This is a genomic window from Veillonella intestinalis, from assembly GCF_943193155.1.
Lineage (GTDB): Bacteria > Bacillota > Negativicutes > Veillonellales > Veillonellaceae > Veillonella_A > Veillonella_A intestinalis.
In genome coordinates this window covers 173014-288356 of sequence record NZ_CALPDB010000003.1, presented here as the reverse complement: position 1 = coordinate 288356, position 115343 = coordinate 173014, and the positions used below count along the sequence as shown (strand labels likewise).

At 38.9% G+C, this 115343-nt stretch carries 109 protein-coding genes, 3 tRNA genes and 1 other annotated feature (2 of these 113 only partly in view); of the genes, 17 read left to right on the top strand and 95 right to left on the bottom strand.

Annotated features, from left to right (window positions below):
* The 3 genes in view from NFR44_RS05255 to bioF are tightly spaced (at most 34 nt apart) and all read left to right on the top strand, a layout consistent with a single transcriptional unit that may run on beyond the window.
* A protein-coding gene (locus tag NFR44_RS05255; RefSeq protein ID WP_251441659.1) for a hypothetical protein crosses the window boundary here: on the top strand, window positions 1-490 show its 3' portion. The gene continues 14 nt to the left of window position 1, outside the view; only the last 490 of its 504 coding nucleotides appear in the window; its start codon lies off the left edge, out of view; it ends in the stop codon at window positions 488-490.
* The gene (locus NFR44_RS05250) at window positions 480-1271 is read left to right on the top strand and encodes a 6-carboxyhexanoate--CoA ligase (RefSeq protein ID WP_251441658.1); all 792 of its coding nucleotides are present in this window, start codon (window positions 480-482) and stop codon (window positions 1269-1271) included. Before NFR44_RS05255 ends, NFR44_RS05250 begins: the two co-directional genes overlap by 11 nt.
* Window positions 1272-1305: 34 nt before the next feature.
* Window positions 1306-2502 (top strand): 8-amino-7-oxononanoate synthase, encoded by a 1197-nt coding sequence (gene bioF, locus NFR44_RS05245; protein WP_251441657.1) that lies wholly within the window; start codon window positions 1306-1308, stop codon window positions 2500-2502.
* Here the strand turns inward: bioF and NFR44_RS05240 are convergent.
* The 3 genes from NFR44_RS05240 to NFR44_RS05230 all read right to left on the bottom strand — a co-directional run bounded on the left by NFR44_RS05240 (window position 2495) and on the right by NFR44_RS05230 (window position 6333).
* Window positions 2495-3835 (bottom strand): purple acid phosphatase family protein, encoded by a 1341-nt coding sequence (locus NFR44_RS05240; RefSeq protein ID WP_251441656.1) that lies wholly within the window; start codon window positions 3833-3835, stop codon window positions 2495-2497. The genes bioF and NFR44_RS05240 overlap by 8 nt on opposite strands.
* A gap of 468 nt (window positions 3836-4303) precedes the next feature.
* Complete coding sequence (locus NFR44_RS05235; protein ID WP_251441654.1) at window positions 4304-5536, bottom strand: alpha/beta hydrolase; 1233 nt, start codon at window positions 5534-5536, stop codon at window positions 4304-4306.
* Window positions 5537-5598: 62 nt separating this feature from the next.
* Complete coding sequence (locus tag NFR44_RS05230; RefSeq protein ID WP_251441653.1) at window positions 5599-6333, bottom strand: MFS transporter; 735 nt, start codon at window positions 6331-6333, stop codon at window positions 5599-5601.
* Window positions 6334-6546: 213 nt separating this feature from the next.
* Here NFR44_RS05230 and NFR44_RS05225 point away from each other — a divergent pair, with 213 nt between their 5' ends.
* Window positions 6547-7422, top strand: coding sequence for a LysR family transcriptional regulator (locus NFR44_RS05225; RefSeq protein WP_251441648.1), 876 nt, complete (start codon window positions 6547-6549; stop codon window positions 7420-7422).
* Between the two features lie 60 nt (window positions 7423-7482).
* On the opposite strand, the gene NFR44_RS05220 is transcribed toward NFR44_RS05225, so the two are convergent.
* The 8 genes from NFR44_RS05220 to NFR44_RS05185 all read right to left on the bottom strand — a co-directional run bounded on the left by NFR44_RS05220 (window position 7483) and on the right by NFR44_RS05185 (window position 17711).
* Entirely contained in the window at window positions 7483-8793 is a 1311-nt protein-coding gene (locus tag NFR44_RS05220; protein WP_251441646.1) for a purple acid phosphatase family protein, read from the bottom strand.
* Window positions 8794-9166: 373 nt separating this feature from the next.
* On the bottom strand, window positions 9167-10174 hold the full coding sequence (mglC, locus tag NFR44_RS05215) for a galactose/methyl galactoside ABC transporter permease MglC (protein WP_251441643.1): 1008 nt from the start codon (window positions 10172-10174) through the stop codon (window positions 9167-9169).
* 12 nt (window positions 10175-10186) lie between these two features.
* Complete coding sequence (locus tag NFR44_RS05210; protein WP_251441641.1) at window positions 10187-11698, bottom strand: sugar ABC transporter ATP-binding protein; 1512 nt, start codon at window positions 11696-11698, stop codon at window positions 10187-10189.
* 66 nt (window positions 11699-11764) lie between these two features.
* Window positions 11765-12805: a galactose ABC transporter substrate-binding protein gene (locus NFR44_RS05205; protein ID WP_251441640.1), complete on the bottom strand. Its 1041-nt coding sequence runs from the start codon at window positions 12803-12805 to the stop codon at window positions 11765-11767.
* A 67-nt stretch (window positions 12806-12872) separates the two neighbouring features.
* Entirely contained in the window at window positions 12873-14057 is a 1185-nt protein-coding gene (locus NFR44_RS05200; protein ID WP_251441638.1) for an ROK family transcriptional regulator, read from the bottom strand.
* Between the two features lie 20 nt (window positions 14058-14077).
* Complete coding sequence (locus NFR44_RS05195; RefSeq protein WP_251441636.1) at window positions 14078-15232, bottom strand: galactokinase; 1155 nt, start codon at window positions 15230-15232, stop codon at window positions 14078-14080.
* Window positions 15225-16220, bottom strand: a complete 996-nt coding sequence (gene galT, locus NFR44_RS05190) for a galactose-1-phosphate uridylyltransferase (RefSeq protein ID WP_251441634.1) — start codon at window positions 16218-16220, stop codon at window positions 15225-15227. Before galT ends, NFR44_RS05195 begins: the two co-directional genes overlap by 8 nt.
* A gap of 294 nt (window positions 16221-16514) precedes the next feature.
* Window positions 16515-17711 (bottom strand): helix-turn-helix domain-containing protein, encoded by a 1197-nt coding sequence (locus NFR44_RS05185; RefSeq protein WP_251441632.1) that lies wholly within the window; start codon window positions 17709-17711, stop codon window positions 16515-16517.
* Between the two features lie 410 nt (window positions 17712-18121).
* Between NFR44_RS05185 and NFR44_RS05180 the strand changes: the two genes are divergently transcribed.
* Window positions 18122-18706, top strand: a complete 585-nt coding sequence (locus NFR44_RS05180; protein WP_251441630.1) for a hypothetical protein — start codon at window positions 18122-18124, stop codon at window positions 18704-18706.
* A 144-nt stretch (window positions 18707-18850) separates the two neighbouring features.
* Here the strand turns inward: NFR44_RS05180 and NFR44_RS05175 are convergent, their stop codons facing one another.
* The 8 genes from NFR44_RS05175 to NFR44_RS05140 all read right to left on the bottom strand — a co-directional run bounded on the left by NFR44_RS05175 (window position 18851) and on the right by NFR44_RS05140 (window position 25758).
* A complete protein-coding gene (locus NFR44_RS05175; protein WP_251441627.1) occupies window positions 18851-19633 on the bottom strand; it encodes a cyclase family protein in 783 nt (260 codons plus the stop codon).
* A gap of 157 nt (window positions 19634-19790) precedes the next feature.
* Window positions 19791-20897, bottom strand: a complete 1107-nt coding sequence (locus tag NFR44_RS05170; RefSeq protein ID WP_251441625.1) for an AAA family ATPase — start codon at window positions 20895-20897, stop codon at window positions 19791-19793.
* Window positions 20890-21678 (bottom strand): DUF6414 family protein, encoded by a 789-nt coding sequence (locus NFR44_RS05165; RefSeq protein WP_251441624.1) that lies wholly within the window; start codon window positions 21676-21678, stop codon window positions 20890-20892. Before NFR44_RS05165 ends, NFR44_RS05170 begins: the two co-directional genes overlap by 8 nt.
* A gap of 89 nt (window positions 21679-21767) precedes the next feature.
* Entirely contained in the window at window positions 21768-22316 is a 549-nt protein-coding gene (locus tag NFR44_RS05160) for a hypothetical protein (RefSeq protein ID WP_251441623.1), read from the bottom strand.
* Between the two features lie 44 nt (window positions 22317-22360).
* Window positions 22361-23311 (bottom strand): alpha/beta hydrolase, encoded by a 951-nt coding sequence (locus NFR44_RS05155; RefSeq protein WP_251441622.1) that lies wholly within the window; start codon window positions 23309-23311, stop codon window positions 22361-22363.
* A gap of 115 nt (window positions 23312-23426) precedes the next feature.
* On the bottom strand, window positions 23427-24605 hold the full coding sequence (iadA, locus tag NFR44_RS05150; RefSeq protein ID WP_251441621.1) for a beta-aspartyl-peptidase: 1179 nt from the start codon (window positions 24603-24605) through the stop codon (window positions 23427-23429).
* A gap of 20 nt (window positions 24606-24625) precedes the next feature.
* Window positions 24626-25105, bottom strand: coding sequence for a YjiG family protein (locus NFR44_RS05145; RefSeq protein ID WP_251441620.1), 480 nt, complete (start codon window positions 25103-25105; stop codon window positions 24626-24628).
* Window positions 25105-25758: a nucleoside recognition domain-containing protein gene (locus NFR44_RS05140; RefSeq protein WP_251441618.1), complete on the bottom strand. Its 654-nt coding sequence runs from the start codon at window positions 25756-25758 to the stop codon at window positions 25105-25107. The genes NFR44_RS05145 and NFR44_RS05140 overlap by 1 nt, the downstream gene beginning before the upstream one ends.
* Before the next feature lie 290 nt (window positions 25759-26048).
* Between NFR44_RS05140 and NFR44_RS05135 the strand changes: the two genes are divergently transcribed.
* Window positions 26049-27515, top strand: a complete 1467-nt coding sequence (locus NFR44_RS05135) for a catalase (RefSeq protein ID WP_251441616.1) — start codon at window positions 26049-26051, stop codon at window positions 27513-27515.
* A 166-nt stretch (window positions 27516-27681) separates the two neighbouring features.
* Here NFR44_RS05135 and NFR44_RS05130 read toward each other — a convergent pair whose 3' ends face one another.
* From NFR44_RS05130 to NFR44_RS04940, 39 genes are all read right to left on the bottom strand, one after another.
* The gene (locus NFR44_RS05130) at window positions 27682-28986 is read right to left on the bottom strand and encodes a YjiH family protein (protein WP_251441614.1); all 1305 of its coding nucleotides are present in this window, start codon (window positions 28984-28986) and stop codon (window positions 27682-27684) included.
* 277 nt (window positions 28987-29263) lie between these two features.
* Window positions 29264-30334 (bottom strand): hypothetical protein, encoded by a 1071-nt coding sequence (locus NFR44_RS05125; protein WP_251441612.1) that lies wholly within the window; start codon window positions 30332-30334, stop codon window positions 29264-29266.
* 303 nt (window positions 30335-30637) lie between these two features.
* A complete protein-coding gene (locus NFR44_RS05120) occupies window positions 30638-31357 on the bottom strand; it encodes a hypothetical protein (RefSeq protein ID WP_251441611.1) in 720 nt (239 codons plus the stop codon).
* A gap of 152 nt (window positions 31358-31509) precedes the next feature.
* A tRNA-Arg gene (locus NFR44_RS05115) sits at window positions 31510-31586 on the bottom strand.
* Between the two features lie 129 nt (window positions 31587-31715).
* Window positions 31716-31789 (bottom strand) — tRNA-Gly (locus NFR44_RS05110).
* A 10-nt stretch (window positions 31790-31799) separates the two neighbouring features.
* Window positions 31800-31876: transfer RNA gene (locus NFR44_RS05105), tRNA-Pro, on the bottom strand.
* Between the two features lie 226 nt (window positions 31877-32102).
* Window positions 32103-32366 (bottom strand): VOC family protein, encoded by a 264-nt coding sequence (locus tag NFR44_RS05100; protein ID WP_251441677.1) that lies wholly within the window; start codon window positions 32364-32366, stop codon window positions 32103-32105.
* Window positions 32254-32490 carry a VOC family protein gene (locus tag NFR44_RS05095; protein WP_251441610.1) on the bottom strand — a complete coding sequence of 79 codons (237 nt, stop codon included), beginning with the start codon at window positions 32488-32490 and terminating at the stop codon, window positions 32254-32256. The genes NFR44_RS05100 and NFR44_RS05095 overlap by 113 nt, the downstream gene beginning before the upstream one ends.
* Before the next feature lie 12 nt (window positions 32491-32502).
* Window positions 32503-33726, bottom strand: coding sequence for a chloride channel protein (locus NFR44_RS05090; protein ID WP_251441609.1), 1224 nt, complete (start codon window positions 33724-33726; stop codon window positions 32503-32505).
* Window positions 33727-33824: 98 nt separating this feature from the next.
* Entirely contained in the window at window positions 33825-34199 is a 375-nt protein-coding gene (locus tag NFR44_RS05085; RefSeq protein WP_251441608.1) for a PaaI family thioesterase, read from the bottom strand.
* 95 nt (window positions 34200-34294) lie between these two features.
* Entirely contained in the window at window positions 34295-35509 is a 1215-nt protein-coding gene (menC, locus tag NFR44_RS05080; protein WP_251441607.1) for an o-succinylbenzoate synthase, read from the bottom strand.
* Between the two features lie 153 nt (window positions 35510-35662).
* Complete coding sequence (gene menE / locus NFR44_RS05075) at window positions 35663-37114, bottom strand: o-succinylbenzoate--CoA ligase (RefSeq protein WP_251441606.1); 1452 nt, start codon at window positions 37112-37114, stop codon at window positions 35663-35665.
* Between the two features lie 17 nt (window positions 37115-37131).
* Window positions 37132-37974 carry a 1,4-dihydroxy-2-naphthoyl-CoA synthase gene (gene menB, locus NFR44_RS05070; protein ID WP_251441605.1) on the bottom strand — a complete coding sequence of 281 codons (843 nt, stop codon included), beginning with the start codon at window positions 37972-37974 and terminating at the stop codon, window positions 37132-37134.
* A gap of 125 nt (window positions 37975-38099) precedes the next feature.
* A complete protein-coding gene (menH, locus tag NFR44_RS05065; RefSeq protein ID WP_251441604.1) occupies window positions 38100-39014 on the bottom strand; it encodes a 2-succinyl-6-hydroxy-2,4-cyclohexadiene-1-carboxylate synthase in 915 nt (304 codons plus the stop codon).
* Complete coding sequence (gene menD / locus NFR44_RS05060) at window positions 39004-40755, bottom strand: 2-succinyl-5-enolpyruvyl-6-hydroxy-3-cyclohexene-1-carboxylic-acid synthase (protein WP_251441603.1); 1752 nt, start codon at window positions 40753-40755, stop codon at window positions 39004-39006. Before menD ends, menH begins: the two co-directional genes overlap by 11 nt.
* A 15-nt stretch (window positions 40756-40770) precedes the next feature.
* Window positions 40771-41934 (bottom strand): isochorismate synthase, encoded by a 1164-nt coding sequence (locus tag NFR44_RS05055; protein WP_251441602.1) that lies wholly within the window; start codon window positions 41932-41934, stop codon window positions 40771-40773.
* A 104-nt stretch (window positions 41935-42038) separates the two neighbouring features.
* Window positions 42039-42335, bottom strand: a complete 297-nt coding sequence (locus NFR44_RS05050) for an ArsR/SmtB family transcription factor (protein WP_251441601.1) — start codon at window positions 42333-42335, stop codon at window positions 42039-42041.
* 73 nt (window positions 42336-42408) lie between these two features.
* Complete coding sequence (locus NFR44_RS05045; protein WP_251441600.1) at window positions 42409-43035, bottom strand: hypothetical protein; 627 nt, start codon at window positions 43033-43035, stop codon at window positions 42409-42411.
* Window positions 43025-44518: a DUF2157 domain-containing protein gene (locus NFR44_RS05040; RefSeq protein WP_251441599.1), complete on the bottom strand. Its 1494-nt coding sequence runs from the start codon at window positions 44516-44518 to the stop codon at window positions 43025-43027. The genes NFR44_RS05045 and NFR44_RS05040 overlap by 11 nt, the downstream gene beginning before the upstream one ends.
* Window positions 44519-44579: 61 nt before the next feature.
* Window positions 44580-45029 carry a universal stress protein gene (locus NFR44_RS05035; RefSeq protein WP_251441598.1) on the bottom strand — a complete coding sequence of 150 codons (450 nt, stop codon included), beginning with the start codon at window positions 45027-45029 and terminating at the stop codon, window positions 44580-44582.
* Between the two features lie 116 nt (window positions 45030-45145).
* Window positions 45146-46384, bottom strand: coding sequence for a hypothetical protein (locus tag NFR44_RS05030; protein ID WP_251441597.1), 1239 nt, complete (start codon window positions 46382-46384; stop codon window positions 45146-45148).
* Window positions 46385-46400: 16 nt separating this feature from the next.
* Complete coding sequence (locus tag NFR44_RS05025) at window positions 46401-47159, bottom strand: amino acid ABC transporter ATP-binding protein (protein ID WP_251441595.1); 759 nt, start codon at window positions 47157-47159, stop codon at window positions 46401-46403.
* Between the two features lie 11 nt (window positions 47160-47170).
* Window positions 47171-47824: an amino acid ABC transporter permease gene (locus NFR44_RS05020; protein ID WP_251441594.1), complete on the bottom strand. Its 654-nt coding sequence runs from the start codon at window positions 47822-47824 to the stop codon at window positions 47171-47173.
* Window positions 47825-47942: 118 nt separating this feature from the next.
* A complete protein-coding gene (locus NFR44_RS05015) occupies window positions 47943-48752 on the bottom strand; it encodes an amino acid ABC transporter substrate-binding protein (protein ID WP_251441593.1) in 810 nt (269 codons plus the stop codon).
* A gap of 422 nt (window positions 48753-49174) precedes the next feature.
* Window positions 49175-49663 carry a hypothetical protein gene (locus NFR44_RS05010; protein ID WP_251441592.1) on the bottom strand — a complete coding sequence of 163 codons (489 nt, stop codon included), beginning with the start codon at window positions 49661-49663 and terminating at the stop codon, window positions 49175-49177.
* Between the two features lie 114 nt (window positions 49664-49777).
* A complete protein-coding gene (trpS, locus tag NFR44_RS05005; protein ID WP_251441591.1) occupies window positions 49778-50764 on the bottom strand; it encodes a tryptophan--tRNA ligase in 987 nt (328 codons plus the stop codon).
* Between the two features lie 223 nt (window positions 50765-50987).
* Entirely contained in the window at window positions 50988-52820 is a 1833-nt protein-coding gene (glmS, locus tag NFR44_RS05000; protein WP_251441590.1) for a glutamine--fructose-6-phosphate transaminase (isomerizing), read from the bottom strand.
* A 333-nt stretch (window positions 52821-53153) separates the two neighbouring features.
* Window positions 53154-54509 (bottom strand): phosphoglucosamine mutase, encoded by a 1356-nt coding sequence (glmM, locus tag NFR44_RS04995; protein ID WP_251441589.1) that lies wholly within the window; start codon window positions 54507-54509, stop codon window positions 53154-53156.
* The gene (locus NFR44_RS04990) at window positions 54509-56134 is read right to left on the bottom strand and encodes an NAD(P)/FAD-dependent oxidoreductase (protein WP_251441587.1); all 1626 of its coding nucleotides are present in this window, start codon (window positions 56132-56134) and stop codon (window positions 54509-54511) included. The genes glmM and NFR44_RS04990 overlap by 1 nt, the downstream gene beginning before the upstream one ends.
* Complete coding sequence (locus tag NFR44_RS04985; RefSeq protein WP_251441585.1) at window positions 56118-57074, bottom strand: CdaR family protein; 957 nt, start codon at window positions 57072-57074, stop codon at window positions 56118-56120. The genes NFR44_RS04990 and NFR44_RS04985 overlap by 17 nt, the downstream gene beginning before the upstream one ends.
* A complete protein-coding gene (gene cdaA, locus NFR44_RS04980) occupies window positions 57071-57889 on the bottom strand; it encodes a diadenylate cyclase CdaA (RefSeq protein ID WP_251441584.1) in 819 nt (272 codons plus the stop codon). The genes NFR44_RS04985 and cdaA overlap by 4 nt, the downstream gene beginning before the upstream one ends.
* 127 nt (window positions 57890-58016) lie before the next feature.
* Window positions 58017-58331 carry an XdhC family protein gene (locus tag NFR44_RS04975; protein WP_251441583.1) on the bottom strand — a complete coding sequence of 105 codons (315 nt, stop codon included), beginning with the start codon at window positions 58329-58331 and terminating at the stop codon, window positions 58017-58019.
* Window positions 58328-59050, bottom strand: coding sequence for an XdhC family protein (locus tag NFR44_RS04970; RefSeq protein ID WP_251441582.1), 723 nt, complete (start codon window positions 59048-59050; stop codon window positions 58328-58330). The genes NFR44_RS04975 and NFR44_RS04970 overlap by 4 nt, the downstream gene beginning before the upstream one ends.
* An 8-nt stretch (window positions 59051-59058) precedes the next feature.
* The gene (yqeB, locus tag NFR44_RS04965; RefSeq protein ID WP_251441581.1) at window positions 59059-59877 is read right to left on the bottom strand and encodes a selenium-dependent molybdenum cofactor biosynthesis protein YqeB; all 819 of its coding nucleotides are present in this window, start codon (window positions 59875-59877) and stop codon (window positions 59059-59061) included.
* The gene (locus NFR44_RS04960) at window positions 59874-60482 is read right to left on the bottom strand and encodes a nucleotidyltransferase family protein (protein ID WP_251441580.1); all 609 of its coding nucleotides are present in this window, start codon (window positions 60480-60482) and stop codon (window positions 59874-59876) included. The genes yqeB and NFR44_RS04960 overlap by 4 nt, the downstream gene beginning before the upstream one ends.
* A 15-nt stretch (window positions 60483-60497) precedes the next feature.
* Window positions 60498-61256 (bottom strand): selenium cofactor biosynthesis protein YqeC, encoded by a 759-nt coding sequence (yqeC, locus tag NFR44_RS04955; RefSeq protein WP_251441579.1) that lies wholly within the window; start codon window positions 61254-61256, stop codon window positions 60498-60500.
* Between the two features lie 56 nt (window positions 61257-61312).
* Window positions 61313-63622, bottom strand: coding sequence for a xanthine dehydrogenase family protein molybdopterin-binding subunit (locus tag NFR44_RS04950; protein ID WP_251441577.1), 2310 nt, complete (start codon window positions 63620-63622; stop codon window positions 61313-61315).
* Entirely contained in the window at window positions 63619-64074 is a 456-nt protein-coding gene (locus NFR44_RS04945; RefSeq protein ID WP_251441576.1) for a (2Fe-2S)-binding protein, read from the bottom strand. The genes NFR44_RS04950 and NFR44_RS04945 overlap by 4 nt, the downstream gene beginning before the upstream one ends.
* Window positions 64065-64853, bottom strand: coding sequence for an FAD binding domain-containing protein (locus NFR44_RS04940; RefSeq protein WP_251441575.1), 789 nt, complete (start codon window positions 64851-64853; stop codon window positions 64065-64067). The genes NFR44_RS04945 and NFR44_RS04940 overlap by 10 nt, the downstream gene beginning before the upstream one ends.
* A gap of 74 nt (window positions 64854-64927) precedes the next feature.
* On the opposite strand from NFR44_RS04940, the gene NFR44_RS04935 reads away from it, so the two are divergent.
* Complete coding sequence (locus NFR44_RS04935) at window positions 64928-65896, top strand: epoxyqueuosine reductase (RefSeq protein WP_251441574.1); 969 nt, start codon at window positions 64928-64930, stop codon at window positions 65894-65896.
* On the opposite strand, the gene yfbR is transcribed toward NFR44_RS04935, so the two are convergent.
* The 3 genes from yfbR to NFR44_RS04920 are packed head-to-tail and all read right to left on the bottom strand — an operon-like array spanning window position 65875 to window position 68334.
* On the bottom strand, window positions 65875-66483 hold the full coding sequence (gene yfbR, locus NFR44_RS04930; protein WP_277612516.1) for a 5'-deoxynucleotidase: 609 nt from the start codon (window positions 66481-66483) through the stop codon (window positions 65875-65877). The genes NFR44_RS04935 and yfbR overlap by 22 nt on opposite strands.
* A 39-nt stretch (window positions 66484-66522) precedes the next feature.
* Window positions 66523-67401 carry a D-alanyl-D-alanine carboxypeptidase family protein gene (locus NFR44_RS04925; RefSeq protein ID WP_251441573.1) on the bottom strand — a complete coding sequence of 293 codons (879 nt, stop codon included), beginning with the start codon at window positions 67399-67401 and terminating at the stop codon, window positions 66523-66525.
* A 12-nt stretch (window positions 67402-67413) separates the two neighbouring features.
* Window positions 67414-68334 carry a mechanosensitive ion channel family protein gene (locus NFR44_RS04920; protein ID WP_251441572.1) on the bottom strand — a complete coding sequence of 307 codons (921 nt, stop codon included), beginning with the start codon at window positions 68332-68334 and terminating at the stop codon, window positions 67414-67416.
* Window positions 68335-68548: 214 nt separating this feature from the next.
* On the opposite strand from NFR44_RS04920, the gene NFR44_RS04915 reads away from it, so the two are divergent.
* Window positions 68549-69316: an adenosylcobinamide amidohydrolase gene (locus tag NFR44_RS04915; RefSeq protein WP_251441571.1), complete on the top strand. Its 768-nt coding sequence runs from the start codon at window positions 68549-68551 to the stop codon at window positions 69314-69316.
* Between the two features lie 10 nt (window positions 69317-69326).
* Here the strand turns inward: NFR44_RS04915 and NFR44_RS04910 are convergent, their stop codons facing one another.
* Window positions 69327-70310 carry an asparaginase gene (locus tag NFR44_RS04910; protein WP_251441570.1) on the bottom strand — a complete coding sequence of 328 codons (984 nt, stop codon included), beginning with the start codon at window positions 70308-70310 and terminating at the stop codon, window positions 69327-69329.
* Between the two features lie 211 nt (window positions 70311-70521).
* Here NFR44_RS04910 and NFR44_RS04905 point away from each other — a divergent pair, with 211 nt between their 5' ends.
* Window positions 70522-71958 carry an aminoacyl-histidine dipeptidase gene (locus NFR44_RS04905; protein WP_251441568.1) on the top strand — a complete coding sequence of 479 codons (1437 nt, stop codon included), beginning with the start codon at window positions 70522-70524 and terminating at the stop codon, window positions 71956-71958.
* A gap of 197 nt (window positions 71959-72155) precedes the next feature.
* On the opposite strand, the gene NFR44_RS09440 is transcribed toward NFR44_RS04905, so the two are convergent.
* The gene (locus tag NFR44_RS09440; RefSeq protein WP_277612515.1) at window positions 72156-72299 is read right to left on the bottom strand and encodes a hypothetical protein; all 144 of its coding nucleotides are present in this window, start codon (window positions 72297-72299) and stop codon (window positions 72156-72158) included.
* A 69-nt stretch (window positions 72300-72368) separates the two neighbouring features.
* Between NFR44_RS09440 and NFR44_RS04900 the strand changes: the two genes are divergently transcribed.
* On the top strand, window positions 72369-72884 hold the full coding sequence (locus NFR44_RS04900) for a flavin reductase family protein (RefSeq protein ID WP_251441567.1): 516 nt from the start codon (window positions 72369-72371) through the stop codon (window positions 72882-72884).
* Window positions 72885-73012: 128 nt separating this feature from the next.
* Here the strand turns inward: NFR44_RS04900 and NFR44_RS04895 are convergent, their stop codons facing one another.
* On the bottom strand, window positions 73013-73417 hold the full coding sequence (locus NFR44_RS04895; protein WP_251441566.1) for a MerR family transcriptional regulator: 405 nt from the start codon (window positions 73415-73417) through the stop codon (window positions 73013-73015).
* Between the two features lie 216 nt (window positions 73418-73633).
* Here NFR44_RS04895 and NFR44_RS04890 point away from each other — a divergent pair, with 216 nt between their 5' ends.
* The gene (locus tag NFR44_RS04890) at window positions 73634-73822 is read left to right on the top strand and encodes a MerR family DNA-binding transcriptional regulator (RefSeq protein WP_251441565.1); all 189 of its coding nucleotides are present in this window, start codon (window positions 73634-73636) and stop codon (window positions 73820-73822) included.
* Window positions 73812-74465 carry a MerR family transcriptional regulator gene (locus NFR44_RS04885; RefSeq protein WP_251441564.1) on the top strand — a complete coding sequence of 218 codons (654 nt, stop codon included), beginning with the start codon at window positions 73812-73814 and terminating at the stop codon, window positions 74463-74465. Before NFR44_RS04890 ends, NFR44_RS04885 begins: the two co-directional genes overlap by 11 nt.
* A 136-nt stretch (window positions 74466-74601) precedes the next feature.
* Here NFR44_RS04885 and NFR44_RS04880 read toward each other — a convergent pair whose 3' ends face one another.
* From NFR44_RS04880 to NFR44_RS04795, 19 genes are all read right to left on the bottom strand, one after another.
* The gene (locus NFR44_RS04880; protein WP_251441563.1) at window positions 74602-75879 is read right to left on the bottom strand and encodes an O-acetylhomoserine aminocarboxypropyltransferase/cysteine synthase family protein; all 1278 of its coding nucleotides are present in this window, start codon (window positions 75877-75879) and stop codon (window positions 74602-74604) included.
* A 186-nt stretch (window positions 75880-76065) separates the two neighbouring features.
* Window positions 76066-77013, bottom strand: coding sequence for a homoserine O-acetyltransferase MetA (metA, locus tag NFR44_RS04875; protein ID WP_251441562.1), 948 nt, complete (start codon window positions 77011-77013; stop codon window positions 76066-76068).
* A gap of 201 nt (window positions 77014-77214) precedes the next feature.
* Window positions 77215-77468, bottom strand: a binding site (T-box leader).
* A gap of 399 nt (window positions 77469-77867) precedes the next feature.
* Entirely contained in the window at window positions 77868-78284 is a 417-nt protein-coding gene (locus NFR44_RS04870; protein WP_251441561.1) for a F0F1 ATP synthase subunit epsilon, read from the bottom strand.
* A gap of 3 nt (window positions 78285-78287) precedes the next feature.
* The gene (atpD, locus tag NFR44_RS04865; RefSeq protein ID WP_251441560.1) at window positions 78288-79712 is read right to left on the bottom strand and encodes a F0F1 ATP synthase subunit beta; all 1425 of its coding nucleotides are present in this window, start codon (window positions 79710-79712) and stop codon (window positions 78288-78290) included.
* Between the two features lie 30 nt (window positions 79713-79742).
* Window positions 79743-80609, bottom strand: a complete 867-nt coding sequence (gene atpG, locus NFR44_RS04860) for an ATP synthase F1 subunit gamma (protein ID WP_251441559.1) — start codon at window positions 80607-80609, stop codon at window positions 79743-79745.
* 4 nt (window positions 80610-80613) lie between these two features.
* Complete coding sequence (gene atpA, locus NFR44_RS04855; protein ID WP_251441558.1) at window positions 80614-82149, bottom strand: F0F1 ATP synthase subunit alpha; 1536 nt, start codon at window positions 82147-82149, stop codon at window positions 80614-80616.
* A gap of 2 nt (window positions 82150-82151) precedes the next feature.
* Window positions 82152-82718, bottom strand: coding sequence for an ATP synthase F1 subunit delta (gene atpH / locus NFR44_RS04850; protein ID WP_251441557.1), 567 nt, complete (start codon window positions 82716-82718; stop codon window positions 82152-82154).
* Between the two features lie 5 nt (window positions 82719-82723).
* Window positions 82724-83215, bottom strand: a complete 492-nt coding sequence (atpF, locus tag NFR44_RS04845; RefSeq protein WP_251441556.1) for a F0F1 ATP synthase subunit B — start codon at window positions 83213-83215, stop codon at window positions 82724-82726.
* Between the two features lie 72 nt (window positions 83216-83287).
* Complete coding sequence (atpE, locus tag NFR44_RS04840; protein ID WP_115310381.1) at window positions 83288-83545, bottom strand: F0F1 ATP synthase subunit C; 258 nt, start codon at window positions 83543-83545, stop codon at window positions 83288-83290.
* Between the two features lie 73 nt (window positions 83546-83618).
* A complete protein-coding gene (gene atpB / locus NFR44_RS04835) occupies window positions 83619-84290 on the bottom strand; it encodes a F0F1 ATP synthase subunit A (RefSeq protein ID WP_251441555.1) in 672 nt (223 codons plus the stop codon).
* Between the two features lie 58 nt (window positions 84291-84348).
* Window positions 84349-84738 (bottom strand): hypothetical protein, encoded by a 390-nt coding sequence (locus NFR44_RS04830; RefSeq protein WP_251441554.1) that lies wholly within the window; start codon window positions 84736-84738, stop codon window positions 84349-84351.
* Window positions 84739-84751: 13 nt separating this feature from the next.
* Window positions 84752-84958, bottom strand: coding sequence for an AtpZ/AtpI family protein (locus tag NFR44_RS09490; RefSeq protein ID WP_371875183.1), 207 nt, complete (start codon window positions 84956-84958; stop codon window positions 84752-84754).
* 546 nt (window positions 84959-85504) lie between these two features.
* The gene (gene wecB / locus NFR44_RS04825) at window positions 85505-86650 is read right to left on the bottom strand and encodes a non-hydrolyzing UDP-N-acetylglucosamine 2-epimerase (RefSeq protein WP_251441553.1); all 1146 of its coding nucleotides are present in this window, start codon (window positions 86648-86650) and stop codon (window positions 85505-85507) included.
* 85 nt (window positions 86651-86735) lie between these two features.
* The gene (locus NFR44_RS04820; RefSeq protein WP_251441552.1) at window positions 86736-87785 is read right to left on the bottom strand and encodes a glycosyltransferase family 4 protein; all 1050 of its coding nucleotides are present in this window, start codon (window positions 87783-87785) and stop codon (window positions 86736-86738) included.
* 24 nt (window positions 87786-87809) lie between these two features.
* A complete protein-coding gene (locus NFR44_RS04815; protein ID WP_251441551.1) occupies window positions 87810-89168 on the bottom strand; it encodes a PFL family protein in 1359 nt (452 codons plus the stop codon).
* A gap of 8 nt (window positions 89169-89176) precedes the next feature.
* The gene (locus tag NFR44_RS04810) at window positions 89177-89446 is read right to left on the bottom strand and encodes an ACT domain-containing protein (RefSeq protein ID WP_251441550.1); all 270 of its coding nucleotides are present in this window, start codon (window positions 89444-89446) and stop codon (window positions 89177-89179) included.
* An 87-nt stretch (window positions 89447-89533) separates the two neighbouring features.
* Complete coding sequence (locus NFR44_RS04805) at window positions 89534-91213, bottom strand: phosphoglucomutase (protein ID WP_251441549.1); 1680 nt, start codon at window positions 91211-91213, stop codon at window positions 89534-89536.
* A 132-nt stretch (window positions 91214-91345) separates the two neighbouring features.
* Window positions 91346-92254, bottom strand: a complete 909-nt coding sequence (locus NFR44_RS04800; protein ID WP_251441548.1) for a YitT family protein — start codon at window positions 92252-92254, stop codon at window positions 91346-91348.
* A 24-nt stretch (window positions 92255-92278) separates the two neighbouring features.
* Complete coding sequence (locus NFR44_RS04795) at window positions 92279-93241, bottom strand: YitT family protein (RefSeq protein WP_251441546.1); 963 nt, start codon at window positions 93239-93241, stop codon at window positions 92279-92281.
* A 170-nt stretch (window positions 93242-93411) separates the two neighbouring features.
* On the opposite strand from NFR44_RS04795, the gene ispE reads away from it, so the two are divergent.
* The 3 genes from ispE to NFR44_RS04780 all read left to right on the top strand — a co-directional run bounded on the left by ispE (window position 93412) and on the right by NFR44_RS04780 (window position 96871).
* On the top strand, window positions 93412-94296 hold the full coding sequence (gene ispE, locus NFR44_RS04790; RefSeq protein ID WP_251441544.1) for a 4-(cytidine 5'-diphospho)-2-C-methyl-D-erythritol kinase: 885 nt from the start codon (window positions 93412-93414) through the stop codon (window positions 94294-94296).
* Window positions 94296-94985 carry a GntR family transcriptional regulator gene (locus tag NFR44_RS04785; RefSeq protein WP_251441543.1) on the top strand — a complete coding sequence of 230 codons (690 nt, stop codon included), beginning with the start codon at window positions 94296-94298 and terminating at the stop codon, window positions 94983-94985. The genes ispE and NFR44_RS04785 overlap by 1 nt, the downstream gene beginning before the upstream one ends.
* Before the next feature lie 386 nt (window positions 94986-95371).
* Complete coding sequence (locus NFR44_RS04780) at window positions 95372-96871, top strand: SLC13 family permease (protein ID WP_251441542.1); 1500 nt, start codon at window positions 95372-95374, stop codon at window positions 96869-96871.
* Between the two features lie 239 nt (window positions 96872-97110).
* On the opposite strand, the gene NFR44_RS04775 is transcribed toward NFR44_RS04780, so the two are convergent.
* The 6 genes from NFR44_RS04775 to dapF form a co-directional block, all read right to left on the bottom strand.
* Entirely contained in the window at window positions 97111-100875 is a 3765-nt protein-coding gene (locus tag NFR44_RS04775; protein WP_251441541.1) for an ESPR-type extended signal peptide-containing protein, read from the bottom strand.
* Window positions 100876-101712: 837 nt separating this feature from the next.
* On the bottom strand, window positions 101713-102849 hold the full coding sequence (locus NFR44_RS04770; RefSeq protein WP_251441540.1) for a DUF2827 family protein: 1137 nt from the start codon (window positions 102847-102849) through the stop codon (window positions 101713-101715).
* Between the two features lie 274 nt (window positions 102850-103123).
* Complete coding sequence (locus NFR44_RS04765; RefSeq protein WP_251441539.1) at window positions 103124-103594, bottom strand: pyridoxamine 5'-phosphate oxidase family protein; 471 nt, start codon at window positions 103592-103594, stop codon at window positions 103124-103126.
* A gap of 9 nt (window positions 103595-103603) precedes the next feature.
* Window positions 103604-103864: an HPr family phosphocarrier protein gene (locus tag NFR44_RS04760; protein WP_251441538.1), complete on the bottom strand. Its 261-nt coding sequence runs from the start codon at window positions 103862-103864 to the stop codon at window positions 103604-103606.
* A 273-nt stretch (window positions 103865-104137) separates the two neighbouring features.
* Window positions 104138-105877, bottom strand: coding sequence for a phosphoenolpyruvate--protein phosphotransferase (gene ptsP / locus NFR44_RS04755; protein ID WP_251441537.1), 1740 nt, complete (start codon window positions 105875-105877; stop codon window positions 104138-104140).
* A 44-nt stretch (window positions 105878-105921) separates the two neighbouring features.
* Window positions 105922-106752 (bottom strand): diaminopimelate epimerase, encoded by an 831-nt coding sequence (dapF, locus tag NFR44_RS04750; protein ID WP_251441536.1) that lies wholly within the window; start codon window positions 106750-106752, stop codon window positions 105922-105924.
* An 882-nt stretch (window positions 106753-107634) separates the two neighbouring features.
* Between dapF and NFR44_RS04745 the strand changes: the two genes are divergently transcribed.
* Complete coding sequence (locus NFR44_RS04745; RefSeq protein ID WP_251441535.1) at window positions 107635-109257, top strand: L-lactate permease; 1623 nt, start codon at window positions 107635-107637, stop codon at window positions 109255-109257.
* A 180-nt stretch (window positions 109258-109437) separates the two neighbouring features.
* Here NFR44_RS04745 and NFR44_RS04740 read toward each other — a convergent pair whose 3' ends face one another.
* Entirely contained in the window at window positions 109438-110028 is a 591-nt protein-coding gene (locus tag NFR44_RS04740; RefSeq protein ID WP_251441534.1) for a 2-thiouracil desulfurase family protein, read from the bottom strand.
* Window positions 110029-110091: 63 nt separating this feature from the next.
* Window positions 110092-111000, bottom strand: a complete 909-nt coding sequence (locus tag NFR44_RS04735; protein ID WP_251441532.1) for an EamA family transporter — start codon at window positions 110998-111000, stop codon at window positions 110092-110094.
* A 147-nt stretch (window positions 111001-111147) separates the two neighbouring features.
* Between NFR44_RS04735 and NFR44_RS04730 the strand changes: the two genes are divergently transcribed.
* Entirely contained in the window at window positions 111148-111657 is a 510-nt protein-coding gene (locus NFR44_RS04730; protein ID WP_251441531.1) for a GNAT family N-acetyltransferase, read from the top strand.
* 137 nt (window positions 111658-111794) lie between these two features.
* Here the strand turns inward: NFR44_RS04730 and fic are convergent, their stop codons facing one another.
* The 4 genes from fic to thiC form a co-directional block, all read right to left on the bottom strand.
* On the bottom strand, window positions 111795-112397 hold the full coding sequence (gene fic, locus NFR44_RS04725; RefSeq protein WP_251441530.1) for a protein adenylyltransferase Fic: 603 nt from the start codon (window positions 112395-112397) through the stop codon (window positions 111795-111797).
* Window positions 112398-112611: 214 nt separating this feature from the next.
* Entirely contained in the window at window positions 112612-114147 is a 1536-nt protein-coding gene (gene guaA, locus NFR44_RS04720) for a glutamine-hydrolyzing GMP synthase (RefSeq protein ID WP_251441529.1), read from the bottom strand.
* Window positions 114148-114313: 166 nt separating this feature from the next.
* Complete coding sequence (locus NFR44_RS04715; RefSeq protein WP_251441528.1) at window positions 114314-114892, bottom strand: NYN domain-containing protein; 579 nt, start codon at window positions 114890-114892, stop codon at window positions 114314-114316.
* Window positions 114893-115278: 386 nt separating this feature from the next.
* Window positions 115279-115343, bottom strand: partial view of a phosphomethylpyrimidine synthase ThiC gene (gene thiC / locus NFR44_RS04710; RefSeq protein ID WP_251441527.1) — the final stretch only. 1285 nt of this gene lie beyond the right edge of the window; 65 of the gene's 1350 nt are visible here — the last part of the coding sequence; its start codon lies off the right edge, out of view; the stop codon is at window positions 115279-115281.

Here is a 115343-nt window from a genome sequence, read left to right as displayed (position 1 = left end):
GATTCGTTCCATCTGTGAAATTGGCATTTTAGCTGCTATGATTGGCATTACAGGAGCTATCAAGCTTCCAAATGTCATCCCTGGTGTTGATTTTCAGCTATCTGCCCCATTAGCGGTTGCAATCTGTGCCGTCTTTGGCTTCAAACGATATATTATAGCAGGCTGTTTAGCCAGTCTTTTATCTTTATTATTAGGCACCCAAAACTTACTCAACGTGGCTATTGCCATGCAATTCCGTCTTATTGCCGGTGCCGTCCTGTATTTAGGCCGTAATACGATTTGGTCACAAATCATCGCAGGCCCTATCGCCTCTATTATGGCACGTCTAACCTTAGGTCTTATTTTTGGTAAATTAGCATATGCTATGATTCTCATGGCTATACCAGGCTATATTTTTACCGCTATTTGTTCACCCCTTTTAGTAAAAGTCCTTAGTAAAGTACGGCGAGCCGTTCCAGCTGCAGTAGGAGGTTCCACTCATGTACTATAGCATTCGCATGCGAGCAGCCCAAGGTGGGGCACACGAAAAAGGAGGGCATCATATTTCGGGGGCCGAACGAATTGTAAGGGAAAATGAATTAGAACAATTAGCATCTGAACTAGTACACCGAGCGCTCCATCACAGCAAAGGCCGTGCTGATTTTATTCGTCTCACCATCGACACTATCGATACTAAAAGTATTCAATATATTCCCGCCCTTACAGTGAAAACAACGCAAGCTAAATCGGTCATAGACGCCTATGCTATAGCTAACCAATTATTAACGAAACATGGAATTACAGCTGAAGCGCTACAACAAGGGCTTCATTTACTCAAAACACAGACAGAAGCTATGCGTGGCGCCATGCTCTGCAACGCCCTTACAGGCGAACGTATGGATATCTTAGGTAATCGTGGCCTACGAGTAAGTCGCATGGCCTTTGCCGATGAAACTAATGCTTGTAACTATTTTAAATCCCAAGGGCATGAAGGACTCCATTTTCAGGAAGCCCTAGTCCTAGCTAGCAAAGTTCTCAGTGCCCCCCAAGTAGTCGGGGAATTTTGCATTTCTGATGATCCCGACTACACCACTGGTTATGTAAGCTATGGCAACTCCTATCACCGTTTAGGTCCACTTAAAGAATTAGGCGATATTCGTGGCGGCCGAATATTTTTTGTCAAACCAACGACACAAGTAAGTGAATTGCAAAGCTATCTAGAAAATACAACAGTATTAGTAACGGTCCCTTCTGATAGTGTTAACGATTTAATACCGCCTGCTGCCCTTTAATTTTTTTATAATTTTAATAATTACGAGGTGTATTATGCTTTCATCTACGCTGCAGGAATTTTATGAATCACAACTAAATCAACTAACTAGCACTAACCAATTACGCCATTGCACAGCCTATGAGCCCATTGATAGTACCCATGTCCGTCTCCAAGGCAAGACTTATCTAATGATGGCCTCTAATAATTATTTAGGTCTCACTCATCATCCAGAAGTGCTTGCCCATGCAAAAAAAGCCCTTACCAATTATGGTACGGGCTCTGGTGGTGCGCGCCTTACATCAGGAACATATCCTGCACTCTCTCAATTAGAGGCACAACTTGCTAATTTTAAAGGTACAGAGCAAGCACTTATATTCAACACAGGCTATATGGCCAATGTAGGTACTATTTCAGGTTTAATGTCTAAAGGGGATCATATTCTAAGCGATGCCTTAAACCACGCCAGTATTATCGACGGTTGTCGCCTCAGTGGGGCTCATATACATATATATAATCATAATGACTGTAATCACCTTGAATCACTACTAAAATCACTACCGCCTACTGGCAAACGACTAATTGTGACAGATGGCGTTTTCAGCATGGACGGTGACATAGCGCCTTTACCAGACTTAGTGACCCTTGCCAAACGCTATGAAACCTTGCTCATGGTAGATGACGCTCACGCTACCGGGGTTATTGGCTCTGGTCGAGGCACCGCACATCATTTTAATTGCAGTCAAGAGGTCGACATTCAGCTCGGCACACTTAGCAAAGCCTTAGGCAGCGAAGGCGGTTTTGTCTGTGCCAATGAGCTCATCATTAATACGCTTATTAATCGGAGCCGTAGTTTTATTTTCTCCACCGCCTTAGTACCAGCGGCTATTGGCGCCGCACAGCAGAGTCTCACCCTATTATCGCAAGATGCTTCCATATACCAGCGACTACAACATAACATAGAGTATATGACTCAAGCTCTATTACAGAAAAGAATCACTGTGGCTCATAAAACAACAGCCACCAGCCTAGCAGCACAGTATCAACCAACACCTATTTTCCCTATCATCGTTGGCTCTGCCGAAACAGCCCTAAAATTATCTCAGGAACTATTTGAACGAGGTATTATTTTAACAGCTATTCGTCCGCCAACAGTACCACAAGGCGAAAGTCGTTTGCGCCTAACGGTAACGGCCGCTCACAAAGAATCGGATTTACAATATGTAGCCGATACCCTAAGCGAACTTATTTAGTGAGGGTAATGGTATCAAACTGTGTACCATCTGATAAATAAGCATCTACCGTAAGCGAATCCGCTTGCTTACGCAATACCAAATAATTATCGGCCTCTAAATATGGCGATTTATATTCATCTAAAGGATGATCAAGCCAAATATTTGCATATTTCACATCACCGGCTACCCCAGTAATAATATAATAAGGGCCTGTTTCACTGCGCTGAAAATTCTCTACATGACCACGACGTCGATACATGTGATAGTGAGCCGATAATACTAAGTCCACATTGTACTTTTCAAAGGTTGGCATAAACATGTAACCCATTTCATTAATACCGGCCGTTCTATTAGGAGCCTTCGTATGAGGGTAAGTAAATGCATCACGATGCATAAGCACGACTTTCCATGGCTGTTTTGTATCTGCCAAATCTTGCTCTAACCAAGCTAATTGTTCTGCTTGTACCGCATCACGATACATTTCATTCATCTCTTGAAACTGTGTATTCAACACAACAAAATGAACATCCCCATAATCATAGGAATAAAAAGCACGCCGTGATGAATCACCAGCAGCTGTACTTTCTAAGCCTACCGTAGGTGCTTTAAACTTGAAAAAAGCATCATAGGCGGTAGGCTCTTTCATTTGCCAATCTAAGGAATAATATTCATGATTTCCTATAACACCGGAAAAAGGAATATTGCTTATCATAGGTTCTACCGCATCAAACCAAGCATCCCACTGCGAAGCAGATTCACCATTGTCTACTAAATCGCCCATATTAATGAATAAGCCCGCCTCTGGATTATTAGCATATGCCGTTTTTACCAATTCATGCCACCCACGATAATCAGCTGACTGCGAATCAGGAAAAACTAAGGCCGTAAATGTATCATTAGCAGCTGTTTTTAATATGCGCCAATCTTTAGTCACTATATTTTGCCCAACTTGGTATTCATACGTTTTATTCGCTGCTAAGCCTGTTAATTCTGCTCTATATAAATAACGAATTGTATCATCTTCCTCAAATCGTACCCTTGTGGCTGCTACCGTCTGAATTTCACTGTCTGAAGCACCGGCTAGCTTATATAATACAACGGGGTCCTCTATAGGCTGTCTTGTTTCCCACATAATAATTCGTGAATGAGCCATATCAGGCGTAACTAATTGCCGCACATAACGAGCTTCAACACCAGCGTGTGGCATATACTGATAATACAAACTGCGACTTTGTCGCATAATATGAGCGCCCCAAGCAGTTGATGATACAATGGTGCCTAGCACCACAACTAACGCAATTACAGCAGACAGCCAAATGAACCACGGTTGTCTTTTTTTATGTCCTTCCATGTTATAGCCCCTCCAACATTCTCTTTATCTCTACTATTAACCTAATGGAATATATACGGCTAAATATTTCCTAGATCCACAATTAGATTAACTCAATACAATTAACTTTCAGTATATCGAATATACTCCATTTAATTGTATTATATAATTTAGAGTTAACTTCAAGTCAAGGCATTTTTTTACTACTTTGAGAATGTAATCGTAACATTCCCATCACCAAGCAATTCTTCCCAATCCATAGGATTAACCGCTTCACCTAAATCCGTATAAACATAGGAGCAGACCAAGATTGTCCGCCAAGACCACTTACAATCATACTCACTAGGACCATAATTTTAATAATTATTCTATTCATAGCTACTTATCTGTCCTCCTACTATTAAAGTTATTAATTTAGTAGCAACACACTAATTTCTAAAAAAATACTACTCATAAGTACTTAAATACCTACAAGTAGTATTTTATAAATTACTTCAAGTTTTTATGGAAGAATTCTGTAATTTCTTTAAATGGAATTACATCTGTCTTATCATATAAATCTACATGAGTAGCACCTGGTACAATAAGCAATTCTTTATTATCACCAGTTAATGCCTTCATTACATCTTCGGACATATAACGAGAATGAGCATTTTCACCAGTCACCAATAATACAGGACGTGGTGCGATTTCATCTAAATGCGCAGACATACTGAAATTCATGAAACCATACGGCATAATGTCTACCCAAGCCGTTGTAGAGTTAATGGAACGTGGATGATACCCTCGACCAGTGCGATAGAAATCAAAGAATTGTTTACCTACTGGATCCATATCTGGAGAAGCTACTTCTGGTAACAAATGACCATCTTCTAAGGTTATTAACTGTCCATCAATAATAGGTACCTCATGATAGCCAGGCGCCGTAGTACCTCTATCAACCATTTCCCAACGTTTATCCGCTAAGTATTGTAATACTTTATCACGATCATCCGCTGTATAATAATCATTTAAGCCTTGCCCAATCGAGCGGGACATATCATAAAGAACAGACGTAGCCACTGCTTTCACGCGTTTATCCATAGCCGCATCAGATAATGCCATACCGCCAAAACCACAAATACCCATAAGACCAATATTATCACGGTCTACATTGTCTAAAGTACCTAAAAAGTCAATGGCAGCACTGAAGTCTTCTGTATTAATATCTAGAGATGCCATATTACGTGGTGTGCCTCCACTTTCCCCCGTATAGGATGGGTCAAAAGCGATTGTTACAAACCCCTGCTCAGCTAATGCTTGTGCATATAAACCAGAAGTTTGTTCTTTAACAGCCCCAAAAGGCCCTGCAACGGCAATGGCTGCCATTTTACCAGTTCCAGCTTTAGGCGTATATAAGTCGGCTGCTAAGGTAATGCCATAACGATTGACAAAGGTCACTTTGCGATGATTTACTTTGTCACTTTTTGGGAAAATTTTATCCCATTTTGTTTCTAATTTTAATGCTTCTGGTTGATTCACCGGTGAATTAATTTTATCTTGTGCATCAGTTGTAGGCCTTACTTGTTGCTGTGCTTTAGCCACATGCGCTGCATTGCTCGCAATTGGCACATACTCTACCTCAGCTGCCAAAGCAGAATTATGACCACCACTCATACCATATACCGAGGCAACTACAGCTGCAATTACTGCTTTTTTCAAAAAAGATTTACTAAGTTTCATATATATCCTCCTTAAACACAATGACTATATAAATATTTAATAATTACGAACTTAAACGAGCTTCATATAGGCGCTGTCCTATAAAAATAATAGTAGCCACTACGACTAAACATATACCGCCATACATAATAGTTATATACACCATAAATAGAACCATTCAGTGCAATTACAAAGAAAATCGCTAGCCATAAAGAAACTTTACGCAACACCTGTAATTGTTCGCCATAAGAAATCTGCTCATGTGGTAATGAATCAGGAATCTGCCACAAGGTTAAAGCAAAAACTAAGGCGGTTACTAATGCCGAAAATAAAAAGGCAAAGCTCAAACCTAACTGAATTGTTAAAAAATTACTAATAGGGATACCTATAACCATACCAGCAGCCACACCCATATTAATCTTAGCCACTGCTTTTGGTGCATCTTTCTTTGCAACTGAACTAGCGGCCAAGGAAAATGCCATAGCACAATACACAGGATGTAGTAAGGCTGGCACTAAACGAGCTATAAATAAAGTCTCAAAATTAGGCGCCCACGCCGCCAAAATACTTGTGATCGTAAATACGGCTAATACGAATAACATTAGTGGTTTGCGTGGCCACTTTGATAGTAGTAAAGGCATCGTCGGCCCTGCTAAAGCGACACCTAAGGCAAAAACACTCAATAAGCTACCCGCCTGAATTAAGGAAATATTATATTGCGTGGCAATATACGGTAATACACCAATAATACCCATTTCTGTATTTAAAATACCGAACACGCCAATAGCTAGAATATAAACTAATTTAGACGATGTCATATCACCTCTCCTTTACAATTATTTACCTTGTAAATTTGCACTGCCTAGACCTTCTAATTTCTAATCTATACAGAAGCCGCTTAACAAAGTTTCGATACTTCTATTATATTCAGAGCAGTAAATATAGCAATTATTTATAATTTATATCTAGTTATGCTTTTAATCTATTTCTATTTAGTCTATACTATAAGTAACAAAAGAAAAGGAGGACCTATGGAAATACGTGTACTGCGCTACTTCTTAGAAATGGCTCGCGAAGGCAATATGTCACGAGCTGCACAAAAGCTTCATATTACACAGCCTACTATGTCAAAACAGCTTCGTGATTTAGAAAACGAATTAGGTGTTAAGCTCTACACGCGCACTAATTACAATATAGAGCTAACTGAAGCCGGCCATTTACTACAAAAACGTGCTCACGATATTGTAGATTTAACAGATAAAACTACCCTGGAATTCCAGAATTTAGCCACCCTAGCTGAAGGTACCATATATGTTGGCAGTGCTGAATCAGAATCGTTTACCACCGTAGCAAAAGCTATTAAAGAGCTACAATTAGTACATCCTAAAATTCAACTCCATGTTTTCAGCGGCAATATTCAAGATGTATTAGAACAACTCGATAAAGGCCTCTTAGATTTTGCTTTTATTATGGACTATCAAGACTCTACAAAGTATGAAAGCTATCCAATGCCTATGCCCGATCGATGGGGATTAATAGTTCCTCAAAATAATTCGCTGTCACAGAAAGACTATTTAACATTGCCAGAACTCATAGGTTTACCATTAATTTGCTCTCGTCAGAATATGATTATCGACTTTCCACGCTGGTTTGGTAATGCTAAATTACATATTGTAGCTACCTATAATCTACTGTATAATGCCATGATCCTAGTCCGTGAAGGCGTTGGCTACGCTCTTACCTATGATAAAATAGTCAATACGGCCTTAAATAGTGATTTAACCTTCATTCCCCTTAGCGATGTAAACATATCAACTATGTATTGCTTATGGCGAAAACAACACACCTTTAGTACAGCAGCTCAATTATTTTTAGATACCTTATCAAAACAAATCAAAAGCGTATAATAAAAGGACTGATACCCTCTCATTAAGGTATCAGTCCTTTTTAATTGCATTAGCATCACTTTATTTAGTTAACCGTAATTCATCAAATTGTACGCCATCATCCCAAAAGGCTTTTACTATCAAGTCATTGTTCTCTTTACTTAACACTAAATAGTTTGTTCTATCGTCTGATGGCGGCGCAAATTCATCGAGTGGATGAGGTTTCCAATGTTCATTATAAAAAACATCGCCCGCCACACCACTAACAATGTAATAAGGCCCTGTAGTGCTTCGACTATAATTAACAATATGACCATGACGCCGATACATATGATAATGGCCCGATAATACTAAATCTACATTATAGGCTTCAAATACAGGCATAAACATCCGGCCAATAACGGAAATGCCAGATTCACTACTCGGATTTTGAACCCGTCCATATTGCAATACATCACGATGCATTAGAACAACCTTCCAAGTTGCTTTAGATGCCTCTAAATCCGCTTTTAACCACGCCACTTGTACATCTTTCATATGTTCCCGCACCGCTTCAGGCACGGCTTCTAACTCTGTATCTAATACAACAAAATGAACATCCCCATAGTCAAAGGAGTAATATGGCTCACGTCGTAACGATGAATTTGCCTGTATAAAAGGAAAAAAATGCGCATAAGCTATAGGCGCACGTAATTTTAAATCCATCGTATAAAATTCATGTGACCCAATAACACCTGCGAAAGGCACTTCTGAAATCAGTGGCTCCACTGCTGTAAACCACTGATTCCATTGTGTCGCTGATTCACCATTTTCTACTAAATCACCTAGATTAGCAAAAAATTGAATATTAGGATTCTTTGTATAGGCCGTGTTTACTAAATTCGACCACTTCGTATAATCATTAGACTGTGAGTCTGGAAAAATAAGGGCCGAAAAATTAGCATTCTGCTTCGTACTCAACGAATGCCACTCATCATCAATATGACCTTCACGCCCCACTTGATACTCATATTCTTTATTGGGCTGTAAATCCCGCAAATCTACCCGATAAATATATCGCCGTTCCTTATCGTCTTCAAATAATTCTGATACAGCATACACCGTTTGAATGGTATCATCACTTTGCCCTTTTAATTTATACTTAACCACTGAATTGGCTTGTTGGGCTTTCGTTTCCCATAAAATAATACGCCGTGTACTCATATCAGGAGTCACTAGCTGACGTATATGTAATGGCTTGCTATCAGGAATTGGCATATATTTGTGGTATCCCGCCACAATTCGTTGCCAAATGCCTGCGTCCTTTTCATCTGCTCCACTATAGCTCCACCACACAAAAGCCATTATGAGGCACACAAAAATGGCGCTCACGGTTAATCCCGCACGCTTCATAGTCTTTTATTTCACTCCTATTTAATACTTTTCAAACTTGCCACCACAACACATACATAAATATACATACTATTTCCCGTTACAATACGCATATCTATATATACATTCAAATATCTCTATCATACTATACACTAATATCATTATATATCATTAGTTATATATAACGCAACATTTATAATAAACTTTCATTAATTACATATATATTCTTTCGCATACAACAAATACTGTAATAGATAGACAATTCACCTACTAAAATACCATATTTTTAATATAAAACATAAAAAAGAGAAACTAATGAATCGTAAAAATATTCATCAATTTCTCTTTTTTAAACATTTTGCAAAATAAACTTATTCAATCAGCTTATCAAATCTTATTTACGAGCTAAGTATTTACGTACGTCAACAGCTACTGCCACAACTATAATTAAGCCTTTAATGATGAGCTGCCAATATGGTCCCATACCTACGAATGTTAAGCCATAATTTATAACAGTAAAGATAAGTACCCCTGCAATAATTCCCGGCACAGTACCAATACCACCGGTAACAGATACGCCACCTACTACGGCAGCTGCGATAGCATCTAATTCATACATATTACCATAGTTATTGGTAGCCCCACCAGTACGAGCGGCTTCAAGAATACCACCAACACCATACAAAGCGCCCGCAATAACATAAATAGCAATTAAAGTGGCTGCCACATTAATGCCAGATACAACAGCGGCTTGCGGATTTCCACCAATGGCAAACATGTTTTTACCAAGTACTGTTTTGTTATATACAATCCACATAACAAAAGCAATAACCGCTGCAATCATAACAATATAAGGAATCGTAATAAAGCCTAAATCCAGTGATCCAGAGCCAAATATAGTAAACTCTGACCGCAAACCACCGATAGGTTGCGAATTATTTGGTTCCATATCAAAGTACAAAGAACATACCCCATAGGTCATAACCATCGTACCCAACGTAGCAATAAATGGTACTATTTTTAAATAGGCTACGATTAACCCTGAAATGAGACCTACCGTAGCGCCCACTGCGATAGCAATAATAATAGGTAAAAAGGTTGGCAACTCTGGCACCTGTGCAAAAAACGGATGCGGATAATTAGGCATCTGCGACAAGGATGCTGAAACAACCGCGGTTAAACCAACCACACGACCAGCGGACAAATCACAGCCAGCCGTGATCAAAATCATAGCCGAACCTAAGGCAATAATAACACGTGGTGATGATTGAATTAAAATATCACGAAAACTTGTCATCGACAAAAAGTTAGGACTATAAATTGAAATAGCCGCTACTAAAACAATCAATACAATATAAATAGCATTTTGCGTCATAAACTTGCTAATGCGTGATCCACTCATAGTTTTATCCTCCTATACTAAACCTGCCGTAGCAAGTTCCATGATTTTTTCTTCAGTTGCATCCTTCGCATCAATAATGCCTTCCATAATACCATTACTCATGACCATAATGCGGTCACTCATACCTAGTAATTCAGACATTTCCGAAGATATCATGATTACACTTTTACCTTGTGAAGCTAAACGATTAATAATCGTATAAATTTCATATTTAGCCCCTACATCAATCCCTCGAGTTGGTTCATCAAGCAGCAAAATTTCTGGATTTGTATTTAACCATCTTGAAATTAATACTTTCTGTTGATTCCCACCAGATAAGGATTGAATCCGAGTCTGTGTATCTGGAGTTTTAATACGCAGTGAATTAACCCCCTCTTGGGTGTCAATTTCACGCAATTTGTCATTTAATAGGCCCACCTTATTGCGATATTTTGGCATGCAAGCCATCGTATTATTATCTACAATATTAAGCATTGGGAAAATGCCAGTAGCCCGTCGTTCTTCTGTTAATAGGGCAATGTGATGTTTCTTAGCATCACGAGGGCTCTTAATCTTAACTTCTTTGCCATGAATAAAGATCTTGCCTGATGCTAAATGGCGTAATCCAAAGAGCGCTTCTATAACTTCCGTTCGTTGTGCCCCTACAAGACCACCAATGCCCAGCACTTCACCTCTACGCAACGAGAAATTCACATCTTTAAAGGAGTGATCTCGCACTGAGGTCATCCCTTCAACACGCAATACTTCTTCTCCTGGTTCATTCGTTTTCTCTGGGAAAAGCTGCGTCATTTCACGGCCTACCATCCGCTTAATAATTAAATCAGTCGTTAATTCTTCAGATGGCCAAGTTCCTATATAGTTACCATCACGCATAATCGTTACTTCATCAGATATGCGTAGGATTTCTTCCATTTTATGAGAAATATAGATGATAGCCACGCCTTTAGCTTTCAAGTTGGCAATAATTTTAAATAAGTGCTCTACTTCATCACTTGTAAGCGACGAGGTTGGCTCATCCATTACAATAATCCGTGCATTGTGTGATACGGCTTTGGCAATTTCAATACTCTGCAATTTAGAAACAGATAAATGTCCCGCTAACTCCTCAGGATCAATCGCCACATCTATCTCTTTAAACAGAGCTAAGGTATCCTCTTTCATTTTCTTATGATCCACTAATTTAAGCGGACCAAATTGCTTGGTTGGAAACCGTCCAAGCCATAAATTTTCCATTACATTTCGTTGTAGCACCGGATATAATTCCTGATGAATCATGGATATACCTAGCTCCAACGCAGTGCGTGAATCAGAAATGTCAACTGGTTCACCATCTAGTATAATTTGTCCCTCATCCTGTTTATATATACCGAATAAGCATTTCATCAAGGTCGATTTCCCAGCACCATTTTCGCCCATAAGCGCATGTACCGAACCTGGACGGAGCCGCAGAGATACATCATTTAGTGCCTTTACGCCGGGAAATGATTTAGTTATATGTTGCATCTCTAAAATATACTCACTCATGCTTGCCCTCCTACCAGTTATTAGTAAATGAGGGAGGCCTGCAACAAGCCTCCCCCCTCTTACTGACTATTTATCACCTAAGATTTGATCTGCATTGTCCTTTGTTACGATTTCGTAAGGAACCCAAATATATTGTTTGTCTACTAATTCAAATCCTACATTATCTTTTGTAGGAGTTTCACCTTTGGATAATACTAACATTAAGTTAAATACAGCATCCCCTTGTTTTTTTGCATTGTTAAGTACAGTACCTAATAAAGTGCCATCTTTTAATGCTTGTACTGCTGGTGCTGTCGCATCTACACCAACAACTGGCATGTATTTACCATCTTTAAAGTAGCCAGCTGCTTTTAATGCTTCAATAGCGCCTAAAGCCATATCATCATTATTGGAAATTACAGCATCAATTTTATCGCCATAGCTAGATAAGAAAGCAGCCATTTTTTCTTGACCTTTTACACGATCCCACATAGCTGTATCTTGTGCAATTTCTTCTACTTGAATACCTTCACTTTTGAGGGATTCAATTACATATTTAGAACGAAGTTCTGCATCTTGGTGACCTGGTTCACCTTTAATCAATACATAGTGTAATACATTGTCTTTGCTCTTATAAGCTTCTGGATGTTTTTTGAAGTAATCTGCTAAGATTTTACCTTGCATTTCACCACTTTGTTCAGCTTTAGCCCCTACATAGTATACTTTATCCCATTTTGCCATATCTTCTTTTAAAGGCTCACGATTTAAGAATACTACTGGTACATTAGCGGCTTTAGCTTTGTCGATAATCCCACCTGCTGCTGGACGGTCAACAATGTTAACACCAATTGCTTTATATTTCTTATTAAGGAATAAATCAACTTTTTCATTCTGTGTAGGTTGGGAGTTCTGGCTATCTACGATATCCACTTTTGCTTTCCCTTTAGCGTCTGCATCAATACGAGCACGCACGCCACTCATGAAGGTATCGTCAAATTTATAAATGGCAACCCCTACTTGTGGTAAATCGCCACCACCTGAACTACCAGAATCACTGCCACAACCACTCACTACCAACGCCCCTACTGCGAAGGTTGCTAACATTGCTGCTTTCCATGCCTTTTTCACGAGAAATTCCTCCTTTAAGATGAAACTGTAGACTCTATATTTCGCTATGAATTAGCGGTTCTACCAATTATCGGCCTCCATTGAGCCATACATCACTGGCACGGCGACTACTTAGAATATCTACCATGCCTAACAAAGTATAATAACTACCATTACCGGAATACACCAAATCCACAGACTGTGCACGATGTAAATTTTTCTCTAGCACCGTTCGTAAAATTGGATCCATAGTACCTACCGCATTGCCCATGGCACTACTCAAAATGATGCGTTGCGGATTAATCATGTTATATAAATTCGCTAAGGTAATTCCTAGATATTTCCCCACCCGATTCAAGGCTTCTAAACAAATCTCATCGCCTTCAACAGCGGCTTCATAAATAGGTTCCACACGGAATGCATCAGCTAAAATCTCTTGATTAGTCGCTACTTTAGATAGGCGACCTTTTTTAACTTCAGTCAATACATATTCCCGAATAGCCGTTTCAGAGGCTACCTCTTCTAATCGAGTAAAGGAATTCTGCTTAGTTTCGTCAATATCAATCACAGAATAGCCAATTTCACCAGCATAATCATTGTAGCCCCGATACAGCGAGCCATGATAAATCAAAGAAGCACCTAAGCCATAACTAAATTTTAAAACTAATAGATTTTCAATCCCTTTGCCACTGCCATAATAATATTCACCAGTTGATAAGCAGCGAACATCATTTTCTACATAAGTCGGCAATTGGAACCGTTCTTCTAAAATATATTTAAAAGGAATATTAGTCCATTTACCATTAGGTGAGTAAATGGATATACCTTTCTTAGAATCAACTGGGCCTCGCAACACTAAACCAATAGCAGCTATCGTCCAGCGCATATCTTCAATAATATCTTCAGCGCAATGATAAATTGTATTTAAAATTTCTTCTACGGTTAAACCAATAATAGACTGTTTCATCTGATGAAGTATAACCCCACCAGATTGCACAACATAACAAACTACATTGTGTGTACGCACATGAATAATGAGGAGCATCTCCTTTTGCTCATTAAATTTTAAGAGCATAGACGGGCGACCTAAAGCACTTCGTTCTTGACGATCCTCATAGATGAGACCTTTTTCTGCTAAGGTATTACAAATATTAGTCACTGTCGGTGGCGTAATTCCTGTATTACGTGCAATAATAGCCTTTGAAACAGAGCCATTACGGCGTATATAATTTAATATAATCTCATCATTATTCAATACCTGCTTAGATTGCATGCCTTCACCTCCTCAGGTATTTATAAACTGTAAACGCCATCACCTATTTCGGCATCGTATAAAGTAGGTTCTGTTCCAATAACCGCTTCATATAATTTAGGTACATTTTCTTTAAATGCCGCCACATCTTTAGTAGCCACCAAGGCAATTGCACAACCACCAAAACCGGCGCCTGTCATGCGAGAAGCTAAACAACCTGGTTGTTTGCGAGCAATCTCTACCATCGTATCTAACTCTAAGCCACTCACTTCATAATCATAACGCAACGATGTATGAGATGCCGTAATAATTTCAGCAATCTTTGCTGTATCACCAGCTTTTAAAGCCTCCATAAAGGCTAACACTCTCAGATTTTCTGTAATGACATGCCGTGCCCGACGACGTAATACATCATCAGCAATTAGATCTAAATCAGCTTCAGTTCCTAGCGCCAACGCTTCAAGCGGGTAATGTTTTTGAATCTCTGCCCACGCCGCATCACATTCTGCTTTACGCTCATTAAACTTAGAGTCTACTAAGCCCCGCTTTTTATTGGTATTCATAATAATAAGGTGATAATCACCCCAGTTGAGGGGCACATGCTTAAATTCCATAGCTGTACAATCGAGGAGTACGCCATGACCTTCTTTGCCATGACTAATAGCAAATTGATCCATAATCCCCACCTTGACGCCTACAAAGTTATACTCTACTTGTTGCGCCATTTCAGCAAGTTTAGTCCGATCAATAGGCGTTAATCCTAACTCGGTCCATAGCATATAACCAGTTAAATCTAAAATACAAGCCGAGGACGATAACCCCGCCCCTGCTGGCAAATTGCCACTGTAAAATAAATCCATACCAGACAATGTGTGACCTGCTTTTTTTAGAAACTCTATAATCCCAAGGGGATAATTAGCCCAATCATGGACTGGATCATATACAAAATCATCATGTATGTCGACCACCACTGTGGTTTCCATATTTTCAGAATAAAGACGAACTTTTGAATCGTCCCGTAGGCGCATAGCTCCCCAAATCCCACAGGTTAAGGCCGCAGGAAATACATGACCACCATTATAATCTTGATGTTCACCAATAATATTCACACGCCCAGGGGCGAAATAGCAATCAATGGGCTTTCCAGTATCTCCGAATTGCTCAATAAATTTAGCTATTAGTTCCGCTTTATTCATTATTCATATCTTCCTTTTCTAAAATTTGATCAACTAGCTTGCGTAGTACAGGGGCTGTTTCCTCTACTGCACTCGTATTGGCGGCCGCCCAAGCCCCCATTTCAGAAGATGCATAATATTTAATCTTATTAGCTTCTCTAAATGGTGGGTAAAACTCAATATGGAAATGGTAATAATCTTTAGCCTTAGCATATTCAGGACTATTCACTGGCATTTGATGATATACCATCATATATGGGAATGGCGCTTTGAATAATTCATCAAAAGCCTGTGTTACTACTTTTAAAATGCGTGCTAAATCTTCCCGTTCTTTAGCCGTACAATCTGATAGCATTCCCAAATGGCGCTTTGCTACGATAAATACACCATACGGATAATCTGTAAAGAACGGAATATAGGCAACAAAACTGTCATTTTCTGCAACAATACGTTTATCTGAATCTTTTTCTTCTTCGTTCATTTGGCAAAGTAAACAGCGTTTCCGTTTTTCATAGTGCTCTTTACAATTACGAAGCTCCGTTTCAATCTTCTGTGGCACAAAAGGATAGCCATAAATTTGGCCATGTGGATGCGGCATCGTTACACCCACCGCTTCCCCTTTATTTTCAAAAGGATATACATATTTAATGCGTTCATCTGCACTTAACGCCGTACAACGATCAGCAATTAAATCCAATAGTTCCACAATATGAGCCACCGACAAATCATAAAATTTCACATTATGTCGTGGCGAGTATAAAATTACTTCACATTTGCCATAATTTTCAGCACTTTTGTAGAAACCACCATCCCAATACGGCGCTTCAGGATGTTGGGTCAACGCAGGAAAATCATTATCATAAGCATATACAGTAAATTCTGAAGGTACCTTTTTCCCTTCCCCAGGGCAAAACGGACACCAATCTTTTGGCATATTGGGACGCAATTTACGGTTTGATGCGACCATCGTCCATGTGCCGAGCAATGGATTCCATCTTAATTCTGACATATTATCCGCTCCTCGCACTTAATAAACTACTTAAGAAAATATATTATAAATATATTTTTTCATATGTCACCCTTTTTTTCAAGCCACAAACAACAATAGACCATACCAATTTCACATACCACACAGACAATCAAAAAAGAGGCCATAAAGTCGCATAAAACTTGCAACTTTATAACCTCTTGACGATATATTTTATAACTTATCAACAAAAAAGTTAAGTATTTACTTAATTTCTTAATTAAGTATAACCTAAAAACATATATAAAAATTTACACGACTCTCATCTTAGCCCATTTATTTCTTTTCTTTACTGATTAAATCTGTTAAATCAGTTTCAATCACATTAGCCATTAAATCTTCGTATGAAATATCATCAGTTAAAGCCTCTTCATTTACGTGACCATATTCATTATTGGCTTGATCCCATTCTCGTCGCTCTGCTTTTAGACCATGTTCATCAAGAATTTCATCATCATAACCAGCTAAGAGTGGATTATGTCGTGATTGACTAGCCATAGCTTGTGTCGTTACAGTTTTTTCTTTTTTCGCCTTAGTTGAAACTTTGCCGTCCTTTTTAGCGCTTCCATTGGCTACGCCGTCCTTCACCTCTTGTAAAGCATTCAACAACGCACTGGTATCTGTATTTTCACCGATATTACGCCATACTTCCAATTCATCACTATCTACTAAAGTAAACAAATATGCCCATACAATACGATTATACCGTCTAAAGTCAGTGACTACGCGAGCTACTTTAGATTCAATTCCTACTTCTTTAGCCACTTCTTCAATAGTATGCAATAATTCTACCGTATGACCATTGGCAATAGATTTAACACAAGAAGTTACAATTTCACCCATTCGTTCGTGTAACGCCACTTCCGCTTTAGCGCCAGCCTTTGCTTCATAAATTTTACGCAGTTTAGAACGAACTAACATAGCTTCTTCGGAACCAATATGCATGAAAACAATGCTCATTCCCTGATCATCAAGGCGTTCACCGAATAAGCGAGTCATCCCCGCTTCGCTGATAAGAAATGTGCCATCACTTTCACGACATTCAGTTTCATTAAAACAATTAAGCCCCGTTCCTTGACAAGCTTTGATGACCGCAGTCAAACCAACTTCCCACAACTTAGCCGCCTCGCTATCGGTAAAGACTTGATCAACCACCGGAACGGCTTGTTTTTGAGTCGGCTTTTTAATAGCTAACTCAGCTAAGGTGCTGGTGCTATGAGCCTCGAAATAAGGCTTTTCAAACTCATAACGAGCCTGCCCTACCATCTGAAGCAATACATCTTCAGGTTTCTCATAATACCGCCCGTGAAACGGATCCTTCCCATACCAATTAACCACTACATCATCAATGACTACGAGTTGAAGTGTATCATATACGGACAACGTCCCTTTTTCAATGGCTTTACTTACTTGCGCAGCTAACGCCAAATACCCCTTCCTCATAGCCTCTGAATCACAACGGAATTCTCGCATTCTACACATCCTTCCTGTCAAACCCGCAAATCCGTCAATCCTTTTATAAGTTATATAAAGATAACTCTCTATATAATTAATATAATAGATATTCTTCCATATCCTATAATAACAATAAAATTTAATATATGCTAGAGTTAATGTCATAAAAATCATATATATTATACATTTTTAGAATAATAATTGCAGCAAGTATTCATTTTATGAATTCCAACTAATTTTTCTCAAATTTTAGACTATTTTTGTCAGTAAAATCTTCGTTAACCAAAGGTCAATCTAGCAATTAAATTGTTAAAAACTAATTTTTTCGTCCATTCCCTTGAAATTATTGTTCTTTTTGTGTTATAATAAAAACATAGAAAATAATCGATATTCAAATTGATGTTCATTTTGAAGGGAGTTTAGATATTATGAAATTACAAAAAACATTACTTTTAGGTTTAGCATTCGCAACAGTAGCAGGTGCAGCTTCTGCAAAAACATTACCAGCTGATCAATGGTACTGGGTACATTCTGACAAAGATTACACAACTCGTGTTAATGTACAATCCATTAACTACGATGTAAATACTGATACAGCTGATTTCCAAGCAGCTGCTGTAAACCCTAACACTGGTCTTACAGATGTTGTTACTTACAAATTAGACTTTGCTAACAACACAATTTACACTTACCAAAAAGATGTGTACCCTAACAACTCTGAAAACGTACAAAGCACTTCCAATGCTAATGGTGCAGGTCATGCAATCCAACCTAACACAGCTGACGCTGCTTTAGAAAACGTAGTAGCTAACCTTGCTAACCGTAACTATCAGTTAAAAAACAAACCTGATATTGCAATCACACCAGCTGAAGCACAACAGAAAAAAGTAGAAGATGCTAAAATCGCTGCCACTTGGCAAAACGCTAAAGTAAAAAGCGCTAACGAATTCCAGAAAACTGATGTAATCATCGAAAACACTGACACTGAAGCAGCTCAACCTGAAAAGAAATAAGCTTGCTTTAAACAAATAAAGTAGTTAACCTACTTCACCTTACACCTTACCACATATGAATAGTGAATAGGCAAGTATAACAGTTGTATGCATTGCTCACTATTAGTAAAGCCCCCTCGGCCTAGGCCGAGGGGGCTTTTGTGTTTATTCATTTTCAACCAATGCAAATACGCGCGCTGTAAAGCCTGTACCATTCTTTAACCGTGGGAAGGTTACAAAAATAATCGTACCTACTGGTGGCAACTCATCTAAATGAGCTAACACTTCTACTTGTATTCTATCTTGAGATAAAATATATTGTTCAGCGGGCAATGGATGGCAGTCTGGTTGAAATGCACGAATCGCTGCATCCGTATCTGCTGTTTCATGACCAATAGCGCCAATATTACGCTCTTTTACCAAAAATTCTAATGTAGGAATAGGCCAACCTGGAGAATGTGGCTTTCCTTCCTCATCTTTATTTTCAAAATCATTGGCCGGGCGTTTATACCAATCTGTTCGAAAGGCTACAAAAGCACCTTCAGGAATCCGACCATGTTCCGCTTCAAAAGCTAGAATATCTTCAACCGATAATTCATAATCTGGATTTTTTGCCACTGCACTAGATTTATCTATAACAACTAATGGATATACCATTTCTTCAACACGAAGTTGATCTTGAGTTCGTCCTTTAGGGTCAAAATGAATGGGTGCATCTACATGTGTACCATATTGCCCTACCACAGTATATTCTTTAATCTGCATAGGCGCTGCAGTCCAAGTATCCCCTTCTTTTTTGTTCTCAGGATAATCATACAGCACGGTTTCTTTTAAAGGCTGGAATCCCCACCAATGCGGCGTTTCAGGACTTAATTCATGTGTTAAATCAACAAATCGATATTTTGGCGATTTCCATGCCGCCACCTGTTCCCATAAATGTAAACTCATAGTCTCTCCTCTTTTCTCTTGATAAAATTGATAAAAAATTCTCTTTTCTCTATGTTTACCTTGTTAGGTAAACATCCGTTTGTATACGGTAGATATATTATAACATTGAGGGAAGAAAATAGAAATTCATTTATAAAAACTGCACTATAAATTACCTTTACTTATACTTTTCACTAACTAATTTTGTAAATACAAAATCATTTACGACCCTCTCTATTTCTCTAGAATTCCTTAATCGATTTGCATTTTTTAATAGTACATCCAAACACTCTTTATAATTAAGTAGTTGTTTATCCATTTCACCTAATCTCGCAAATAATTCAATAAACTTCTTACCAATCAGCTCTTTTACATATATTTCCGATAAATTTCTATATTCAATAAAAGCATCAAACCGATTATAAATAGCATCTCCAACAGCATTTCTAATCTCTGCTAAATCCAAAAAATTAGACGTGCAAATAATTATACTATTCTTCAAATTCACTTTATAATTTTTATCGCTAAATGAACCTTCATCAAACATTTCATAAAATGCACTATAAAAAATATTATTAGCCTTATCAAATTCATCAAATAAAATTACATTACTTTCTCTATTAAGTAAATCTTGGGCAAGTGATGAGCTTGTATGTTTTGAACCAAAAACATAATTAGAAAACGATTCATTTTGATACATTGAAAATTGTCTTCTAAAAAGTTTCTCTCCGACCAAATTTGAAATAAACTTTGCAGTCTCAGTTTTCCCAACCCCAGAAGGACCATAAAACAACATCACTAATGGTTTTTCTTTATTATATCCTTCTGACAATTTATAAAAACTTGTCATTAATTTATTCTTTACGTTTGTCTGCCCCAATATTGTTTTTTCAAAGCTTTGATTAAAAACATCGATATTGTTCGCTGTAATTTTTTTGTACTCATATACTTTTATATTTATTTTCTGATAAAAGCTATTAAGTTGATTCAAAATTATTTCTGGTGGATTTTGAAAATACAGATTTTTAATCTTTACTTCTTTAATTATTGATAAAAAACCATACAAACCAGAATCACTTAATCTTGAATATTCCTCAGAAAAAACCACTAGATTATTTATACTTCTCTTCTTTCTTACCTCTGGTTTCATCTTGTCTGTTACAAATCGATATTCTTTATTTTTCTCATCCAGTTCCTGTATTAACTTTGATAATGACTTATATCTAATATTTTTAGGTAAAATATCTTTAAACCCTTCAGTTGGCCCCCAAAAAACATTAATCATTTGCTACTCCTGCCAATATTACATCATAAACATCAGCTTTGAACTCATTTTTTCTATCATAACTTTCACTAGCCAGTTCATAACCATCAACTTCATTAATTTCATTTACATATTGAAACTCCTTTTCCCCTTCTAAACTACGTAAATCAATACACCCAACTTTTACCGCATGATAATCTAACTCCATTTTCACTAAATCCGCCAAAGAGTAAGAATTTTTAAACGACTTTAAATTAAATCGCAAAACATCTACTCTATCATGTGTCTTTAATATCATTTCAAAATAACCTTTTCCCTTAACTATTGCCTCATCCATCATACCAATATTAAGATTAAATTCACCTAACTGCATCTTCCCCTCAGTCATAATCATATAAGGGGTTAACAATTTCATATGACTTAATGATTTTGGATATGGATATACATTTGCCCTATTAAATTTTTTAATACTAATATCATTCTCAACTAATTCTAAATAATCAGTTAAAACTGTATTTGTTAAAACCTGATTTATCAGCCTTTTTGAATTATACCCCATAGCCACAGTAGCGCTACCACTAACTTTGGTTTCACCTTCAAGCCCCAATAAAAAACTCACTAAATTTCTACCAAATCCGGCACTAAAGCCGCCTTTAATCTTTCCGCCCCCCTCTAATTCTCTTTCTCTATTAGCAGTTTCTTGTTCCAAAAATGCGCCCTTATTTTTCATATAAATTAAATCTGTTGCAGCTTCTTCATCAAAATACACAATCTTCAAAAATGGTATTTTTTCCTTATCCATAACCTAAACTCCTATTATATGCCTAAAAAATTTAATTAATTATAGAACAACATTGGACATAAAATTAAAAATATCTAAACATACTAATTTCATAACATACAGTCCCACTTATTTCGATTATTTTTAATTTCCCTTTTTAAGCTATCATCATGGCAAAAATAAACTAAAAGCCAACATAAACATTGCAAGGCATTTCCTATAATTTTCATATCTTTTTTATCATATGCATGTTTAGATCCATGAAATAAATTACATCTAACACCGTAGATAATTTTTAAATATCCCTTAAGCCATTTTCTCAACTCACAGGAATAAATATCATAACCTCTATAAGGAGCTGTTAAATACCAATTTCGTTGCATATTCTTTATATCATTTTCAGTAAAAAATTGGAAACATTCTTTTGATTTAAAAAAATTAATATCTATTGTATGATGAACATTTAATGATTTTATTATCGCAGATAATTCATTACGAGATTTTACCTCTCCAGTATCCCCATCCTTAACAAATAAATATTCACCATAGTAAGAATTAAATGCAAACCAAACATAAATAAATTTCTCTATAACCCCCTGTTCTCTATCTTCTGTAAAAGCATATTTAATCCAATTTAATTGTAAATTTGATTCTAACATATTTAGCCCCCTCAAACTCATACTAATCATTTCAATAACTACTTTCATTTAACTAATGATAATATTCTATAAAACCAACTCCTTATTTGTTCCCACACCGATAGAGCTTTATCATCTTCTAATCTCCCCTTTACGACATCTGAATTTACAATAAACTTCGTCACTATGTCCGCTACTGCTGGCATATTCTGGGTAAATTCATGATCATAGCCATCAAGAATTTCTAATTCCACATTATCATACATATTAGCAAATTCCTTACTATAACGAGTAGGCACCATTTCATCTTGACTACCATGAATGATTTTTACTGGGCCTGTATATTCCTTTGCCGTTTCATAAATTGGCAAGTTATATGCACTTTTAAAATAATTTCGTCCTACTCGCACACCGCTAGGTAATTCAATATATTCAGGCATTGTATCCACATTAAATTGAATCCCGAATATACCGCTCCCCAAGGCCCCATCTTTGATATTACTAGCGGGGGCTAATAAAACTAAACTCTGAATTGCTGTTTTACCTTCTTCTCTACTTAATTCACCCGCTAACATACTAGCCACCACGCCACCTTGCGAATGACCTACCAAAGAAATCGTTGTGACTGCTGGCAATTGTTTCACATACGTGTATATCCTCTTAGCATCCTCTATTTCATTTGGTACAGTCATATCTTGAAAACGCCCTTCACTTTCACCATGTCCATTAAAATCGAAGCGAACAGAGGCAATTCCATTAACCTCTAATCCATTAGCAATGAGCTCTAATAATTTGTAATCTTTGCTCGCAGAAAATCCATGCATAAGAATAACCATAGGGTAATTTTCTAAACTATCAGGTGTTTGTATAATAGCAGCTAACTCACCATGATCACCAGCAATTGTGGTATTAACGGTTTTTGCACTAACATTAGATATACTACAAAGTACAACAGCCATAACTATACTGATCCCTAATACTAATTTTTTATATATGCTCTGTATGACGTGTCTCAAATTAATGGCCTCCTACAATATTATTCAGCTAACTATTATCATAAAATAAATTATAACATAGAAAAGCGAGCCCTTTCTGAGCTCGCTTTTTATCAGTTAAATTTCTTCAAAATCATTATTCAAAGGTTCCTTTAACAATTGGACACCCTTTATCAACCATTAATCGCCCTTTTGCCCATACTTGATTAATTTCAAAACTATCATCAATAACTACAAAGTCTGCATCTTTTTGTTCTTCTACATATCCTTTCCTACCACTAAGTTTTAGTGCATCCGCTACATTTGAAGTAATTGTGCATATTGCTGTTTCAAGAGGAATCTGTTCTAATTGGACCATATCTCTCAATTCTGAAAAAATAGAACTTTGATCTCCAACACCTACACCAATTGTATTCCCTGCTTCATCAAAAATTGGCATACTCCCCATTCCATCAGAACTCATTAGAATCTGTTTTAATGGGACTCCACTGTCTAAGGCCCTCTTTACTGCCGTACTAGGTTTTACAGCAGTGCCCGTCTTGCCAGGCACAATACCAGAGGTTATATCCATATATCCTCCATCTTTTGCCCATTGAATGCCTTCTTTAAATAAGTTTTCATTTCTATTTATATGAGTTGGTATAAATTGAGTTCGAGGAATTTCACCTTCATCAGCAATAGCAAACAAATAGGATAGACCCGTTTTACCATCTCCCATATGAATATTTAGCACACCAGCTTTACCACTTAACATTCCCCCTACACGAGCTTCCCCAGCTAACCGCTTATAATCTTCTAATGTAGGTTGAGAGGATCGATGATCGCTCATAGCAATTTCCCCTGGACCAATAACTTTATCTATCATCATTATATCTTTTAAAACACTCCCAGTTATGGTCGGTGTAGGTAACTGATAAGCTCCAGTATAAATATAAGTAGTTAAACCTTCTTGTTCCAAGCCATATGCTTTAGCTAATAAACTTTCCACATGACGAGCTATTCCATCCGTGCCTAAAAGTCCACAAACAGTTGTTACTCCACAAACTGTAATTTTAGATAGTACGGCTTCAGGTGTTCTTGTTTGAAATCCACCTTCTCCACCACCACCAATAATATGAGCATGAGAATCTATAAAGCCAGGAACTAAACGTTGACCTTCCAATTCATATATTTTTACTTGTGGCAATGCGTCAAATTCTCCACTATTCCCAATTGCCGCAATCTTTTCACCTGCAATCAAAATATCTTTCTTACCAAGAGCTGCTGGTGCGTATACATCCACATTTTTCAATAGTTTAAAAAAATTTTCAGTCATGACTCCACCTCCAAAGCATTTTATAATACCATCATTAATAGTCTCGTAGCCCAAATCGCTAATAATGCATTAATGTAACAGATTATTACTATAGCAACATAATGTTTTGAATTAACTCCTGCTATCCCTAAGCATCTACCAATATTCTGTATTGGATTACCAATTAAATAAATAGCTGGCACAAGTGAACTCAACTGAATAGGATCCACAATATTACTCGTATATAAACTCACCAAAACACCAATGCCACCACCCATACTCATAAAGGCAGCTACTAAAACTGTTGCCGCTTCACCTGGTAGTCCCCATAAAGCCATAACAGGAGTAAATACTTCGCCAATAATTTTTAGTAAACCTGTCACATCTAAAATTCTAATTAGCACAAACGCCATTAATACATTTGGCAAAAGACTTTTTACCCCTATATCATAGCCATTTCGGGCCCCTTCAATAAATAAATCTAATAAGTTCTTTTTTACTACTGTCTCTTGATTAGCCATTAGCTTACCTCCTTATGAGATGATTTACTTATCATGGCAAGATATATGCGTAGTAAGTTAGCTCCTACAATTTTAAAGACCAACATTATTACAATAGGTGCAATAATAGGAATTTCCATAAAACCAAATACGGCTGCACCTGAAGAAAAATAATTCGTCACAAAAGCACTCGCGCTTGTCTGGTACATAATAACTATCGAACGTTCTTCATCTGTTATCTGTTTTGTATCAACCAATTCTTTAACCATTCCAGCCGCCGCATCCGTACTTTGCATATTGGCAATATTAGCTAATGCGGTAATACCTGAAACACCTAACAATGGTTTTAAAATTGGTGTCATTAGTTTTTGAGCCGCCTTTAATCCGCCAAGGCCGTCAACCATATTAACGATTCCCAATGCTAAAATTACAGTTGGAATTAAAGTAATAGCAAATAAAAATCCATCTTTGGCTCCATATCCACCACTCCCCCTAAAATCAACTGCTTTCTCAGCTATAATACCAGTCTTACCAAACGAGCCAGCTAATACATTAAAATCCAATACTTTTAACCAGGAGTCCACATTCGAAAATATTCCTGAAAATAATATAATTGCGACAAAAAAAGCAATATATCCTTTTATAGGGACTTTTAGTTTTTCTTCCTTTTCCATACGCCGTACCTCCTAATACCAATTAATTACCTACATCATTTACACTTATTAATTCCCTCCCCTCAAACTAAGTTTTTATCCAGTGTATGATTGTATATTACTACTAATACAAAATAATATCAAATTTAATATATTTCACATATTTTATCGAAATGCATTCGTCACTCCCACATTTTGCATAACCTCTTGTACATCGAAAATATTAATGCTATAATATTATTAACAACGGATAATAATTATCCATTACTTAGACATTAATAAACTAGTAAGTACTAAGGAGGACAGACAAAATGAGTGACAAAAAGAAATTAACCACTGCTTTTGGTGCGCCCGTGCCGGACAACAATAATAGCATGACTGCCGGTAAGCGTGGTCCCGTTTTGATGCAAGATGTGTGGCTCATGGAAAAATTAGGCCACTTTGCTCGTGAAGTAATTCCTGAACGTCGCATGCACGCCAAAGGCTCTGGTGCTTTCGGCACCTTTACTGTAACAAACGACATTACCCGATACACAAAAGCTAATATCTTCTCAGAAGTTGGCAAAAAAACTGATTTATTTGTTCGCTTCTCCACAGTAGCCGGTGAACGTGGCGCTGCCGATGCAGAGCGAGACATTCGTGGTTTTGCTGTTAAATTCTACACCGAAGAAGGTAACTGGGATTTAGTTGGCAACAATACACCCGTATTCTTTATTCGCGATCCATTACAATTCCCTGATTTAAACCGTGCTGTAAAACGCAATCCTAAAACTAACTTACGCGATGCTACCGCTAACTGGGATTTCTGGACCAGCCTTCCCGAAGCCATTCATCAAGTCACCATCGTAATGAGTGACCGTGGTATTCCATCTTCCTATCGCCATATGCACGGTTTTGGTAGCCACACTTACAGTTTAATTAATGCTAAGGACGAACGGGTTTGGGTAAAATTCCATTGGGTTTGCCAACAAGGTATTGAAAACTTAACCGACCAAGAAGCAGCCAATCTAGTAGCCAACGATCGCGAAAGTCATCAACGTGATTTATTTGATGCCATTGAAAATGGCGATTTTCCAAAATGGAAATTGTTCATTCAAGTCATGACTGAAGAACAAGCGAAACAGATGCCTTACAATCCATTTGATTTAACCAAAGTTTGGTACCATGATGAGTTCCCTCTAATCGAAGTGGGCGTAATGGAGTTGAATCGCAATCCAGAAAATTATTTCCAAGATGTAGAACAAGCAGCTTTCGCACCGTCTACAATCGTACCAGGTATCAGTTTCTCGCCAGATAGAATGTTGCAAGGTCGTTTATTCTCCTATGCTGATGCACAGCGTTACCGCTTAGGCACTAACTATCACCAAATCCCTGTTAACGCGGCTAAATGTCCTGTTAATATGTATCATCGTGATGGCCTTGGCCGTGTAGATGGTAACCATGGTAGCACTATTGGTTATGCGCCAAATAGCTATGGCGAATGGGCTAATCAGCCAGAATTTAAAGAGCCCGCCCTTGATGTAACTGGTCCGGCCTACCAATATGATTTCTACGAAGATGATTCTGATTTCTTCACCCAACCAGGCAAGTTATTCCGACTTATGAAACCAGAGCAGCAACAAGCGCTCTTTGAAAATACAGCACGAGCTATGGATGGTGTACCTGATTTCATTAAAGAACGTCATGCTAAACATTGCTATCAATGTGATCCTGCTTATGGTGAAGGTATTGCCAAAGCTCTAGGTATTACCGTTGACTTTTCAAAATTAAATGACTAAGGTAAGTTAGATATTAATTACCCATAAGAAAACCGCCTTATAGTTGTGTAAAACAACTATAAGGCGGTTTTTAATATTTATTTCAAAATACTTTTACTATCTAAGCACTTTCATTATCTAAGTACCTTTAACTATCTACGTACTTTTAACTACATACGTACCTTTACTACATAAGTAATTTCACTGCATAAATAACAGGCACAGAAATTAAAACTGATAAAGCTACACGTTCGAACCAAATGATAAAGTAATCACTTAATTTAATTGGAATCTCAGTAGCCATCATACATGGAATCGAAGCAGAGAAGAACAATACTTCGGAAACACAAGTAATAGCAACTAACATGCGCGCTTCAAAGCTTAAATGAGTAACTAACACAGCTGGTAAGAACATTTCAGCAATCCCCAAAGATAACGCTTTCGCTACAAGGAATGGCTCTTCAAAGCCCGTAACAAATGTAAATGGATATAAGAGATAAGCGAGTACATTAAATACCGGCGTGTGGTTAGCAATAACAATGCCAAGCACGCCAATAGCCATCAAGGACGGAGCAATTTTGAGGGCCAAATTTAAACCATCACGTAAATGGTGATATGTACCTACAATAATACCATCTGCTTGAGCCGCTGTTTCCATAGCCTCTTCAAAAGCTACTTTAAATTTATCTTGAACTACTGTCTTTTCGACATTGCCTTGCACACCTTGATAGTATTCATCAGCTTTGCGACTGATTGGATAAATACGTGCAGTCACTGCGGTTACTAAGAAAGTAACAATAACCGTTGCCCAGAAATATAAGTTCCATACATCTAATAAATTAAGAGTTTTAGCAACGATAATCATAAACGTAGCTGATACCGTGGAGAATCCAGTAGCAATAATAACTGCTTCTTTTGCGGTATATTTACCTTCTTTATATACACGATTCGTAATTAATAAGGCTACAGAATAACTACCAACGAAAGAGGCCACCGCATCAATGGCTGAACGACCAGGTGTTTTCCAAAGAGGGCGCATAATTGGCCGCATAAATACACCAACAAATTCCATAAGACCATAGTTAATTAATAAGGCCAAAAAGGCTGCCCCAATCGGCACAATTGTAATTACAGGCACTACAATTTTAGAGTAAATAAAAGGAATCGTGTCTTTGTTCATCAAGAATTCTGGGCCTGTTTTCATCAGTGCCATATATACAAAAGGAATGGCCAAAATATTTAAAACAGAAAAAATTGTAGTCGTTGTATTTTTGTTCCACGTTCTAGTAATAAAGGGCAATAAGGCTCCAATAACAACTAAAAGCCCGCCATATACTTCCTGAAAATATGGGATTTTTAAAATATAGGAAACTACGTGATCTAGAGGAATTGTTGATTTTCCACCGATAGTTACGGGTATGAAAAATATAATAATACCTAAAATACTAAAAATAACAAACCTCATCACATGTTCCATTGAATACTTTTTCATAATCATCACCCTTAATTATAAACTACTTACATTAAAAATCCTTCCTTTACTACAAAACATTAATAGCAATTCACTATGTATAATCTATATCAGAATAAATCTTGATACCTTAAGTCCATTTTACTGTACTAAAGTCTATACATAGTCAAATAAATAAACCACTATTTTCAATTTTTTAATAGTTTAATAAATTATTCTGATAATATTAAAAATTATATTATTTGCCATCTAATATAAAATAGTCGTTTTTTTGACATTATGTGATATATATTATCTACTACTTATTCACTGATTCCGTCATATCATATAACTTATACATCACCTCTTCGTATACAGCAAGTTGTACGTCTTTTTTAGTGACTACACAATCTATAAACAGCCAAGTATGATCAACTAACTCTACACTTGCATAATAACCGTCCTTATAAGGACCTACATATATACAATCGCGTTCTCCAAAGCGAGGTGCCAGCCACACTTCCTTTATATCCTCTTGATTTCCCCCTACTACAGCCCCCGGTTGTACATGTCTCACTTGTGAATTAGTGTCCCCTATTTTCCTATATTCATATCCTCGTTCTTCTAAATAGAGTTTTACTACATCCTCTAACATGCGTACTGTGGCGGCTCGAATATTAACCAATCGACCATTTAAAATCTGTAGTGCTTCCGTGTACTCTAATTTATTTTGTGCTTTTTTATCAATACTGCGCAGTACCGTTTCAGCTTGTTTAAAGATAGCAACACCTAACCGTGGTGTTACAGGCTCTTGATGACAAGCAATAAAATATTGTTCACTCTGACTCCGATAATATGTATCTTCACTCGTATCTTCATTGCGATGCTTATAAATACTGGTAAATTTTTCATCGTCCCCTAAAAATGTTTTAATAGCTTCTGAAAAAATCGTCTCTCGCTCACCACTAATCCCTGTGAAACGCCGTACAGTATATCCCTCTATAATGTGCAGTGCCCGCTGATGCTCAAAGGTTTTCTCCAAAGCTAGTAATAAATCTCGTTTCACCGCTTTAGTCATCCCCTTTAATACATGTGTCTTCGTATCAATACAGCACAAAAAAGCTATGCCCTGCACATCTCGTTTAATTAATTTGGAAATAATCGGATTGTGCTTCAGATGATATAATTCCGCAGATGAAGGATGTGTGTCCATAGTATTGGTATCCATATAAACCGCCACTACTTTATCCGCACTACCTTTGATAGATGCTAACTCTTGAATACTAAGTTGAGCCTCATCAATATAATAATGAATATATGATTCTATATTCTGCGGATTAAAGTCTTCAATACATTCAACAGCAATCGTATCCTCTGAATCTACTTTCATAATATAAAAGAGATCCCTCTTAATTTCTGTTAGCTTTACTTGATGAAATGTTGGTTGCTCACTTTTTAGTAACACCATAGTCATCACACTCTCTCATAGCAATCACTACCTGTACAAATTTTATGAATATTACAATTCTATGTTATATTACAAATTTTATATTATACTATTCTCCATTAACCTATATAAATTCCTTTTTTACAAATATATAAAATATGCAAAAAAGCCCTCAAATGTGATGTATTTCTCTCACACTTGAGGGTTTTTATATTGAAACTACTTAATAGAATCTACTTCAATCTATTAGTAGCCTACTTGTTTTGCTAATTCAATCATTTCATCATGAACAGCTGGTAATGATTCAGTTTCTACAGAATCAAATGTTTCCACTTCCGTTGTTTTCAATGTATTAGCATCATAATTTAAACGGTATTTACTGTAATATACAGTATCAGTTTTTAAGTCATATGCCATATAACGGGCAAACATATCTGGCGTATTATCCGTTAAGAAGCCATAACTAACTAATTCTAACACATCTTTATTTACTCGAATTGGTTGTACATATAATCTAAAATCAGAATTTACGAAACCTGTATCAAGTACATACTTTGATAAGTCAGTAAAGTTATTTTGAATATACTGTTTGTCATATGATGCTGGTAAATTTGCTCGTGATGTTAAAGTCATTGGCAATTTTCCATTAGCCTCTTGCTTCTGAACTTGAGCTTGCTGTTTCTTATCTGCTTTATCATTTTGTTGTTGCAAGCGCTCATTAAGCTGCTCATTAATAGAATCTAAATTCCCACGCAATAGCTGTTCAATAGCTTTTGCCTGCCATTCTAAATTCTTCTTATCATTGCCAGAATTATAATTTGCATTATATTTTGCATTAATATTTGCATTTTCATTTGGTTTAGTATTATCTGCAGCCTTAGCTGTATCATTCAATAACGGAGTTGCCACAACTGCCAATAATCCTGCCGCCATAAGGCTACGTTTTAAAGCATTAGTCATTTTCATATATTGTTCCTCCCTTAATTAACTATATCTATATTTTACGATATAGTTATGAAGATATCATGGAGATGGAAATACAAAAAAATCACCGAAAAAATTACCGAAAATTACAAAAATAGCGAATAGCTCAACTCGAACTATCCGCTTATTTACTGTGGTGATCCAGGAGAGATTCGAACTCCCGACCCACGGCTTAGAAGGCCGTTGCTCTATCCAACTGAGCTACTGGACCATATGAAATTAAAAAAAGAATTTTTCACCGTATATATTATACACTAACCATTATAAAAAATGCAATTCAAGTCAGTTTGAATTACTATAATTTCAGCATAATATACAGAAAAAATTCCACATAAAAAAATGGAGCGGGTGAAGGGAATCGAACCCTCGCGACCAGCTTGGAAGGCTGGGGCTCTACCATTGAGCTACACCCGCAATAAAAAAATGGTCGGAGCAGCAGGATTCGAACCTGCGACCCCCTGGTCCCAAGCCAGGTGCGCTACCAAACTGCGCTATGCCCCGATTTAAAAGAAATACTATTCTTTTCGTCGTGCTTGTTATTTACTCTTTCGCAACAACAAAGTTATTTTATCACAAGTAAAAAATGTGTGCAAGTACTTTTTTTGAAAATTTTTAGTTTTTTCTTATTCGCTTACGAACCTCATTGCAAAGTAAAATTTAAATTTATTTTTAAATAAACAACTCTCCTGAATAAGCTACAACTAATTAGCTTATCCCCTACTATTTTTTATTTCACGCCCTCATAACAACACAATTCCACTAAATTCCCATCCCCATCGCGCAAATAAACGCTTTTCATCGGTCCTAAAGCACCATTCCGGTCTACAGGACCTAATTCAATTGGATATCCTTTAGTAGTAATATCATTAACTACTGCTTCAATAGGCCCTTCCACAACTAAGCACAAATCTAAACTTCCATAAGTTGGATATTGCGCAGCTGGTAAAAATTCTGCTTTTTTTCGTATGAATATTAAACTTTTGACTCCCAAAGTGCAAAGCATAACGCCCTTTACTTTCTTGAACAGTCATCCCCAGTATATCTACATAAAAATGTAAACACTTAGCTAAATCTTGCGTTGTAATAACTAAATGATCTAAGCCTTTAACCTGCATAGCTAAACCTCCCTACACTTTTTCTTTAAACCACTGCTGTGTCAACATCCCCATCCCCATAGCTAAGGCAATCGGGAATAATAGTTCCACAGAAAAACGTGATAATTCAAGCATAAATACCGCTGATGTAAGTGGCATTTTTTGTGCCAGGCCAAGAAATACAACAGCCCCTAAAAAAGCAGCTAAACCAATGGAAATAGGGCCAACCATAGCACTCCAGGCTACCGCTAATGCTAATGCTAATGTACTTCCTAACATCATGGATGGTGTGATTTTACCACCATAGGCGCCTGCTACCAAAGCCAATAATACGGCAACCCACTTAGTAGCAAATAAACCTAACGCATATTCCCAACTAACTAATTCAGCAAAAGTTAACTGATTGCCTGGCTTACCATTGCCTAAAATAGCAGGAAAATACATAGCCATTACACCAACTAAACCAAAAGCTACTACTGCCAAAGCAATCATCTTAGGGCTTTTACAATCAAATTTAGGTAATTTAGCCTGTGATTTATCAAAAAAAACAACCGTAAGACCAATAATAATCCCTAATACAACAGCAAATTCAGCAAAAGCACCCACTATAGCCGGCTGTGGCATATCGTACTGAATCGTATCACCTAAACCTAAACGAACGATAAATGTAGCCACCCCACAAGCAACAAAAGCTGAGCTTAATGCTCGCATATTCCAAGTTAATAATAGTGTTTCTAACACGAAAATAGTAGCTGATACAGGCGAATTATACACTGCCGCCAAACCAGCCCCAGAAGCACAAGCTATTAATAAGGCTTTATTCTCTTTAGTTACCTCTACATACCGCATAACCCAGGTAATCAAGGCCGAAGTCGCTTCTCGAGGCGCCACTTCTCGTCCAAGCGGTGAACCCATCCCTACAGTGATAATCTGCAAAGTAGCATGCAACAAAGTAGTGATTGGTGGCATTTCCTTTGTCACATCTTTGACAGCATCCTTAACATCTACTAATTTTCCACCATAGCGATGAATCAATACCCAACCTACACCACCTACAAGGCCACAGGCTAACAGTGCCCACAGTCGATGCTCACCACTCACTTGAGCTACACCCATACCAAAGCTATAGCCATCAGCACTGCTATAGTTATACATAGCATGTTGAATGACATGTAAGAGGTTCGTAAATACTATCCCTACTATCCCTGCCAAAATTCCAACTAGCACCACTAGGCTAAATGTCTTACGTTCTAACATACAAACTAAACTCCTATACTTATTTTGCTGTACTAACAAACTATTTAGTCTTTTCTATCATTACTTAATCTTTTATTACACTAATAAATGCCACAAGCCTATTTTTCCATACGAATCAATGCATTCACAACGGTTACCTGAGAAATAAGTTCATCTTGTTCATTCGTCAACTTAATCTCCCATACATGATTTCGCTTGCCATTATGTAACAAGGTTCCTTTAGCTTTTAATACACCCTCAGCTTTCATAGCCTGTAAGTGCTGGGCTGTAACAGTCTGACCTACCCCAACATACATACCTTCCCCCATATGATTACTAGCCATACCAGCAATCGCTTCACAAAAAGCGATGGTAGCACCACCATTTAGGTAACCAAAAGGTTGTGCATGAAAAGTAGATAACTGCATAGCACTTTCAAAGCCTGTATCGGTCATATTCACATATTGTATCTGTAACTGATCAACTAAATTCATTATTTTATCCTTACATTTATATTTATATTTATATTTACATCTATATTTATCTTTATCTTAGCCTTAGCTCTCATTTCACGAGCAAACTAATACAGCTAACAAAATTCTTGACAATCTAATGCGTACGCCTTCAACTGCTTTGTATCAATCGCCGTTCCTAAACCCGCTTCAAAATCAACAGGCATATAGCCTTTTTGAAATTGAATCGGTGTTGTAATAATATCTCGTTCAAAATAACGGTTCATGTCAGACAAATCGCCGGCCATCCAGGTATCTGCTAAGGCTGCCAATTGTACATGCATATATTTTGAAATACCACTTTCCACCATGCTACCAATCCAATAGCCAATCTGCTTTTCACGACAATATGCTAAGCAACGCAGTGTTTCACGTAAACCACCTAAACGACCAATTTTAATGTTCAACAGATCTAGCCAACCCGTTTCATACATAGCTTGCAACTCTCGAAGTGATTGTACACTTTCATCAAAGCATATAGGACTTTGAATAGCCTTACGCAAACTTTGAGGCAACGAAGCATACACTGTAACCCCCGTCTCGCCTTTTGGTATCTGAAACGGCTCTTCTAAGGAGCGTAAATTATAGGCATTTAAGGCTATTATATCATCCACTTGTTCAAGAGAAAAACTGCAATTAGCATCGCCAGCTAATATAATCTGGGGAAAGGCTTCACGAACAGTTTGCACCCGTAAAACCGCATCACGAGGTGTCAATTTTAATTTAATTCGGTCACATCCCTGTGCCTCATGAGTGGCTACTGCTGTTAATAATTCACTAATCGGCATATCTCCTAAAACAACACCAGATGCTATATTTCCATTCTTATGACCAGGTACTAATTCATCAATAGTAGACAAACCTTGTTCCCCATAATAGGCGTGAAGCAAGGCATTTTCAAGACCAGCCCAAGCCATAGGATAGTGAACACGCAAAGCATTAGCCTCTATTGGCAAGACATGATAACAGTCCCAGGGGCTCTGCAAAGTTTTACCAATGAAGAACGGCAGCCACGTAGTCTCCAGTATTTGTTTACTCTTAGACAACGTCTCTGCCGTATAAAAGGGATCCGTAAATGCCACTACTTCACCATAGCTGGTATAACCTGTAGTCGTAGTCACTTCAATAATTAAACTTTCTCGTGTCTTTACAGTGCCTTGAGCTGTTTTAAAAGTAAAGCGCAAGGGCAAAGCAATATGCCACAACTTAATAGTTGCTATAGTAATTGCTGGCTTATGAGTGACTGCCTTATTGTCTTTACCACCTGTCCCTATAATTTCTAGTTTCGCCATGCCCTCACACCTCCTTTTGTATAATAAATCCTTCAGCAATACAGTAAAACAATAACATAACCAAGATACTAAGAACCTGACTGTTAGCTATTGCGATTGGCGATTTACTATTAGCTATTGCCTATTGCCTATTACCTATTGCCTATTGTCTGATTACATATCTGCCGCTTCTTCCATTAAAGTACGACGCATAATTTTACCTGAATTATTGCGTGGTAATTTAGCTAAGCGACAAATCGCTTTTGGTTGTTTATAACGCCCTAAATGATTGAGTAAATGTTCTTTAACCGCTTTCACAGACGCCTCGCCAGCGTAATACAAAATAGGAACCTGCCCCCACCGTTCATCAGTCTTAGGCACTACTGCACATTCTGTAATCCCCACTAGACGATATAAACAGTCTTCTAATTCTTTAGGATAAATATTTTCACCACCAGAAATAATAATATCTTGTCGGCGATTGACTATATATAAATAGCCATCTTCGTCTAAATATCCCATGTCATCCGTATTGAAAAAACCTACAATAGGCGGTTGCCCTAAATAGCCCGTCATCAGCATAGGTGACTGCAACCAAATCTCACCAATCCCCGCTTCATCAGGATTACGAACTTCAATGACAACCCCCGGCAGCGGTTTACCTACTGCTTCACATTTGGCAGGCTTAGCCAACACATTAACCGTTGCACTTTGGGCAAATGTCTCTGTCATGCCATAGGTTTTAAAAATTGGCATCTGCTTAGCTAAACACACATCTACCAAAGTATTAGGAATAAATTCGCCCCCTAAGAGAACAACGCGCAACGCATGCGTAGTAATTCGATCTACAATACGTTGTAACACGGTGGGCACTAATGAAACCATGGTTAGTTTACCAGAAGTAATTGCCTCTACCACACGGTCTTCCTCAAAAGAAGACATAATCGTAGCCGCCGTACCATTATACAGAGTGCGCAAAATAATAGATAAACCCGAAACATGAAACATAGGTAACACAGTTAACCAATTATCCTGTGAATCTACCCCTAAAACTTGAGCCGATGCCTTCACATGGGCTTCAATTTGCCCCCACCGTAAAGGCACCGATTTAACGGTTCCTGTTGTAGCACTAGTATTCATAATCGCCGCTATGGCTTGATCCATTAAAGGCGGTACCAAAAGGCCTTCAAAGCATTGAACTAACCGAGTCCGTGTCGCCTTATCCATAGGAGGTAACTTAGGCCAAGTGCGCCAGGCCACTTCATTAACAAAGCTATGATGAGGCCGACAAAAACGACCATTGCAGGTTTCTTCTACCTTTTCTTGCACCCTTGGAGAGGCAAAAATCAATTTTACTCCCAATGCTTGTGCCTGTTCTTCTTGTTCAGCAACCGTCAAATGAGGATTAACTAAAAAGACTTCTTTTCCTAAAGACCATAAAGCAAATAAAGTTATGGCCATATCCACAGAATTTTCACTACAAAGGCCTAAGCGCATATCGTCACGCACGACGGACTCTAAAAAGCCCGCTTGCAATACAGTGCATTCATAAATCGTTTTATAAGTATAGCCATCAAGAAAGGGCTGGTTTGGTGTTGCTTGCGCCCGCTCGCGTAACCATCGCATATACTAAGGGCCTCCTATCAAGGGAATTTAGGGAATTGTTTGAAATTAGGTTTACGTTTTTCTTTAAAGGCATCACGGCCTTCTTTAGCTTCATCAGTAGTGTAGAACATAAGCGTAGCATCACCACCAAATTGTTGTAACCCAGCTAAACCATCTGTATCAGCATTGAAGGAAGCCTTTAAGAAACGAAGTGCCATTGGGGACAATTGAAGAATTTCTTCACACCATTTTACCGTTTCTTCTTCCAATTGTTCAAAAGGAACTACTGTATTAACAAGACCCATATCTAAGGCTTCTTGCGCTGTATATTGGCGACATAAGAACCAAATTTCACGCGCTTTTTTATGACCTACTAAGCGGGCTAAATAGCCAGCACCATAGCCAGCGTCAAAAGAACCTACTCGAGGACCTGTTTGACCAAATTTAGCATTTTCAGAAGCGATAGAAAGATCACATACAATGTGAAGCACATGACCCCCACCAATAGCATAACCATTAACCATAGCAATAACTGGTTTTGGCGTAATGCGAATCAAATGTTGTAAATCAAGAACATTCAAACGAGGAATGCGATCTTCACCTACATAACCACCATTACCGCGTACACTTTGGTCACCACCAGAGCAGAATGCTTCTTTATTCACATCGCCACCATGGTTAGCACCGGTCAAAATAATAACACCCACTTCGGTATCATCACGAGCAATCGTAAATGCATCAATTAATTCCACCACCGTTTTAGGACGGAATGCATTGCGAATCTCTGGACGATTAATAGTAATTTTAGCAATGCCATTATATGTTTCATAAATTACATCTTCATAACCACGATCTAATACTTGCCAATCAAATTTGCTCATAATAAGCCTCCTTTTAAATCAAAACAATATATATAATTACCTTTATCATTTTGCACGTATATTATGTATAGCCTACTACAACTATCACTCCTAGAGGGAAACGCTATAGGCATAGTTAATAAACGTTAACTAATTCGTTTGTCATTATAATCAGATAAAAATAAATTTACAATTTCATTAAATGCTTGTGGTGCCTCTACATGTACATTGTGACCTACATCTGGCACAATAACATGCGATACATTTTCACAAATTCCAAAAATGGTCTGCCCTATGTCCGTATATTTAGTATCTAACTCACCGGACACGTAGAGAATTTCTAATTCTAAATCAGCAATTTGATTACCTACATACAGCGTCATACCCTGACCAATACCACGCAATGTATGAGCGAGTACCTCAGGCGTATTACTTAAGCGCCGATCTTTTATAGTCTGTTGCACCGCTGGTGATAATTTTTGTTGCGTCTTAAAAATGGGCAGTTGTGACCACATGGCTTCAAACCATTCAATGGAATGCGTTTCTATTTTATTAGCCAATTCCTTATCTGCCATAGCCCGTTCTTGACGCACTTGCATATCTTCAATTCCTGGTGCAGCTGATTCCAGCAACAAAAACATCAATCGCTCAGGCTCATACATAGCCGCATATTGTAAGGCAATGCGACCACCCATTGAATAGCCCAAAATACCATAGGATTCATGACCTACTAACGTATGAATCAAGGTATACAAATGACGTAACACTGTATCTAATTGGTACATAACAGGATCATTGGAACGATCAGATACACCATGACCTAGAAAATCAACACAATATAGACGAAAACCGGGAATATTCAGTTTATCCCATGTATCACCAGCTTCAGCAAAACCATGTAAGCAAATCAATGGCATACCTTCCCCCCGTAAAGAAACATGGTAAGATACATTATCAATATTGATATATACATCATCGGCTGCTTCTAAAACCGCTTCTACCTCCGACCGCTCACCTTGGTCATACACATGTGTTTCGTCTGTATCAAATTCATTTTTCATACACACTTACCGTATACTTTCTGTGAAGTTCACGACTGACTTCACGATTTGTTTTTACTTCTAATATATGGATACCACCTATTGCCAGCGCCTTTTGTACGCTTTGAGGGAAAGTTTCATAATCAGTAATCACCTGATATTGAACGCCCATCAAGTCAGCTAAAGCACTATAAGTAAGGCCTTGGGGGGTACCAAATAAATATTCAAAATTAGGAACCCCTTTTTGCGGTAAATATTCAAAAATACCGCCCCCATCATTGTTAAATAGCACGATTAAAAGATTGAGCTTCTCAGTCTGTCCCATCACAAGACCATTCATATCGTGGAAAAAGGATAAATCGCCAGTTACCAATACAGTAGGTTCTCCATAAGCAGCACCTACACCTAAGGCAGTGGACTCTACACCATCAATACCATTAATGCCACGATTGCCATAAATTTTTATTTGGTCTGTACCTTGCGACCAAAAATAATCAAAATCACGAATAGGCATACTATTGGCAACAACCACATTAGTACCACTAGGTAATACTTGCTGTAATTCATAGACAAAGCGACCTTCAAATAAAGTACCTTCTGTAGCCACCTTATTTAATTGTTTGCGCATAAGGCGCTGTGCCTGTTGCCAGCGATTGACAAAATCAGCTACGTCCTGTGTTATAGGCTGCTCTTGCCCATTATCATTCACTAAGTCAGCGCCAGCCTTCATCTTAGTTAAGCTAACTACCATTTGTTCTGCCCAGGCTTTAGGGTCTACCTGAATCACGATATTCGTAGTCAATGCGCCATTACGATAAGCTGCACCAGAATCTATTTGGTAACATACAGCTTGCGTTTGCTGTTTTACAAATTGTTGTAAACGCTTTGAAACGGGAATTTGACCAAATAGAAGAATATAATCTGGTCTCAACGCCTCTTGCCAATCAGGATTACTCAAAAAAGCATCATAACTATCTATAAGTAGTTCATCACTGACAGCCCGCATAGGTGATAAGGGATCTGCTAAGATTGGTGTTTGTAACTGCTGTGCTAAGGCTAATAAAGCTGTCCGGTAATCCAATGACCAACTTTCATGACCAGTAAGGGGGCCACAAAGCATAAGACCACGCTTACCTTGCAATTCCGCGGCCAACGTTTCACCCTCAGCTATACTAAGTTGACCTTGTCCCAATAATTTTTGGAACGGTTTTGATTGACGGCCTTTTTCAAAATAAGTAGCTTCTGTATAAGGCACCAAAGGTTCTCGCAAAGGTACATTAATATGAACTGGCCCAGGCACTACATCTGTAGCCGCCATGTAGGCTCTAGCCATAACTTGGCGTGGATATATAAAATCGCCCTCACAAGGACTTAAAGTTTCAAAATGCTTTACATAAGAGCCAAAAAGCTTTATTTGATCCATTGTTTGCGGTGCCCCTATAAACTGAGCCTCCGGTGGTCGATCAGCGGTTAATACAATTAACGGCACTCGACTATAGTACGCCTCAATAAGCGCTGGATAATAATGAGCGCCCGCCGAACCTGAGGTGCATACTAAAACAACAGGCTGTTGAGTCCGCTTAGCAATTCCTAAAGCAAAGAATCCTGCCGAACGTTCATCAATATTCATATATGTTTTGTATTGACCTTGCGCCATAAACAGCATTGCCATAGTTGTCGACCTAGAGCCACCGCTAAAGACTACATGACGGGCCCCTAACTGATATAACTCATCGACAGCAGCTGCTATATATTCATTCATAGTCATACCTCAATATCATAATGCGTTTAAAATAGTTTGCAATTTTGTAGCTGTTTCGGTATATTCCGCTTCACAGTCAGATTCTGCAACTACACCACAACCAGCATAGGCATATAAATCTTGTCCCTGAATCAAGGCAGAACGAATGCCTACAATCAATAAACCATCGCCCGCTTCACGAAATAATGGCGTATTACCACAGACCCAACCTAGAGGAGCAGCATATAAACCACGCTCATAAGGCTCATATTTTTTCAATACCGCTAAGGCTGCCTCGCGAGGCTCTCCGCCCATAGCCGGCGTAGGGTGTAAAGCTTTAGCCATAGTTAATATAGAATCTTTAGTATCATGCCCATATAATAACGTTCGTAAATGATATAAATTAGGCAATTCCATAATATGCGTTTCTTGTACATCAACCTTATCACACAAGGACAGCATGGTTTGGCGAATACGGTCAATCACAATTTGATGTTCCCGCAAATTTTTTGGGTCCTCCAATAGACGAGCGCCACCATCTTGAATATGGTCTTTTTTGAGGGTTCCTGCTAAAGCATAACTCATAAAATCTTGACCACGCTTACGAACTAATACTTCTGGCGAAGCACCTAGAAAAACAGCCTCCCCTTTCCCATACGCAAAGATAAAGGCCCCTTGATTTTGAGCCACTAAATTACCAATAATCGACGTACTTTCAAAGGGGCGTTCACTATGAAAGGCCACTTTCCGTGAAGCTACTACTTTGGTAACTTCACCGCTATGAATAGCCTGTTGAATGCCTTCAAAGAGTTGCTCCCACGCTGGATAATCACCAGTGGTCACCATTTCATAGGCATGCTGTACGTGAGGTATTGCACTTTCGCTCACAGTTGGGGCTTCACTATTAATCGTTACCCAATACGCTTTTCCTTCTTCTTTTACATAGTAGTGCTTAAACACTACTAATTCATTGCCCATGCCTTGCCAACTATCATCGTTAATCGTGTCAAAAAAACTTTGGCTATACCACGCCCAAGGATAATCAGCTAATTCGGCTTCCGTAATAGCTCTCACTCGTTCAGCGGCTACAATAACACAATTTACTTGCGTGTCATGCCAGTAAACACGCTCACTTCCATCAAAGTGTTGCCATACGGCCAATGGATTCGTTATGTCTGTAGAAAAAATTGTATATTTCATAAAAATCCTCATTGTTAAACTATGTTGACAATTTATTATACCATTGTCACGGACTAAAAGAAAACCGCCTACCTAGGCGGTTTATCTCGTATATACAATTGTCCTTATTGATGTGAAACGTGTTCAATACCTTGACTTAATAGTACAACCACATGCTCATCATTTAAACTATATAAAGCAGTCTTGCCTTCTTTGCGAAATGTAACTAAACGAGCTTGTCGCAACACACGCAATTGATGAGAAATGGCTGATTGCCCCATCCCCATAGCCTCTGCTATATCGGTAACACACATTTCCTTATTCAATAGCTGTTGCACAATGCGTATCCGTGTTGGATCACCTAATACTTTAAATAAATCAGCCAACTGTTGTACATCTACTTGCCCATGACTTACATCCATGACCCCACTCCTATACTCTACGAATTTTATTTGCCTTTTATTATATACCTAAAAGTAGGTCTTGAGCCAGTCTTTATTCACCGACCGTCACCATTACACCACTAGCAGCGGGTTCACCAATCTGTTCAACAGGCGTACGACTATCCAACTCTTGTTGCGCTTCACTTTCTGGCGTTGCCATCTCTAAGGCCACGCCCCGTGAATAAACGCCAGTTACAATACCATAGCCATCTTTAATTTTTAAAGTCGCCAATAAGGTTCCCTTGTACGTAGTATAAAATTGAGGATTCACTTTATTTAAGTCTAATGTGACCCGATTAAATAATAGTTGAAATTCTACATCAGTGCCATCAATTTTGGTAACGCGGGCTAAAATATAATCCCCAGAAGTTGGCTTTGTATCCGCTACGCCTTTCACTTCTAAAATCCCATTAGCCTTAGGTATCACCCACACATATACTTCTTGATTCACCGCCGGCAAAGTTGTCCCTTGCCAAGGAGCTCGGCTTCCTAAAAACTTCACCTCTAAATAATCAGAAGGTATCCAACTAGCCGTTCGTGACAAGGACACTGGCCACTGATATTCTCCACCGCCTTGTAACAGCGAAGTAGACCTCTGTTGAATAAAGAAGGGCGATACTAAGGTCACAATGGCTACCACTAAGAAAAGCAACCATTTTACATACACTTTATTCAGCATCGTTAGCCCCCTCCTTTCGACCTACGGAATCTGTAGCTATTCGGTTTTCCTCACTGGTAGTACCGAATTGCTCATTGGGAGTTATCTTATTGTCCTGTACTAACTGACTATCCTGTATTTCAGGTTCATCGTCATTCATTTGACTCGACCGCCGTACGCGACGATTCGCTTTTGCTACGGATGAATTAATTTGTACCTGCTGAGCTTGTTTTCGCCACATATAAAATAGATTTACTACAAAAATAGCACTACCTACTACAATGAAGGTGAAACCACGCTCTACAAAGGTAAACGCAGGATCAAAGAAGCGAGCGCCAATCATCGCAAGGAAGGTAAAAATACAACCATTTACTAATGCTACTCGTTTAGACATAGTGCCTTGCCATAATAATACTATCGCCAAACAAATAACATATAAATTAAAAATAATAGAAACTGTCAACGGTGTTATGCCCGCATGAGCTAGCCCCATAAGTATACCAACTACGATAGGGCATAGAACAATTAGCATCTCAGGGCCCTGTCGTTTTTGCCACAATGCATTTAGTGACCCTAGCACTAAAGCTAAGGCTAACACAGCTAGTACAATACTGAGCCAATTTATGTTCGCCACAGCTTCATCTTGCCAAGTCTGAAGGAAGGTGCCATATACAACAACATACATGAGACCTAACACACCTACGCCACGGAATGGGAGTGACCAAATTCCCTGTTCACGCGATAAACTTCCTAGAGCATAAGTAGCTGCTGATAAAGCCGCCACAAAGAATAGACCTAAAGATAACTGATAGGAATTAATGGTGAAGAAAATAGCACCAAAAATAGCGCCTACATATACCCAAGAGAGCCATAATAACGATAAATATGACTGACTTTGTTTACGTAATTGCTCTGCAAAAAACGGACTTCCCGCAGCTAATAACAGCCACAGCCAAATAGGTTCGCCCCAAATGGTCACATCATGAGCAGATACACTCCAAGCCAAGCCGATAAGCAAATAGGCCATCATAGTAAAATGAGAGCCCAACAAATACACCACGGGCAATATTAAGACCATACACAAAAGAGCGTAAAATCCAAGCCCTTCGCCTGTATAATACGTATCCCCCATAAGCCACGTAGATAACAGTAAGGCTAATGTATAAAAAAGCCCCACCCCTTCGGCATATAAGCTACTGCGCGGTGCTTTCCACACGCCAAGACCGAGGGCAATGACAGCTACTAATAAAAGGGCTATACACCAATCCATACGACCAGCCGGCGAAAAGCTATACCAATAGCCGGCAAATAATAAAAATAAACCTAAACTAATTAATAATAAACCTAGCAATAATACCAACAAGCGACGCCATGAAGGCCCTTTTTTAGTTTCAATGGTACCGTAGAACACTTTCATTTGAGCGGCATGTTCTTTGGTAATCCACCCCTTTTCTTCCCAAGTTGGTAGTTGCTCATGAAGCCAGACAACACGTTGTTTATTCATAGCGCCTCCATTCCAAAAAGAGGCTTTGCCCTCTGTGAGCAAAGCCTCTTTTGTGACAACCTTATTTTACAACGAGCACTGGGCAAGTAGAATGACTCGTTACATAACTACTTACGCTGCCCATGAATAAGCCTTTCAAAGGTCCTAAGCCACGGCTACCCATAACAATTAAATCAGCATTAAATTTCTTTGCTACAGCTAAAACAGCAGGACCAGGTGAGCCTACTTCAAACACATTTTTCACAGTAATGTCTGCTGGCACATCCTTAGCCACTTCTTCAAGGATTTTTTTGCCGGTTTCTTCCATATCTTCTGCAATTTGTTCTGACACATACCCACCGCTAATTGGTGTTTGGTCAAAATTAGAAATAGCAGATACAATATTCGCTACATGTACGATAATAAGCTGTGCTTCATTGCGTTCACAAATAGACACGGCATGTTGTAAAGCTCGTTTAGAGTTTTCAGAACCATCAGCTGGTACGACAATTGTTTTGTATTCTACTTTCATGTGAATCCCTCCCACTGGTGAATGAGCTTAAATCATTCACTCTGACTTCTTCTATATTTAAGTATTCTCTATAAATATATAAAAGTCCTTTTTTCTTATGAAAAAATTTTTATTTTTTATAAAACAATAGTGCCACTCGTAGTAAGACCCTTATGCTGAATCCGTACCCCTTCTACGAGCTTCATTAATTCTTCTATAGTCTGGCCATTATCCGGAGTCATAACGCGAGCCACTACAGCTTCCCCTTTATCAGTCAAGGTAATGTAAGAAGCAAATTTAATCGCACTACCTTCACCACGTTGCAACGTACCTGCAATCAAGCTTCCTGTATTATGATTATCAATCAATGTTTTGTACGCTTCAATAGTGGCGCCATAATTATTTACTAACTCTTCTACATAGTAATCAGCCATTTCTTGGCGCGCTGTCATAGTTGGATAAGCCGAAGCGCCATCTAAGGCCACCGTTTTTTCCATAGAGAATAAACCTACTTCAATGCGATAACTATCTTTAGATAACACTGCACCCGTATTACCCTTCGTCAATACTTTAAAACCCTTTGGCTTCACAAAACTAATTTCATCATTGAGCACTAAGTCCCCCACATTACGATATTTTTCTTTTAATAATTTAAAAGAAGGCAATACAGTTTTAACAATCCCCTGATTCATGTAGTCCGTATATTTACTTGGGTACATCATAGTCAATGTATAACGCTGAGTTGGATCTTGGGACATAATAAATTCAGCGTCAAAGAATGTAGAGCCTGTATCACCAGCATCACTGCGTACGAATGAATCCCAACGAGCTGTGGTAGCCCCTTTATAATCAAATAAGTCACCGTCTAAGGTGTACCCTTTAAGATCTGAGCGATTTTCACGCCATAATGCTAAATAGCGCTCTTTTGTCATATTCGTGACTGACTCATTATACCAAGTGGTATTCCATTGGGCTAAGCTCACATTGCCTTCTACAATATTGTCACGTTTTGTAAAAGATAATAAAAACGGCTCAGCAATGGAACTTTCTGCTAAATTAAAGAAATAGCCTCGTTCTGTACTGCCATCATCTTTGGCTTGCGATTCATAACGGCCATTCGTCAAACGCCAAGGCACAGTAAAGGTAAACCCTTCATGATAATCACGAACTTCAGTAGTAACTGTAGTCGCATACGACTGATACGCCGCTGGTAAGCTAGCTTCACTATGAACCCCTCGCGCTTCAAAGGTCTGTGCCTGCGCCGTTGCTTTCGTTGTATCATACGTTGGTAAACTCTTTGCATAGGCTGTCCCCATTACACCTAATAAAGCGCCTACTGCTAAAGTAGCCAGTTTTGCGTGCCAATGTTGCTTCATAATATAAGTCTCCTTTTTATAGCATAGAATCTAAAAATGCTTTGGTACGTGGTGACTTAGGATTGGTAAAGACTGCTTCTGGTTCCCCTTCTTCTTGGATAATACCATCAGCCATAAAAATAATGCGATCTGCTACTTGCCGCGCAAAAGCCATTTCATGAGTAACAATAATCATCGTCATATGTTCCTCCGCTAACTGCTGAATGGTGCGAAGCACTTCACCAGTCAACTCAGGATCCAAAGCTGAAGTTGGTTCGTCAAAAAGCATAATGCTTGGATTCATCGCCAAGGCACGAGCTATGGCAACACGTTGTTTTTGACCGCCTGATAATTTAGCAGGATACACATCGCGCTTTTCCCACAATCCAACTTTTTTCAATAGTTGCTCCGCTATGGGTGCAATATCTACTGTCTTCATGCCTTTTACCATTTGTGGCGCAATTAAAATATTCTCCCATACCGTCATATGAGGGAATAAATTGAATTGCTGAAACACCATGCCCATTTGTAACAATAGCTGTTGCTGTGTTTTTTTATCACTATACACAGCCGGACCATCTCCTGTCGTTTGTACCAAAGATGTACCATCTACTACTATTGTACCACGGTCTATCATTTCTAGCTGGCCTAAACATCGTAAAAAAGTAGATTTTCCTGATCCAGAAGGGCCAATAATGGCTACTACTTCCCCTTTTGCCATAGATAAACTTACATTTTTCAGAACAGGTAAGCCATCAAAGCTTTTTTCTATATTCTTCATTTCAATAAAGCTCATATGTATCGCTCCTATTCATCATACACAGCATAACGCTTTTCTAAGTAGTTAAAAATATTTGTCAACACAAAGGTCATAATTAAATAAAACGCCCCTGCTACAATAAAGGCTGATGTATCAAAGTCACGTTGGACGATGCCACGAGTAATGCGCAATACATCATTCATAGCCAAAATATACACTAAAGACGTGTCTTTTAATAAATTAATTGTTTCATTCGCGAGAGGGGGCAAAACGCGTTTAATTACTTGCGGTAAAATAATTTTACGCATCGTTTGTACATAAGTAAAGCCTAGTACTTTAGCCCCTTCATACTGCCCTTTAGGGATGGATTGAATCCCACCACGGAAGATTTCACATAAATAGGCCGCATAGTTTAAAACAAAGGAAATCACGGCTGCCGTTGTATCATCCAACTGAACGCCTACATAGGGAATGAAAGGCAGACCATAGTAAATGAATAAAATCTGTAACATAAGTGGAGTTCCACGCATTACATATACGTAAAACGCCATAATTTTGCGAACAATACCGATAGGTGATAGCCGTAGTAGAGCGGCTAAAATACCCCCTGGTAAGGATAATACCAAGACCACTGTAAATAGTGATATTGTCACGCCTAAGCCATTAGCAATCACAGGCGTAATCTTCAATAAATAGTCCATGTAACTGACTCCCTTCAAAGAAAGAAAGGAGGTAAGGTTTACCTCCCTTCTTACACTGTTCTTATTTACATATCCTTGTAAATGCTCACAGCGCTTACGCCGTTATGCTCTCTGGATATTATTTAAAACCATCTTTATTTAATAAATTACTATTACCGAACCATTTTTCAGCAATTTTATCTGCTGTACCATCGTTCATCATTTCTTTGAGCACATCATTCATCTTAGCTTGCAACGCCTTATCATCTAAACGGAAGCCAACGGCCATTTTATCAGCACCGTAATCCCCATTAGCAACGCGGAACACGCCAGGTTTCTGAGTCATTGTATATTGACCGACAATGCCATCTACCACCAAGGCATCAATACGACCTAATTCAAGATCCATGAAGGCATTAACAAAATCACCATATTTTTTAACTTCTTTAATACCACGTTCTTGTGCATCCTTATCAAGAATTGGTTCTACATTACTACCTTGTTGAGTACCTACGATTTTACCCGTTAAATCTTCTTTGCCTTGAATGGCTGAATCATTACGTACCACAATAATTTGTTTATCTTGCACATATGGAGTGGAGAATAAAATATTCTTTTCCCGATCTGGTGTAACTGTTACACCATTCCACAAGGCATCAATACGTTTACTCTTAAGTTCAGCTTCTTTACTATCCCAATCAATGGCTTTAAATTCTACCTCCATGCCAGCTCGCTTAGCAGCTTCTTTTGCTAGGTCAATATCGAAGCCTACGATTTCACCTTTGTCATCACGGAAACCCATTGGTGGGAAATTGTCGTCTAAGCCAATAATCATTTTCTTAGGTAACTCCCCCGCTCCATTGCTACTTGTATCAGAACCACAACCAGCGGTGAAAGCTACTAAAGCTAACATGGTCATCCCTAAAGCTGCTAATTTTTTCATATTCATAACTAAGTCCCCTCTTTCTTTTTAGTCGGTACATTTAAAATTTATGAACTTATTTTACTTCATCTAGCTAAAGTTGTAAAGTATTAAATTTTAATTTTTAAGATATATTATTCATAATTAAATGAACTAAAACGCATAAGTAGGGTATAAACCCCTCTACAGTGAATCAAGCTTTGTATACGGGAAATCAACTTAGGATAGGAGTGAATTAAAATTAACATGCAAGAAATCAAAATCAACATACAAAGAATTAGACTTAACATACAAAGAATTAAACTTGGTATACAAAACATCAACCTTGGCATATTAAAAAGGCCCAACATATGTTGGACCTTAGATTATAACTAACTATGTAATTACTTTTTAAATGTACAATCATTAACTAAATGTGCTACCTCTTACCCACTATGAAGTACAAACCCTTATGAGCCACTATGGCTACGCTCATCAATTAAGGTCAACAGTTCTAACTTCTGATTGTACTGCACAAATTGTAAATCCACCATAACAATTAAGATACCACCCGTATCGGTAACCATATGAATTTCTTCCCAGTTAGCAGTAAATCCCATAATTTGACTATAGGGAATAAAGGTGTAATAATTATCGCCATTCCACAGCATATCAATGCGTTCCCATAGGCTAGCCGGACGACGCCGTATGACAATCCCCTTTTCACAAACATACACCAAAGGACGGCGTTGGCGGGTCATACGCCATACACAAAAACCTACAATAAAATAGTCAATGGCAATCTGATTCCACACAACCCCTCTTTGGGCATGCCACATAGCCCATGTAGCTACAGCCCCAAAGAATAGCCACATAACCCAAGATACTACTATATAGTCGGCAAACGTTCCCTCAACCTCGCCACAAGGAAAGCGTTTAGCTACTTCTTTTTCATCCATAGCCACACCTCCAGCCCCAAGCCCGTATAGCTCAGCTAATCAAAACCCCTACTAGCATGCTATTAACCGTACTCAACACTACCATACCAAGTATGTAAATTTAATATATTACCTTTATTTGCGATGTAAACCCATAGCTAACTCTACTTCGCGGTAAGTTTTGCTAGCTTTTTCACGAGCCTTTAAAGCCCCTTCGTCAAGAATTCGATCAAGTTCTGGGCTATCAATTAAATCATTGTAACGTTCATGAATTGGTTTTAATGTATCCACTAATAGTTCTGCCACATCTTTCTTAAAGGTACCATAGCCTTGCCCTGCATAACGCTGTTCAATGGTTTCATAAGACTCTTTGGTAATTGCCGCATAAATTCCCATTAAATTAGAAATGCCAGGCTTATTTTCTTTATCGTAATGCACTGAATTGTCAGAGTCAGTTTGAGCACGTTTAATTTTTTTGACGATAGAGGCTTCATCATCTAATAAATGAATAGTCGCCATTTGATTATCATCAGACTTACTCATTTTTTTAGTTGGCTCTTGTAAACTCATTACACGAGCACCACCTACACCCAATTTTATTTCTGGCACAGTGAACACTTCGCCATATATACGATTAAAACGTTGTGCTAAGTCACGAGTCAATTCCATATGCTGTTTCTGGTCTTCCCCAACTGGCACATAATTAGTTTGATATAACAAAATATCCGCCGCCATCAATGGTGGATAGGTCAATAAACCAGCAGGGATCGAATCACCACGCTTCTGTGATTTATCTTTATATTGCGTCATTCGTTCCAATTCGCCTACATAGCTAACAGTAGTCATAACCCAGCCTAAGCGCACATGTTCAGGCACTTCAGATTGCACGAATAAAGTTACTTTCTTAGGATCTAACCCAACTGCTAAATAAAGCGCTGCTAAACGACGTGTATTAGTAAATAATTCTTTAGGATCTTGTGGCACTGTAATCGCATGTTGATTAACGATACAGTAATAGCACTCATCACTATCTTGATAATCTAAAAAATTACGCAATGCTCCTAAATAATTACCTAAGGTTAATTCCCCACTTGGCTGAATTCCAGAAAAAATAACTGACATGAAAAATTCCTCCTATAATTGTCTCTGACAAAAGATACATGTTTTATCAGAGTGTATATTTATATATTCATTTACTATTGTACCCCGAATATGTCATTCTGTACATGAAAAATAACCGTGGCTACATAAAATAGCCACGGTTTAAAGAATCAACAGACGACCTGTGACTCTATGATACATACATTATTTAGCCCTAATGCCTATCATAAGCAAAGGCTAGCACTTATTCTACAGTTACTGATTTCGCTAAATTTCTTGGCTTATCTACATCAGCACCACGAGTAATGGCTGCATAATATGCTAATAATTGTAGAGGCACTACTGCTAAAATTGGCGCCGCATATTTGTCTGCACGCGGTACAAAAATTGTATGGTCTACATACTTTTCAAGCTCTGTATCACCAGCTAAGCCAAGACCAATTACAACAGCGTCACGAGCTTTAACTTCTTTTACATTGCTCATCATTTTTTCGCGCACATCATCTTGCGTTGCAAGGGCAATCACTGGAACGCCTTCTTCAATAAGCGCTAACGTACCATGTTTTAATTCCCCACCAGCATAAGCTTCTGCATGAATGTAGGAAATTTCTTTTAATTTTAAAGAACCTTCCATAGCAACAGCGTAATCGATAGAACGTCCTAAGAAGAACGCATCTTCGCGGAAACCATAATTACGAGCAAAAGCTTTAATATCATCTACGGACTCAAAAATTTCATTACATAAATTAGGTAATTCATGTAAATCTGTTAAGATTTGTTCCCGTAAAGTCGCATCCAATTTGCCATTTAATTGGCCAAGATATACAGCTAATAATAATAATGCTACCAACTGAGTGGTATAGGCTTTAGTAGAGGCTACGGCAATTTCAGGACCAGCCCAAGTATAAATTACTTGATCCGCTTCACGAGAAATAGACGAACCTACCACATTGGTAATTGCTAAAGAACGAGCGCCTAAACGTTTAGCTTCTTTTAAAGCAGCCAAAGTATCACTAGTTTCACCAGACTGACTAATTACGATAGCCAATGTATTTTTATCCGTCAATGGATTGCGATAGCGGTATTCAGATGCAATATCTACTTCAACAGGAATACGTGCTAACTGTTCAATATAGTATTTAGCTACTAAACCAGCGTGATATGCCGTACCACAAGCAGTAATTAAAATGCGATTAATTGAAGCAACATCAGCTGGTTCCCAACCAAGTTCTTCATAGATTACTTCTTTATTATCTTTAGAAATACGCCCTGTTAAAGTATCACGAATCGCTTTAGGCTGTTCGTAAATTTCTTTAAGCATAAAATGCTCAAAACCACCTTTTTCAGCGGCTTCTGCATTCCAAGTTACATGGAACACTTTTTTATTAATTGGATTACCAGCTCGGTCACTAACACTTACAGAGTCTTTAGTTACGATAGCTACTTCGCCATCATTTAAAATGTAAGTATCACGAGTATGATTAATAATAGCTGGAATGTCAGAGGCAATAAAGTTTTCTCCTTTGCCAAGGCCAATAACTAATGGATTATCCTGTTTTGTACAAATAATACGATTTGGATCATCGGCACACATAATAACTAAGGAGTAAGAACCTTCAATGCGGTCTAACATACGACGCACAGTGCCTTCAAAGTCACCGTCATACATGTCAGCTAATAGGTGAGCTACTACTTCAGTATCTGTTTCAGATTTGAATTCATAACCTTTTTTAAGTAACTCTTCTTTGATTGGTAAATAGTTTTCTACAATACCATTATGAACTACAGCGAATAAACCTTTTGCATCTGTATGCGGATGAGCATTCATATCAGATGGGCGGCCATGAGTCGCCCAACGAGTATGACCAATCCCCATGAAACCAGGATTTGGATCCCCTTTTACTACAGCCTCCAAATTAGCTAAACGACCTACTTTTTTCTGTACCTTAATTACATTATCTGGGCCCAATACGGCAATCCCAGCTGAGTCATAGCCACGATATTCCAACTTAGACAAGCCGTCTAACATAAACGTGGACGCATCCTCAAATCCAATATATCCTACAATACCACACATGGTTGTTTTCCTCCTAAAAATAGACATACTTCATAGCTTCTTATAAACTTTTTGTTCCTCTGTCACCAAAAGACTTTGTAGTTTATATAACGACTGAAGCTGGCCGAGAGGCATCCGCTGATTCTTCGATACTCCTCTACCTCGTCTACTGAAACGGCTGTCTCCGCTCAGTGCTTGCGCTATTCGCCTTTACGAATTAGGGTCTCTCCTTTATATTTGATTCGACAGTCTACATAGTTTCTGTCACATAGACAGACTACGTTACAGTATATTATACGGTATAGACCTACAAATTGTAAAGAAGGGGCCCGAAAGCCCCTTCCTAGCTTGTTTTTATTCTTCTACTAAGCCTTGCTCACGCCCAATTGTATCAGCAATGGTGTGACAAAGTCGTTCCAATTGTTCTTGATTTGGCCCTTCTGCCATAACTCGAATTAATGCTTCCGTTCCTGATGGACGTACTAATACACGACCATTTTCACCAAGTTCACGAGCGGCTTCAGAAATCTCCGCTTTAATTAATGGATTTTCATCCCAACCAGTTTTAGTCGCCACATGGACATTGATTAATAACTGAGGATATTTCACCATTACATTAGCCAACTCAGATAAACTTTGGCCGGACTTTTTAATAAGGGCTAACATCTGCACAGCTGTCAATAAGCCGTCACCAGTGCTATTATAATCTAAAAAGATTACATGCCCTGACTGTTCACCACCAATAGAATAGCCTTCAGCACGCATTTTTTCTAATACATATCGGTCACCCACAGCGGTGGAGCAAGTTTTCATACCTAAATCGTGAGCCGCTTTATGGAACCCTATATTACTCATAACGGTGCCTACAATCATATCATCTTTCAAATGACCTTGCTCTTTTAATTGTTTCGCACAGAGCAACATAATTTGGTCCCCATCTAAGGTCTGACCTTTTTCATCAACTAATAAACAGCGGTCTGCATCGCCATCGTTAGCAATCCCTACATCAGCGCCATATTTAATAACCGCCGCCTGTAAGCCTTCCATATGTGTAGAACCGGCATTTTCATTAATATTAATACCATCAGGATCTACATTAATAGCAATGACCTTCGCGCCTAATTTTTCAAATACTTCAGGCCCTACAGCAGATGCTGCACCATTAGCGCCATCATATACAACGGTTAAACCTTCTAGCGACACATCGACAGTGCTTTCTACAAAACGAGCATATTCATGCGCTAATTCACGACTATGTAAAATACGTCCAATATCAGCCCCCGTCGGCCGTTCTAAGTCATTTTCACTACTCTTTCGGCATAAATCTTCTAATTCATCTTCTACTGCATCAGGTAATTTGAAGCCTTGACCATCGAAGAATTTAATACCATTATCAGGGAATTTATTATGGGACGCAGAGATTATAACACCAGCATCCCAGCCATGCTGACGCACTAAGTACGCCACCGCTGGCGTAGGCACAACACCGGCTACTACTACATCCCCACCAACAGAACAAATACCTGCGGCCAATGCATTTTCAAGCATAGCCCCAGAAATACGAGTGTCGCGGCCAATTAAGAATACAGGACGCTTTTTTTGACGCCCAAAATAGGCCGCCGCTGCGCGCCCTAAATGATAAGCCAATTCAGGGGTTAAAAATGCATTCACTACCCCACGTACACCATCAGTACCAAACAATCTAGACATTATGCTTCTCCTTCCTGTGCCATTAACGGCTTATACGCAACCATAACACGAATGGCTGTTTCCGCACCATCTAAGGCAGCACTCATGATTCCACCTGCATAACCAGCACCTTCACCCATAGGATATAACCCTTTAATGGTCGGTGACTGTCGATCTTCATCACGTAAAATACGAAGTGGTGACGATGTTCTTGTTTCTACACCAGTCATACAAATTTGTGGTTCATCAAATCCTTTAATACGGCGTCCAAAATACGGCAACGCGCGTTCCATTACTTCCGTCACATACGTTGGCAAACAAGCATGCAAGTCTGCTGCTACTACACCAGGACGATACGAATGAGGCGCATTTGCTTGATTAAGAGGTACCGTACCTACTTGATGTGCTAAAAAGTCGCCCACTGTTTGCAATGGCGCTTTATAATCACGGCCCCCTAACTCATAAGCTTTCGCTTCCCATTCTCGTTGAAATGCTACGCCACCTAAGGGATGAGTTCCAAAATCATCGGGTCCCACAGTGACTACTAAGGCACTATTAGCTACGCCACTAGCACGAGCATACAAACTCATACCATTAGTAACTACATGACCTTCTTCTGAAGCTGAGGCCACCACTTCACCGCCAGGGCACATACAGAAACTATACGCTGTCCGGCCTGATTCTTTATCATGATATACTACGGAATATTCAGCAGCGCCTAAGCCTAATTCAGCTGGTTCTATGCCATATTGTGAAATATCAATCATCGACTGCGGGTGTTCAATACGAACGCCGACTGCAAAAGGTTTACTTTCCATGGCAATCCCTGCCTGATACATCATTTCATAAGTATCACGGGCACTATGGCCAATCCCTATTAGCACTAAATTTGTAGTAATGGTCTCACTATCATTGACCACCACACCAGTTACATGCGCCTGTTCAAGGCATAACTTAGTAACTTTAGCGCCAAAGCGCACTTCACCGCCCCAAGCAATGATTTGCTCCCGCATCGCTTTTACCATACCGCGCAACACATCAGTGCCTACATGAGGTTTATGTTTGTATAAAATCTCTGCTGGTGCCCCAAAGCGTACAAAATATTTAGCAATTTCATGAAGCCGTGGATGCGTTACACGCGTAGTTAACTTACCATCAGAAAAAGTGCCAGCACCACCTTCGCCAAATTGTACATTAGACTCTGGCTTAAACTGCCCAGAGGTCCAAAACTCTTCTACATCTTTAGCTCGTTGGCCCACATCTTGTCCGCGCTCTAATACAATCGGGCGATAGCCTTCACGAGCCAAGTAAAAAGCAGCTAACATACCAGCTGGGCCAAAGCCGACTACTACTGGCCGATGGGCTAAGCTCTGCTTGCCATGTACAATCGGTTCTGGCTCCACAGGTTCCATAGTGCTTACATTTTTGTCCCGTCCCAAGCGTTTCATAACCAACGCTTCATCACGAACTTCCACAAATAACGTATATACAAACGTAATATGAGGTTTTTTACGCGCATCCACAGCTCTTCTTACTACATGGATTTGCTCAATCTGACCTTTTAAGACAGGAAATTTATGAACAAGTAAGGCTTCTAATGGATTTTTAGCAGTTACATCCACTCGAAAATTAATTATTCTTAGCATTAGTGTCTCCTAAATATTTTTTTACAATTTCCACAATTACATGTACTTTTGTAGGGTTAACTGCATAATTATCGCTCGACACTATATCATAGTCGCCTTCAATATTAGCAATCTGGCCATTTAACGGAATATCTACGGTCCGTAATTCTGACAAGTTTTTAAGGTCCCCTTCTTTACCACTTACTAGCACTTGCTGTGGCTCTACAGTAATACTTTTAATGGCATACTCATTGCTCACTGTCCCGGTTACATTAGCCACTACAGGTAAATTCTTTTCAAAGCGAATTTGTTCCAGCTCAATCTGAGCTTGCCCTTGTCGTGGTGTAATCGTTACATTATCTACAGTCTTACCAGCCGCATCAACGGCAACCATCATACCAGAAGCAGTAAAGTTAGCTCGACGATCATTCATTTTAATACGCAAAATTACATGCGCAACGCTTTCTACTTCTTGTTTAGCACCACTAATCGTCACTACTTTAGGTACTGTATTTACAGATTTAATGGCAATGTCTTCTGGCACTTTTCCCAACTGTTGCACCTCTACCGGCACTTCTTTGAGCATGTATTCATCCACATTTACATTAACTGTATCCGGTGTCATACTTACCACGGTAACACCTGCTGGTGGTGTGAATAAAATTTGTAAGCTCTGCTGCCCTGGCGACACATCACCCATATCTAAATGCGCTTTTAGCGAGCTTTGATTAATCGATAGAATGGAGTTACGAGGTCCCCGTAAATGTACATGAACCTCTGATGGTATATTATCTACCACATACTGCGAGTTCAAATTCTGTACTTGTACAGGCACGGTATAATTAATATCTACAATAGGATTTTGTTCTTTCATAACGAAGAACCATAATAGAATGGCACCCAATAGGGATAAAATTTTTGCCATCCAATGACCTTGAATTTTGTGGAAAAATTGCATCATTTTTTAGCCCTCCATTTCTTTAAGAAGGACAAGGCTGATTTAGGACGTTCCATAAAGGCACGTAAGGATTCACGCAATTGCTCTTCAGGTAAATGACGATAAATATGCCCCCCATAGGTATAAGAAATTTTACCCGTCTCTTCACTAACAACTAGCACCACTGCATCAGCCTGCTCACTCAGACCAATCGCCGCTCTGTGGCGCGTTCCCAATTCAGTACTTAAACTTCTATCCTGAGTTAATGGTAATAAACAGGCCGCTGCCATAACCCGATTGTTGCGAATAACAACAGCTCCATCATGAAGGGGTGTATTAGGAATAAATATATTATTTAACAATTCACGGGATACTTTACCGTCAATTTCAATGCCCGTATCAATAATTTCTCCCAAGCCTACTTCGCGTTCAAATACGATAAGGGCCCCTATTTTTTCACGAGACATAACCTTAGCTGATGCCATGACTTCATTGACTAGACTTTCAATCTCCATTTCACTTACATCTTGGGATTTGGAAAATAGTCGGCCACGACCTAATCGTTCCAAAGCCCGACGTAATTCTGGTTGAAATACCACTGGCAATGCAACCAATAGAACGGTCATACCTTGTTGTAATATCCAGCTAATTACATGTAAATCAAAGAATCGGCTGGCTACATTAATTAACCCTAGTACAACCAACCCTTTTAACAGGGCCATAGCTCTAGTATCTCTAATTTGTTTGTATAAATAGTATATTAAAACCGCTACGGATAAGATATCGACTAAATCTCCAAAGCGGAATGTTTCAATTAAGCCTTGCAGCTGTGTCATCATATAAAACCACTCCTCAAGGGGTACGAAAATAAATAAGAGTACACTGTGTATAATGCACAGGTACTCTTTTATTTTACCTTATTTTCAGTTCGCTGTAAAATATTGTCAACCAAGGATGTAACCTATTTTATACATTTTGGGTTTCAATCCAAACATCTAAATTGCCACCGCAAACCATACCTTCTTTAACGGCTACATCATCATTAAGGTCTACTAAAATACGGCGATGATTTTCTTTTTTTTGCAAAGCGTCTAATGCGTTTAAACGAATTTCGTTCTCTGCACGGCCACCACCAATCGTACCAAAAATAGAGCCATCAGGATGAACTACCATAGTTGTCCCCGCCTTACGCGGCGTAGATCCTTTCGTTTGCAAAATAGTGGCCACCGCTAAGGTATCGGTTTCACGACCTTGCAAATATTTAACAAATTCACGTTTCATCGACCTTGACCTCCTCGCGATAAAAATCCTGCCTTACGACCACGCGTTACGGCCAAGAACTCACTCACTATAGATAGAGCAATTTCTTCGGGTGTTTCAGCCCCTAAGGATAGACCTATAGGCGCATAAATCTTATCTAATTCAGTTTGCGTCCAGCCACTTTCTTTCAATACTTCAAAAGCATGGAATACACGTTTATGACTCCCCATAACGCCCATGTAGGTAGTATCTACTAAATGACGCACTTGATTTAAACAAATACTATCATATTCATGTGCTCTCGTTACTATGATAATCCCTTTATAACTATTTAAAGGTAATTGAGACGCCAAGTCATTAAAATCTAAACATAAACGGCGTACTCGTTCATCAAAGAAATCAGGCCTCAAATATTCAGCTCGATCATCCACTACCGTTACATGACAACCAATAAATAAAAGCATATCCGCAATACAACGACTGACATGACCCGCGCCGAGTACTAATACTTCTGGGTCTTTTTCAACAGGCTGGACAAAACATTCCATAGCGCCTAGATTTAATACACTAGGCCGCTGATCTGGTTTTATCGCCAAACCGTCGATGGGCTGACCATATACAACATCGCCCGTTTCCCCATATACTACTTTATCCCCTTGACGTTCTCCCGTCAGCACCGTTACCATAATTGACTTTTTATCTTCACTAAGGCGCTGCTCAATTACATCATATACATTCATAAGTCTCCTCATTTTGTTGTTATTTCTTGTTCTTGCTCATAACAAAAGGCTAACACAGCTTCTAAAACACCACCAGCTACAGCTAATGCTTTATCAGAAATCGTATAACAGTGAAATTTTTCACACCGCGCATCCACATCAGCTAATTTAAAGCCTTTAGTTACCATCAAACCGGATGCCAAAACGCCTCGCAATATACCGGCAATTTGCGATTTAACTGGTGTTTCATCTACAAAGCCAATAATTTCACCAGCTTCAACTTCCTCACCAATATGACGCTTTGCCGTAAATAAACCTTCACAAGGAGCATGCATTACCCGTTCAATGGTATAACCACCCACACTACCAGGGATACCCGTATTAGGCAAAGCCGCCCCTTCATAAATACAGCGTCCCAAAGTATGACCACGCATAGTTTCCACTACGACATCAACATCCTCACCAGCCACAAAACCAGGGCCACAAGCGATAACTAATGCTGCATCATCATTATGTGTACCTACATTGCGTTTAGCTAAAATCGCATCGACAACAATATCTGGTTGTAATGTTTTTAATACTGTTTCATACGCTTCTGTTACTACGGGAATAATATCATGCCCTTCTTGTACCATGGCCTGTGCTTCAGCCAACGTTACATGACGAGCTGCTAATCGCTCTAATAACACTTCACCACGATGGACAGCGGCACCATAACAAACTTTGCGCCGAATCATCGTAGGAATGGGTAATTCATTAATTACAACACGAAAACCAGCGCGACGCAAGCGGTATACACAGCCAGAAGCAATATCACCGCCGCCACGCATCAATACTAAAGGTTTCATAGTTTACCCCACATATTATACAACTGTTCATATTCATCAGGCGTATCTACATCTACGCCTGCCGGTTCTTTAATTTCGACGAACCTAATATAGGGTTTACCAATTCCCTGCAAAATTTCTCGACCGCCATGATCAGCGGTAATGTTTTGAAGCCCTTGCTTCCAATACGGACCAAAGATAACCGGATTGCCCCGCTCTTTACTAGGGCCATATAACGGACAAATAATAGTCTTACCATCCTGAGCCTCTTGTTCATAAGCTTGTACTAACGCTTGAACAATCGCCTCAGTCATCAAAGGTTGATCCACAACAGCACATAATACAGGATTTGCTGTTGTATCTACTGCTTGTATACCAAGCGCAAGTGATCCCCCTTGACCTAATTCAGGTTGCTCATTCACCACAACTTGAAATCCATAAGTATGTGCAAGAGGCTTCATTAAATCCGCCTCTTTTCCAACTACTACAATGCGCTGGCCACTTAAATGCCGATATACTTTACAAGCTTGCTCTAACAAAGTCCCTTCGCCCCAAGGCAACAGACCTTTACAAAGCCCCATGCGTCGACTAAGACCAGCCGCTAATATAACTACATCTATGACCATATCAATATGCCTGCCTTATTGCCAACGAATAACACGGGCAATTTCACAACTTGCTTTATAACCATCAGCTAATACTACCATAGCCAATTTACTATCAGCTAAGCGGTCTAAAAAGTCATCAATAATGCGATGCTGCACCGTATCGTAACCAGTACAGAATAATATACGGCGACCGCGGCTATATTGGAATAAACCTTCTGGATGAAGCACTAAGCGAGCCAACATAGAAGGCGTAACAACTGCGCCTTCTGGGCGTTCCATAATGGCAGAAACCCCTTCTAAATTATGCACATGCTCTTCCGTAAGTTGTGTCCCTAGCATCTGTAAATTTACAACCCCAATGGTAGTAGTCGTTTTAGCAGGAATCACTGGCTCAGATGTTTTAGGTGCTTTCAACCATTTTTCTTTCGCCCCATCAGCCTCAACTAAAATCTGCCACTTAGGATGAACCATATGCATTTCATCAATGGCATTCGCAGATAAGGAAGTCACCTTTGTCCCTTCTATGCCACTAAACCAAGCAGCACAGCGACCTCGATGCATAGCTTTATGACAGGCCTCTTCAGCCTCATTAAAATCAGTACCATAATAAGGATTCCACAAAGCCACTTGTGACTCATATAATTTTGTCGTAGTCGTCACTAATGTTGGTTGCCCTTGTAACCCACCATATTCTACCAATTTAGCGAGTACCGTTGTTTTACCACCAGCCCCTACAATGGCTGTAATGCCTGGTTGAATCAACGAACTCCAATGTTTTGCTTGCATCGTCATGGCTATTCCTCCTCAGTGCGAGCCTACAGTTCTGCTCGAAATTAAATACCTACCCTTTACTCTTTCGCCATCAAAGCCTGAAATACCTTTTCTGAATTCATAGGTAATGTTGTTAATTCCGCACCACAGGCATTTAAAATAGCGCCTTGAATCGCCGGACAAGAAGTATTAATAACTACTTCACCAATGGATTTAACCCCAAAAGCCCCCGTTGGCTCATGAGATTCTACAAAATCTACATGAATACGACCTATATCACGACGAGTTGGTATTTTATAACTCATAAAGTTATTAGTCTCTAAGACACCACGCGAGGAATATCGTATGTCCTCTGTCAAAGCCATACCAATACCTTGTACTATACCACCCTCTGCTTGAACTCTTGCTAACGCTGGATTTACGATGGTACCACAGTCAACGACCGCATAAAAATCAAGCGGCGTCACTTGGCCCGTTTCCATATCTACACTCACTTCAGCAATCCCTACCATAAATGGTGGTGGTGATGTATGGCTACCCCAAGTAGCAAATCCTACTAATTGTTCTGGCTTATGACCTAAACTAACCATTAATTTAGGCGCTAATTCTTTAGTAGTCATCGTTTTACTACCATCTTTTGTATTTGCCATAACGCCATCAAATTCAATATCTTCTTCAGGCACCTCTAAATAAGTAGCAAAGGTACGAATTAATTTGGCTTTTAAATCTTCAGCTGCCAATTTAGCCGCTGTGCCTGTTACATAAGTAGTACTCGATGCATAAGAGCCTGGATCAAAAGGCACAACATCTGTATCCGCTTCATAACAGGTCATATGATCTAACGGACAGCCTAACACTTCACAGGCCATCTGTAACAATACGGTATTAGCACCCGTCCCCATATCGGTAGAGCCAGTGTATAACGTATAATAGCCATCATCTTGTAACTTTATTTCTACCGAGGCTGTATCAATTTTAGCTACTCCAGAACCTTGGAAAGCCAACGCCATACCTAGTCCACCCCGATGGGTTTCATCAATTTGCCAACTATGAGGTCGTTCATCCCAGCGAGCCATTTTTTTAGCTTTTGCAATGGCTTCTTTTAATAGACCAGATTCCAATATTTCATCAGGCTCATAAACTAAGGAAGTTTCGCCTACGCCAATCAAATTTTTTAAGCGTAATTCACTCTCATCCATATCCATAGCTTTAGCCAACTTAGTAACAGCACATTCTAATGGCCAAAGAGCTTCGGTTGCGCCATAACCACGGAAAGCCCCCCCTGCCATATGGTTTGTGTACACAATATTGGACTCATAGCGCACGGCTTTGCCTTTATTATACAAAGGCACTGACTTATGTTCGCCAGCTGTAAAAGTAGTAAACGCATGCGTGCTATAAGCACCCGCATCAGATGTTGCTACCATGTCAATCACTTGAATAATGCCATCCTTAGTAGCCCCTAAACGCACCTTCCACTCACGGGCATGACGACTGGTTGAGCAATTGCTTGCCTCATGACGGCTATACACTAATACAGCGGGCTTCTTCAAAGTCCAAGTTACAAAGGCACAATACAGCTCTGTACACGCGGTTTGCTTAGAACCAAAGCCTCCGCCAATACGCGGTTTAATAACGCGAATTTTAGTGGCCGGAATTTCCAAAGCACGTGCAATGTGACGTCTTACATGGAACGGAATTTGCGTCGAACTAGTACACACTAAACGACCAAACTGATCGATAGTACAAAATGTTCTAAACGTTTCCATCGCTGTTTGCAATGTCGCTTGGTCAAAATAAGTTTCTTCTACCACATAGTCACAGTTAGCTAACTCGCCTTCTAAATCGCCAGCTACACGACTATAGGAGCATGCTAAGTTTCGTTTTGGGTCGCCCCCTACCGGCAAATTATAATGCAAATCATCTTCTGGATGAACTACCGTAGGATGATCTAACGCTGTATGAATATCTAATACAGGCTCCATCACATCGTATTTTACATGAATGACCTGCATAGCTTGAAAGGCTGTTTTTTCATCTTTAGCTACTACAATAGCTACGGCATCCCCTACATAGCGCACATATTGATCAAGAATTAACGAATCATACGCCGATGGCTCTGGATAGCTTTGCCCTGCCAAAGTAAAGCGTGTCTTAGGCACATCTTTATATGTAAAAATAGCCTCTACCCCAGGTATACGCAAAGCAGATTTTAAATCAATATCAATGATTTTAGCCATTGCATAAGGACTACGTAAAATTTTAATAACTAACGCATGAGGGGGAATAAAATCTTCCGTATACGCAGGACGACCACTTAAAATCGTACTGGCGTCTACTTTTTTATAGGATTTACCTACATGCTTTCGCTGTTGTTGCTCCCTCATGCTTCCACCTCCGCTAAATAGCGTCGAATACCACGTAAATGAGATTCATAACCAGTACAACGACATAAATTTCCCACTAAAAAGTCTTTAATTTCCTCATCTGTAGGATTGGGATTTTTACGGCGCAAAGCCATGGCACTCATCATCATGCCCGTAGTGCAATAGCCACATTGATCGGCCCCTTCAGCAGCTAAACAATCTGCTAACAAAGCCGCTTCATCCGCCAATCCTTCTAATGTGATTACTTCATGGCCATGAGCCCGAAATGTAGGATAGGAACATGACAAAATTGTATTTCCATCAAGCCACACTGTGCAAAGACCACAGTTCATAGTATCGCAACCACGGCGCATGCTGAAATAGCCTTGCTTGCGCAATGTAGTCAATAACATTTCATCGGCTTCAATCGTAGTTTCTAAAACTTTCCCATTAACAGTTAATTTTACGTCCACTGCTCTACCTCCTGCACCAAGCGTTTCACTATTACTTTTGTCATCGCTTGGCGATAACTAGACGACGCATGTGAATTAGTTTGAAACGGAATTTCCCTAGCAGCTGCTTCCATAGCCTCAGTTAAACCAGCCGTCCCTTTAGCTGTTAAAATCTCGCCTGCCTGGACGGCTTCTCTTGCCACCGCCGGCCGACAGCCAATATATAGGTGGTAACCCGTCTCATCTTTACGCAAAGCCCCCGTTAAATACGGAAAATCAGACACAGATTTACGTAAATTTTCAGCCGCTATAATGGCTTTTGTTTTAGGAATACGAATTTCGACTAACACATCACGCTCCCGCAACGCCAAGAACTCAGTTAAGCTCATAATCCCATGCTTATATAAGACTACGTCTGCCTGTAACGCTAATAACGAAGGAATAATATCAGAAAAACCAAACCGAGCCGCTACAGAACCACCCATCGTAGCCATATTACGAAATTGTACACCTAGTACGGAATGCACAACCTTAGGTAACACGCCATTGCCAAAGGTCTGAAATGGCTCAAATCGCTCCACATCACCTTGAGTCGCCATAGCACCAATAGCAAAATAGGTATCGTTTTCACGAATATAATCGAGTCCTAAACCAGACATATCAATAACCATAGGCCAGCGCCAACTACCTAAGCCAATCCAAGCACCGCCAGCCAGAAGTGGCATAAAACGATATTTCATCGCCAAATCATAGGCTTCTGCTACCGTTTTCGGTTGCAATAATTGCCGATACATCAACATGATGAGCCTCCTACATCTATACCTGTAAAATAAGTATCGCTTTTTTTCACGAAATTTGTAATAATAACTTTATTATGATAACACGAAACGATTTGAATAAAATAGCAAAACAATTAAATATTCCGGCTTTTGGGATTGCCCCTTGGCCCTTACCCAAAGAAGCCACTCAATTTATCGCAACCGATAATCCTTGCCCTTTTATTAATGGCTCTTTAGAAGAACGCTTAACGGGGAACACGCAACTATCTCAACCTCGAAGTGCTATTGTGTGCCTCTTTCCCTACTATATACGGCCTGAGGATATGCCCGTTGAGCAACCAATCAACCTACCTCGTTATGCTTGGGGCCCTGACTATCATTTAGTCATTCCTGACTACTTAACACGATTTGGCAAAGCTTTGCAAGCACTAGATGAAACAGTAGAATTTGAAATCCACTGCGACACCTCCCCCTTAGCCGACCGTTATATGGCCTATCTAGCAGGTCTTGGTGTATTTGGTAGAAATCGAGCTCTTATCCATCCTACTTGGGGGAGTTACACCTCTATCGGCACCTTACTCACTACTTGCCCCCTACCGGCTGATACACCTATGGAAGGAGCCTGCATGAGTTGCAATAGTTGTGTTAGAGCTTGCCCTGGCCAATCACTGGGACGTTCCGATTTTGGCTATGAAACTTGCAAAAGTTATCTTACCCAAAAGAAAGGCGAACTAACCAACGAAGAACTAACGATTCTACGCCGTTCTCCCCTAATCTGGGGCTGCGATATTTGTCAAGAAGTGTGTCCTCATAATCGAGACCTTCCCACAACCCCAATTCCTGAATTCCGTCACATTGAACCCTATGTGAGTGCATCGGAATTAGAACCTTTGACTAATAGAACCTTTAAGGCAGCCTTTGGTCACAGGGCTTTTGCTTGGCGCGGCAAGGCTACTTTACTACGCAATGCTCACATTATGGAAAACACATCGTCTTCCCCAAGTAGCAACAACACGCCGTCTTCCGAAGGGATTCAAAGCATTCAATCTTCTAAAGAAGAATAATTCAAAGTATCTAAGGACGCTGTTAATGGCTCCATATATAAATCTAAAAATTGCTCCACTGCTGGTAACTCCATGGCGTGGAGCTTTTTTAATATACTCTCATAAGCCTCATTAAACTCCCCATTGCCAGCCTGCTTCTCTATGGCACATTTCATAAAGGCCGCCAAAGTATCAGCCGCTTTTAATAACTTAGCCTCTTCATCACTCATTTTACCTAATAGCATAGGTTCATAAGCAGCTTGTAATTCTGGGGGTAATGTATGGAGAATTTTTTCCTGCGCCAATCGTTCCACCTCACCATATAATTCACGTAACGTAGGGTGAAAATACTTAATAGGCGTAGGCATATCACCAGTAAAAATCTCACTTACATCATGATACATAGCCAATACGGCCAACCGATTCACATCGACTTGGCCACCTTTTAAATTATGTAACAAGCCTAAATTATGAGCAATAAAGGCTACATCTAAACTATGTTCTTGATTATTTTCTACTTCCGTATTACGCATAAGGCCCCAACGACGAATAAAGCGCAATCGCCGTAAGAACGCAAAAAACGCACTTTTTGTCTTTGTTAGTTCCAAACTAAACTCCTCTTATCTCCTCACTTATTATTTATCACATTACTTATTACTATTCAATACAGCAAAGCCATAGTCTAATAAAGCTGGCGCATCAACCCAACGATTATCGTCATTTAACAATACAACGATTAATGTACGGCCATCACGAGTCGCTGAAGCAATCAAACATTCTCCAGCGGCCTCTGTATATCCAGTTTTTAAACCATTAGCACCAGCATATTTGCTACGAATGAAATGATTCGTTGTTCTCACCCATTGTGGCGATCTATTTTCATAAGGCACCTTATAAAAATCATCGCCCACAAAGTCACGGAACATAGGCATGCGCATACCATACGCCGCTATTTTAGCTAAATCCATAGCCGTCGAATAATGCCCCATTTCAGTTAAACCATGAGGATTTAAGAAATAACTATTCGTCGCCCCTGCTTCTTTAGCCATTTCGTTCATAGCCAACGAAAAGCGATATACAGAGCCACTTACATTCTCCGCTACCACTACTGCCGCATCGTTGCCACTGGCTACCATCATACCTTCAGCCACCGCTTGTAGTGGCAACTGGTCGGTCGTACGAACCCCTAAATTAGATTCCTCCATAGACGCTGCATAAGGGCTAATAGTTGCCAACTCATCAAGGCGTGTACCTTGATGCTTTAACGCCGTCAATAAAGTCACCATTTTAGTCGTACTCGCTGGATGAAGGCGTTTATTAGCATTATGAGAAACTAAAACCCGCCCCGTTTCAGCTTCAATTAATACTGCCGCTTCAGCTGCAAAGGAAGGTACTGGCAACGCATTACTCACCACTACATCGTTAGCCGATGTAGTGGCCGCCAATACTGGCACTTCAGTCATACTAAAACTACTCACAAGTAAACCTACTAACATAGGCCACACAATTTTTTTACAACACTTCATGCTATTAAATCCTTATTTCATATACTGACTCATATCACCTAAAGGCTTAGCCCCTTCATCCATCCCACTGCGCTGCACATGCACTACTCGTTGTGGATATGGAATATCAATACCTTCTTCATCAAAGCGATCTTTCACCGATGACATAGTGTCATAAAAAACAGCCATATAATCACCATTTTTTACAACAGGATATGCAGAAATGCGAACGGAGTTCTCTCCAAATTCACTAATACCAATCTCAACAGTTTCTCGGTTTACTATGCGCTCATCATTTTGCATAATTTCTTTAATCACTTCAATTGCTTGATGGTGGTTGTTATTATAGCCTATGTCAAAGACAAAAGGAACCACTCTCGTTTCATAATATGTACTATTAGTAACTTGCTGAGACGTTAACATAGAATTAGGAATAAATACAGTACGCATTTCCTTAGTCATAATCGTAGTATTCATAAATTGAATGCTTCGTACTGTCCCTGAAATTTCCCCTACTGTAATAAAGTCCCCTGCTTTAAATGGCTTAAAAATCAGAATTAATAAACCCGATGCAAAGTTTGATAGATTGTTTTGTAAAGAAAGGCCAATGGCTAAACCAAAGGCACCAAAGGCGGCCAATAACGAATTTGTTGGGAACCCTGCCGAGTTTAAAGCTGTTAATAAAACAATCGCTAGAATTCCATAGTAAATAATTTGGCTTACAAAGGAAATAACTGTGTGGTCATAATTAGCACGTGTCATCATGCGCATCGCCACATCACGAATAAAACGTGCAATATACATACCCACTAAAAATATAAGAATAGCGACAATGATACTAGGACCATGGTCTAAAAAAAAGTCTATCAATTTATCTAAATAACTTACACTATCTGCCACTTGTGTTTTTACCGTAGTCGATACAGACTCAGTTGTTGCACTAGCTAATAACATACAAACTCCTCTCTCCCCATATAAGCCCCATCAAGGATGACACTTACACAGAATTAACATAAAACAATGATGACAAAAACTAAAAAAGCATATATGATAACAATATGCTAAGATATATTAATAGGCTAACAAAAAGCCCTTTTACTTGCATTTAAAATGTATGCATACCTCAGTATATACTATCTATACGAATGTATCATGAATCGGAGTTCCTATGACTAAACATCCTGTTAATAACCCTTACCAAGTGCCTGCGCACTTAGCGGTTGGTGGTCAAGTAACCGTAAATAATACGTCCATTGTTGTCGCTTTTGACGAAGTTCGTTATAGCCTCAGCACAGGACCATTAAACGGTGGCCTTCATCACATAATGGCCATTCGCAATCAAAATTTACCCTTCTTTGTGAATACAGAAAAGGAATTACCTGGCGGTTCTGCGGCAGGCTATTTAAGCGCTGAATTTGAGCAAGAAGATTATCCCTTAAACTTTTGCACGGGCCTTATTACCAGTGCCACTATGGAATTTCATGTCTATGCCCAAGTAACGGCAGGCGATGTAATTGTTGAAACGATTGCAACCGCCGGCTTTGAAGCTACTGCTCACTGTGCCGGAGATGGCTTCTACTACGAAGAAAAAGATGGTGAATTCCATCAACCGGGCACCATCAATTTACTAGTGTTCACCAACAAAGCCCTTACTGATGGTGCTTTAACCAAAGCTTTGATTACCATTACAGAAGCTAAAAGTGCAGCCTTTAGAGACGCAGAAATTAAAAGTCTAATTAGTGGTGCCTATGCCACTGGTACGGCTACTGATGGTGTCATTCTTACTATCGATACCAATGGGGATGTATTAACTGACTCTGGCACCTATTCGCTCTTTGGCGACACCTTAGCCAAATGCGTGCGTCTCGCTATGGCACGGGCTTTTGAGAACATTGAACGGAAAGCTGAGCATGAACGTGCTCTTATAAATCAATAACAAGCAAGAATTAATATTCGTGAAAATAACGTTGTAACTGCTTTCGATCTGAGGTTTTCGTCAAACCTAACATCAATAATAAACGCGCTTTCGATGGTGTTAAGGTATCGCTCACAATAAAGCCATCCCGACTATCACTTGCCATGGCTGATACCATGCCACTACCCGTGCGTGAAGCTCGAACAATAGGAATATCACTGTGTTCTACAATTTGCTGAATTTTTTTAGGCAAAATGCCATGACCAAGCCCTGCGATTACCAACCCGCGGGGCTTTCCTTGTAGTACATAGTGAATTAACTCTGGATCTACACCACCATACAAAGTAAGTAATACTACTTTAGGTAAAGGCTCCGCAGTTAGTGGGGCAAATTCACTGTGTAAGGTATGTGTACGCAATGACTGATAATAAAAATGAGCCTCCCCAGCTTGCACAAAACCTAAATGACCAAAAAAGGCATTACCAAAAGCATCGACATCGGTTGTATGTTGCTTCACTACATCACGAGCACAATTAATCGTCCCATTTAAAGTAACAAGCACGCCCTGTCCTTGTGCTTGAGATGAACGGGCAACCTGCACAGCTTGCAATAAATTTAAAGGTCCGTCTGCACTAATGGCAGTGGCGGGGCGCATAGCCCCCACCATAACAATGGGCTTCTCCGTCCGTACTGTCAAATGTAGAAAATACGCCCCTTCTTCTAATGTGTCAGTGCCATGAGTAATTACCACAGCAGCCACATCATCTCGTTCCACATAAGTCTGCACCTTGCGTGAGAGCTCCGACCATATAGCAATTGTCATATCAGAACTATCTATATTACACAGTTGATGGCTTTCAAAAGGCCCATAGCCTTCTACACCAGGTACTGTTGCTAATACTTGGTCAATACTCAATTCACCAGCCTGATAGCCCGTTAAATCTTCGGCAGCCGAACTTTGTCCTGCAATAGTACCTCCAGTTCCAATGACAACAATTTTTTTGTCATAGACCATAGCGTAACCTCCTCTATGTTTACAGTTTTTTCATATCTATTATAACAAAGATTACTTCCTACTGGCTATGGAAAGAGAGGATTTTTCTCCTAGCGCTATCATATAAACTATGCAAGATTTTTATTACAAATTCTCGTAAATATGATACTATTAAAGTATGAAAATATTGTAAAACAAATTGTTAACCCTATTTAAAAAACGAGGTGTAACTATGAGTGCAACAAAAGTATTAGAATTTTTTAAAGCTATGAATCAAATCCCTCGCGGCTCCGGCAACGAAAAAGCGGTTAGTGATTGGCTCGCACAATTTGCCAAAGACCGTCAACTCGAAGTGAATCAAGACGAGGCGTACAATGTAATTATTCGTAAACCAGCAACACCAGGCTACGAAGATCGCCCAAGTGTAATCCTTCAAGGCCATATGGATATGGTTTGTGAAAAAAGTGAAACCTCTACCCACGACTTTACAAAAGATCCGATTGAATATATCGTCGATGGTGAATGGCTTCATGCCAATGAAACAACCTTAGGCGCTGATAATGGTATTGCTGTCGCTATGTCCTTAGCCATTTTAGACTCTGATAGCATTGCTCACGGCCCATTAGAATGTCTTTTCACAACAGCAGAAGAAACTGGTATGGACGGGGCCCTAGCAATCAAAGAAGGACAAACTCACGGTCAATATTTATTAAACATTGATACTGAAGTAGAAGGCGAATTTGTTGTTAGTTGTGCCGGTGGTTGCCGTGTAGATGTAGAAATTCCACGTTTACGAGATAATCGCGATTCCCAATTCACTAAAGCACTCAAATTAACCCTTAACGGCTTTTTAGGGGGCCACTCTGGCATTGAAATTCATAAAGAACGAGCTAATGGCAATCAAATTCTTGGTCGTCTACTTTATGAATTAGCTGGTCAATACAACTTCCAATTAGCCTCCTTCACTGGTGGCACTAAACACAATGCCATTCCTCGTGTAGGTTCCGCTACTATTTTATTAAAAGAAGCCGATGTTAAACCAGTAATGGCTTGGATTCAATCTAAAATAAAATCCTATCGCAGTGAGTATACACCACAGGATGAAAATATCGATATTCTCATTAGTGATGCAGACTTACCAGACACTGTATACGGTGGTGATACAGCAGAATCCTTATTAACCTTCTTATACTTAGCACCTAATGGTGTATTCGCTATGAATCATTCCTTAAAAGGATTAGTAGAAACAAGTAACAATGTAGCCATTGTAGAAGAATTGGAGCATAATATTCATTTGCTCATTTCCATTCGTAGCTTATCAGCTAGCTCCTTAGATTTCTTAACAAAGAAAATCCAATTATTAGCTAGCACCCTTGGTTTACCTGTCAAAATTGCTGGCGCTTATCCAGCATGGGAATATGAACCAGGTAGCCCATTAGAAGAACAAGCTACTGCCATTTATGAAAAAGTAACTGGTGAAAAACCAACTGTAACCGCCATTCATGCAGGCCTTGAATGTGGTCTCTTAAAAGCTGTTATGCCTAAAACACAGATGATTAGTTTTGGCCCAACAATTACCCATGCCCATACCCCTCAAGAACGGTTACATTTACCATCAGTAGAACATATCTATGAATATTTAAAAGTGTTGTTGAAAGAATTGAAATAAGTCTTTTAATGCACTGACACATAAAAGACAAGACAGTCCCTTTTACGCCCAGAGCTAACATGTAGCAATGGTCGTTTCAAGGGACTGTCTTTTTTCATTTTTTCTTTTTTTCATTTTTTTGTTTTACGTTTTTCTTATTAGTTTAAATCCTATTACAATGCTTCCCAGCACAAAGGATCCGAACTAACAAATTTTTATTAATCCTTGGTTCTAAAACCTGTATCATCTGGAACAAGAATTTGAATGGTTTCACCATCTTTACGACGTTCTTCAATTAAATTGGTACCCCAATCAGACATTTTTTCCAATATATGCCGTAAACTACAACCTCGTTCTGTCAAGCTATATACAACTCATTCTTATTAATCAATATATAATTAAACAAAGTAAATTAAGAAAGGACATCAACTATGAAAGAAATAGCAGTAAGTGAATTAAACTTAAATCCTATGACATTAATTGCCAAAGACTGGTTATTAATTACAGCTGGTAATGAAGAACGCGGATATAATACTATGACCGCTAGTTGGGGGCATCTAGGCGCGCTTTGGGCTCATAATAACGGCTTACCTACAGCCATTGTATATGTGCGTCCGCAACGATACACCAAAGAATTCATTGACCGTGAAGGCGAGTTTACCCTCTCATTCTTTACGAAAGAATATAAACGGGAGTTAGCTTACTTAGGGACTCACTCAGGCCGTGACGAAGATAAAGTTGCTAAAGCCGGTTTGACACCTGTATTTGACGGCGACCATACCTATTTCGGCGAGGCAGATTTAGTGCTTGTTTGCCGCAAAATTTATAGAGCCCCTATTATTGAAGAAGGTTTCATTGACAAAAAGGTGATGGAAGACACTTATCCTGAACGTGATTTCCACGATATGTATGTTGGTGAAATCACCAAAGTTCTTGTTAAAGACTAAGATACAAAACTAAAAAACAGGCGCAATCTTTATGTACTTACTTAATGTATCTTATACATAGTAATAAAAAAGGTTGCGCCTGTTTTCTTTTATACTATCCCGCTATTTTTTATCAACAGAATAAAGTTTTATTCATTTTCCTGTGTTGCTTTCCAATCATCCACTAATTTAGCCGTTGCTTGATTGCAGTCTTTATATACAACATCAATTTTATAATCTAATACTTTCAAACATTCTTGAATTTCGTGGAATTTTTCTAATAACTGTTCCCTCGTTTCCACCAAAATATCGCGCCGAGCTTCTTGGGTATGATCCCCTTCAATAGCCAATTTAACATATTCAACAATGCTCTCTAATGGAACTCCGGCTTTTTTAAAACAGAGGACAAATTCAAGCCATTTTACTGTAATTTCATCAAAATCACGAATCCCTGATGCGGTGCGTGGTACGGCGGGAATTAAACCAATGCGTTCATAATACCGCAATGTATCTGTTGTAATATCAAATTGCTCGGCTACTTCTTTAATTGTCACTATATCATCTCCTTATGCCTATTTTAAACTGACTTCATTTCAACATCTATTTGTTATCTATTGTAATACTTGAAGTAGACTCCAAGTCAAGTCTATCTTTCTAAAAGACTATCTTCCTTCTATTTGCTGTATACCTATCATACAGTAGTATAATATAGTATTATACTTACACTAAGTTCATGATAAAAACTATCAAAATTACTGTTGGAGCGTATTATGAAAGAGTTAATTTCGATCAGTGAAATGGCTAAACTACACGGCATGAGCCGACAAACCTTAATCCATTATGATAAGATTGGCCTTTTTAAGCCAATATATACTAATAATCGTGGCTTTCGCTACTATAGCAAACAGCAAATTCCCTTTATGAGAAAAATTGACTTTTTAAAAAAACTTGGGCATTAGTTTAAAAGATATTGCTGATTGTGTGCAGGATAATAAATTAGACAATACACTAGCTTTACTACAAAAACATCGAACTCATATAGCCGAAGAAATTGCTAATTTACAAATTATTGAACAGCGTATAAGCCAACAAATTAATTTACTGGAAGATGCTCGCGAAGTAACAAGTCAATCTGTACATACGCCGTTCATAACTAAACGAAGTGAACATCAAATTATTTACAAAGAATATATTAAACCGATTAGTCGCGAAAACTTAAGTTTAACACTGGTCAATTTATGGCACGAATTATTTAAAGGACAACTACTACCGTCCGCTGGCTTCGGTTCATATTTCCCAAAAGACAGCATAATCAAAGGCCAACCCTTAGAAGGGGCCGGCAGTTGTATCTTCGTCCCCCTTATGGATTTGCCGCAACTGCGTACCGCCACTTTGCCCGCCGGACTATATGCTTGTCTTTATAAATATGGCATGCCTTATGAAACAAAACACATAGAATACTTGTACGACTGGCTCACTCAAGAAGGCTATGAATTAGCTGGCGGAAGTATCGATACCTGCCTATTAGATACTACCCTTTATGACGGTAATCAAGATGTAGATTTTTGCCTCTTAGAAATGCCGATTAGAAAAAAAGTATAATTAAATATTGCCTATTAAAAAGGCTGTAACAACCTAAGGATAGTATCCCCATGTTGTTACAGCCTTTTATCAATCTATTAATTAATACCACCAATACTCTGTATATGCATATGGATTCTTAATAGTTTTTATCTCTTTATACGTGTTCCAAAGCTTGTGCCAAGTCATCGATTAAGTCCTCCACATTTTCAATCCCTACAGAAATACGAATCATGTCTGGCGTTACCCCTGCCGCTTTTTGTTCCTCTTCATTAAGCTGTGCATGAGTTGTACTGGATGGGTGAATGACTAAGGATTTAGCATCCCCTACATTTGCCAAATTAGAGAAAATCTGAAGTTCATCTACAAATTTAATGCCTTCCGCTTTACCACCTTTAATGCCAAAGGTAAAAATAGAGCCAACTCCTTTTGGATAGTATTTATCAGCCAATGCTTTATACTTACTATCCTTTAATTCAGGATAATTAACCCAAGCTACTTTCGGATGATTAACAAGGAAATCAATAATTTTGCGCGTATTGGCTACATGTCGTTCTACACGGAGCGATAATGTTTCAATCCCTTGAAGAATTAACCACGCTGCTAATGGTGTTAATGTGGCCCCTGTATCACGAAGCAATTGAGCACGTACCTTCACAGTAAACGGAATTGGTAAATCACCATATACAAGGCCATTATAATGTACATCCCCAGCTACAAAATCAGGATAACGACCACTCGCTTTATAATCAAAAGTACCACTTTCTACAATAACCCCAGCAATAGTTGTACCATGACCGCCTAGGAATTTAGTGGCAGAGTGAACCACCACATCAGCACCATGTTCAATAGGACGAATTAAATAAGGTGTACCAAAGGTATTGTCTACAATAAGAATAATGCCATGTTTATGTGCAATATCAGCTACTGCTTGAATGTCAATTAGATTAATATTAGGATTACCAATCGATTCAATATAAATAGCTTTAGTATTCTCATCAATAGCTGCTTCATATCCAGCTAAATCATCAGGATCAACAAACTTAGTGGTAATGCCAAAGCGTGGCAAGGTTGCACTAAATAGATTATAAGTACCACCATATAAAGTAGAGGCTGCAATAATGTTGTCCCCTGTACCAGCCACATTTTGAATAGCATAGGTAATCGCCGCTGAACCAGAACCTACTGATAAAGCGCCAGCCCCACCTTCTAAAGCAGCTACACGTTTTTCAAGCACATCATTCGTTGGTGTACCAAGGCGAGAATAAATAGCGCCTGGATCACGTAGAGCAAAGCGGTCAGCTGCTTGCTGAGCATCTTTAAAGACATAACTTGTAGTTTGATGGATAGGTACTGCACGAGCCCCTGTCTCATCAACAACTTGACCTTCATGTAATTGAATTGTTTCGAATTTGTACTGTTTGTTGTTGCTCATAATAAATCTCTCCTTTTTCTCTCCGTTAGTGTTTCCGTCGGTTTCTCACGCCGACTTCCCTCTTTTCTCAAATACTTCTTATACCTCTCCAGCTAAGCTATCATTGAAGGCATTTATTTTATTTTATTTTTTATTTTATTTTATTTTTTATTTTGTTTTAATTTCTAATTTCGAATTAGCCTTAACTTAATCGCGATGAAGTCTTTGTCGCTTCATCTTCTTTATTTGCTCAATAATATACGGTGTTTCTTGGTACACATAATAATTAAGCCAATTGGTAAATAATAAAGTACCAGTGGAACGCCAACGCACAATGGGTTCTTTAGTAGGATCATCATCAGGATAATAGTTTTCAGGAACCGTTATCCCTAAGCCTAAGCCAATATCTCGTTCATATTCGCGCTGCAATGTATCCCTATCGTACTCAGAATGTCCAAAGACAAAAATATGTTTATTATCTAAACTTCGTACAATAGCAGCCCCCGCTTTATCTGAAGCCGCTAAAATTTCCAACTGTTTATTCGCCCTAATTTCATCGATGGATACTGTCGTATGCCTAGAATGAGGCATATAAAACACTTCATCCATACCACGTAATAACATAGGCTGTGTATTCAATACATCATTTTCAAAAACACCAAATAATTTAGTTGGTAATACACTCTTATCAATACCAAAGTGATAATACAAACCCGCTTGCGCCCCCCAACAAATATATAGGGTAGAGTATACATGATCTTCACTCCACGCCATAATCCGTGTTAGTTCGTGCCAATAATTAACTTCTTCAAAAGGCATTAACTCAATAGGTGCTCCCGTAATAATCATACCATCAAAGAATTGCTCTTTAATTTCATCAAAGGTCCGATAAAAAGAAATTAAATGATCTTCTGACGTATGCGCTGCTTTATGTGTCACCATGTGAAGTAAGGTAATATCTAGCTGCAACGGCGTATTGCTTAAGGCTCTTAAAATTTGTGTTTCTGTAATTTCCTTAGTAGGCATCAAATTCACAATTAAAATTTGTAGCGGTCGAATATCTTGCGATTCAGCTCTTACCGTATCCATGACAAATATGTTTTCTTCTGCCAACCTAGCAATAGCCGGCAAATCTTTGACTACTGTAATGGGCATTTACTATCTCGCCTCCCCCTATACCTCAACTCTCTGTTTTCTCTAAACTCTCTACTTTCTCAATCCCCTAATTCTCTCTTTTTTCTCAAGCACTACTTTCATCCCATAAAATTTGACGTTTGCAAAAGGTCTCTCACCTCTTTTGTTCCGTCTAAAGCCACAAATACAGGTATAAAAAAACATCCTCTATTCACAATCGTGAACAAGGACGTCAAAAACGTGTTACCACCTTGATTTAGCTAAACTTCACAGTTTACCCCTCAACCAGTACGTCTTATTTATCAATAAGATTATACTGTGGCATTGTAACGGTTGCATCCGCCGAGACTAAAGCTTACGCATTCCACCTCGGATACTCCAAGACCATTTTCCTCGCAATCTTTTGCATCCCCTTCCACCTACCGGGACTCTCTGTGCCAACGCCATACGAATACTTATCTCTTCATCGTCAATTCTGTATTTGTCTGCTATCGATGTCATATTGTTGTTGTATCGATGTGATTACTATACCAGTGGACAAAAAAACTGTCAACACAGTTTTTAAGGCAGTCCATTACAAATGGACTTTCCTAGCATTACTTAATCTACCACTATCTACCTCTTATTCTGAATGCAACCAACCTTAATCCTATACATACTCTAGGAAATTTAATAATCAAGTATAATTAAATTCCCCATTTGCTATAGTCTCAAACTATAACAAACCACAAAGAAGAACTATAAACTTGTCCACTCCAGATATAACAAAAAAAGTTGCTTATATAAATTCTAAGAGAAATTATATAAGCAACTTTTGAATACATTCTTACCTATTACAGTCTAAACAAAGTATTAAACTAATTAACAAACTTTAATTAGCCTACTTTATTTTTAATATCTAAACGTAATAAGGAGCGTTTTAGGGCTAATTGGGCACGTTGGAAATCTATTTCTTCGCTTTTACTTTGCAAGCGTTCTTCCGCCCGTGCTTTAGCTCGTTTAGCACGTTCTACATCAATATCTTCCGGCAATTCACAATTTGGCGTCACAACAGTGATTTCATTATCTTTAATTTCTAAAAAACCACCAAAGTTAGCTAAAAATATTTTTTTACCTTCTACCGTATCAATGCGCAAAGGTGCAATTTCTAAAGCAGCTACTAAATTAGCATGACGTGGTAGAATCCCTAAATCACCAATTTCTGTACGGGCTACTACAAAACTAACGTCACCAGAATAGACTGTCGCATCTGGGGTGATAATATTCAAATGCATAGTTTTACCACTACTCATGAATTATTCCCCCTTCTCCAACAATTCCTTTCCTTTTTCAACCGCTTCATCAATCGTGCCGACCATATAGAATGCATTTTCTGGTAAATTATCGTGTTTACCTTCCAAAATTTCTTTAAAACCACGTAAGGTTTCTTTTAATGGCACATATTTCCCTGGCGAACCAGTAAATACTTCAGCTACGAAGAATGGTTGGCTGAGGAAACGTTGAATCTTACGAGCACGTGCTACTGTTAATTTATCTTCTTCAGACAATTCTTCCATACCAAGAATAGCAATAATATCTTGCAAATCTTTGTATTTCTGTAATACTTCCTGTACACCACGAGCTATTTTATAATGTTCTTCCCCTAATACTAATGGGTCAAGAATACGACTCGTTGAATCCAATGGATCCACCGCTGGATAAATCCCGATTTCTGCAATAGAACGAGATAATACAGTCGTAGCATCCAAATGCGCGAATGTAGCTGCTGGCGCTGGGTCAGTCAAGTCATCGGCTGGTACATATACTGCTTGTACAGATGTAATGGAACCTTCTTTAGTAGACGTAATACGTTCTTGAAGGGCCCCTACGTCATTTGCCAAAGTTGGCTGATACCCTACGGCAGATGGCATACGACCTAACAATGCGGATACTTCAGAACCGGCCTGAATGAAACGGAAAATGTTATCTACGAATAACAATACGTCCTGTTTCTGCACGTCACGGAAGTATTCTGCCATAGTCAAACCAGTTAACGCTACACGCATACGAGCTCCTGGTGGCTCATTCATCTGACCATATACTAAGGCAGTCTTAGAAATAACGCCAGATTCCTTCATTTCATTCCAAAGGTCATTCCCTTCACGAGTACGTTCCCCTACACCGGAGAAAACAGAATAACCACCATGTTCTGTAGCGATATTATGGATTAATTCCATGATTAATACGGTTTTACCTACACCGGCACCACCGAACAAACCAATTTTACCACCTTTTACATAAGGTGCAATCAAGTCAACTACTTTAATACCAGTTTCAAGAATTGTTGTTTCTGGTGCTAAATCATCAAATTTAGGTGCTGGACGGTGAATTGGCCACATTTCCTCAGACTTAACTGGTGTATCATCATGGTCAACAGTCTCACCAAGCACGTTAAAGATACGGCCAAGCACGCCATCACCAACTGGTACAGAGATAGCAGCACCTGTATCGACTGCTTCCATACCGCGAGTAAGGCCATCGGTAGAGCTCATAGCAACGGCACGAACTGTGTCGTCCCCTAAGTGTTGCATAACTTCAACTACAATCACTTCTTCTTTACCGGAGTCGCTTGTCTTTTTAATATGAATTGCGTTGTAAATAGCTGGTAAGTTCCCTGCCGTAAAAAGAACGTCAACTACTGGTCCAATAACCTGTACAACTTTACCTATATTATTACTCATTTAAGAGGTCTCTCCTCCTTTGTCGTTACCCTATTGCAAGGCATTCGCGCCGCCCACAATTTCCGAAATTTCGTTTGTAATGCCAGCTTGGCGTAGTTTATTGTATTCCAAATTCAATGTACTAATTAATTCACCTGCATTATCGGTTGCGGACGTCATAGCCGTCATACGAGCACCAAGCTCACTAGCAGAAGCCTGCAATAATGCATTATACATAGTAATTTCTAAATATTTAGGTAACAATTGATCGTAAATGGTTTCTACATTTGGCTCATAAATATATAAATCATTTAATGCGCCATCCTCATGTGCTTCTGTTTCAATAGGGAGTAATTTAAGACTTTGCACAGTCTGTGTTAAAGAATTAACAAAGTGTGTATAAATCAAAACTACTTCATCCACAGTGCCTTCTAAGAATAGATTCGTCGCTTCTTGTACGATTTGACGGGCATGGCTATATTCAGGTTTATCTGAAAAGCCTACATGGGAGTGAGCAAGATCATAATGATGATATTGCAAGAATTCCGTTGCTTTACGGCCTACTGTAATAGTTTCAAAATTATTTGCATCTTTACCTTCGGTAGCTTGCAAAAAGAATTTAATCAAATTACTAGTATATGCACCAGCTAAGCCTTTATCAGCACCAACCAAGATATAACACGTGCGATTAACTTCTCTCACCTGCATCAGTGGATAGGCGGCTAATACTTCACTATCTAATGTACTTGCTACATTAGTAAGAATCTGACCTAGTTTTTCCGCATATGGTTCTGTAGATTTGGCTTTGGTCTGTGCACGGCGCAATCGAGCAGACGCTACCATCTTCATGGCTTTAGTAATCTGCTGCGTATTAGACACACTTTTGATGCGCTTACGCAAATCTTGTGCACTACTCATAACCCTATGCCTCCTCAGTAATTAAGTGATGGGATTCGCCAAAAGCTTTAATGCATTCTTGAATTGCTTTTTTCAATAGTTCTTCAGTTGCTTCATCTAATTTTTTAGAAGACGCAATGTTAGTAAGAATTTCACTATAATTACCATGTACATAGCGCAATAATTCAGTTTGGAATGCTGGCACATCGGCTACTTCAATAGTGGCAAAATAGCCATTAATCCCTGCATATAAACATACAACCTGCTCTTCTACCTTCAATGGTGAATACTGTGGTTGTTTCAACATTTCAGTCAAACGTTCACCACGATCAAGTTGTGCTTTTGTGGATTTATCAAGGTCAGAACCAAACTGAGCAAACGCTGCCAATTCACGATACTGTGCTAAGTCAAGACGTAATTTACCAGCTACTTGTTTCATCGCTTTAATCTGAGCACTACCACCTACACGGGATACGGATAAACCAACGTCAACGGCTGGTCGAATACCAGAATAGAACATATCTGTGCCAAGGAAAATCTGACCGTCCGTAATGGAAATTACGTTCGTAGGAATATAGGCTGATACGTCACCAGCTTGCGTTTCAATAATTGGCAACGCTGTAATGGAACCGCCACCTAATTCATCAGATAATTTAGCAGCTCGTTCTAATAGACGAGAATGTAAATAGAATACGTCACCAGGATATGCTTCACGTCCTGGTGGACGACGAAGTAATAAACTCATGGCACGATATGCGGCCGCTTGTTTGGATAAGTCATCATATACGCAAAGTACGTGTTTACCTTGATACATGAAGTGTTCACCCATAGCAACACCAGCATATGGCGCAATATACTGCATTGGTGCCCCTTCAGAAGCGCCAGCAGATACTACAATCGTGTAGTCCATAGCGCCTGCTTCTTGTAATTTTTGTACTACACGAGCTACCGTAGATTCTTTTTGACCAATGGCTACATAAATACAAATAACATCTTGCCCTTTTTGATTCAAGATTGTATCAATAGCAATCGCAGATTTACCTGTACCACGGTCACCGATAATTAACTCACGTTGACCACGACCAATTGGAACCATAGCATCAATCGCTTTTAAACCAGTTTGTAATGGTTCAAATACAGATTTACGGTCAGCAATACCAGGTGCAGGATATTCAATTGGACGATGACCTTCTGGCGTAATCGCCCCTTTGCCATCAATTGGTTGACCTAAGGCATTAACTACACGGCCAATCAATTGTTCACCTACTGGAACCTGCATGATACGACCAGTACGACGCACTTGATCGCCTTCTTTAATTAAAAAATCATTACCTAGTAGTACAGCCCCTACATTGTCTAACTCTAAGTTCTGTACCATACCATATACACCATGAGGTAATTCTAACAATTCACCTGCCATGGCCTTTTCAAGACCGTAAATATGTGCAATACCATCGCCTACTTCAAGCACAGTACCCACATCATCAACGTTAAGTTCCACATCGTAGTCCTGAATCTGCTGTTTAATTATGGCAGTAATTTCTTCAGGCTTCATTTTCATACTTAACCATTCACCCCAATCTCTGTTGTATCGGATTTAAGCAAATGCTTCTTCAAATCATCCATACGACGCAATACACTGGCATCAATGCGTGTATCGCCAATTTGGATAATTAACCCACCCACAATCGTAGGATCTACTTTAATGGTAAAAACATATTGCTTACCCGTAATTGCTTTTAATTTATCTGCCAACTGTGTATATACTTCTTCTGGCATAGCTTGACTCACTGTAACGGTGGCTGCAAATATACCACGGGCTTCCCGTGCTTTATTAATAAACTCTGCAATGGTAGCCTGAATATACCGTATACGCCCTCGTTTCACCATGATATACAAGGTATTTAACGCCATTTTATGAATTGCTTGACCAAAAATTTTAGTCAATATATCACATTTGGCTTGTGCTTCTAGGGCAGGGTACAACAACAATGTGCCTAGTCCAGGTTGCGTATCCATAACTTCTTTTACGTAGGAAAGATCCGTTTCCATTTGTTCAAGGATTTGCTGTTCCTGCGCCAATTCAAAGATAGCGGTACTGTATTTATCTGTTACAATGTTTACGCTCATACCAATCACCCTAATGCTTTACTGTCAAGCTTAGCAATTGCTTCTTTTACAAGTTCCACATTAGCTTGACTATCCATATTTTTAGCCACAAGTTTGCCAGCAATAGCTACCGACAAGGTAACCATGTCTTCACGCATTTTTTCTAATGCTTTGGCTTGTTCACGGGCAATTTCATTACGAGCTTCTTCTTTTTCACGTACTAGCTGTTCTTTTAATTCCTTAATTTGAGCTTGCGTATTACGCTCTGCTAACTGAGCTGCTTTTTCAACAATAGCTTGTGCTTCTTTACGAGCATTTGCTAATTGCGCTTCATATTCTTTACGAGTCGCTTCTGCTGAATCTAATGTAGCTTGAGCATTCGCTAAATCGCCTTCAATCTTTTTGCGTCGTGCTTCCATAACGCCAACTAAAGGTTTAAACGCAAATTTCGCTAAAATCGCCACTAAAATAAAGAAATTGATAAATTGAACCAGCAATGTACCGTTTATTTCTACCAACGGCGTAACCCCCTCTTAAACTTGGAATTATAACTTGCCTTGTTGTATTCGTTCAATTTAAAAATCATCTAATTATAGTTTACCAATAACTACATCCGTGAATACAAGAACGATGGCAATAACTGTTGCAATGATTGGAATAGATTCAATCAAACCGATGGAAATAAATAAATTAGTCATGATCTTACCAGCCATCTCAGGTTGACGAGTCATCCCTTCAAATGCTTTACGAACTGCCAAAGCATCACCGAAGGCAGCTGCCAATGCGGCTAAACCAGCTACTAAACAAGCACTGAATACACTCACTGACAATAAGATTGCTTTTTCCATAATAAAATTCCTCCTAAAAATGTAATTTAATACTATCTAATATCTACTTAATTAGATTGTAAAACTATGGTGATTAATGTTCTTCTGAAACCGCCATCCCTAAGTAGGATGTTACTAAAATAGTAAATACAAAGGCTTGAATAACACCAACAAAAAGACTAAATACAATCCAGATAATCGGTGTTAAATATGGTGCCAATCCATTTAACAATTCCAACACAATTTCACCGGCTACAATGTTGCCAAAAAGACGGAAACTAAGCGTAATCGGTTTAGAAATCTCTTCCATAAGATGGAAAATTACGAAAACGGCAAACGGTTGAAAAAAGTGCTTGAAGTAAGCAGGCCCTTTGATACGTGCCCCAATAACCCAAATACTAAATGAACTAGCTAGTGCCAGTCCTAACGTCGTATTCAAATCATTAGTAGGCGATACCAAGATATGTGGGCTTGGTATTAATCCCAATTCATTACTTACTAAGATAAAGAAAAAGAACGTAAATAGTAGCGAACTTACCTTATTAAAGTGCTTACCTAAAGGTCCCTTCAACTGGTTGCCAATAGCTTCTAATATAAATTCCACAACATTCTGAACTCCTGTGGGAACCATGTTAACTTGTCGTGTAGCAAAAAAGGCAATGACAATAAGAATACCAAATACAAGCCATGTCATATATAGGGTATCCATATTAAATGCCATTCCCCACATGTGAACAACGGTATGGTTACCGGTATGTAACTCCATAAGGTTCACCTCCTTTCACGAATTTTAGCTACTATTTATCTAAATTTACGAATATGCACTAAATTAAACTATTCCAGCCATTCTGCATGTTATACCGAATTCGTTCTATGATAGATAAGGGGCGCCACGCCAACAGACCTAACATATATGCAACGAACGGAAAATTATCAAACAGAAAAGCTGCCAATATGGTTCCAAAGGCAACTAAGGTAAGCCGCACTGCAGATCCCGCCTTGGTTGCTTTTTCTATAACGCGAATATCCTTATGACGAACTCGATAAATCCACAGCCCTAAAACAAGCAAGTATAAAAAATTAATGCCACATCCCCAAAGCCAACCTAGGATGTACTGTTCATAATCCAAAACTTCTAGCAATAACATAATGCTAATTGTTGTGAAAAATAAATAGGCTGTCATACGCTTTAAAAATTCCACAAAATCCGCCATGCTCTATCCCCTTTCAGGAAACAACTCTCAAGTAAAGAGAGTATAAGCCTCCTAAGCCTCCTATAATGCCTCCTATCAGAGTCCCCCACGGCGATACATCAAATAGATAATCTATGCCGCGTCCTATTGCTATACATCCTAAAATAGATACTAGCAAAGAAAAACCTGCTGATAGCGCTACATTTAAAGCTTTTAAAGTAGTGGAATCTAGTCGCTTCATAGCATCACCTACACTTTGTTAACTAATATGATAACCTCCCCACTATACTGTATGGTTCAAGTATAAAATAAGGAAATTTAACAGTCACTAAATTATAACATTTTGTCATTACTTTAGCCAATGCACCTATAGCAACTATAATTTATAGCTTTTTCACTTCACAAAATATTTAAATATATACGATACGCAAATAACGATTTTTCTCTATATATAACAAACGCTTTATTTTATAATATCGAATCGCCTATTTAATTTATATCTTCGTCTCAATTCATCAAATAATATAATCACTGTGATATATTTTTATGATTACTAACTCGAATTTCATTCATGCTTGACAAGAATAATGAAGGCTATTTTTAGGCCTTTTTGTATAAATTAATATAGCTAATCAAATAAAATTTTTAAGTTCCAGCTATACATCAGCCCTCAATTATTAGTGTATCCACTAATTAATTACTATATGCTGATTAACTTTAATAGCTAAATTCATTAACTTCAATAAGCCATCTGGTTAACTACAATAACGCAAATGACCTATTATGATTAATAACCAAAACGACTTGGCTTCTTGCCACTCTGCAAAAATTCATATCGCAAAGCTTCAATAATGCGTTGTGACGCAATACCATCCCCATAAGGATTTACTGAGTTTGCCATCACATCATAGGCCTCTTTATCAGCTAATAAACGATGGGCTGTATCATAAACAGTATTTTCATCAGTCCCTACTAAACGTACTGTACCTGCTGTAACAGCTTCTGGACGCTCCGTTGTATTACGAAGCACAAGCACAGGTTTCCCCAAAGCAGGTGCTTCTTCTTGAATGCCACCAGAGTCTGTCATCAATAGATAAGAGCGAGCCATTAAATTAGCAAATGGTTCATAATCTAAAGGATCAATTAAATGGACATGATCTACACTCCCTAATTCTTCGTTAACAATGCTTCGTACTTTTGGATTTTTATGAACAGGGAATACTACTTCAATATCCTCAAAGGCATCAACTAAGCGACGAATTGCTTTATATACATGACGCATTGGTTCACCAAGATTTTCACGGCGATGAGTGGTAACTAATACAATCCGACGCCCCTTATAATCCAATGTATTCAATAAATCTTCTTCAAACTGATAATTCTCTTTTACCGTCGTTTGAAGAGCATCAATAACAGTATTACCAGTCACATATAAATGTGCCGAACTTACATTTTCTTTCATTAAGTTCTTTTCTGCACTCGAAGTAGGTGCAAAATGATAAGTGGCTAAAGAGCCTGTCAATTTACGATTCATTTCTTCTGGGAATGGGGAATAAATATTGCCCGTACGCAAGCCAGCTTCCACATGACCTACAGGAATTTCTTGATAAAAAGAGGCCAAAGCGCCAGCAAAGGTAGTTGTCGTATCACCATGAACTAATACTACATCAGGTTTAGCTTCCATCAGCACATCTTTAAGTCCTTCTAAGGCACGTGTAGTTACATCATACAAAGTTTGCCCCTGACTCATAATATTTAAATCGTAGTCTGGTGTAATAGCAAATAAATCTAACACTTGATCTAGCATCTCGCGATGTTGCGCAGTAACCGTTACAATTGCTTCCATATCTGGCGCTGCTTGTAACGCTTTCACTACAGGTGCCATTTTAATTGCTTCTGGTCGTGTACCAAAGACTGTCATTACTTTTAACATAATTACCTCCCATAAATCGCTAGCCACAAGATAAATCCCTGTATGCTATGAAGGCGCCTGTACAATCCGTACAAGCGCTCGCAGATTACCGTCTATTTGTAACTGTTTCTTCTTTTGCTACTACTTCATCTTTAGCAATCATACCAAGCTTAGTAGCAATAAACACACAAACACACAAAATAGCTAGCACAATAGCAATGCCAACTAAAATATTTACTTTTGCTAACAAAATAGCTATATAACCTAATAAAGCAGTTACGGCATACATGAGTAACACCGCTTGTTTTTGAGATAAGCCCAACGCTAATAAACGGTGATGCATATGTCCTTTATCAGGCTTAAATACTGGACGTCCATTAATTTTACGACGAATAATAGCAAATGTCGTATCTAAAATAGGCAAACCTAATACAATAACAGGAACAACTAGAGAAATTGTCGCAGCGGTCTTAACAGCCCCCATAACGGAAATGGTAGCCATAGTATAGCCTAATAACATACTTCCTGTATCACCCATAAAGATTTTAGCAGGATTAAAGTTATACCGTAAAAAACCGCAAGCAGCACCAGCTAGAGCCAATGCAATACAAGCTAAATCAGTTTGTCCCATTTGCCAAAGTACCGTGAATATAGCAATGGAAGAAATCAACGAAATACCAGCTGCCAATCCATCCAAACCATCAATTAAATTCACGATATTAGTAAAACCTACAATCCAAAAGATAGTTAGAGGAATTGAAAAAATGCCCAAATAAAAGACATGCCCCCAAGGATTAGTAATAAATTCTACTTGATTACCAAAGGCCACGACTACTGCAGCCGCTAAAATTTGACCTGTTAATTTTGTTTTAGGACCAATTTGTTTCACATCATCCCAAATGCCAACAGCTACAAGCACCACTGAGCCAATTAATAAGCCCATTTCAGCACTTAAATCGTCTACTGAGTAGATAACGGAAATCATATAGCCAATAAAGATAGCTAAGCCACCTAAGCGGGGAATCGCCCCATGATGCACTTTACGCGCATCTGGTTTATCCATAGCCCCAATATTAATCGCCAACTTTTTAATTAGCGGTGTAATCGCAAACGTAATGACTAAAGCAATTATGAATGCCCACACGTACACCGTCATTACTGCACCTCCTCGTGCTTATCCTTAGTTTGTAAGACTACGAATAGGTGCTGGAATTCGTCCACCTCGTTGAATGAACTCTTCTGCCCCAAACGGACTTACTTCAATAATTGGGCAATATCCCAATAAACCGCCAAATTCAACCATTTCTCCCACTGTTTTACCAGGTACAGGAATAAGTCGAACAGCAGTTGTTTTATTATTAATCATACCAATAGCAGCTTCATCAGCAATAATAGCCGAAATAGTGGCTGCCGATGTATCGCCCGGCACCGCAATCATATCTAGACCTACGGAACATACGCAAGTCATAGCTTCTAATTTGTCCAAACTTAAACTACCTACTGATACAGCATCGATCATACCTTTATCCTCACTAACAGGAATAAAGGCACCACTCAAACCACCTACATGAGAAGATGCCATGAGGCCACCTTTTTTCACGGCATCATTAAGCAAGGCTAATGCTGCTGTAGTACCATGAGCCCCACAGGAGGTAATACCCATTTCTTCTAATACATGCGCTACGGAGTCGCCCACAGCAGGCGTAGGAGCTAAGGATAAATCAATTATCCCAAACTGCTTACCTAATCGCCGTGAAGCTTCCTGAGCCACTAATTGGCCAACGCGTGTAATTTTGAAGGCTGTGCGTTTAATCGTTTCGGCCACCTCATCAAAAGGTCGTCCACGCACAGCTTCCAATGCATGTTTAACAACCCCTGGTCCACTGACACCAACGCTAATCGTAGTATTACCTTCTGTGACACCATGAAATGCTCCTGCCATAAATGGATTATCTTCGACAGGATTACAAAAAATGACAAGCTTAGCACACCCAAATGCATCACGGTCTGCAGTAAGCTCTGCCGTCTGTTTTACAATTTGTCCCATTTCAGCAACAGCATCCATATTGATACCTGCCTTAGTGGAACCAATACCAACAGAACTACATACCAAATCTGTAGTCGCTAGTGCTTCTGGAATCGATGCAATTAAACGACGATCCCCTTCTGTATACCCTTTACTTACTAAAGCAGAAAACCCGCCAATAAAATTAACGCCCACTGCTTTAGCTGCCTTATCAAGGGCTTCCGCTACTGGTACATAGCTTTTTAAATCACTACCTGCCGCAACTAAGGAAATAGGTGTAACCGATACTCGTTTATTGATAATTGGCACCCCATATTCTTGCGCAATCGCTTCGCCAGTAGCTACTAAATTTTCAGCTTCCTTAGTTATATGGTCATAAATGCGCGTACAAAGCGTCTTACCATCAGACGCAGTACAACCTAATAAACTAATGCCCATAGTAATCGTACGAACATCTAATTTATTATCACGAATCATCTGGTTAGTTTCAATAATATTCTCGATGCTTAACATAGTGTCACCTACCCTACGCGATGCATGCTAAGGAATATATCCGCATGTTGCGCCATAATTTGAACACCTAACTGTTCCCCCTCAACAGTTAATGCTTCTTGCACCTTTTGAAGCGCTGTCGGATCTGCGGCTTCACACATCATAATCATGTTAAACATCCCATCTAAAATCGTCTGGTTGATGGATACAATATTTACATTATTTTCTGCCAATACGGTAGCAACGCGGGCAATGATTCCCACTCGGTCTACCCCTACTACAGTTACAACTACTTTCATGTGATTCACCTTTTCCTTAATACCTAATTCAACGTTTCTCTCTGTATTTCAATAATGTTATATTATATCACAATTTATTTTACAATTCTACCGTGCAGTAACCTCGTTTACAAGGTCTTGACCTGCTTTTAACAAAGAATTTAAGGCGTCTTCGCCATTGAAACTTTCTGCATATACTTTGTATAAATCTTCCGTTCCAGAAGGACGTGCTACTAAAAAACTTTTTTCTGTCGTAATACGTAAACCGCCAAGTCCGTATTCACCATATAACGAAGTAGTACGAATTGACTCAATCGGCTCACCTGCTAATTCTGTAGCCTGCACATCACTAGCTTGAAGTTGGCTCAAAGCCTCTTTAGTCACTTTGCTACATGGAGTATCAATACGTGTAAAAATAGGACTACCATAACGCTGCGTCAAAGCTTCATATAATTGATCCGGAGTTCGTCCTGTAACAGACCACATTTCCATAGCAAGTAAAGCCATAATTATGCCATCTTTGTCAGTAGTCCAAACAGTGCCATCCTTTTTAAGGAAAGAGGCTCCTGCACTTTCTTCGCCACCAATGCCAATAGTGCCATCGAATAGAAGGGCGGCAAAATATTTAAACCCTACAGGCACTTCATATACAGTAATGTCATTATCAGCACAGAATTTATCCACCATACCAGTGACAACGGCGGTTTTCCCAAATCCTTTGCCCGCCCACTTACGATTATAAAATAAATACGCTCCTGCAGTTATCAAAAAGTGATTAGGCGCCATTAGCCCAGCTTTAGTCACTATGCCATAACGATCATAATCAGGATCATTCCCCACAGCTAAATCAAATTGCCCAATCTGTTTTACCACATCAGCCATAGCATAGGTGGAAGAACAATCCATGCGAACTACCCCATCATGGTCATAAGGCATGAAACTAAAAGTTGGATCGTATTCATTATTAATAATTGTCAAATCAAGGTCATATGTATCACTGATAGCTTCCCAGTATTCCATACCACTGCCACCAAGTGCATTCACCAATACCTTAGGCTTAGCTTTACGAATTGCTTCAAAATTAATAACTTCTGCTAATTCCTTCACATATAAGCCTTTATAGTCATATTCCCATTGAAGACCTGAATCAATCTCATCAATAGCCACACGGCGAATCCCTTCACCGCCAGCTTTAATATACTCATTAGCTTTTGTTTCAATCCATTTCGTAATGGTAGTATCTGCCGGCCCACCATTAATCGGATTATATTTAATGCCCCCTTGATCCGGAGGATTGTGAGAAGGGGTAATAATAATGCCATCGGCTTTACCTTGACCAACTTTGTCTTTTAAAAAATCAGGCACAAAAGCTACAGTCGATTGCGTATCTATAATTTCATTGTAACGAATAATCGCACGTGAAACGCTAGGCGTTGGTACAAACCCATTTTCCCCATCTACCGCTGCCACCACACCATTAGCAGCCAATACTTCTAACACCGTTTCAATCGCAGGTTCTGACAAAGCATGTGTATCGTGACCTACAAAACAAACACCGGTAGCCCCAAATTCTTTACGACCATCACAAATCGCTTGTGTAATAGCTGCCACATGCAATTCATTAAAACTACCTGTCAAAGACTTACCTCGATGCCCTGATGTACCAAAAGAAATTCGTTGCTCTTTATTCTCATACTGCGGCGCTATTTCATAATACGCTTCAATAATAGACTCTAAATCAATCAAATCTTCTGAACGCACCAAAGTGCCTGCTAATGCATGTGCCATAAAATCCTCCATTACACATCACCACACTATTAACCGATAGGTTAACTATTATGTGATTTCAAAACAATGATTAAACTATGTCAAACTATATCAAGACTATATATATATCAAATAATACTCAAAAATGAGTAACTACTCATTTACTTCAACACGAGCTCGAATACGCTCAATTGCTTGCTGGGTTTCCGCTTTTGACGGTAACGTAAAACCACCACCAATAACTTCCGCCACATCAGTTACCATTAAAAAGGCTGTTGGATCTTCTTCCTCTACTGCCTTTTTAAGTTTAGCAACCTGCATTAAGCTAACCACTACTAAAATTACCTGCTTATGCTGATGAGTATAAGCACCTTCCCCATTTAAAATGGTGGCACCACGACCAATCTGATTAATAATCAAATCACAAATTTTATAAGGCTTATAGGATATGATAAAAACAGCTTTACGCTGGTCAAAACCAACAATAACACGGTTTGTTAGCATAGCCGAAATATACAAACTCACCAAAGTAACAGCGGCCGCTTCAATATTAACCACAAATGCCGCAATGGTTAAGATTACCATGTTAATGCCTAACACAATACTACCAATTTGCAAACCATAATACTTTCGAATAATCAAGGCAATAGGATCAAGCCCCCCTGCATTACCGCCCGAGCGATATACAGTACCTACGCCAATACCGCAGAATAAGCCCCCCAAGATAGCGCCCACTAATGGGTCAGACGTTAAATTATAGTCCGCCAAAAATCGCAACATATTAATGAATACGGAGGATACTACAGTACCAAAAATCGTTATCATTACATGCCAACGACCTAACCAGCGATAAGCTGCATACAAAACGGGAATGTTTAAAAGTAAATTCAATGTACCGACTTGAATGCCCGTTAAATAATACAGCATCAACGCAACCCCACTAATACCACCACTAACTAACTTATGTGGTACTACAAAGGCGTTAATCCCTATAGCAAATAAGAATGTACCCAACGTGACCATAGCCATTACATATAAAGTTGAACTCCACTTTTTAAACATGTCGCCTCCTAATTCTCAAATCCATTAACTTTTAGGGGTTTCTGCAATCGTCCCTTCTGGCGCCTCTGGCAACGCATCACTCATAGCCCCTGTCTGTACAGACCGCTCAATAGCTGCATTTACAGACTCCGGTGTAGCTATAGGAACTGTAAACCCTTGTCCAATAACCTCTGCTGCATCTGAAATAATCATAAATGCTGCTGGGTCTTCTTTTTGAACAGCTTCCTTTAATTTAGCTACTTGCATCAACCCTACTACTACTAAAATTACTTGTTTATGCTGGTGTGTATAAGCGCCTTCCCCATTTAAAATCGTAGCGCCACGCCCCAACTGATGAATAATAACATCACAAATTTTATATGGTTTATAGGAAATAATATAAATAGCTTTACGCTGATTAAAACCTACTACCACTTTATTCGCAATCATAGCCTGTACATAAATACTAATTAATGTAATCGCGGCCGCTTCCACACTAATTACTAACGCCGCGGCAAATAATACAAGCACATTAATTCCAAAAATAATACTCCCTATTTGCAAACCATAATGTTTACGAATAATCATAGCAATGGGATCTAATCCCCCAGTATTACCACCAGCTCGATATACAATACCAAGTCCAAGACCACACAAAATACCACCTAACAAAGAGCCTACTAGAGGATCCGATGTTAATTGGTACTGCTCCATAAATTCCACAGCATTAATTAAAAATGAAATAACTGCAGTCCCAAATATAGTAATCATCAAATGCCAACGCCCGAGCCAACGATAGGCTGCATATAAAATAGGCACATTTAATAGCAAGTTTAAGGTACCTACTTGAATACCTGTTAGATAATACAACATTAACGCAATACCGCTCAAACTACCACTTACTAATTTATGCGGCAAAATAAAAGCATCAATACCAATAGCAAATAATAAAGAACCTAATGTGGTCATAACTAAAGCATTCGTCGTGCGGCCCCACTTAAACTGCATAGCTCCTCCTGGAAATTGAAATTTCTCACTTAATAGCGTATAATAAATTGATTAAATATAAAAAATTCCTTAGGTTAATATGCCTATGTCCATCTTAACCTAACCACCTTATAATTTCAACTACTAAAGCAGTTTCGTCTGTAAGTTCACCCATGCAAAGGAGGCTCCCTATGGAGCAATTAAGCTTCAGTAAAATTAACATTGGTTTAGCTATTCTCAATAAGCGCGAAGACGGCTATCATAATATTGACACAATTTTCCAATCTATTTATTTAGGCGATTCTATTTATTTTGCCAAACACCATTCCGTTGTATTCTCTGGCATGGCACCAGAATTACCAACATACATGAACGATATGATTCCTTACGACGAATCAAATCTAGCCATGAAAGCACTCCGTGCTATTCAAGCCTATACAGGTTGTACAACCGGCGGCGCCATCCATTTACTAAAACGTGTTCCACCAGCGGCTGGACTTGGTGGTGGTAGTTCCGATGCCGCAGCCATGCTACTAGGCTTAAATAAATTCTGGGACTTACGTCTTACTGATGACGAACTTATGAAATTGGCTCAGGACTTAGGTTCAGATGTGCCGTTCCTCATGAAAGGTGGTACCGCTCGTGGCACTGGGCGAGGCGAAATTCTTCAGTATTTGCCTACAGATAAACCTCATTGGCTCTTAGTAGTAAAACCTGAATTATCCGTTTCTACAGCTGCCGCTTATCATCGTTTTGACAACCAATCCAAAGTAACCAGTGAAACGATTGATGAAGTGGAAAAAGCTATGCGTATTGGCGACGTCAAAAAAGCCATGCAAGTCAGCGGCAACACCTTTGAAGAATTACTATTCCCACTCCATCCAGAGCTTATCACTTGTAAAGACTTTTTCACCAGTCGTGGCTATACAACCATCATGACAGGAAGTGGCCCAACTATGGTGGTCTATCTTGATACAGCCCTTGAAGCCTTAACATTACAAGAAGAAATCAAAAAGGCTGGACATACTTGGTTATCCTTAATTACTAAAACCCACGGTAAGGAGGCATTATCCTAATGAATAAAGATTTAGGGCGCTTACAGCCTATCGTATTAACATCCTACAAACCATTACGTGAAGTCGTATGTGAAACTTTGCGCCAAGCAATTCGCGATGGGGTCTTCAAACCAGGCGAGCGTCTCATGGAGGTGCCATTAGCTGAAGAACTCGGTGTTAGTCGTACACCGGTACGCGAAGCGATTCGCAAACTCGAGCTAGAAGGCTTTGTGGTAATGATCCCTCATCGTGGTACTTATGTAGCAGATATTTCCTTAAAAGATGTTACACAAGTTTTTGAAATTCGTTCTGCCTTAGAGGAATTAGCAGCTCAATTAGCAGCCGAACGAATTACGCCTGACGAAATTGAATTCTTAGAGCGTATGCTAGTAGAAATTGGCACCTTTATGGAACAAAAAAATATGGATAAAGTGGTAGAAGCTGATATTAACTTCCATGAAGTGTTATACAAAGCCTCACGTAATGAGCGCTTAGTAGAAATTATTCATAATTTACGGGAACAAACTTTGCGTTTCCGTACTATGTCTATGAACCAACCAGGCCGTTTAGTAAAAACCTGGGAAGAGCACCGCATGTTAGTAGAAGCTATTGCTGAACGTAATCCTGCGCAGGCTCGTGAAATTGCACGCCTTCATATGGAACACTCCGAACAAGCCCTACTAAAAGGCATGAATATCGATAAACAATAATCAACTATAAAGCTTTCACAAAAAGGTCTGTAACTTACATGACGAATAATTCTGTATTCGAACAGTAAGCTACAGACCTTTTTATATTCAAATACCGATACATTTAAAATTCTAAATTTACTCATTACATCATCTCTCACATATTTATATCGAATTTTACCACTTTATTAACTACATATTTACTATAAAATACCTATTGGCATAGGATTTTTCATTTCGTGGATTTTAGCTTATTTTTTAACACTTTCTTGCAGGTAATATAATTTCTTTGTCGAAATCTTACACTATAACACTTTGATATAATTCGATATACTTATTAGCATATCGCTTAAAATCAATTTTTATTATGTATTTAGTATAATCACAAGAAAGTGAGATGATTACAAATGACACAACCAGCTTCACCCGCTCCGGCACCTGCTAAGGCTCGTTCCAATAGTCAAAACATTGGCTTGATTCTTAGCTTCTTGGTTCTACTCGGCATTCTATGTATTCCTACACCGAGCGACTTATCTACAGCAGGGCATCGCATGATTGGCCTTCTTTTCTTTGCCATCGTGCTGTGGATAACAAGCGCTGTTTCCTACCCTGTTAGTGCTACTATGTTAACAGCCCTAACAGCCTTATTATTAGGTACTGCACCTAATATGGATGATCCAGCCAAAATACTCGGCACCAGTAATGCCTTAAAAATAGCTATCTCTGGTTATTCCACACCAGCTTGGGCGTTAGTTGCCGCAGCTATGTTTATTTCTGTAGCAATGACTAAAACAGGTCTTGATCGCCGAATTGCATTAAATGTACTTTCACGAATCGGAACCAAAACAAGTCATATCTATATTGGTGTAATTTTCACAGGCTTCATTCTTTCCTTCTTCGTGCCAAGTGCTACTGCGCGCCTAGCTTGCTTAGTCCCTATCATCATTGGTATCTTAGATAGTCTTGGAATTAATCGTCAAAGTAAATTAGCCGCTTTACTCGTAGTTGGTGCTACCCAAGCTGATACCGTTTGGAACATCATGGTCCAAACTGCGGCGGCCCAAAATTTAGTAGCTGTCGGCTTTATTTCTTCACAGCTTAATACATCTGTTTCTTGGCTAGATTGGTTACTAGCTGCCGCACCATATTCATTAGTAATGATCGTCATCTACTACTTCTTATCCATGTGGCTTTTAAAACCAGATGAACATGACCTAGAAGGTTCACAACAAGAACTACAACGACATCTAAAAGAACTAGGTCCTATGACCTTTAACGAAAAGAAACTATTAACTTTATCTCTTATTTTACTTGGTTTCTGGGCTACTGGTGGTCACTTACATAAATACGATACATCTACTACCACAATTGTAGCTATTGCCTTATTCTTAATGCCGGGCATAGGTATCATTGACTGGAAATATGCCCAAGGACGTATCGATTGGGGCTCTATTGTTATGTTCGGTGCTGGTATTAGCTTAGGGACAGCCCTTTTAAAAACTAAAGCGGCTACATGGCTGGCAAATGCATTTGTTCACATGTTTACCCTTGAAACTTTATCAGTATTCATGTTAATTGGTACAATTACCTTCTTCCTCATCGCCATCCATTTAGGATTCGCTTCAGCAACGGCCTTAGCCTCTGCCATGATTCCTATTGTTATTTCTATTGTGCAAGCAGTTCATATTCCTGGTATCAATCCAGTAGGCCTCACTATGATTGCACAATTCTCCATTTGTTTCGGTTTTATTCTACCCGTTAACTCACCACAAGGTATGGTTGCTTACAGTACAGGTACCTTTGATGTAAAAACTTTCATGAAAACCGGGATTCCTATTACCATCATCGGATATGCTTTACTTGTAGTATATGCCGCTACTTACTGGCATTGGATTGGTTTAGTATAAGAACCTAATATAAATTTTCAAAATATATACTATTATATACAAATATATACAAACCACCTCTCTTATATGTATATGTAAAAACCCCTCTCTCAAATTCGAGAGAGGGGTTTTGTATTGCCGAGATTAATAAATTGTCAAAACTACCAACTATTTCTGAAGAACCGCTTGCATAGCTGCTTTTAACTCATTAATTTCAGCTTGTTGTGCTTGTAAACGAGCTTCTTGATCAAAATTTATACTTATTTTTGAACCAATTGCTGTACTAATGCTTCTAATTTAGCAATACGTTCATTTTGAGCACTTAATTCAGCCTGCTGTTCTTGAATTTGAGTTGCTTGTGCTGCATTAGCCGCACTTAATTGGCTAATACGCTGTTGTGCTTCTTTACCTGCTAATTGTTGTACTTCTGCTTTTTCACGTTGTGCTGATGTACCAAATTTCCAAGTTACGCCAGCATTAGCCATTACTTTAGCATCATGATCACCATAAGCAACCCCAATATTGAACATTGTAGAATCGTTTACATAATGAGCTACACCAAGTGCCATAGAGTTATGACCTCGGTAAGTACCTACAGCAGCCATAATTTGAGTTCGCTCAGCAGCATCATATTGAATTGGTTTTAAGCCACTCAATGCAGCACTTAAAGAGCCCACATTTCTAATTTCTTTTGTAAGAGAACTATTCATAGAATTCAATTGGCGCACATTGACAGCATCAGTATCATTAACACCATCAGCGACATTAGTAATGCGGCGTTCATTACCTGCAGATCCAACAGATACTGTATTTTCTTCATTAGCTATAGAGTTTGCACCTAATGCTACAGAATTAGAAGCCGTTGCAGACGCGCCGTTACCAAGTGCTGTAGCATTGTCGGCTGTAGCAGATGCATTAGCTCCTACGGAAGTAGCACCACTACCAATAGCTACAGAATTAGCACCTAAAGCAGATGTATTGTCACCAGTTGCATTAGCATTAGCACCTAGTGAAGAAGCATTGTCACCATCAGCAGTAGCACCCGCACCTATAGCAGAGGCACCTGTACCAGTAGCTGTAGCACTATCGCCCATAGCAGTGGCATTATCACCAGCTGCTTCGGAATCACTACCTACAGTAGTTGCACCCTCACCTGTAGCTGTGCCACCTGTAATACCACTATCCACTAAATTTTGCACAGCTGTAGATACGGCTGTAGAAACTGAGCTTGCTGCCTCAGATGCACTAGACGCTGCTTCGGTTGCTGTAGAGGCTGCTTCAGCCGCAGAAGTAGCTGCTTCAGTAGCTTCAGTCGCAGAAGAACTAGCAGCCTCAGCACTTTCAGAAGCACTACTTGCACTGCTGTCAGCTGCTGCAGCACTCGCTTCTGCACTGGACGCACTATCAGAGGCCTCTGTCGCACTTGTAGATGCTACACTTGCACTTGTAGCTGCACTAGATGCACTACCAGATGCTTCTGTTGCACTTGTGGATGCACTAGATGCACTATCGGACGCCGCGCTTGCACTTGTAGCTGCATTACTTGCGCTCGCAGAAGCATTCGTTGCACTATCAGATGCTGCTGTTGCACTAGAGTTGGCAGAACTTGCACTTGTAGATGCTGCACTAGCGCTTTCAGATGCACTAGATGCACTACCAGATGCTTCTGTTGCACTTATAGCAGCATTGCTTGCGCTAGTAGCCGCATTCGTTGCACTGTCAGATGCTGCTGTTGCACTAGAGTTGGCAGAACTTGCACTTGTGGATGCTGCACTTGCACTTTCAGATGCGCTAGATGCGCTATTAGATGCTGAACTTGCACTTGTAGAAGCACTAGACGCACTATCGGATGCAGTACTTGCACTTGTAGCTGCACTACTTGCGCTCGTAGAAGCATTCGTTGCACTGTCAGATGCTGCTGTTGCACTAGAGTTAGCAGAACTTGCACTTGTAGATGCTACACTAGCGCTTTCAGATGCACTAGATGCACTATCAGATGCTGAGCTTGCACTTACAGAAGCGCTAGACGCACTATCGGAAGCAGTTATTGCACTTGATTCTGCATTAGATTCACTTGTACTTGCTGCTGTTGCACTGGATGCTGCATTGCTTTCACTTACTGCTGCACTAGAGGCGCTTGTACTTGCTGCCGTTGCACTAGACGCTGCATTAGTTTCACTTACTGCTGCATTAGCTTCACTCGTACTTGCTGCTGTCGCACTAGATGTTGCATTACTTTCACTTACGGCTGCGTTGGATTCGCTTGTACGTGCTGCTGTCGCACTAGACGCTGCATCAACAGCACTAGATGTCGCCGTACTAGCACTTGACTCTGCATTTGATGCACTAGTGCTTGCTGCATCAGCACTAGTTGATGCATTGTTTTCGCTTACTGCCGCATTAGAGGCACTTGTACTTGCTGCTATTGCACTAGAATCAGCAGATGATGCACTCGTGCTTGCTTGATTTGCCCAAGATTCAGATACTTCCGCACTAGATAAAGACGAAGATGCACTGCTGCTAGCTACCGTAGCACTAGATTCAGCACTAGAAGCGCTACTGCTTGCTGCAGTCGCACTAGATTTAGCATTATTTTCACTTACTGCTGCATTAGACGCGCTTGTACTTGCTGCCTCAGCACTAGAAGATGCATTACTTTCACTTACGGCAGCATTTGATGCACTTGTACTTGCTGCATCAGCACTAGAAGATGCATTACTTTCACTTACGGCTGCATTTGACGCACTTGTACTTGCTGCATCAGCACTAGTTGATGCATTGCTTTCACTTACGGCCGCATTTGACGCACTTGTATTTGCTGCTGTAGCACTAGAATCAGCAGATGATGCACTCGTGCTTGCTTGATTTGCCCAAGATTCAGATACTTCCGCACTAGATAAAGACGAAGATGCACTGCTATTGGCTGCTGTAGCACTCGATGCCGATGCAGTTGCACTAGATTCTGCATGGGATGCGCTAGTGCTGGCTGCTATCGCACTAGATGTTGCATTACTTTCACTTACGGCTGCGTTGGATTCGCTTGCACTTGCTGCGGTCGCACTAGACGCTGCCTCAACAGCACTAGATGTCGCTGTACTAGCACTTGACTCTGCATTTGATGCACTAGTACTTGCTGCATCAGCACTAGTTGATGCATTGCTTTCACTTACCGCTGCACTTGAAGCACTTGTACTTGCTTCCTCAGCACTCGAAGATGCATTACTTTCACTTACGGCTGCATTTGACGCGCTTGTACTTGCTGCCTCAGCACTAGAGGATGCATTACTTTCACTTACCGCCGCATTAGATGCACTCGTACTTGCTACTGTAGCACTAGAGTCAGCAGAAGATGCGCTAGTACTTGCTACAACGGCACTAGAAATAGCAGTTGATGCACTACTACTTGCTTCGGTAGCACTAGAAACGGCGTTGCTTTCACTTACCGCCGCATTAGATGCGCTGGTACTTGCTTCAGCTGCACTAGACACAGCATTACTTTCACTAACACTTGCTGCCGTAGCACTGGATGTTGCACTAGAGGCACTAGTACTTGCTTGCTTTGCCCAAGATTCAGATACTTCCGCACTGGATTGAGAAGATGAAGCACTTGTACTCGCATCTATAGCACTTGACGCTGCACTAGATGCACTAGTAGATGCTAAAGTTACACTAGAAGCAGCTGTGCTAATAGCAGTTGTTGTTTCATCATCTAAACCAATGGTTAAAGTCATACTTTTTGAAGTGCCTGTACCCGTTGCATCACTAGTAGTAACCGTGACACCATCGCTTCCAACCACAGTAAGAACACCAGTTCCAGCAGAACCAGCTGACCAATCTTCACCACCAACTGTAATTGTCGTGGCAAATGTAGTTACTTGTGGTGCTAAGATTAAAGCAGCCATAACGGCAGCTGTTAAACGTCTTGTGCGTTTAGCCCCACCGGTTTGATAACTTTTAGCAAATTCAGAGGCTACAACATAACACCCTTTTGTTTTACTCCATATAACTTTAAAAATTCTATTCATTAATTGTGTCGCTTCCTCTCTTTAGATCAAACACAGAAAAAAGAAAAAACTAACACACTCACCCAATCCCCAGAATGCATTCCTTGGTCGCCATATCTAATTTTGAACCTAAAAAATGCATATCTTATCATAAACGCTCGATAAAATATGCATCATAACAATACATCACCGGTATTGATTATGTTAGCTATGCGACTATTTACTAAAAGTATATTGTTAATAAAAACTGAAGTCAATATAAGCAATTCATCTTAACAAACCATTCATTAATTAATATTTTTAATAAAATCATCGCAAATAATTAGCTTCATTTTCTATTTATCATTTTTCAAACTTTCTCTTCATAATCAAATCGATATATAATCTATCTTTATCGTTTTATTTTCTATTTTTCATGAAAAACAATCTTTTTTATGCCATTTCTATCATCATTTATAAATTACACAATTCGTTTACTTTTAACACATTTCCATAAACTAGGTTCATAATTTGCTCACCACTTTTTTGCATGAACTTATTTTATTTTAATGATAACTAAACTTCACACAACTTTATGCGCAACACGAAGACACCGTTATAACCTAGATTATAACGGTGTCTTTTACATTTAATATTGACAATATCCATTTTTAAAAATAAATAAACGGTATTCACATTTTACGATTATTAACTAAAAAAATCAATTTTATAGCAAAATTAACTCTTCATATTTTGAAAATTAACACTTCATTTAATTAAATAATATATTAAGGCTTTATTTAGTAAATCATTAACTATCAAGAAATTGAACAGTCTCCTCATTTACAATATATATTGACCTAATTATGGAGTTCTTGCTCACGCTTCAAGTAATTCTTGCAATAATGCTCTATGCGCCATTACTACTTCAGTGTTATATGGCGATAACGTTTCAAGAAAAGCTTTATTCTTTGCCTCATGCAACTCAAACAACTCATCATAATGATTAATTACATCAAGCAAAACTTCAGCCCCTTTATATGCATCAAAACCAGGATAATAGAAACCCACCCCTGCTTCTTGCAGAATTTCAGAATTATGCACTAATGGATAATTACCGTACAAGGCCTCATAATATGCATAATTTAAACCCAATTGCCATTGGTAAGACAACACAATATCAGTATACCTCGACAAAAAGTAAGGCATTAAATGACGACTTTCTACAGTCATTATATTTTCCTTAACTAACTGAGTATAACCAATAAATTTGTGAAAACCACTCACATCCTTTAGATGATATGTATTACATAAATATACATGTGCTAAAGCTGTTTTGTCTTCTTTGTACGCTGCTTCTGCAATTAAAACAGGCATATAACAATTTTTTACCACAGACGTGTTAGGCTCAAATACAGATACCCGTCGACCTTTCTTAGTCTTATCAGGGTTATAGCCAAAAGCTAAACCTTCTTGTAGCTGCGCCACTTGTCGGTCAAAGAAAAAAGAATTCCAAATATGTGGCACTTTATACACCTTTGTGCCCGTCATAATACTCAAATAATCTCTATTTGATTCATACACTTGAGGAATAAGCCAAGCTTGATCATAAGTAGTCCCATTAAAAGCTCGACCACCATCTTTACCTACAAGGAACTTCTCCATATCCCAAATAAAATCATTCCCCATACGATAGGTAACAATTTTTGCGCCATACTTTCTAAATTCTTTTTCATAAAAAGGCTCCAACGTCAATGTACCTTCAATAAGTATATCTGTCGTTTTTACAACATCTTCATAAGGATAAACCTCAATCCCCATAGCATCTACTTCTAACTCTTTTGGCAACGTCTTTAAATCATTGCCCCAAAACACAAAATACACATCTTCAACTTCGGGAATTTGCATCAATGTTTCTCGAAGAAAATACATATTTTGCCCTGCTCCATTAGACCAAATATGTTTATAGGAGTCTCCCCAAAAAAAAGTAATCCCTATGTGTAAACCAGATTTCATACATTCCAACCTTTCTAACAATTACCCACTACATTGCGAATCTCATATTATTTACTTATAACTTATGGCGCTTATGGTTCATAGACTTCTAATCACTAGTTAGCCTTATTCAATGCAGCCAGTCGTCCTCATTATTGCACGAATACTATATCATATTTTAGATGATAAATATGTGAAATATTCTCATCTATATTCACTGATTAATACAATAAAAAAGACTGCAATAAAGCTCAAACTACGCAACTTTATCACAGTCATCATAAACTACCCTTATTTAATTATGTTCTTTGCAGGTCATTGATTCGCAAACAAGTTTCAATACAGCTGTATTCTTCACAGCTGCTATAGGCATCTCCCAATCCGCTTTATGCGTATAATGCTTCATAATCATTTGCAACGCTTTTACTTTCTCTATTTCATCTTCGACAAACGAAACTTGACCGTCTCCAATAATACTAAAAAAAGTAGAAGAATAACCACAAGCAACCGCTGCTGGTATTACCTCATAGCCACCATCTAACTCAAAACCTACATAACCATTTGTTTTTAGTAAATTAATCTTTTTACCTTCTGAGGCACCATGACAATAGAATACATAGCGCCCATCCTCCCGTTCATAACCAAAATGAAGGGGCACAATGTAAATTCGCTTCTCATCATGAATACCTAAACGAATAATTTGACAGGCTTCTATAATTTCTTCAATGCGCTGCTCTGAGGTAACGGCTCTATCACTTCGTCGCATTTTAAACACCTAGTCTTGATGAGAAGTTAAAAACTCTGCTAATTTCTCAACTGCCTCTGCTTCATCAGGACCATCAGCCGTTAATACCACTTCAGTCCCTTTCGTAGCACCTAATGTCAATACAGTTAAAATTGATTTTGCATCCGCTTTCTTTTCACCAACTGCAATAGTAATTTTAGATGCAAATTTAGCAGCTAACTGCGTAAAAAGCGTAGCAGGACGTGCATGTAAACCCGATTCATTTGTAATAACTACTGTTTTTTCAGTCATAACGAATACCTTCCTTTATAAAAAATGCCCTCAATGCGATTCATACATACTCAACGTAGACATTGCTTAGCCTTGCTTAAAAGCTAAAAACAACCTAATCTACTATACTCTATATCTTATAAAACTTTGCCTATTATAGCAAGAAAATTTTAATGCGTAGCCTTAGATATACCATGACTTAACGACAAATAATAGACCTAAGTATTCTAAGAGTATATATACTAATACTATATGCATCCATATTATATAATGCATCCATATTACATACACCAACTATAAGGCAAGACCTTTTTCAGCCAATACCCCCTGTGCATAAGTCATAATCTCACTGGCCGTGCTCATAGTGAGCACTTTTTGTACTACTGCCTCACATTCAGCAACAGTTACTGAACGAATAATATTTTTTATAACGGGGATGGCCGAAGCACTCATGCTAAATTCGTCAAGACCGAGGCCTATCAAAATCATAGTAGCCACTGGATCGCCCGCCATTTCACCACACATACCAGTAATCTTGTTAACGTCATGACTAGCTTCAATAGTATGTTTAATCAAACGCAAGACTGCCGGATGAAGTGGCTGATATAAATGACCAATTGATTCATTCATTCTATCTACCGCTAATGTATATTGGCACAAATCATTAGTACCAATACTAAAAAAATCGACATAAGGAGCGAATAAATCGGCACTTACAGCAACGGCTGGAATTTCCACCATAATCCCCACTTGAATATCTTCATTAAAGGCAATACCCTCAGATCGCAACTCCTCTTTAGCTGTTTCAAGCACGGCATTAGCTGCTTTCACTTCTTCAACAGCAGCAATCATCGGATACATGATTTGAATATCACCAAATGCACTCGCCCGCAAAATCGCACGCAACTGCGTTTTAAACACATCCGTATTTGCTAAACTAATGCGAATTGCTCGAAAGCCTAAGAAAGGATTCATTTCATGAGGTAATTGTAAGCATTTTAATTCTTTATCGCCCCCAATATCCATGGTGCGAATAATGACTGGCTTGCCATGTAATGCTTCAGCTGCCTCTTTATACGCTTCAAATTGTTCCTCTTCGGTTGGCAATGTATCATGCTTCATATATAAAAATTCGGTGCGGAATAAACCAATCCCCTCTGCTCCCATCTGACAAGCATGAGTAACATCTTGAGCCTTGCCAATATTACCAAATAATAGAATTTCTTTGCCATCCTTAGTAACAGCAGGCAATGCAGCCGACTCTTTTAAACATTGCAACTGTTCACGATACTGAATTGCTTCCTTCGTATAGATGTCAAAGTCTGCGTCAGAGACAGAAAGCAACACTTCTCCTTCAGTTCCTTTTACAACGGCCTTTTCGCCACTTTGTAAAGCAGAAATATCACCTAAGCCCATAACAGCAGGAATTTCTAAAGTACGCGCCATAATGGCAGCATGACTTGTAGGGCCACCACTAGCTGTTACTAAACCTTTCACAATCTGCTTATCCAACGAAGCTGTATCAGAAGGCGTCAAATCCTCAGCTACAAGAATAACTTCCCCCGTTAAGTGGGCAAGCCCTCGTGGATTCATGCCTAACAAATTACGGAGCAAACGGTCACCAATATCTTTTATATCAGCCCCACGCTCACGCATATAAGGATCATCCATGGCTAAAAACATATCAGCAAAGGTATTAATAGATTGTTCGGTAGCAGCTGCCGCGGACTGCAAGCCATCTGTAACGAGCGCTTTTATACCATCTGATAAAGAAGGGTCTTGAACAATTAAGGTATGTGCTTCAAAAATTGCCGCTTCCTCATCGCCCATGGTTTCACGAGCTTGTTCCTTAATCGCTTCTAACTGCGCTACCGTTGTCGCTAACGCTGTTTCAAAGGCAGTTAATTCACTCCCTACCTCTTCTTCCGTAATCATGCGCTTAGGAATTATAATCGGCTCTTGTTTATATACATAAATTGTGCCAGTACCTATACCACGAGCCCCTGAAATTCCTTTAAGTGTTACTTGCTCCATATCGTTCCTCCAGCATCTTACACGCCTCTATGCCCCACATCTATTTAAATTGCCAATTCAGCCTCAAATACTTCAGCTGCAGGTCCTGTCATAAATACAGTCCCATCATCTGCATACTGAATATGTAAAGTGCCTAAATATACTTCAACAGCTACCTCTCGCCCAGTAAAACCATTTTCATGTGCCATTACAACACTGCTACAACAGCCAGTCCCACAAGCTAAGGTTGCGCCAGCCCCACGTTCCCAAGTACGCACTTTAATATGACTATCATCCACTATTTGTACAAAATTAACATTCGTACCTTGTGGAAATAGAGGGTGTTTTTCAATAGCCGGCCCTAAAGTCGTTAACGGCACTTTAGTAACATCTTCTACAAATACTTCTGTATGAGGCACCCCTAATAACATAGAACTTACCTCATAATTTTGCCCTGCCACTTCAATCGTAAAGTTTTTAACTATTGGTAACTCTGCTTTCATAGGAATATCTTTAGCTGCAAAACTTGGTTTTCCCATATTTACTGTCACCTGTTCAACATGGCCGTCTTTAACATGCAAAGTAGGCTCCATAATTCCAGCTAAAGTCTCAATAGTAAAAGTTTCTTTGAAAACAATCCCTCGTTCATACACATATTTAGCAAAGCAACGAATGCCATTGCCACACATCTCAGCTTCACTACCGTCTGCATTAATAATACGCATCCGCGTATCTGCCACATCAGAAGGAACTACTACAATTAAACCATCGCCACCAATTCCGGTCTGCCGATGACATAAACGTTTAGCTAACTCTGTATAATCTTTATTGGCCCCCGCTTCATCAGTGAAGAATATAAAATCATTTCCAAGGCCATGCATCTTTGTCAATTTCATAGGTTAACTCCTGTCGAACAAATACTTAAAATTTTTTATTACATAATTTTATTAGCATACATAATTAAATGCATATATAACTAAACAATAAATTAACTCTGTAAAAATATATGAAAAATATATAAAATACAACTTTACTAAATTTTACCCAATTATTGAAAAGAATTTACCTTAAAAGAACTAGTAAATCTTTAAGTAAGCATTGAATATATAATGTATTACGCTTATTATATCATATTTAAATCCACATCATGTATGCAAAACGCTCATAAACAATCACTTTCAAACAAATTTAATCATATAAAAATCATTTACGATACGTAACAATTAATAAAAAAGTCTTTTTCTAATGACCTTTTGGCATTCTTATGCAGACGTTATAACTAATCTGAATAGTGCAGTATTCCAATTCTTTGATTTCTATGCTATACTGACAGTATCCTAATCTGACAAACTTTCTATAGAGTGTATTCAATTCGGAGGAAATGGCCTACGCTTGTCCCCAACTATTAATAAAGTAGTGCTTTATTACTTTTTAAAGTACGCTTTATCTATAGGCCCCTTAGACTTGTCTATGCTCTTATCTTTTAGTATTTAGAAGGAGGTCCCACAGTTCTAGTAGTATCATAAACACATAAAATAATTTTATGCAGGCTATAACGGCCTCCTTTCAACATAGGTGCTTTAATAAATAAGCCCTTTGCTCAATTATTTTTTTACCATTTGTCATTATTTTAATTTGTAGATACCCAAGCATTTAGGAATATATTTCATGAATGCAAAATAAGAGAATGAAGTATCTATTATCATCATTGTAAAGAAGTTATTGTGAAGAACTTGAAGTAAGTTTGTATTCTGTATCGTGAGAGGATGATTTCACAAATGTTGACTACATTTTTAGCATTATTGCCAATTCTTTGGCTTATTGTAGCCTTAGCCATTCTTAAAATGCCTGCCTGGAAAGCTTGTTCCATTGCAGCGATTGGCTCCTTTATTATTGCCATTACGCACTTTGAAAAAGCGGCTGGCATCATGTTCTCTGGCGCCTTAGAAGGTGTTGCCCTTGCTGTATGGCCTATCTTGCTTGTTATTACAGCCGCTATTTTTACTTATAATTTAGTAGTACACACTAAAGCAATGGATACTATCAAAATGATGCTATCCTCTGTAACATCAGATATGCGTATCTTAGCCTTGTTATTAGCTTGGGGCTTCGGTGCTTTCATGGAAGGTATGGCTGGTTTTGGTACTGCCGTAGCAATTCCAGCAGCTATGATGGTGGCTGTAGGTTTTGACCCATTAAAATCTATCTTAGCCTGCCTTGTAGCAAACTCTGTACCAACTACATTTGGTTCTATCGCCATTCCAACAACAACATTGGCATCATTAACAAACCTTGATCCAATTCATCTTGGTACATTTATTTCTTCCCAATTATTTATTCTTAACATAATCGCACCATTCTTCGTAGTAGGTATTATTGGTGGCGGTTTCAAAGCTTTAAAAGGCGTATTCACTATCACGCTATTATCAGGTCTTGCCTTAGCGGTACCTGAATTACTTATCAACGTAGCTGCTGGTCCAGAATTATCCGTTATGGCTTCTTCCGTTATTATCATGGGTGTCATTATCTTAGGTGCAAAATTCTTACCAACCAATGACCCTCAATACCAATTTGAAGCAACAACACATAAAGTAACAGGCAAAGAAGGTTTCATCGCTGCTTTACCATTTATCTTAATCGTTATTTTATTAATCTTAACATCTAAATTAGTACCTGCTATTAACGGCCCACTTGCTAGTATTAAAACAGCTGTGCCAATCTATCAAGGGGAAGGTGCTAAACCATATACCTTCGTATGGGTAGCCACACCAGGTATCATGATTTTCATTGCAGCCTTCCTTGGTGGCGCTGTTCAAAAATCTGGTTTTGGTGAAATGTTAGGCGTTCTTGGTAAAACAGTTTCTAACTTGAAATTTACCTACCTCACTATCATCACAGTAGTAGTAACTGCCAAATTAATGACTTACTCTGGTATGACAGCAGATATTGCTAGCGCCTTAGTATCGGCTACCGGTTCTTTATATCCAGCGTTCGCTCCATTAGTTGGTGCCCTTGGCGCCTTCTTAACTGGTTCTGGTACCAATGCAAACGTATTATTTGGACCATTGCAATTAGCCGCTGCTCACGACTTAAATCCAAACTATGCAGAGCTTCCATTATGGTTAGCTGCTATTAACTCTGGCGCTGCTGGTATTGGTAAAATGTTCTCCCCTCAAAGTATCGCCATTGCTATCGGTGCTGTAGCACCTGCATTGGATGCTTACATTGAAAGCAACAAAATAGACAGCACTAAAGCAAATCAATTACGTGAAAGCATTAAAGCAAATGTAATCATGGTGTCCGTATTAAAATACTTCTTGATTTTCATCATCGCTAACGGTGCTATTTCCTATTTTGGACATAACTTTATTGAACATATTCAAGTTCTATTGTTTAAATAAAAGTTAGCATACGTAACTTAATATGTGTAACTTAATATGTGTAACTTAATATATGCAAGGAATTTAATATATATGAGTTCACGTAAAGCCCCCGTATAAACGGGGGCTTTTTTATAATTTATTCCACTTTTAATTTTACTTTTATTTCAGAATTAATCTCTCTCTTACAGACTTACATGCCTAAATGCCCAAATCTTCTACATCAATTACTTCAATACCATGCTCTTTTAATAAAGAAGCAAATATACCTGAACCAGCTATGCGTGTGCCTGAAAAAGTACCATCATAAATTTCGTTCACGCCACAAGAAGGACTGCGAGATTGTAAGATTGCTACATCAATGTTTTCCGCCAAGGCAATCTCTAATGCTTTCAAAGCGCCCTCTCTAAAAGCCTTGTCTACAGAATGACCATCTCGTGTTAAAACTTCACCATTCACAATTTCAGCTGGCGTACGAGGCGTAGGCAAACCGCCTAACACTTCAGGACAAACTGGAATAATTTCTACAGGCGTATAAATACTTGAGTCTAAATCTGAACTTGTAATTGTATCTATGCTTGTATCTATACCTGTATCTACACCAGTATCGCCCTCCGTAGCAATACGTGCCATAGTTTTACTAATCACGTTACTATCTATAGATCCCTTATCATAAGACTTAGCCATTGATCGTACTTGCTCAATATAACGAGCTAATGTTTCACTATAATTATGACCGCCGTTATATTTACACGTTTCACCTAGCAAACAAGCACTACACAATATCTTCATAGCCAGTCTCCCTATTGCCAAGACATAATATACAAGGTCTCATATTTTTAAATAAACACTCTACTAAGAATGGCGTTTCACAAATATATTAGCAAAATTGGTAATCATCAATCCTATAATGATGATTGCGCCACCAAGCCACTGAATTAAGGATAACGTTTCGCCCAATACAAACTGTGCTGTCATCAGCCCAACTACAGGAACTAATAATGACAAAGGAGCCACCTTATGAGCCAAATACTTTGCTAATAACATACTCCACAAACCATATCCCATAATCGTCGCTAGAAAAGCAAGATATAATACTGAAAAAATAGCCGCTCCAGAAAGGCTCTCATACGTCAATAAAGCTAACTGTTCACGTTCTAAATAAAATGATGCGACTAACATAGGAATTGGTGGAATCAAACTCGACCATACCACCAAACTTAACATATTTAACGGTTTATTTTCTGTAGACGCAAGCATAGATAATTTACGCACTACAATATTAGACAATCCCCAAAAAGCGGCGCCTAACAAAGTCAATAAAAAAGCGCCTACAGGAATGTGAATGCTATCAGCAAGGCCCGTAACACCACTTATACATACTAGCCCTATAGCAGCTACAACTAAGCCTAATATTTGACTCCTCTTAATATGTTCTTTAAAAATAATGGCCGTAAACAATATAGTAAAAAATGCTTGTGCCTGTAATACTACAGAAGCTACACCGGCTGGCATTCCTACATGAATGGCATAAAATAAGCACGAAAATTGTCCAACTCCAACAAATAGCCCATAAGCTAAAAGCCAGCTTAACTTAACATTAGGACGTTTCACAAATAAAATGGCGGGAAACGCAGCAAATATATATCGCAAAGCCACTAAAAGTAAAGGTGGTATCTCACTTACACCCCATTTTATAACCGCAAAATTAAAGCCCCATACAAGAATAACCGACAACGCTAAGACTATATCGCGTAATTTCATTATATAAACTCAAGTCCCTTCCTAATAGCTATTATATAGCTACATATACTATCTATGATATCCAGTGGCATATAGCCATTTATAATAAATTCAATTATACTAATTATAACATAACTAATAAATTCAACTATTATAAGGCGGTGTATAATGATTATTCGACAAGAAAAGCCCTCTGACTATGAAACAGTCTATCAGCTTATCATTGAGGCTTTCAAAGAAGCAGAACACAGCGATGGCAATGAACAAAATTTAGTAGTTGCATTACGTCAAAGTCAATCCTTTGAGCCTAAACTATCTTTAGTTGCTGAAATCAACAATATAATTGTCGGCCATATTCTATTTACTAAAGTGGAAGTCGGGAAAAAAGTAGCGCTTGCCCTTGCGCCATTATCTATATTACCTGACTATCAAAAGCGAGGAATTGGCTTAGCCCTAATAAAAGAAGGTCATACTATTGCCAAACAACTGGGCTATACCTACATTATTGTCTTAGGCCATCCCCAATATTATCCTAAAGCAGGCTATCAACTTGCTAAAAACTATAATCTCAAAGCACCTTTCGAAATCCTAGACGAATACTTTATGGCTATTAAGCTTGATTCACAAGCAGAACCTATAGAAGGAATTGTAACATACGATCCTGTATTCAATATTTAAAATCAAAAACAATAATACATCCTCTATAGAACATTCTTCTACACATTTAGTGCCAAAAGAAGACCATACATCTTTCGTAGTAACCATTGTTGCATAGCACCGCAGGGACCGAGGAAGATATATGGTCTTTTTATTAATCACAACTCTTCAGTTTTATATGTCATATAGCCTTCGTAATAATAACTAGCATCTAATCCCTTAAAAAAAGTGCCCTTACTCAAATCATCTGTCAACGCTTGTTGCAATAAATATTTTAATTCACCAGTCGCAACATGACTGCGAATCATAGCCTGTAAATATTCATCTTTATCTACCTGATTCCAATCTATAATTTTTCCTAATTTAGAGCGCAACATAGCATCAAGCCATAATCGAGTCGATCGACCATTCCCCTCTCTAAATGGATGGGCCACATTCATATCTGAATACTTATCTATAATCTGATCAAATGTCTCATGTGGCAATTTATCGATATAATCTAGGGATTGTTGTAAAAAAATACGTGGTGCAAACTGAAAGCCATCCTTAGCAATATTTACATCACGTATTTCACCAGCAAACTCATAAATATCTTCAAAAAGCGTTCTATGAATATCTGCTAAACCTTTAAACGTCCCTATTTCAAAAGAAAATAGACGGCCCGTTTCAAAAAGCATCTTAGCCTTTTGCTTACTAATACGTTCCTCTTCACGTCGGAATTCCATACTATTTTCTAAACCTAATTTATTATGTAATACCATTAGCAACTCCTTGAACTAACGTTACATCCCTATAATGTTTTCTTCAATCCCACTCAATCAATTCATACATTAATTATATCATATAATGAGCTAAAATTAGTTTCTTCCCTCACCCTCTTACATACAGAAAAAGACCATACATCTTTCGTAGTGACCATTGTTGCGTAGCAACGCAGGAAACGAGGAGGATGTATGGTCTTTTTATTATTTTATCTTATTCCCACTCAATCGTAGCTGGTGGTTTAGAAGTAATATCATACACGATACGGTTAATATGTTGTACTTCATTTACAATACGAACCGAGATTTTATCAAGCACGTCATATGGAATGCGAGCCCAATCGGCTGTCATAAAGTCCGTAGTGGTTACACCACGAAGTGCCAAGGTGTAATCATACGTACGGAAGTCACCCATAACACCAACAGTACGTGTGCTAGTAAGCACAGCGAAGTACTGATTAATGGAGCGATCAAGTTTTGCATTAGCAATTTCTTCACGGAAAATAGCATCCGCATCACGAAGAATATCTAACTTTTCACGAGTAATTTCACCCATTACGCGAATCGCCAAGCCAGGACCTGGGAATGGTTGACGCCATACAAGATAATCAGCTAAACCAAGCTCAGCTCCCAATTCACGAACTTCATCTTTAAATAAGTTGCGAAGTGGTTCAATAAGGCCTTTAAAATCAACAACAGCTGGCAAACCGCCAACATTATGATGACTTTTAATAACCGCTGCATCACCAGCACCAGATTCAATTACGTCAGGATAAATTGTACCTTGTGCTAAGAAATCAACAGACCCAATTTTTCGGCCTTCATCTTCGAATACACGAATAAATTCTTCGCCGATAATTTTACGTTTTTGTTCTGGTTCTTCAACGCCAGCTAAACGGCCAAGGAAACGATCTGCCGCATCTACACGAATAAAATGCATACCAGAGTCTTTGAAAGCTGCTTCTACTTCATCACCTTCATTTTTACGCATTAAACCATGATCAACAAAGATACAAGTTAATTGCTCACCCACAGCTTTAGAAATAAGAGCAGCTGCAACGGAGCTATCTACACCGCCAGATAAAGCTAATAATACTTTGCCGTCACCCACTTTGTTACGGATTTCTTCAATCGCTACTTTGGCATAATTAGCCATTGTCCACTCACCATGGCAACCACACACTTCAAATAGGAAGTTATGAATCATTTCCTTGCCATGCTCACTGTGAAGTACTTCTGGATGATATTGCATAGCATACAACTTACGTTCTGTATTCTGCATCGCTGCTACTGGACAGTTAGCTGTATGACCTACAATTTCAAAACCTTCTGGTACAGAGGCTACATAATCTACGTGACTCATCCACACAATTTCATTTTCACTAAGCCCTTTGAAAAGTGGAGAATCAGTCTTTACTGTTACAGGGGTTTTCCCAAATTCACGAGCTTCAGCGGATTTAACTTCGCCCCCTAATGTATGCGCCATCAATTGCATACCATAGCAAAGACCAAGTACAGGAATACCTAATTCAAATACTTCTTTTTCAATGCGTGGCGAATTTTCTTCATACACGCTATTAGGACCACCTGTAAAAATAACGCCCATTGGATTCAATTCTTTGATTTTAGCCACTGCTTTATCGTACGGATACACTTCGCAGTATACGTGATTTTCACGAACACGACGGGCAATCAGCTGATTATACTGGCCGCCAAAATCAACAACAATGACAAGCTCTTTCTGGTTCATTATACCCTCCATTAATGCAACAGTAATTATTAACTTACTTTTTAATCAGTTTATCAAAACACTCGTTACAATCAAGCTTCGCCACTCAATTATAAGAGGTCTATTTCTGCAACGATGACTAAAAAGTGCTATTACATATTTTACATTTTATTATACCATATAAAGCCTACTTTTCTCCATTTTTCCAAATACAACTTTTTAGCCCATCAATATGTTCATGTAAATCTTCATTAATAGGATTCCACAATGAATCTAAAATAAAATCAATGCCTTCCCGCCTAGCTAATTTTGCAGCAGGTACAAAATCACTATCACCTGCAATCAAAACAATTTTATCAACCTGCCGTTTATATGCTAAAGAAGCTATATCTATACCTAATTTCATATCAACGCCCTTTTGCCCAATTGACAAATATACATCTTTCTCCGTTATATCTTCTATGCCTATAGACCCGTTCAATAGTTTTTTAGTTATCTTTGGTTTTAAATTATAAACAATATCATTCTCACTTAATCGACCTAAACGCAAAGCTACTTTACGTCTAGTTTTTAATTCTTTTATAAACTCTGTCATCCATTTATATTGTTCGGACTCTTTTAATCTAATAACAGTTTTTGTTAATGGATTATATACTTCTTTCTCACTAGGTGGGCAATCGTAGTAAAAAATCCTATATAAAGAAAAACTATCATATTTTTCTGCTCGAATATGACGTTTACAGTATTCAATAAAAAAAATCGACACTTCGTTTAGGTGTGTCGAAATCTTTTAAAGCATGTATTCTTTTTTGGTAAAATCCACCATCTACTAAAATTGCAATCCGCTTTTCCATAATTCCCTCTACAAAAAAAGCCCTAAGCTTCAGCATTTCCCTCATAGTGGGATGCCTACAACTAAGGGCACTATTTAATAATAATATAGCATAACACAATAGGAATGTAAAGATAGATAAAACATATAAGCGCAACCTAGCATGCAATATATCAATCTCACTTTCATCCCTAACATATTATTTATTATAACTAAAAAACTAACACATAACCCTAATAAAAGTATAGTCCTCTCAAAATATTTAGTCAAACCTCACCCTAAAAAAGAAACTTTGTAAAAATTAGCCCATCCACCGAATACTACCGAATCGACACATCTTCACCTGCTAAAATATGTTTCATCGTTCGAGCAGGGCACATTTTAC

Excerpts from the sequence above, each read along its gene's own strand:
- NFR44_RS05165 (WP_251441624.1), bottom strand. The coding sequence starts at position 21,678 with ATGGATAAGGAAAAAATACCATTTTTGAAGATTGTGTATTTTGATGAA.
- galT (WP_251441634.1), bottom strand. The coding sequence starts at position 16,220 with ATGTCAGAATTAAGATGGAATCCATTGCTCGGCACATGGACGATGGTC.
- NFR44_RS05025 (WP_251441595.1), bottom strand. The coding sequence starts at position 47,159 with ATGAGCTTTATTGAAATGAAGAATATAGAAAAAAGCTTTGATGGCTTA.
- NFR44_RS04760 (WP_251441538.1), bottom strand. The coding sequence starts at position 103,864 with ATGACTGAAAAAACAGTAGTTATTACAAATGAATCGGGTTTACATGCA.
- fic (WP_251441530.1), bottom strand. The coding sequence starts at position 112,397 with ATGGTATTACATAATAAATTAGGTTTAGAAAATAGTATGGAATTCCGA.
- cdaA (WP_251441584.1), bottom strand. The coding sequence starts at position 57,889 with ATGATGACACAGCTGCAAGGCTTAATTGAAACATTCCGCTTTGGAGAT.
- NFR44_RS04985 (WP_251441585.1), bottom strand. The coding sequence starts at position 57,074 with ATGATGCAATTTTTCCACAAAATTCAAGGTCATTGGATGGCAAAAATT.
- ptsP (WP_251441537.1), bottom strand. The coding sequence starts at position 105,877 with ATGGAGCAAGTAACACTTAAAGGAATTTCAGGGGCTCGTGGTATAGGT.
- NFR44_RS05200 (WP_251441638.1), bottom strand. The coding sequence starts at position 14,057 with ATGCAATCTAAGCAGGTATTGAATAATGATGAGATTATATTAAATTAT.
- NFR44_RS05195 (WP_251441636.1), bottom strand. The coding sequence starts at position 15,232 with ATGAATAAAGCGGAACTAATAGCTAAATTTATTGAGCAATTCGGAGAT.
- dapF (WP_251441536.1), bottom strand. The coding sequence starts at position 106,752 with ATGAAATTGACAAAGATGCATGGCCTTGGAAATGATTTTATATTCTTC.
- NFR44_RS05085 (WP_251441608.1), bottom strand. The coding sequence starts at position 34,199 with ATGAATTTAGTTGATCAGTTACAGATACAATATGTGAATATGACCGAT.
- NFR44_RS04800 (WP_251441548.1), bottom strand. The coding sequence starts at position 92,254 with ATGTTTAAAAAGTGGAGTTCAACTTTATATGTAATGGCTATGGTCACG.
- trpS (WP_251441591.1), bottom strand. The coding sequence starts at position 50,764 with ATGTCAGTTATTTTTTCTGGAATTCAGCCAAGTGGGGAATTAACCTTA.
- NFR44_RS04920 (WP_251441572.1), bottom strand. The coding sequence starts at position 68,334 with ATGTTATTAGCTAGTGCAACAACTGAGTCTGTATCGACTACGGTAAAA.
- NFR44_RS05210 (WP_251441641.1), bottom strand. The coding sequence starts at position 11,698 with ATGAGTGAGTATATTTTAGAGATGCAACATATAACTAAATCATTTCCC.
- NFR44_RS04820 (WP_251441552.1), bottom strand. The coding sequence starts at position 87,785 with ATGACGGTGTACGTGTGGGCATTCATAATTGCTTTAGTCATTACGTTT.
- NFR44_RS05020 (WP_251441594.1), bottom strand. The coding sequence starts at position 47,824 with ATGGACTATTTATTGAAGATTACGCCTGTGATTGCTAATGGCTTAGGC.
- NFR44_RS05170 (WP_251441625.1), bottom strand. The coding sequence starts at position 20,897 with ATGATTAATGTTTTTTGGGGGCCAACTGAAGGGTTTAAAGATATTTTA.
- NFR44_RS05055 (WP_251441602.1), bottom strand. The coding sequence starts at position 41,934 with ATGAAATATACAATTTTTTCTACAGACATAACGAATCCATTGGCCGTA.
- NFR44_RS05250 (WP_251441658.1), top strand. The coding sequence starts at position 480 with ATGTACTATAGCATTCGCATGCGAGCAGCCCAAGGTGGGGCACACGAA.
- NFR44_RS05160 (WP_251441623.1), bottom strand. The coding sequence starts at position 22,316 with ATGTTAGAATCAAATTTACAATTAAATTGGATTAAATATGCTTTTACA.
- menB (WP_251441605.1), bottom strand. The coding sequence starts at position 37,974 with ATGAGCAAATTTGATTGGCAAGTATTAGATCGTGGTTATGAAGATGTA.
- NFR44_RS04740 (WP_251441534.1), bottom strand. The coding sequence starts at position 110,028 with ATGAAGATATTGTGTAGTGCTTGTTTGCTAGGTGAAACGTGTAAATAT.
- NFR44_RS05230 (WP_251441653.1), bottom strand. The coding sequence starts at position 6,333 with ATGACATCGTCTAAATTAGTTTATATTCTAGCTATTGGCGTGTTCGGT.
- NFR44_RS04970 (WP_251441582.1), bottom strand. The coding sequence starts at position 59,050 with ATGAATGTATATGATGTAATTGAGCAGCGCCTTAGTGAAGATAAAAAG.
- atpA (WP_251441558.1), bottom strand. The coding sequence starts at position 82,149 with ATGAAAATGAAGCCTGAAGAAATTACTGCCATAATTAAACAGCAGATT.
- menD (WP_251441603.1), bottom strand. The coding sequence starts at position 40,755 with ATGAATGAATATATAGCAGCTGCTGTCGATGAGTTATATCAGTTAGGG.
- mglC (WP_251441643.1), bottom strand. The coding sequence starts at position 10,174 with ATGAGTGGATCACGCATTAGCAAGTTTATGACGCAAAATGCTATTTAT.
- NFR44_RS04785 (WP_251441543.1), top strand. The coding sequence starts at position 94,296 with ATGAATAAAGATTTAGGGCGCTTACAGCCTATCGTATTAACATCCTAC.
- NFR44_RS05180 (WP_251441630.1), top strand. The coding sequence starts at position 18,122 with ATGAAATTACAAAAAACATTACTTTTAGGTTTAGCATTCGCAACAGTA.
- NFR44_RS04730 (WP_251441531.1), top strand. The coding sequence starts at position 111,148 with ATGATTATTCGACAAGAAAAGCCCTCTGACTATGAAACAGTCTATCAG.
- NFR44_RS04890 (WP_251441565.1), top strand. The coding sequence starts at position 73,634 with ATGAAAGAGTTAATTTCGATCAGTGAAATGGCTAAACTACACGGCATG.
- bioF (WP_251441657.1), top strand. The coding sequence starts at position 1,306 with ATGCTTTCATCTACGCTGCAGGAATTTTATGAATCACAACTAAATCAA.
- atpD (WP_251441560.1), bottom strand. The coding sequence starts at position 79,712 with ATGAGTAATAATATAGGTAAAGTTGTACAGGTTATTGGACCAGTAGTT.
- metA (WP_251441562.1), bottom strand. The coding sequence starts at position 77,013 with ATGCCCATTACAGTAGTCAAAGATTTGCCGGCTATTGCTAGGTTGGCA.
- NFR44_RS04905 (WP_251441568.1), top strand. The coding sequence starts at position 70,522 with ATGAGTGCAACAAAAGTATTAGAATTTTTTAAAGCTATGAATCAAATC.
- NFR44_RS04780 (WP_251441542.1), top strand. The coding sequence starts at position 95,372 with ATGACACAACCAGCTTCACCCGCTCCGGCACCTGCTAAGGCTCGTTCC.
- NFR44_RS05120 (WP_251441611.1), bottom strand. The coding sequence starts at position 31,357 with ATGAAAATGACTAATGCTTTAAAACGTAGCCTTATGGCGGCAGGATTA.
- yqeC (WP_251441579.1), bottom strand. The coding sequence starts at position 61,256 with ATGACGATGCAAGCAAAACATTGGAGTTCGTTGATTCAACCAGGCATT.
- NFR44_RS04900 (WP_251441567.1), top strand. The coding sequence starts at position 72,369 with ATGAAAGAAATAGCAGTAAGTGAATTAAACTTAAATCCTATGACATTA.
- atpE (WP_115310381.1), bottom strand. The coding sequence starts at position 83,545 with ATGGAAAAAGCAATCTTATTGTCAGTGAGTGTATTCAGTGCTTGTTTA.
- glmS (WP_251441590.1), bottom strand. The coding sequence starts at position 52,820 with ATGTGTGGTATTGTAGGATATATTGGATTTGAGGATGCGTCCACGTTT.
- NFR44_RS04810 (WP_251441550.1), bottom strand. The coding sequence starts at position 89,446 with ATGAAAGTAGTTGTAACTGTAGTAGGGGTAGACCGAGTGGGAATCATT.
- ispE (WP_251441544.1), top strand. The coding sequence starts at position 93,412 with ATGGAGCAATTAAGCTTCAGTAAAATTAACATTGGTTTAGCTATTCTC.
- NFR44_RS05175 (WP_251441627.1), bottom strand. The coding sequence starts at position 19,633 with ATGAGTTTACATTTATGGGAACAGGTGGCGGCATGGAAATCGCCAAAA.
- NFR44_RS04870 (WP_251441561.1), bottom strand. The coding sequence starts at position 78,284 with ATGAGTAGTGGTAAAACTATGCATTTGAATATTATCACCCCAGATGCG.
- menH (WP_251441604.1), bottom strand. The coding sequence starts at position 39,014 with ATGAAAAATGAATTTGATACAGACGAAACACATGTGTATGACCAAGGT.
- iadA (WP_251441621.1), bottom strand. The coding sequence starts at position 24,605 with ATGACTGAAAATTTTTTTAAACTATTGAAAAATGTGGATGTATACGCA.
- NFR44_RS04770 (WP_251441540.1), bottom strand. The coding sequence starts at position 102,849 with ATGAAATCTGGTTTACACATAGGGATTACTTTTTTTTGGGGAGACTCC.
- NFR44_RS04815 (WP_251441551.1), bottom strand. The coding sequence starts at position 89,168 with ATGTTAAGCATCGAGAATATTATTGAAACTAACCAGATGATTCGTGAT.
- NFR44_RS04880 (WP_251441563.1), bottom strand. The coding sequence starts at position 75,879 with ATGAGCAACAACAAACAGTACAAATTCGAAACAATTCAATTACATGAA.
- NFR44_RS04935 (WP_251441574.1), top strand. The coding sequence starts at position 64,928 with ATGATAACACGAAACGATTTGAATAAAATAGCAAAACAATTAAATATT.
- atpH (WP_251441557.1), bottom strand. The coding sequence starts at position 82,718 with ATGAGCGTAAACATTGTAACAGATAAATACAGTACCGCTATCTTTGAA.
- NFR44_RS05140 (WP_251441618.1), bottom strand. The coding sequence starts at position 25,758 with ATGGAAAAGGAAGAAAAACTAAAAGTCCCTATAAAAGGATATATTGCT.
- NFR44_RS04915 (WP_251441571.1), top strand. The coding sequence starts at position 68,549 with ATGACTAAACATCCTGTTAATAACCCTTACCAAGTGCCTGCGCACTTA.
- NFR44_RS05035 (WP_251441598.1), bottom strand. The coding sequence starts at position 45,029 with ATGAAAGTAGAATACAAAACAATTGTCGTACCAGCTGATGGTTCTGAA.
- NFR44_RS04975 (WP_251441583.1), bottom strand. The coding sequence starts at position 58,331 with ATGAAACGTGAATTTGTTAAATATTTGCAAGGTCGTGAAACCGATACC.
- NFR44_RS04925 (WP_251441573.1), bottom strand. The coding sequence starts at position 67,401 with ATGAAGTGTTGTAAAAAAATTGTGTGGCCTATGTTAGTAGGTTTACTT.
- glmM (WP_251441589.1), bottom strand. The coding sequence starts at position 54,509 with ATGTCTAGATTGTTTGGTACTGATGGTGTACGTGGGGTAGTGAATGCA.
- NFR44_RS09490 (WP_371875183.1), bottom strand. The coding sequence starts at position 84,958 with ATGAAGCGACTAGATTCCACTACTTTAAAAGCTTTAAATGTAGCGCTA.
- menE (WP_251441606.1), bottom strand. The coding sequence starts at position 37,114 with ATGCGATGGTTACGCGAGCGGGCGCAAGCAACACCAAACCAGCCCTTT.
- NFR44_RS05135 (WP_251441616.1), top strand. The coding sequence starts at position 26,049 with ATGAGTGACAAAAAGAAATTAACCACTGCTTTTGGTGCGCCCGTGCCG.
- NFR44_RS05130 (WP_251441614.1), bottom strand. The coding sequence starts at position 28,986 with ATGAAAAAGTATTCAATGGAACATGTGATGAGGTTTGTTATTTTTAGT.
- NFR44_RS04910 (WP_251441570.1), bottom strand. The coding sequence starts at position 70,310 with ATGGTCTATGACAAAAAAATTGTTGTCATTGGAACTGGAGGTACTATT.
- NFR44_RS04950 (WP_251441577.1), bottom strand. The coding sequence starts at position 63,622 with ATGAGGGAGCAACAACAGCGAAAGCATGTAGGTAAATCCTATAAAAAA.
- NFR44_RS05185 (WP_251441632.1), bottom strand. The coding sequence starts at position 17,711 with ATGCGAGAATTCCGTTGTGATTCAGAGGCTATGAGGAAGGGGTATTTG.
- NFR44_RS04765 (WP_251441539.1), bottom strand. The coding sequence starts at position 103,594 with ATGCGACGAAGTGATAGAGCCGTTACCTCAGAGCAGCGCATTGAAGAA.
- NFR44_RS05145 (WP_251441620.1), bottom strand. The coding sequence starts at position 25,105 with ATGGCTAATCAAGAGACAGTAGTAAAAAAGAACTTATTAGATTTATTT.
- NFR44_RS05090 (WP_251441609.1), bottom strand. The coding sequence starts at position 33,726 with ATGTTAGAACGTAAGACATTTAGCCTAGTGGTGCTAGTTGGAATTTTG.
- NFR44_RS05015 (WP_251441593.1), bottom strand. The coding sequence starts at position 48,752 with ATGAATATGAAAAAATTAGCAGCTTTAGGGATGACCATGTTAGCTTTA.
- NFR44_RS04960 (WP_251441580.1), bottom strand. The coding sequence starts at position 60,482 with ATGGTCATAGATGTAGTTATATTAGCGGCTGGTCTTAGTCGACGCATG.
- NFR44_RS05030 (WP_251441597.1), bottom strand. The coding sequence starts at position 46,384 with ATGAAGCAACATTGGCACGCAAAACTGGCTACTTTAGCAGTAGGCGCT.
- menC (WP_251441607.1), bottom strand. The coding sequence starts at position 35,509 with ATGGCGAAACTAGAAATTATAGGGACAGGTGGTAAAGACAATAAGGCA.
- wecB (WP_251441553.1), bottom strand. The coding sequence starts at position 86,650 with ATGTTAAAAGTAATGACAGTCTTTGGTACACGACCAGAAGCAATTAAA.
- NFR44_RS05225 (WP_251441648.1), top strand. The coding sequence starts at position 6,547 with ATGGAAATACGTGTACTGCGCTACTTCTTAGAAATGGCTCGCGAAGGC.
- NFR44_RS04795 (WP_251441546.1), bottom strand. The coding sequence starts at position 93,241 with ATGCAGTTTAAGTGGGGCCGCACGACGAATGCTTTAGTTATGACCACA.
- NFR44_RS04735 (WP_251441532.1), bottom strand. The coding sequence starts at position 111,000 with ATGAAATTACGCGATATAGTCTTAGCGTTGTCGGTTATTCTTGTATGG.
- guaA (WP_251441529.1), bottom strand. The coding sequence starts at position 114,147 with ATGAACCAGAAAGAGCTTGTCATTGTTGTTGATTTTGGCGGCCAGTAT.
- NFR44_RS05045 (WP_251441600.1), bottom strand. The coding sequence starts at position 43,035 with ATGCTGAATAAAGTGTATGTAAAATGGTTGCTTTTCTTAGTGGTAGCC.
- NFR44_RS05240 (WP_251441656.1), bottom strand. The coding sequence starts at position 3,835 with ATGGAAGGACATAAAAAAAGACAACCGTGGTTCATTTGGCTGTCTGCT.
- NFR44_RS05095 (WP_251441610.1), bottom strand. The coding sequence starts at position 32,490 with ATGCAGGTTAAAGGCTTAGATCATTTAGTTATTACAACGCAAGATTTA.
- NFR44_RS04805 (WP_251441549.1), bottom strand. The coding sequence starts at position 91,213 with ATGGCACATGCATTAGCAGGCACTTTGGTGCGTTCAGAAGATTTGATT.
- yqeB (WP_251441581.1), bottom strand. The coding sequence starts at position 59,877 with ATGAAACCTTTAGTATTGATGCGTGGCGGCGGTGATATTGCTTCTGGC.
- NFR44_RS05010 (WP_251441592.1), bottom strand. The coding sequence starts at position 49,663 with ATGGATGAAAAAGAAGTAGCTAAACGCTTTCCTTGTGGCGAGGTTGAG.
- NFR44_RS05125 (WP_251441612.1), bottom strand. The coding sequence starts at position 30,334 with ATGAAAGTAGATTCAGAGGATACGATTGCTGTTGAATGTATTGAAGAC.
- NFR44_RS05040 (WP_251441599.1), bottom strand. The coding sequence starts at position 44,518 with ATGAATAAACAACGTGTTGTCTGGCTTCATGAGCAACTACCAACTTGG.
- NFR44_RS04745 (WP_251441535.1), top strand. The coding sequence starts at position 107,635 with ATGTTGACTACATTTTTAGCATTATTGCCAATTCTTTGGCTTATTGTA.
- atpB (WP_251441555.1), bottom strand. The coding sequence starts at position 84,290 with ATGGAGTTACATACCGGTAACCATACCGTTGTTCACATGTGGGGAATG.
- atpG (WP_251441559.1), bottom strand. The coding sequence starts at position 80,609 with ATGAGTAGTGCACAAGATTTGCGTAAGCGCATCAAAAGTGTGTCTAAT.
- NFR44_RS04940 (WP_251441575.1), bottom strand. The coding sequence starts at position 64,853 with ATGTTGATGTATCGGCAATTATTGCAACCGAAAACGGTAGCAGAAGCC.
- NFR44_RS05235 (WP_251441654.1), bottom strand. The coding sequence starts at position 5,536 with ATGAAACTTAGTAAATCTTTTTTGAAAAAAGCAGTAATTGCAGCTGTA.
- NFR44_RS05050 (WP_251441601.1), bottom strand. The coding sequence starts at position 42,335 with ATGGATGTAAGTCATGGGCAAGTAGATGTACAACAGTTGGCTGATTTA.
- NFR44_RS04775 (WP_251441541.1), bottom strand. The coding sequence starts at position 100,875 with ATGAATAGAATTTTTAAAGTTATATGGAGTAAAACAAAAGGGTGTTAT.
- NFR44_RS04830 (WP_251441554.1), bottom strand. The coding sequence starts at position 84,738 with ATGGCGGATTTTGTGGAATTTTTAAAGCGTATGACAGCCTATTTATTT.
- NFR44_RS05220 (WP_251441646.1), bottom strand. The coding sequence starts at position 8,793 with ATGAAGCGTGCGGGATTAACCGTGAGCGCCATTTTTGTGTGCCTCATA.
- NFR44_RS04990 (WP_251441587.1), bottom strand. The coding sequence starts at position 56,134 with ATGCTAAGAATAATTAATTTTCGAGTGGATGTAACTGCTAAAAATCCA.